At 54.6% G+C, this 115,343-nt stretch carries 101 protein-coding genes and 7 pseudogenes; 50 read left to right on the forward strand and 58 right to left on the reverse strand.

The features are described from left to right. Positions 1-171: 171 nt before the first annotated feature. Positions 172-540, forward strand: a complete 369-nt coding sequence (locus tag ACGYLY_RS20320) for a hypothetical protein (protein WP_395284712.1) — start codon at positions 172-174, stop codon at positions 538-540. A gap of 107 nt (positions 541-647) precedes the next feature. On the opposite strand, the gene ACGYLY_RS20325 is transcribed toward ACGYLY_RS20320, so the two are convergent. The 13 genes from ACGYLY_RS20325 to ACGYLY_RS20385 all read right to left on the reverse strand — a co-directional run bounded on the left by ACGYLY_RS20325 (position 648) and on the right by ACGYLY_RS20385 (position 15,670). Further along, a complete protein-coding gene (locus tag ACGYLY_RS20325; RefSeq protein ID WP_395284711.1) occupies positions 648-872 on the reverse strand; it encodes a hypothetical protein in 225 nt (74 codons plus the stop codon). Between the two features lie 605 nt (positions 873-1,477). Beyond that, the gene (locus tag ACGYLY_RS20330) at positions 1,478-1,936 is read right to left on the reverse strand and encodes a universal stress protein (RefSeq protein ID WP_231187333.1); all 459 of its coding nucleotides are present in this window, start codon (positions 1,934-1,936) and stop codon (positions 1,478-1,480) included. Between the two features lie 43 nt (positions 1,937-1,979). Further along, positions 1,980-2,165, reverse strand: a complete 186-nt coding sequence (locus ACGYLY_RS20335) for a hypothetical protein (protein WP_395284710.1) — start codon at positions 2,163-2,165, stop codon at positions 1,980-1,982. A 2-nt stretch (positions 2,166-2,167) separates the two neighbouring features. Continuing rightward, positions 2,168-4,261 carry a dipeptide ABC transporter ATP-binding protein gene (locus tag ACGYLY_RS20340; protein WP_395284709.1) on the reverse strand — a complete coding sequence of 698 codons (2,094 nt, stop codon included), beginning with the start codon at positions 4,259-4,261 and terminating at the stop codon, positions 2,168-2,170. Further along, complete coding sequence (locus ACGYLY_RS20345) at positions 4,258-5,178, reverse strand: ABC transporter permease (protein ID WP_395284708.1); 921 nt, start codon at positions 5,176-5,178, stop codon at positions 4,258-4,260. The genes ACGYLY_RS20340 and ACGYLY_RS20345 overlap by 4 nt, the downstream gene beginning before the upstream one ends. Further along, the gene (locus ACGYLY_RS20350; RefSeq protein ID WP_231187326.1) at positions 5,178-6,161 is read right to left on the reverse strand and encodes an ABC transporter permease; all 984 of its coding nucleotides are present in this window, start codon (positions 6,159-6,161) and stop codon (positions 5,178-5,180) included. Before ACGYLY_RS20350 ends, ACGYLY_RS20345 begins: the two co-directional genes overlap by 1 nt. A gap of 5 nt (positions 6,162-6,166) precedes the next feature. Next, positions 6,167-8,077, reverse strand: coding sequence for an ABC transporter substrate-binding protein (locus tag ACGYLY_RS20355; RefSeq protein WP_395284707.1), 1,911 nt, complete (start codon positions 8,075-8,077; stop codon positions 6,167-6,169). 204 nt (positions 8,078-8,281) lie between these two features. Beyond that, entirely contained in the window at positions 8,282-8,860 is a 579-nt protein-coding gene (locus ACGYLY_RS20360) for a helix-turn-helix domain-containing protein (RefSeq protein WP_395284706.1), read from the reverse strand. A 235-nt stretch (positions 8,861-9,095) separates the two neighbouring features. Further along, positions 9,096-11,273, reverse strand: coding sequence for an acetate--CoA ligase family protein (locus tag ACGYLY_RS20365; protein ID WP_395284705.1), 2,178 nt, complete (start codon positions 11,271-11,273; stop codon positions 9,096-9,098). A gap of 90 nt (positions 11,274-11,363) precedes the next feature. Beyond that, on the reverse strand, positions 11,364-13,529 hold the full coding sequence (locus tag ACGYLY_RS20370; protein ID WP_395284704.1) for a dipeptide ABC transporter ATP-binding protein: 2,166 nt from the start codon (positions 13,527-13,529) through the stop codon (positions 11,364-11,366). 233 nt (positions 13,530-13,762) lie between these two features. Continuing rightward, complete coding sequence (locus ACGYLY_RS20375) at positions 13,763-14,398, reverse strand: hypothetical protein (RefSeq protein WP_395284703.1); 636 nt, start codon at positions 14,396-14,398, stop codon at positions 13,763-13,765. A gap of 322 nt (positions 14,399-14,720) precedes the next feature. Beyond that, positions 14,721-15,293 carry a hypothetical protein gene (locus ACGYLY_RS20380; protein WP_395284702.1) on the reverse strand — a complete coding sequence of 191 codons (573 nt, stop codon included), beginning with the start codon at positions 15,291-15,293 and terminating at the stop codon, positions 14,721-14,723. Next, entirely contained in the window at positions 15,290-15,670 is a 381-nt protein-coding gene (locus tag ACGYLY_RS20385) for a hypothetical protein (protein ID WP_395284701.1), read from the reverse strand. The genes ACGYLY_RS20380 and ACGYLY_RS20385 overlap by 4 nt, the downstream gene beginning before the upstream one ends. 249 nt (positions 15,671-15,919) lie before the next feature. Here ACGYLY_RS20385 and ACGYLY_RS20390 point away from each other — a divergent pair, with 249 nt between their 5' ends. Beyond that, on the forward strand, positions 15,920-16,132 hold the full coding sequence (locus ACGYLY_RS20390) for a hypothetical protein (RefSeq protein WP_395284700.1): 213 nt from the start codon (positions 15,920-15,922) through the stop codon (positions 16,130-16,132). A gap of 135 nt (positions 16,133-16,267) precedes the next feature. Here ACGYLY_RS20390 and ACGYLY_RS20395 read toward each other — a convergent pair whose 3' ends face one another. From ACGYLY_RS20395 to ACGYLY_RS20420, 6 genes are all read right to left on the reverse strand, one after another. Continuing rightward, positions 16,268-16,498 (reverse strand): ribbon-helix-helix domain-containing protein, encoded by a 231-nt coding sequence (locus ACGYLY_RS20395; RefSeq protein WP_231187308.1) that lies wholly within the window; start codon positions 16,496-16,498, stop codon positions 16,268-16,270. A gap of 240 nt (positions 16,499-16,738) precedes the next feature. Continuing rightward, complete coding sequence (locus tag ACGYLY_RS20400; protein WP_395284699.1) at positions 16,739-17,683, reverse strand: universal stress protein; 945 nt, start codon at positions 17,681-17,683, stop codon at positions 16,739-16,741. 184 nt (positions 17,684-17,867) lie between these two features. Beyond that, positions 17,868-18,863: a 2-hydroxyacid dehydrogenase gene (locus ACGYLY_RS20405; protein WP_395284933.1), complete on the reverse strand. Its 996-nt coding sequence runs from the start codon at positions 18,861-18,863 to the stop codon at positions 17,868-17,870. An 82-nt stretch (positions 18,864-18,945) separates the two neighbouring features. Then, complete coding sequence (locus ACGYLY_RS20410) at positions 18,946-20,448, reverse strand: FGGY-family carbohydrate kinase (protein ID WP_395284698.1); 1,503 nt, start codon at positions 20,446-20,448, stop codon at positions 18,946-18,948. Then, positions 20,441-21,466, reverse strand: coding sequence for a class II fructose-bisphosphate aldolase (gene fba, locus ACGYLY_RS20415; protein ID WP_395284697.1), 1,026 nt, complete (start codon positions 21,464-21,466; stop codon positions 20,441-20,443). The genes ACGYLY_RS20410 and fba overlap by 8 nt, the downstream gene beginning before the upstream one ends. Positions 21,467-21,707: 241 nt before the next feature. After that, positions 21,708-22,100 carry a cupin domain-containing protein gene (locus ACGYLY_RS20420; RefSeq protein ID WP_395284696.1) on the reverse strand — a complete coding sequence of 131 codons (393 nt, stop codon included), beginning with the start codon at positions 22,098-22,100 and terminating at the stop codon, positions 21,708-21,710. Between the two features lie 102 nt (positions 22,101-22,202). On the opposite strand from ACGYLY_RS20420, the gene ACGYLY_RS20425 reads away from it, so the two are divergent. The 3 genes from ACGYLY_RS20425 (at position 22,203) to ACGYLY_RS20435 (ending at position 23,968) form a co-directional block, all read left to right on the forward strand. Continuing rightward, positions 22,203-22,445, forward strand: coding sequence for a hypothetical protein (locus tag ACGYLY_RS20425; protein WP_395284695.1), 243 nt, complete (start codon positions 22,203-22,205; stop codon positions 22,443-22,445). Between the two features lie 144 nt (positions 22,446-22,589). Beyond that, positions 22,590-23,672 (forward strand): lysylphosphatidylglycerol synthase transmembrane domain-containing protein, encoded by a 1,083-nt coding sequence (locus tag ACGYLY_RS20430; protein ID WP_395284694.1) that lies wholly within the window; start codon positions 22,590-22,592, stop codon positions 23,670-23,672. Positions 23,673-23,749: 77 nt separating this feature from the next. Next, on the forward strand, positions 23,750-23,968 hold the full coding sequence (locus ACGYLY_RS20435; protein ID WP_395284693.1) for a hypothetical protein: 219 nt from the start codon (positions 23,750-23,752) through the stop codon (positions 23,966-23,968). A 129-nt stretch (positions 23,969-24,097) separates the two neighbouring features. Here the strand turns inward: ACGYLY_RS20435 and ACGYLY_RS20440 are convergent, their stop codons facing one another. Beyond that, a complete protein-coding gene (locus tag ACGYLY_RS20440; protein WP_395284692.1) occupies positions 24,098-24,535 on the reverse strand; it encodes a DUF5518 domain-containing protein in 438 nt (145 codons plus the stop codon). A gap of 471 nt (positions 24,536-25,006) precedes the next feature. Beyond that, complete coding sequence (locus ACGYLY_RS20445; RefSeq protein WP_395284691.1) at positions 25,007-25,759, reverse strand: hypothetical protein; 753 nt, start codon at positions 25,757-25,759, stop codon at positions 25,007-25,009. A 395-nt stretch (positions 25,760-26,154) separates the two neighbouring features. Between ACGYLY_RS20445 and ACGYLY_RS20450 the strand changes: the two genes are divergently transcribed. Continuing rightward, entirely contained in the window at positions 26,155-26,367 is a 213-nt protein-coding gene (locus ACGYLY_RS20450; protein WP_395284690.1) for a hypothetical protein, read from the forward strand. A gap of 31 nt (positions 26,368-26,398) precedes the next feature. Here the strand turns inward: ACGYLY_RS20450 and ACGYLY_RS20455 are convergent. After that, a pseudogene (locus ACGYLY_RS20455) lies at positions 26,399-26,497 on the reverse strand (sulfurtransferase); the annotation flags it as partial. A gap of 271 nt (positions 26,498-26,768) precedes the next feature. Beyond that, the gene (locus ACGYLY_RS20460; protein WP_395284932.1) at positions 26,769-27,476 is read right to left on the reverse strand and encodes a phosphoglycerol geranylgeranyltransferase; all 708 of its coding nucleotides are present in this window, start codon (positions 27,474-27,476) and stop codon (positions 26,769-26,771) included. 312 nt (positions 27,477-27,788) lie between these two features. Between ACGYLY_RS20460 and ACGYLY_RS20465 the strand changes: the two genes are divergently transcribed. Beyond that, positions 27,789-28,892: an endonuclease/exonuclease/phosphatase family protein gene (locus ACGYLY_RS20465; protein WP_395284689.1), complete on the forward strand. Its 1,104-nt coding sequence runs from the start codon at positions 27,789-27,791 to the stop codon at positions 28,890-28,892. Positions 28,893-29,574: 682 nt separating this feature from the next. Here ACGYLY_RS20465 and ACGYLY_RS20470 read toward each other — a convergent pair. After that, on the reverse strand, positions 29,575-29,835 hold the full coding sequence (locus ACGYLY_RS20470; protein WP_395284688.1) for a hypothetical protein: 261 nt from the start codon (positions 29,833-29,835) through the stop codon (positions 29,575-29,577). A gap of 563 nt (positions 29,836-30,398) precedes the next feature. Between ACGYLY_RS20470 and ACGYLY_RS20475 the strand changes: the two genes are divergently transcribed. Continuing rightward, complete coding sequence (locus tag ACGYLY_RS20475; protein ID WP_395291279.1) at positions 30,399-31,001, forward strand: alpha/beta fold hydrolase; 603 nt, start codon at positions 30,399-30,401, stop codon at positions 30,999-31,001. Positions 31,002-31,207: 206 nt separating this feature from the next. On the opposite strand, the gene ACGYLY_RS20480 is transcribed toward ACGYLY_RS20475, so the two are convergent. Beyond that, entirely contained in the window at positions 31,208-31,441 is a 234-nt protein-coding gene (locus tag ACGYLY_RS20480) for a hypothetical protein (RefSeq protein WP_231187275.1), read from the reverse strand. 287 nt (positions 31,442-31,728) lie between these two features. Continuing rightward, a complete protein-coding gene (locus tag ACGYLY_RS20485; protein WP_395284687.1) occupies positions 31,729-32,166 on the reverse strand; it encodes an ester cyclase in 438 nt (145 codons plus the stop codon). Between the two features lie 262 nt (positions 32,167-32,428). Between ACGYLY_RS20485 and ACGYLY_RS20490 the strand changes: the two genes are divergently transcribed. After that, positions 32,429-33,817, forward strand: a complete 1,389-nt coding sequence (locus ACGYLY_RS20490) for a GntP family permease (protein WP_395284686.1) — start codon at positions 32,429-32,431, stop codon at positions 33,815-33,817. Positions 33,818-34,118: 301 nt separating this feature from the next. Then, positions 34,119-35,330, forward strand: a pseudogene (locus ACGYLY_RS20495) (ATP-binding cassette domain-containing protein). Between the two features lie 171 nt (positions 35,331-35,501). Here ACGYLY_RS20495 and ACGYLY_RS20500 read toward each other — a convergent pair. Continuing rightward, entirely contained in the window at positions 35,502-35,669 is a 168-nt protein-coding gene (locus tag ACGYLY_RS20500; RefSeq protein ID WP_395291272.1) for a hypothetical protein, read from the reverse strand. A 133-nt stretch (positions 35,670-35,802) separates the two neighbouring features. On the opposite strand from ACGYLY_RS20500, the gene ACGYLY_RS20505 reads away from it, so the two are divergent. Further along, positions 35,803-36,072, forward strand: a complete 270-nt coding sequence (locus tag ACGYLY_RS20505) for a hypothetical protein (RefSeq protein WP_395284684.1) — start codon at positions 35,803-35,805, stop codon at positions 36,070-36,072. A gap of 43 nt (positions 36,073-36,115) precedes the next feature. Here ACGYLY_RS20505 and ACGYLY_RS20510 read toward each other — a convergent pair. From ACGYLY_RS20510 to ACGYLY_RS20525, 4 genes and pseudogenes are all read right to left on the reverse strand, one after another. Continuing rightward, positions 36,116-37,089 (reverse strand): annotated as a pseudogene (locus ACGYLY_RS20510) (ABC transporter substrate-binding protein). 715 nt (positions 37,090-37,804) lie between these two features. Further along, positions 37,805-38,248, reverse strand: coding sequence for a DoxX family protein (locus ACGYLY_RS20515; protein WP_395284683.1), 444 nt, complete (start codon positions 38,246-38,248; stop codon positions 37,805-37,807). A gap of 713 nt (positions 38,249-38,961) precedes the next feature. Next, positions 38,962-39,654 carry a DUF6273 domain-containing protein gene (locus tag ACGYLY_RS20520; protein WP_395284682.1) on the reverse strand — a complete coding sequence of 231 codons (693 nt, stop codon included), beginning with the start codon at positions 39,652-39,654 and terminating at the stop codon, positions 38,962-38,964. Between the two features lie 160 nt (positions 39,655-39,814). Beyond that, positions 39,815-40,240, reverse strand: a complete 426-nt coding sequence (locus tag ACGYLY_RS20525; protein WP_395284681.1) for a lysostaphin resistance A-like protein — start codon at positions 40,238-40,240, stop codon at positions 39,815-39,817. 570 nt (positions 40,241-40,810) lie between these two features. Here ACGYLY_RS20525 and ACGYLY_RS20530 point away from each other — a divergent pair. Then, positions 40,811-41,353, forward strand: a complete 543-nt coding sequence (locus ACGYLY_RS20530; protein WP_395284680.1) for a helix-turn-helix domain-containing protein — start codon at positions 40,811-40,813, stop codon at positions 41,351-41,353. A gap of 268 nt (positions 41,354-41,621) precedes the next feature. Here ACGYLY_RS20530 and ACGYLY_RS20535 read toward each other — a convergent pair whose 3' ends face one another. Next, positions 41,622-41,714 carry a hypothetical protein gene (locus tag ACGYLY_RS20535; RefSeq protein ID WP_395284679.1) on the reverse strand — a complete coding sequence of 31 codons (93 nt, stop codon included), beginning with the start codon at positions 41,712-41,714 and terminating at the stop codon, positions 41,622-41,624. Positions 41,715-42,204: 490 nt separating this feature from the next. Between ACGYLY_RS20535 and ACGYLY_RS20540 the strand changes: the two genes are divergently transcribed. Then, complete coding sequence (locus tag ACGYLY_RS20540) at positions 42,205-42,519, forward strand: thermonuclease family protein (protein WP_395291280.1); 315 nt, start codon at positions 42,205-42,207, stop codon at positions 42,517-42,519. 58 nt (positions 42,520-42,577) lie between these two features. Here the strand turns inward: ACGYLY_RS20540 and ACGYLY_RS20545 are convergent, their stop codons facing one another. The 7 genes from ACGYLY_RS20545 to ACGYLY_RS20575 form a co-directional block, all read right to left on the reverse strand. Then, the gene (locus ACGYLY_RS20545; RefSeq protein WP_395284678.1) at positions 42,578-43,231 is read right to left on the reverse strand and encodes a helix-turn-helix domain-containing protein; all 654 of its coding nucleotides are present in this window, start codon (positions 43,229-43,231) and stop codon (positions 42,578-42,580) included. Between the two features lie 1,306 nt (positions 43,232-44,537). Further along, positions 44,538-44,954 carry a helix-turn-helix domain-containing protein gene (locus tag ACGYLY_RS20550; RefSeq protein ID WP_395284677.1) on the reverse strand — a complete coding sequence of 139 codons (417 nt, stop codon included), beginning with the start codon at positions 44,952-44,954 and terminating at the stop codon, positions 44,538-44,540. A gap of 496 nt (positions 44,955-45,450) precedes the next feature. After that, positions 45,451-46,155, reverse strand: a complete 705-nt coding sequence (locus tag ACGYLY_RS20555) for an ABC transporter ATP-binding protein (protein WP_395284676.1) — start codon at positions 46,153-46,155, stop codon at positions 45,451-45,453. After that, complete coding sequence (locus ACGYLY_RS20560) at positions 46,155-46,958, reverse strand: ABC transporter ATP-binding protein (protein WP_395284675.1); 804 nt, start codon at positions 46,956-46,958, stop codon at positions 46,155-46,157. Before ACGYLY_RS20560 ends, ACGYLY_RS20555 begins: the two co-directional genes overlap by 1 nt. Then, positions 46,955-48,070, reverse strand: coding sequence for a branched-chain amino acid ABC transporter permease (locus ACGYLY_RS20565; RefSeq protein ID WP_395284674.1), 1,116 nt, complete (start codon positions 48,068-48,070; stop codon positions 46,955-46,957). The genes ACGYLY_RS20560 and ACGYLY_RS20565 overlap by 4 nt, the downstream gene beginning before the upstream one ends. Next, complete coding sequence (locus ACGYLY_RS20570; RefSeq protein WP_395284673.1) at positions 48,067-49,095, reverse strand: branched-chain amino acid ABC transporter permease; 1,029 nt, start codon at positions 49,093-49,095, stop codon at positions 48,067-48,069. The genes ACGYLY_RS20565 and ACGYLY_RS20570 overlap by 4 nt, the downstream gene beginning before the upstream one ends. An 18-nt stretch (positions 49,096-49,113) precedes the next feature. Then, positions 49,114-50,373 carry an ABC transporter substrate-binding protein gene (locus ACGYLY_RS20575; RefSeq protein WP_395284672.1) on the reverse strand — a complete coding sequence of 420 codons (1,260 nt, stop codon included), beginning with the start codon at positions 50,371-50,373 and terminating at the stop codon, positions 49,114-49,116. A 146-nt stretch (positions 50,374-50,519) separates the two neighbouring features. Between ACGYLY_RS20575 and ACGYLY_RS20580 the strand changes: the two genes are divergently transcribed. From ACGYLY_RS20580 to ACGYLY_RS20605, 6 genes and pseudogenes are all read left to right on the forward strand, one after another. Then, entirely contained in the window at positions 50,520-52,469 is a 1,950-nt protein-coding gene (locus tag ACGYLY_RS20580) for a 3-hydroxyacyl-CoA dehydrogenase/enoyl-CoA hydratase family protein (RefSeq protein WP_395284671.1), read from the forward strand. 2 nt (positions 52,470-52,471) lie between these two features. Then, entirely contained in the window at positions 52,472-53,671 is a 1,200-nt protein-coding gene (locus tag ACGYLY_RS20585; protein ID WP_395284670.1) for a thiolase C-terminal domain-containing protein, read from the forward strand. Next, complete coding sequence (locus ACGYLY_RS20590) at positions 53,668-54,180, forward strand: Zn-ribbon domain-containing OB-fold protein (protein ID WP_395284669.1); 513 nt, start codon at positions 53,668-53,670, stop codon at positions 54,178-54,180. The genes ACGYLY_RS20585 and ACGYLY_RS20590 overlap by 4 nt, the downstream gene beginning before the upstream one ends. Then, positions 54,180-55,802: a long-chain-fatty-acid--CoA ligase gene (locus ACGYLY_RS20595; RefSeq protein WP_395284668.1), complete on the forward strand. Its 1,623-nt coding sequence runs from the start codon at positions 54,180-54,182 to the stop codon at positions 55,800-55,802. Before ACGYLY_RS20590 ends, ACGYLY_RS20595 begins: the two co-directional genes overlap by 1 nt. Positions 55,803-56,235: 433 nt before the next feature. Beyond that, positions 56,236-56,400 (forward strand): annotated as a pseudogene (locus tag ACGYLY_RS20600) (helix-turn-helix domain-containing protein); the annotation flags it as partial. A gap of 27 nt (positions 56,401-56,427) precedes the next feature. Beyond that, positions 56,428-56,985, forward strand: a complete 558-nt coding sequence (locus ACGYLY_RS20605; RefSeq protein ID WP_395291281.1) for an IclR family transcriptional regulator — start codon at positions 56,428-56,430, stop codon at positions 56,983-56,985. 227 nt (positions 56,986-57,212) lie between these two features. On the opposite strand, the gene ACGYLY_RS20610 is transcribed toward ACGYLY_RS20605, so the two are convergent. After that, positions 57,213-57,980 carry an IclR family transcriptional regulator gene (locus ACGYLY_RS20610; protein WP_395284666.1) on the reverse strand — a complete coding sequence of 256 codons (768 nt, stop codon included), beginning with the start codon at positions 57,978-57,980 and terminating at the stop codon, positions 57,213-57,215. A gap of 519 nt (positions 57,981-58,499) precedes the next feature. After that, positions 58,500-59,390 (reverse strand): UbiA family prenyltransferase, encoded by an 891-nt coding sequence (locus tag ACGYLY_RS20615; protein ID WP_395284665.1) that lies wholly within the window; start codon positions 59,388-59,390, stop codon positions 58,500-58,502. 212 nt (positions 59,391-59,602) lie between these two features. Between ACGYLY_RS20615 and ACGYLY_RS20620 the strand changes: the two genes are divergently transcribed. The 6 genes from ACGYLY_RS20620 (at position 59,603) to ACGYLY_RS20645 (ending at position 65,412) form a co-directional block, all read left to right on the forward strand. After that, complete coding sequence (locus ACGYLY_RS20620; protein ID WP_395284664.1) at positions 59,603-61,144, forward strand: class I adenylate-forming enzyme family protein; 1,542 nt, start codon at positions 59,603-59,605, stop codon at positions 61,142-61,144. A 251-nt stretch (positions 61,145-61,395) separates the two neighbouring features. Further along, positions 61,396-62,799: a CoA-binding protein gene (locus tag ACGYLY_RS20625; RefSeq protein ID WP_395284663.1), complete on the forward strand. Its 1,404-nt coding sequence runs from the start codon at positions 61,396-61,398 to the stop codon at positions 62,797-62,799. After that, positions 62,792-63,490: an acetate--CoA ligase family protein gene (locus ACGYLY_RS20630; RefSeq protein ID WP_395284662.1), complete on the forward strand. Its 699-nt coding sequence runs from the start codon at positions 62,792-62,794 to the stop codon at positions 63,488-63,490. Before ACGYLY_RS20625 ends, ACGYLY_RS20630 begins: the two co-directional genes overlap by 8 nt. Next, complete coding sequence (locus ACGYLY_RS20635; protein WP_395284661.1) at positions 63,487-63,894, forward strand: acyl-CoA thioesterase; 408 nt, start codon at positions 63,487-63,489, stop codon at positions 63,892-63,894. Before ACGYLY_RS20630 ends, ACGYLY_RS20635 begins: the two co-directional genes overlap by 4 nt. Positions 63,895-63,994: 100 nt before the next feature. Next, the gene (locus ACGYLY_RS20640) at positions 63,995-64,165 is read left to right on the forward strand and encodes a hypothetical protein (RefSeq protein ID WP_231187736.1); all 171 of its coding nucleotides are present in this window, start codon (positions 63,995-63,997) and stop codon (positions 64,163-64,165) included. Between the two features lie 164 nt (positions 64,166-64,329). After that, positions 64,330-65,412 (forward strand): cupin domain-containing protein, encoded by a 1,083-nt coding sequence (locus ACGYLY_RS20645; RefSeq protein WP_395284660.1) that lies wholly within the window; start codon positions 64,330-64,332, stop codon positions 65,410-65,412. Between the two features lie 236 nt (positions 65,413-65,648). Here the strand turns inward: ACGYLY_RS20645 and ACGYLY_RS20650 are convergent, their stop codons facing one another. Continuing rightward, entirely contained in the window at positions 65,649-66,527 is an 879-nt protein-coding gene (locus ACGYLY_RS20650; protein ID WP_395284659.1) for a fumarylacetoacetate hydrolase family protein, read from the reverse strand. A gap of 210 nt (positions 66,528-66,737) precedes the next feature. Between ACGYLY_RS20650 and ACGYLY_RS20655 the strand changes: the two genes are divergently transcribed. From ACGYLY_RS20655 to ACGYLY_RS20670, 4 genes are all read left to right on the forward strand, one after another. Continuing rightward, the gene (locus ACGYLY_RS20655; protein WP_395284658.1) at positions 66,738-67,889 is read left to right on the forward strand and encodes a thiamine pyrophosphate-dependent dehydrogenase E1 component subunit alpha; all 1,152 of its coding nucleotides are present in this window, start codon (positions 66,738-66,740) and stop codon (positions 67,887-67,889) included. Between the two features lie 7 nt (positions 67,890-67,896). Continuing rightward, positions 67,897-68,859: an alpha-ketoacid dehydrogenase subunit beta gene (locus ACGYLY_RS20660; RefSeq protein ID WP_395284657.1), complete on the forward strand. Its 963-nt coding sequence runs from the start codon at positions 67,897-67,899 to the stop codon at positions 68,857-68,859. A gap of 360 nt (positions 68,860-69,219) precedes the next feature. Beyond that, on the forward strand, positions 69,220-70,734 hold the full coding sequence (locus ACGYLY_RS20665) for a class I adenylate-forming enzyme family protein (RefSeq protein ID WP_395284656.1): 1,515 nt from the start codon (positions 69,220-69,222) through the stop codon (positions 70,732-70,734). A 110-nt stretch (positions 70,735-70,844) separates the two neighbouring features. Next, the gene (locus ACGYLY_RS20670) at positions 70,845-71,168 is read left to right on the forward strand and encodes a hypothetical protein (RefSeq protein ID WP_395284655.1); all 324 of its coding nucleotides are present in this window, start codon (positions 70,845-70,847) and stop codon (positions 71,166-71,168) included. 81 nt (positions 71,169-71,249) lie between these two features. Here the strand turns inward: ACGYLY_RS20670 and ACGYLY_RS20675 are convergent, their stop codons facing one another. Then, the gene (locus ACGYLY_RS20675; protein WP_395284654.1) at positions 71,250-72,479 is read right to left on the reverse strand and encodes an FAD-dependent monooxygenase; all 1,230 of its coding nucleotides are present in this window, start codon (positions 72,477-72,479) and stop codon (positions 71,250-71,252) included. A gap of 219 nt (positions 72,480-72,698) precedes the next feature. Here ACGYLY_RS20675 and ACGYLY_RS20680 point away from each other — a divergent pair, with 219 nt between their 5' ends. The 4 genes and pseudogenes from ACGYLY_RS20680 (at position 72,699) to ACGYLY_RS20695 (ending at position 79,162) form a co-directional block, all read left to right on the forward strand. Continuing rightward, a complete protein-coding gene (locus ACGYLY_RS20680; protein WP_395284653.1) occupies positions 72,699-74,159 on the forward strand; it encodes a YjiH family protein in 1,461 nt (486 codons plus the stop codon). A gap of 291 nt (positions 74,160-74,450) precedes the next feature. Further along, positions 74,451-77,522, forward strand: a pseudogene (locus ACGYLY_RS20685) (FAD-binding and (Fe-S)-binding domain-containing protein). A gap of 878 nt (positions 77,523-78,400) precedes the next feature. Continuing rightward, positions 78,401-78,601, forward strand: a pseudogene (locus tag ACGYLY_RS20690) (helix-turn-helix domain-containing protein); the annotation flags it as partial. Positions 78,602-78,697: 96 nt separating this feature from the next. Beyond that, a complete protein-coding gene (locus ACGYLY_RS20695) occupies positions 78,698-79,162 on the forward strand; it encodes an IclR family transcriptional regulator (RefSeq protein ID WP_395284929.1) in 465 nt (154 codons plus the stop codon). A 1,726-nt stretch (positions 79,163-80,888) separates the two neighbouring features. On the opposite strand, the gene ACGYLY_RS20700 is transcribed toward ACGYLY_RS20695, so the two are convergent. Next, a complete protein-coding gene (locus ACGYLY_RS20700; RefSeq protein ID WP_395284652.1) occupies positions 80,889-80,993 on the reverse strand; it encodes a hypothetical protein in 105 nt (34 codons plus the stop codon). Positions 80,994-81,445: 452 nt separating this feature from the next. Then, positions 81,446-82,279: a proline dehydrogenase family protein gene (locus ACGYLY_RS20705; RefSeq protein WP_231187723.1), complete on the reverse strand. Its 834-nt coding sequence runs from the start codon at positions 82,277-82,279 to the stop codon at positions 81,446-81,448. Positions 82,280-82,787: 508 nt separating this feature from the next. On the opposite strand from ACGYLY_RS20705, the gene ACGYLY_RS20710 reads away from it, so the two are divergent. From ACGYLY_RS20710 to ACGYLY_RS20720, 3 genes are all read left to right on the forward strand, one after another. Continuing rightward, positions 82,788-83,540 (forward strand): IclR family transcriptional regulator, encoded by a 753-nt coding sequence (locus ACGYLY_RS20710; RefSeq protein ID WP_395284651.1) that lies wholly within the window; start codon positions 82,788-82,790, stop codon positions 83,538-83,540. A 128-nt stretch (positions 83,541-83,668) separates the two neighbouring features. Beyond that, complete coding sequence (locus ACGYLY_RS20715) at positions 83,669-85,111, forward strand: sodium/proline symporter (RefSeq protein WP_395284650.1); 1,443 nt, start codon at positions 83,669-83,671, stop codon at positions 85,109-85,111. A gap of 240 nt (positions 85,112-85,351) precedes the next feature. Further along, positions 85,352-86,935, forward strand: a complete 1,584-nt coding sequence (locus tag ACGYLY_RS20720; RefSeq protein ID WP_395284649.1) for an aldehyde dehydrogenase family protein — start codon at positions 85,352-85,354, stop codon at positions 86,933-86,935. A gap of 562 nt (positions 86,936-87,497) precedes the next feature. Here the strand turns inward: ACGYLY_RS20720 and ACGYLY_RS20725 are convergent. Next, positions 87,498-87,941: an ester cyclase gene (locus ACGYLY_RS20725; protein ID WP_395284648.1), complete on the reverse strand. Its 444-nt coding sequence runs from the start codon at positions 87,939-87,941 to the stop codon at positions 87,498-87,500. Positions 87,942-88,087: 146 nt separating this feature from the next. Here ACGYLY_RS20725 and ACGYLY_RS20730 point away from each other — a divergent pair, with 146 nt between their 5' ends. After that, the gene (locus tag ACGYLY_RS20730; protein WP_395284647.1) at positions 88,088-88,723 is read left to right on the forward strand and encodes a helix-turn-helix domain-containing protein; all 636 of its coding nucleotides are present in this window, start codon (positions 88,088-88,090) and stop codon (positions 88,721-88,723) included. Positions 88,724-88,752: 29 nt separating this feature from the next. Here the strand turns inward: ACGYLY_RS20730 and ACGYLY_RS20735 are convergent, their stop codons facing one another. The 3 genes from ACGYLY_RS20735 to ACGYLY_RS20745 form a co-directional block, all read right to left on the reverse strand. Beyond that, complete coding sequence (locus ACGYLY_RS20735) at positions 88,753-89,547, reverse strand: alpha/beta fold hydrolase (protein WP_395284646.1); 795 nt, start codon at positions 89,545-89,547, stop codon at positions 88,753-88,755. A gap of 651 nt (positions 89,548-90,198) precedes the next feature. Beyond that, positions 90,199-90,789, reverse strand: coding sequence for a YdeI family protein (locus ACGYLY_RS20740; protein ID WP_395284645.1), 591 nt, complete (start codon positions 90,787-90,789; stop codon positions 90,199-90,201). Next, positions 90,786-91,001 (reverse strand): DUF1697 domain-containing protein, encoded by a 216-nt coding sequence (locus tag ACGYLY_RS20745; protein ID WP_395284644.1) that lies wholly within the window; start codon positions 90,999-91,001, stop codon positions 90,786-90,788. Before ACGYLY_RS20745 ends, ACGYLY_RS20740 begins: the two co-directional genes overlap by 4 nt. A 782-nt stretch (positions 91,002-91,783) precedes the next feature. Here ACGYLY_RS20745 and ACGYLY_RS20750 point away from each other — a divergent pair. Together ACGYLY_RS20750 and ACGYLY_RS20755 are read left to right on the forward strand one after the other, a co-directional pair. Beyond that, positions 91,784-92,716: a hypothetical protein gene (locus ACGYLY_RS20750; protein WP_395284643.1), complete on the forward strand. Its 933-nt coding sequence runs from the start codon at positions 91,784-91,786 to the stop codon at positions 92,714-92,716. Between the two features lie 50 nt (positions 92,717-92,766). Beyond that, positions 92,767-93,051, forward strand: a complete 285-nt coding sequence (locus ACGYLY_RS20755; RefSeq protein ID WP_395284642.1) for a hypothetical protein — start codon at positions 92,767-92,769, stop codon at positions 93,049-93,051. Positions 93,052-93,243: 192 nt separating this feature from the next. Here ACGYLY_RS20755 and ACGYLY_RS20760 read toward each other — a convergent pair. Next, a pseudogene (locus ACGYLY_RS20760) lies at positions 93,244-93,918 on the reverse strand (ATP-binding protein). A gap of 479 nt (positions 93,919-94,397) precedes the next feature. Continuing rightward, a complete protein-coding gene (locus ACGYLY_RS20765; protein ID WP_395284641.1) occupies positions 94,398-94,670 on the reverse strand; it encodes a hypothetical protein in 273 nt (90 codons plus the stop codon). A 324-nt stretch (positions 94,671-94,994) separates the two neighbouring features. Here ACGYLY_RS20765 and ACGYLY_RS20770 point away from each other — a divergent pair, with 324 nt between their 5' ends. Then, positions 94,995-95,231, forward strand: a complete 237-nt coding sequence (locus tag ACGYLY_RS20770; RefSeq protein ID WP_395284640.1) for a hypothetical protein — start codon at positions 94,995-94,997, stop codon at positions 95,229-95,231. A gap of 69 nt (positions 95,232-95,300) precedes the next feature. Here ACGYLY_RS20770 and ACGYLY_RS20775 read toward each other — a convergent pair whose 3' ends face one another. Then, positions 95,301-95,684, reverse strand: a complete 384-nt coding sequence (locus ACGYLY_RS20775) for a HalOD1 output domain-containing protein (RefSeq protein ID WP_395284639.1) — start codon at positions 95,682-95,684, stop codon at positions 95,301-95,303. 803 nt (positions 95,685-96,487) lie between these two features. On the opposite strand from ACGYLY_RS20775, the gene ACGYLY_RS20780 reads away from it, so the two are divergent. Both ACGYLY_RS20780 and ACGYLY_RS20785 read left to right on the forward strand, forming a co-directional pair. Beyond that, on the forward strand, positions 96,488-96,730 hold the full coding sequence (locus tag ACGYLY_RS20780; RefSeq protein WP_395284638.1) for a hypothetical protein: 243 nt from the start codon (positions 96,488-96,490) through the stop codon (positions 96,728-96,730). A gap of 10 nt (positions 96,731-96,740) precedes the next feature. Beyond that, entirely contained in the window at positions 96,741-98,765 is a 2,025-nt protein-coding gene (locus ACGYLY_RS20785; protein ID WP_395284637.1) for a type B DNA-directed DNA polymerase, read from the forward strand. Positions 98,766-98,969: 204 nt separating this feature from the next. Here the strand turns inward: ACGYLY_RS20785 and ACGYLY_RS20790 are convergent, their stop codons facing one another. The 3 genes from ACGYLY_RS20790 to ACGYLY_RS20800 form a co-directional block, all read right to left on the reverse strand. Next, positions 98,970-99,422, reverse strand: a complete 453-nt coding sequence (locus ACGYLY_RS20790) for a universal stress protein (RefSeq protein WP_395284636.1) — start codon at positions 99,420-99,422, stop codon at positions 98,970-98,972. 52 nt (positions 99,423-99,474) lie between these two features. Next, entirely contained in the window at positions 99,475-100,524 is a 1,050-nt protein-coding gene (locus tag ACGYLY_RS20795; RefSeq protein ID WP_395284635.1) for a TSUP family transporter, read from the reverse strand. A gap of 394 nt (positions 100,525-100,918) precedes the next feature. Beyond that, entirely contained in the window at positions 100,919-101,452 is a 534-nt protein-coding gene (locus tag ACGYLY_RS20800; protein ID WP_395284634.1) for a sodium:calcium antiporter, read from the reverse strand. A gap of 81 nt (positions 101,453-101,533) precedes the next feature. On the opposite strand from ACGYLY_RS20800, the gene ACGYLY_RS20805 reads away from it, so the two are divergent. Beyond that, entirely contained in the window at positions 101,534-102,211 is a 678-nt protein-coding gene (locus tag ACGYLY_RS20805) for an IS6 family transposase (RefSeq protein WP_395284633.1), read from the forward strand. Positions 102,212-102,359: 148 nt separating this feature from the next. Here ACGYLY_RS20805 and ACGYLY_RS20810 read toward each other — a convergent pair whose 3' ends face one another. Further along, positions 102,360-102,740: a hypothetical protein gene (locus ACGYLY_RS20810; protein ID WP_395284632.1), complete on the reverse strand. Its 381-nt coding sequence runs from the start codon at positions 102,738-102,740 to the stop codon at positions 102,360-102,362. A gap of 270 nt (positions 102,741-103,010) precedes the next feature. After that, positions 103,011-103,481 (reverse strand): hypothetical protein, encoded by a 471-nt coding sequence (locus tag ACGYLY_RS20815; RefSeq protein ID WP_395284631.1) that lies wholly within the window; start codon positions 103,479-103,481, stop codon positions 103,011-103,013. A 1,627-nt stretch (positions 103,482-105,108) separates the two neighbouring features. Between ACGYLY_RS20815 and ACGYLY_RS20820 the strand changes: the two genes are divergently transcribed. From ACGYLY_RS20820 to ACGYLY_RS20840, 5 genes are read left to right on the forward strand one after another with little or no spacing between them, the layout of a single operon-like run. After that, positions 105,109-107,079 carry an ABC transporter substrate-binding protein gene (locus tag ACGYLY_RS20820; RefSeq protein WP_395284630.1) on the forward strand — a complete coding sequence of 657 codons (1,971 nt, stop codon included), beginning with the start codon at positions 105,109-105,111 and terminating at the stop codon, positions 107,077-107,079. A 31-nt stretch (positions 107,080-107,110) separates the two neighbouring features. Continuing rightward, positions 107,111-108,091 (forward strand): ABC transporter permease, encoded by a 981-nt coding sequence (locus ACGYLY_RS20825; RefSeq protein ID WP_395284629.1) that lies wholly within the window; start codon positions 107,111-107,113, stop codon positions 108,089-108,091. A gap of 2 nt (positions 108,092-108,093) precedes the next feature. Next, positions 108,094-109,251, forward strand: a complete 1,158-nt coding sequence (locus ACGYLY_RS20830; RefSeq protein ID WP_395284628.1) for an ABC transporter permease — start codon at positions 108,094-108,096, stop codon at positions 109,249-109,251. Further along, positions 109,248-110,309 carry an ABC transporter ATP-binding protein gene (locus ACGYLY_RS20835; RefSeq protein WP_395284627.1) on the forward strand — a complete coding sequence of 354 codons (1,062 nt, stop codon included), beginning with the start codon at positions 109,248-109,250 and terminating at the stop codon, positions 110,307-110,309. The genes ACGYLY_RS20830 and ACGYLY_RS20835 overlap by 4 nt, the downstream gene beginning before the upstream one ends. Continuing rightward, a complete protein-coding gene (locus ACGYLY_RS20840; RefSeq protein ID WP_395284626.1) occupies positions 110,306-111,646 on the forward strand; it encodes an ABC transporter ATP-binding protein in 1,341 nt (446 codons plus the stop codon). Before ACGYLY_RS20835 ends, ACGYLY_RS20840 begins: the two co-directional genes overlap by 4 nt. A gap of 187 nt (positions 111,647-111,833) precedes the next feature. Here ACGYLY_RS20840 and ACGYLY_RS20845 read toward each other — a convergent pair whose 3' ends face one another. Continuing rightward, positions 111,834-112,634: an ABC transporter permease subunit gene (locus ACGYLY_RS20845; RefSeq protein WP_395284625.1), complete on the reverse strand. Its 801-nt coding sequence runs from the start codon at positions 112,632-112,634 to the stop codon at positions 111,834-111,836. 1,194 nt (positions 112,635-113,828) lie between these two features. Here ACGYLY_RS20845 and ACGYLY_RS20850 point away from each other — a divergent pair. Continuing rightward, positions 113,829-114,188 carry a hypothetical protein gene (locus tag ACGYLY_RS20850; protein ID WP_395284624.1) on the forward strand — a complete coding sequence of 120 codons (360 nt, stop codon included), beginning with the start codon at positions 113,829-113,831 and terminating at the stop codon, positions 114,186-114,188. Between the two features lie 625 nt (positions 114,189-114,813). Continuing rightward, positions 114,814-115,119 (forward strand): MazG nucleotide pyrophosphohydrolase domain-containing protein, encoded by a 306-nt coding sequence (locus ACGYLY_RS20855; RefSeq protein ID WP_395284623.1) that lies wholly within the window; start codon positions 114,814-114,816, stop codon positions 115,117-115,119. Positions 115,120-115,343 lie beyond the last annotated feature (224 nt).

The following is a 115,343-nucleotide window of genomic DNA, read 5'->3' on the forward strand; positions in this document are numbered from 1 at the left end:
TTCCTCCCCGACGCAGTATGGTGTGCGTTCGCTGGCCCTATTTGGTTTTAGAGATGTACCCGCCTACCTGTCCCCATTTTATACGGTGACATACGCAACAGCGAGATATTCATCGCCACGCGAGTTACTACAAAGTGGACGAAAGGACGCTTGAGAGCAATGAACAAACATATGAAATTTCGAACAGCGACCGAAGACCTCGAAAGCACTATCAGCGGTGCAACAGACCAGAGACTTTCGGAGACGAAAATCAGTGAATTGCTCACGAGCCAACGGCGACGGGTGATCGTCTCGTATTTACAAGTATGTGATGGTCCGGTCGAGATCGAATCGCTGATCGAACACCTCACCTACCAAGAACTGGAGGACAGTTCCGATGGCACGCCGGCTCGACTCTTCGAAGAGATTACGAAGGCCGTCTGGAACGATCATCTGCCGCTACTCGCCGAGCACGATGTCATCAAGTACGATCGAGAGAGCGAGAGACTGCGCGGATGGACCAACATCGGTCAGCTATCACACCGCCTGAGGAAACGATAGCTGAACGATCGTCTTTTCACGCGCGGACTGACCCTGATTCCTTTGAACACCCCGTTCGGATAATCGCCGAACGGACAAGAGAGCAAATCCCGACCGCCGAGACGAGATTAGTCCGCCGAGTTCGTCCGAGGAGCTGGAGTTGCGGCTGTCGATTCAGGAGCGGAAGAAACGGGTCCATTGACGAATAGCGCATGCCCGATCAGGAGGACGGAGACGGTTGCACCGACCGGTACGGCTGCTGTCATCGAAAGCCCAGCGGCGCTGACTGCACCGGTTACACCGATCAATGTGAGCGGGATCAACCCGAGAATGAGATCATAATATCCTGTCATAATCTATTCCATAAAATGGGGCGTAGGTACATAAGAGTTCTGCATAGCTACTCCAGAAGTTCTCCATTATAACTAGATAATATCTAAGAATGCAACTCATAACTTATGGGTCCGGAGAGTCACGCTCCATCTCGAAACGAGCGGCTGTCGGAACGTGCTACCGATGCCATCGGTTGCGAACGTGGGTTACTACAATCGATATTTGTGTTACCGGAACGCGTTTTGTCCCGCCATCCGATGGTACAGATGCGCTCTCACAACCGGTCGGGATGGCTTCAAGACGCCATCATGCGACGCTCCTGCGACTGGTCGGTTGTGGGAGCCTGCGATCGGCATTCCTTGCCTTTCCCGGTGAACTGTAGTGGGGATCGGTTTTCGGAAAATCAAATCGGAAACGGTTCGATAGGGCCACCGATGATCGATTCGTCTCCGACGGGATGACGACTACGAGGTCACAGCGTATGCCGTACGCTGGAGAGTCCGCGTCCGGTAAACGAATCTCGGAGAGGCACACATTCGACATGTGCGCGTCGCTGACGACGAGGATACCGAGGGAGCTAGCAGCGAGCCTCCGTCGTCCGGTATGGACGGAGAGTAGAATACCGTCAGCCCTTCCCTCCGCCACTGACCATCGAAACGACGGGGCAGGACGCGTTCATCAACACGCTCTGTGCCGTACTCCCAAAGATGGCTTTCCCGACCGGCGACCGTCGTTTCCCGCCGATCACGAGGTAACGGGGGTCGCTCTGCTCGACTTCGGCCAGTATCTTCTCGGCCGGATTTCCAACGCGTCCCCTGGTTTCGACCCGGTCCGGGTCGTAGTCGTCGAGCGATTCATGGACGGCCCGGTAGGCGATTTCAGCGCCGCTTTGCTCTTCCCGGCCGATGGCGAAGTTGTTGTACGCCGGCGTACCTTTGACCGCTGCTTTGTGTTTGTTGAAATCTTCCTTCGGGATGACGTGCAGGACGACTAACTGCTCGTCGTACGTCGTCGCGAGGTCGTACCCGACCGAGATCGTTCCGTTCGAGTGCAGTTCCTCTCCAACCGCTGTAAGTATCGTCATCTGTTGTCACCGTGAATAGTTCGTCGTGGGAACTTCGGCGGGGTCAGCGCCGTCCCTCCACCGATGGATTCCCGGATGGTTGCTCGCGCTGTTCCGTTATTCGAACTCCTCTCTCCGGTAGCTCGATGTCGAGCGTGTCGTCGACGGCTTCGAGGTTCGCGTCCCCTCGAACCGGCACGGTCACTGGTACCGCGTCGACCACTGCATCCGGCAACGGGGTCCCCAGCATCTCTATACCTCCTCGATCGGTTCACGCTCCGCTCGCTCGCGTTCGCGTGCGTACTGCGCCAGCAGTTCACTCTCGATGTCTTCGACCGGGAAGTGACATGCCGCCTCGTGGTCCCCGTTCGTGAACGCCGAGCGGGCGGGGTCGTCCCGTCGACACTCCTCGGTGGCTTTCGGACAGCGAGGTGCGAAGTTACAGCCCCCCGGCAACTCGACCGGGTTCGGCGGTTCGCCCGGGAGCAGCACTCGTTGACGGTCGATCTGTGGGTCTGCCTTCGGCGAAGCCGAGAGGAGCGACGCCGCATACGGGTGTCTGGGGTTCTCGACGACCTCGTCGGTGGCGCCGAGTTCGACTATCTGGCCGAGGTACATCACCGCCAACCGATCGGTGATCTGCGAGAGGCTCGCTAGATCGTGTGAGATGTAGACGATGCCGATGTTTCGCTCGTCGGCCATCTCTCGCAGGATATTGAGGATGTTCGCCTTCAGCGAGACGTCGAGCATCGAGGCCGGTTCATCACAGATGAGAAGTTTGGGTTCGAGTACCAGCGCTTGCGCGATGGCCACGCGCTGGCGCTCGCCGCCCGAGAGTTGATTGGGGTGCTGGTCGAGGTACTTCTCCGGTGGATTGAGTCCCACGTCCGCGAGCGTCCGGCGGACCCGGCGATCTATCTCGTCGGAGCTGTATCCCTGTATTTTCAGCGGTTCGCCGACCGCTGCCCGCACCCGTTGCCTCGGGTTCAGCGAGTCGAATGGATCCTGGAAGATGAATTGGACCTGCGAGCGGAACTCCCGGGTCCCTTCATCGAGCAGGTCTTCGACCGGGACGTCGTCGATGAGAATCTCCCCGCCCGACTGCGATTGGAGCGCCGATATCACCTCGCCAAGCGTCGACTTTCCGCACCCGGACTCGCCGGCCACGCCGACGATCTCGCTCTCTCGGACGTCGAGATCGACGCCGTTCACGGCTTTGACGTAGTCCGGTTCCTCGCCGAGGAGGTCATCGAGGATGGGTTGTGACTGTTCGAACCACTTCTCCAACCCGTCGGTCTCGACGATAACCTCCCCCAAGTCACGCGACTCGGATTCCTCCGGCACATCGATGCCCCACGTTTCGGGGTCCCTCGCTCGCTCCTGCATCTCGGTCGCCTCGTCGGCGTAGTAACAGGCCGAAACCTGGTCGCCGCTTTCGACGAGCGGCGGGTGATCGGTTTCGCACTGCTCGGTCGCGAACGGACACCGGTTACGGAAGACACACCCCGTCGGTGCGTCGGTGAGGTCCGGGAGCGAACCCGGGATGGATATCGCCTGTTCGTCGAACTCGTCGACCTCCGGGAAGGCGTTTTTCAGCCCCATCGTGTACGGATTCTGCGGGTCATCGAAGACGTCGAACGTGTCCCCCTGCTCCATCACCTTCCCGCCATACAGCACCGAAACATCGTCACAAGTCTCCGCGACGACGCCGACCTCGTGGGTGATCAACAGCAGGGAGCTATCGATCTCCTCCTGGATCTCCATCAGCTTGTGGACGATCTTGTCCTGGACGATGACGTCCAGTCCCGTCGTCGGCTCGTCCGCGATGATGAGGTCGGGGTCGAGCGCGAGTGCCATCGCGATTGCAACCCGCTGGCGCATGCCCCCGGAGAACTCGTGGGGATACTCGTCCGTTCGGGCCGGATCGAGCCCGACTATTTCGAAGACCTCGTCGACGCGCTCGTTGGCTTCGGCCTTCGAGACGTTCCTGTGCTTGCGAATCGACTGGCGGATCTGCGCACCAACGGACATCACGGGGTCGAGGGAGTCCATCGCGCTCTGCGGGATGTAGGCGATTTCCTCCCAGCGAACGTCCCGCCACTCCTGCTCGGACAGACCGACGAGTTCGCGACCCTTGAACGTGACACTCCCGGATCGGACCGCACCGTTGTCGTCGAGCAGTCCGAGAACGGCTTTCGCGAGGGTCGACTTCCCGGATCCGGACTCACCCACGAGGCCGTAGTTGGTTCCCTCCTCGATCGAGAAGGAGGCGTCGTTAACGGCGTGCACTTCGCCGTCTGCGGTTTGATACGTGATCTTCACGTCGTTGACTTCGAGTAGACTCATTCTTGCTCCGTTCTGAGTTCGGGGTTGACGATCTCCTCGAGGGCACGGCCGACGAGGAAGACCGCAGTGGTCACGGCAGCGATACCGAACGCCGGCGGAAGGACCCACCACCAGGCGACCCGGATCGCGCCCGACCGGAACACCTGCTGTAGCATCCGCCCCCACGAGGTCGTCGTCGGGTCGCCGAAGCCGAGGAATGCGAGCGACGCCCCGACCACGATCGACCACCCGACTGCGTACGCGGTGTAGAGGAAGCCGATGCCAAGCACGTTCGGTGCGACGTGCAGGAACATCGTTCGGAGGTGGCTCGCCCCTCTCGCACGGGCCGACTTCACGAACGTCCGCTCTTTAACCGTCATCACCTCCGACCGGATGACTCGTGCCGGCATTTTCCAGAGGAAGATCACGAGGATGGCGGTGATGAGCCAGACGTTCGGCGTCACGAAGGACAGTATCACCAGTGCCATCGGCAAGAGCGGAAGCGCGAACGTGAGGTCGGTCAGCCGCATCAGTGCCTCGTCGACTCGACCCCCGAAGTAGCCGCTCGTGAGTCCGACGAGGAAGCCCAACACGCCGGTTCCGACGCCACCGAAGAACCCCATGATGAGCGTTGGTTGGGCACCAGCCAGGAACTGACTGAGGACGTCCTTCCCGAAGGACGTCGTTCCGAAGAGCGCTTTCGAGTTCGGTTCCTGTAGTTTCATGATCGAATAATCCTGGCGAAGGGTGTCCTCGATCGGATGGTGCGGGGCGATGTACGGGCCGAACAGTCCCATGAAAATGAAGACCGTGAGGACGATGAGACCGACCCTCGCGGCGGTATCCTGCCAGATGATGCTCATTATCTGGGACGCGCGATCGAGCTCGGATCTGAGGCGCTCTCTCACGGTATCGACGTCGAGCGAGTATCCGGACATCAGACGTCACCCGCTTCGATCGTCGGATCGAGTTTCGCGTACGCGAGGTCCGCGGTGAGGTTCATCACGATGACCGCCAGTGCCATGATGAACACGGCGGCCTGGACCGTCGGGTAATCCTGATTGAGTATCGCCTGGACGAGCGCGCGGCCGATTCCCGGCCACGCGAAGACCACTTCCAACGTGATGACTCCCTGGAAAATCATCCCCGTCCGGAGCGCGAAGTAGGTCACCAGCGGGAGCAGGGAGTTGCGACCGGCGCGGGCGAGCTGTTCCCGCTCCGAGAGCCCCTTGGCGCGGTGGAGCTTGAGGAACTCGGATCCCTTCCGCTCGACGATCGAGTTGCGCGCCAGCATCAGAAAGTCGCCGCTGAAGAACAGTACTGATGCCGTGAAGGGGAGAATGTAGTGTTTCAGGAAGTCGACGGAAAGGAACGTCGCTACGTACCCGTGTGGGTTCTCAACCGGACTACGCATTCCGAATGCGGGTAGCCAATTCAGCCCGTACGAGAAGGTGATGAGCAGGAGGATGCCGGTCACGAAGATCGGGGTCGCACGGAAGAACGTCGTCGTCACGATCGCCCCCTGTTCGAACCACGACCCGCGGTTCCAGCCGGCGTACATGCCGGCGATCGAACTGATGACTGCCGTGACGACGAGCGCGGGCAACAGGAGGACGAGCGTGTTGACCAGCGCGGGGATGACGATTTTCCCGACCGGCCGTTGCTGCGTGAGAGAGACCCCGAAATGGAACGTGAGGAGGTTTCTGACATACTTCAGGTACTGCACGTATATCGGTTCGTCGAGGCCGTACATCGTCCGCAGCCGCGTCACCTGCTCGGCCGTCAGCGATCCGGATGCGACCAGACCGCTGAACGGATCGCTCGGCAGAAGCCGGAGCGTCGCGAAGATGATGCTGACCGACACGATGGTCAGTATCGCTGCGATCGCGGTCCGTTTGATGAGGAATTTTCGAAAGCTCATTGTGGTTAGGAGAAGTCGGGCTGGTCGAGTTCCGATCGGGTGGCGTGGCCGTGCTTGACGCGCTTGGCGAAGGGGTCCCAGGCGTCGCCCTCCGGCCAGACGAGCGTGTCCTCGCTTTCGAACGTGTACCCCGCCTTCTTCAGCATCGTCTTGGCCTTCTCCACGTTGTACTCGTACGGTTCGGTCTCGGCGGCGAAGGGGGTGAGAAGGCTCGTGATCAGACGCTGGCCCTTAATCGCGGTACCGCGGCCGCCGAGCACGTTTTCGACGAAGCCCTGTTTGTCGACGGCGTGGCTGAGCGCCACGCGGAACGTTTTGTCCCGGAACAACGGGACGATGTGGTTGAGGTGAACGTCGGTCGGAGCGAAGTTCTTGGACGTCTGCTTCTCGACGCCGTCGGCCTTGGACGCGCGGTCGGCCTGCTGGTTTGAGACGGTCGTCCCGATGGCATCGATATCGCCCGACTGCATCGCGCCGATGAGCGTCGAGACGTTCCCGACGTTGGATTCGACCAGTTCGTCGATGCCGTCACCGGGGACGAAGTACTCGCCGAGGATTTCCTTACGGATCTTGTCGTCCCAGAGCCAGTGGCTCTCGTGTTTCTTCAGTCTGAGTTCGGCTCCCTGCTCCCAATTGACGAACTTGAACGGCCCGGTCCCGATGGGATTCTTCGGATTGTGCTGTCCGGGGCTGTCGACGTCTTTCCAACGGTGTTTCGGGATGATGGCGCTGCGGACGGCCCGCTGGGTAAGGAAGGAGGCGTCGGGTTCGGTGAGGTTGAACCGGATGCGGCCGCCTCCGGTGTTCGATACGACTTCCACGCTGTCGATGGTCCGGTAGAACGGCCCCTGCTGGGGGGCCGTGTACTGTTTGTACTGCTCGACGCTGAACTTCACGTCCTCGGGGCTGAACGATTTGCCGTCGTGCCAAGTGACGCCCTTTCGGAGGTCCATCTCGACCGTGGTGTCGTCCACGACTTCGTGTCCGGTTGCGAGACCGGGGACGATTTCCAGTTGCGGTGAGGCGTCGTAGAGGCCGTCGTACAGGTTGAGCAGACGCTTCTCCTCCATTCCCCCGGTCGACCAGGGGAGGTTGGTTCCTTGCATCCCGGAGAACACGCCTTTCACCCACGTGGTCGAGTCGCCTTGGGGCTGGAGGTTCACCTGCGTCCAGACGAACGAGTCGCGGGTCGTACCGTTCCCCGGCGTCGGGACGTACCCCTTCCAATCGGCGGTGTTGGCCACCGTGATTACGTCAGGGAAGTTCGAGGCGATGACGTACGCGTCTTTGCTGAGTTTCTTCTGAATCTCCTTACAGATCTCGGCGCGCGCTTTCGTGTCGCCGATCGTCGCCGCCTGTTTGTCCAGGAGTTTCGTAATCTCGTCGTTTTTGTAATTGTAGTAGTTTCCTCCCGTCTCCGGGTGTGCGCGCATCAGGAACGGGTTCGGGTCGAGTCCCCGTTGTGGGTCGGGCCCGTGAAGGTTCATCACCACGGGCGTCGGGTGTCCGATATCCGCACGCCAGTATTTGCCGTACCTGGTGCTCGGCTGAACGTTGACGAGATTCGTCGGGACGCCGAGGGCCTTGAACGAGTCCTTGATCATCAACGCGTGCTCGCGCATCCACGGCGTCTCCGACTGCGCGAAGTGCATATCCACGGGGGACAAGGGCGCACCCTCGACCGCATCGTACTCGAACTGGACGGCCTCGTCGTTGACCGACTTCCCCTTCGTCTCGACGGGCCACTCATCCCAGAACTTGGTCTTGATGGTGCGGCCATCGCCGCTGCTACCGTCGCTGTTCCCGTTGCTCTGGCAACCTGCCAATCCGGCGAGGCCCGCCGCACCCGCGACCCGGATGAACCGGCGCCGAGAGGTGGTACCTGTCTCAATCTCGAACGATTTTTCCTGCGACATCACAACACCGCGTTTCCACCTTATCAGCCTGAAAGTATTCCCGATACCCGTCAATCATCATCAGACTTTATATGCACACCCGTATTTTTGGGATCCATCGACCCGAACCTACTGTGAAAAACACGATAAAACATCATATATAAACACAATTATAAAATAACTTGTCATTAGTTACGAGCGTACGTTCGAGCGGGAACCGACCGTTCACCCGTCGTCGGACTCGGCGTTCGGTGTACCCCCTTCGCCGGAGAAGACGAGGTCGAAAAGTCGCTTCTCGGCGAGCCGGAGGCGTTCGCTGAGCGTCGACTGAGCGATGCCGAGTTCCGCCGCGATGTCGTCGGCCGACGCCTGGCGTGGCGCGTCGAAATATCCCATCGAGTGGGCCGCCTCGAGAACGGTCATCTGTTGCTGGGAGAGTTCGTTCCGCAGCACGCGGCCGAGCTGTCCGCTTCCGAGCGGTTCCCCGGTCGTCTCGACCTGATTCACGCTCAGGAGTTCGAATCGCTCGAACCGCTCCTGGATCCGATCCGCCAGCCGCCGGAAGTCCTCCCATTCCTTCACCGTCACAACCCCGTCAAAGTGATCCCCGTGCAGTTTCAGTCGATTCGGGATGGCCTTCTGGCGCAGAATCACACCGAGGATGAACGGGTACGGTTCGTGGGCGACGATGGTCAATCGGTACGTTTGCTGATTGGAAGCGTCCGGCGACACCTGTTCGTGATGGAACAGTTCAGCACGGGGGAGGGATTCGACCGCCGCCTCGGGATCGAACTCGCCGCCCAACGTGACGAGCAGCGATTCGATCCAGTCCCCTTCGTCGGCGTAGAAGGCGTTCTCGAACTCGATCCGTTGAACGTCCGGGAACTGCGTATTGAGGTCTTCGACGACACCGGACGGGATGGTCTGGAACTCGATGCGGAGAATTTTGAATCACCTTGGCCAAACGTATGCACCCTCTTGGGGAGTACCACATTAAAGAGTGGTCACTTGGTTAAGATTCGCCACTTGACGTTTCGCCTCACTCGCAGGTTCGGACGAGTGCGTCGACGGCGACGGGGCCGTCTTCGGTGACGAAGACCGGGTTCAAATCGAGTTCGGCGACGGCGTCGACCGAGTGAGCCATATCCCCGACGTTCACGAGCAGGTCGACGACCGACTCGACCGGCACGGAGTCACCATCCCGCCGCTCGACGAGCAGGTCCCCGAGGACGGTGCGTTCGATGGCCCGCCGCGCGTCCGCTCGCGAGAACGGCGGAACTAGCGTCGCGCTCTCGTCCAGCGCTTCCACGAGGATACCACCGGCGCCGACGGTGACGACCGAGTTAAACACGTCCACGGATGTGATTCCGACCATCGTTTCGACGCCGTCGTCGACCGTTGGCTGGACCAGCACGCCTTCGATGTCGCCGTCGTCGACGTGTGCTCGCGATGCAGAGACCACGTCGTGGTACGCCTCCCGTGCTTCCGTGGGAGAGTCGACACCGATCCGGACGGCGCCGGCGTCGGTTCTGTGCGGGAGTTCCGGGGAGTCGATTTTGAGGACGGCGGGTCCGCGCATCGACTCCACGGCGACGGCCGCCCCGTCAGCGTCAGTGACCGACCGAGTCTCCACGGTCGGCACGTCGAACGTAGAGAGCAGTCCCTCGGCCTCGTTCCACGTGAGTATCCGCCCTCTCGGTAGATCGAGGTCGAGTGCGTCGATATCAGTCTTCTGACCGCTCTTCCTGCGCATCGTGGGGAGCGAGTGCCGTGGCGGCCGGTCGGCGATGCGGTCGCGGTCGGCTACGAAGTCGTACGTCGACGCGACGGCGTCGAGACACAGGCTCGGGTCCTCGTAGACCGGGACCGACTCGCGGAGACGGGCGTATGGCGGCGTCTCGGTCGGGTCGTCGGGTTCCTTTCGTCCGGTCCAGAGCACGTACACCGGGGCCTCCGCCCGTTCGATGATGCCTTGCAGGTCGTCGGCGATTTGGGCCGCGCGGTCGTCCACTCCCGAGAGGCCGATCGCGAAGACGTAGGAGTCGAACTCGTCGGCGGCAAGGAGTACGTCGGCGATTTTTGGAAGCGCCTCGGCGCCATATCCCCGGATGTCTGCAGGATTGTGTAGTTGACCGTAGTTCAAGAGTTCGTCCATCTCCAACAGCGCACGTTCGGTCTCGCCGTCGATATCGGGGAGCGTGAGATCACGCTCGGCGGCCATATCGGCGAGCAGGCTCGCGAGGCCGCCGCTGGTCGAGGCGATACAGACGCCCGTACCGTCGGGGGCGTCGTAGGCGGTGTGTGCGCTCGCCCGAGCGAGGAGATCGGGGATGTCCGGGACGCGCTGGATACCGGCCTGGTCCAGGGCCGCCGCCCAGGCGTCGTCGTCGCCGGTGAGCGACCCCGTGTGCGAGAGCGTGGCCTCCTCCGCGAGGTCGGACTGCCCGATTTTCACCGTCAGGACGGGTGTTCCGTTCCGAATCGCAGTCTCGGCGACCCGCACGAACCGTTCCGGTTCGTCGATTCCCTCGACGTACGTGCAGATGACATCGACGCTCTCCTGGCCGGCGAGGTGCGCGACGTAGTCCCTGAGCGTCAGATCCGTCTCGTTCCCCGTCGAGACGATGTGACTGAAATGGAGGTCGCGATCGGCCGCCCGCTCGAAGAACGTCGTGAACGCCAGCGCTCCGGACTGACTGACCAGACCGATTCTTCCCGGTTCGGGTTCGCGTGAACACGTAGAGGTGAGTGTCGCACCTCGGGCGGCCATGACACCGATGCAGTTCGGACCGACCACTCGGATTCCCGCTTCTGCAGCTGTCTCGGCGAGGTTTCTCTCCATCTCGATTCCTGTTTCGTCCGCTTCGGCGAACCCCGCCGTGAGGACGAGCGCGACGGGAACTCCTCGCTCACCCGCTGCACGCACGACCTCAACGACGTATTCGCGCGGAACACTCACGACGGCGAGGTCGACGGTCTCCGGCACGTCCCCGATGCTGTCGTAACACGGGCGGTTCCACGCGTTATCCCGGTTCGGATTGACGGGATAGAGGGTCCCGTCGAAGCCGTAATCGAGGAGGTTGTCGACGAGGTTGCCCGAGTAGAACGACTCCGGACTCGCCCCGACGACCGCGACCGAATCGGGGTCGAACAACGGTCCCAGTTCTAGCGTCGTTCGGGATTCCTGATCGGAACTATTTGTACCGTTTGTCGTCATATCACTGGGTCGGTTCCCGTAGTATCCACGTGAACCTGCCCCCGATGGGGGTCGATTATCTTCATCGTTTAAATCCCCGCCCGGGAGAACTCAGTCACTTTCGACCGCCGTGTCGATCCGTTTTTCGTCCGGCTCGCCGTCGAGCGTGTCGTCGGCCGGGTGGAAACACGCCGCGGAGTGACGGTCGTCTGTCCACTCGGCCAGGCCGGGATCCTCGTCCCAACAGCAGTCGGTCGCCTTCGGGCAACGCGGGGCGAACTGGCAGCTCGTGGTAGCCCGCGAGGGGAGCGCCGGTTTCCCGTCGAGGGTGATTCGCTCGCGGTTCCCCCGCGGGTCCGTCTCCGGGACCGCCGCGAGCAGGGCCTCGGTGTAGGGGTGTTGTGGGTCGGTCACGATCTGTTCAGTCCGTCCGCGCTCGACGAACTGGCCCAGATACATTATCGCCATGCGATCCGCGATTTGCGAGAGGCTGGCGAGGTCGTGTGAGATGTACAGCACACCGATGCCCTCGGTGTTGGCCAGCCCGCGGAGGAGGTTGAGAACCTCCGCCTGCAGCGAGACGTCGAGCATCGAGGCTGGCTCGTCACAGATGAGTAGGTCGGGGTCGATGACGAGCGCCCGGGCGATGGCGACGCGCTGGCGCTGACCGCCCGATAGTTCGTTCGGATACGTGTCCAGGTACCGCTCCGCCGGGGCCAGTCCCACCTGTTCGAGCGACTCCTCGACGGCGGTCTCGCGCTCGTCGAGACGATACCCGTGGATCGTCAATGGCTCTTTGACCAGCTGCTCGACCGTCATCCGCGGATTCAGTGATTCGTACGGGTTTTGGAAGATAATCTGTAGTTTCCGCCGGAACAACTGGAGGTCGTCCCGGTAGTACTCGTACGAGCGCCCGTCGAACGTGAACCGGTCCACCGTGGGGTCCTCCAAGAGCGCGAGCGTCTCTCCGAGCGTCGACTTGCCGCAGCCCGACTCGCCGACGATACCGAGGATTTCACCGCGTGAGACGCTCAACGAGACCCCGTCGACTGCGCGGACGTGCGATTCGTCTCGCCCGATCACCGTTCCGATCACCTCGCCCCGTTGATCCCACCACTCGCGGATGTTGCCGGTGAGTCCCGTGATGGAGGGCGCGATACTGTCGATCGGGAGGCTCCCCAGTAACGAGTCCTCGCGTTTATACCACTTGCTCAACTCCTCGACTTCCAGAAGCACTTCACCATCCCGCGTCCGAGACCCCTCGGCGATCCCACCCCACGTCGAGGGATCCTCGGCAACGGAACGCATCCGGTTCGATCGTTCCACGTGGTGGCACGCGACCCGTTGGTTCCGGTACGGGAGCTTCTCGAGCTTCGGGACGGTCTCAGAACACGCGTCGGTCGCGAATGGACACCTCGACTCGAAGACACACCCGGTCGGTTTCGAATCCAGGTTCGGCGGTTTTCCCGGAACCGCGACGAGATCCCTCCCGTTCCCGGCGTCCAGAGCCGGATACGCGTTTTTGAGTCCCATTGTGTACGGGTTCGATGGGTTGAGAAGGAGGTTATCGATGCGCCCTTGCTCCATGACCATCCCCCCGTACAGCACCGACATCTCGTCACAGGTCTCCGCGATGACGCTGAGGTCGTGCGTGATCAACAGTAACGAGCTATCCGTCTCCTCTTGAATCTTCAGAATGTTGTCGATTATCTCGTCCTGGACGATGACGTCCAGCCCCGTCGTCGGCTCGTCCGCGATGATGAGTTTCGGGCCGAGGGCGAGCGCCATCGCGATGACGACACGCTGGCGCATCCCGTCCGAGAACTGATGCGGATAGTCCTCGGTTCGGCCGGGATTCAGCCCGACGGTCTCGAACAGTTCGCGTGCTCGCCGCTTGGCGCTCCGCTCGGAGACCGTCCTGTGAGTCCGTATGGCCTGGCAAATCTGGCCACCGACCGTCAGCGTGGGGTCGAGTGCGTCGATGGCCGTCTGTGGAATGAAGGCGATCTCCTCCCAGAGCAGGTCCTGTCGCTCCGCTGGCGTCATCGATCGCAAATCTCGACCCTCGAACTCGATCCCCCCCGACTCTATCACCGCATGGTCCGGTAGCAGGCCGAGGATTGCCTTCGCCGTCGTGGACTTTCCGGACGCTGACTCGCCCGAGAGCGCATAGTTGACACCGTCTTCGATGGTGAACGAGACGCCGTTCACGCTGTGGAGTGATTCGTCACTCGTGTCGTAACGCACCTCCAAGTCGTCGACATCAAGGAGCGTCATTTTCTTCCCTCGAAACGTTTCGTAGGGGACACGGCCGTAGTTGCATGCCAGTAGTTCGTGTCTATCATGCAGGGAACGCCGCGGCCGAATCGGACCATCCTGTGGTATCTTTTTGGGTGACCGTTATCAATCTCCGCTTTTGGTCAATTTTCGACACATAAACGTTCACATCTCATGTGTAGTTGTGCTTTCGGTACCCGGTCGCTCCCGTGGACGGATGGGAGCGCACCCGGTCAGCACGTGCCGCCTGCACCACCGGCCGCTCCGGCTCCAGCACAGCTCGCTGCGCTCGCGCTCGCACTCGTCGCTGCAGTTGTCCCCGCGACGACGATCGCTGCGTTGTTCGTCCGGCTATAGTTCGTGGACTCGCCCCACGCGACCGGTGCGATTTCGTCGTCGATATCGTCCGCAGCGAATACGGCGTCGCGCAGATTCGCGAGCGTAAAGCCGGCGTCGGTTGCGTATCGGTCGACTAGCTCGTCCGTCAGAAGAACGCGCCGGCACTCCTCGGCCTCGAAGAGTTCGTCGCCATCGAACGTGAATTGGATATCGTAGTGACGGACGAAGACATCGTCGAAGGGGGCCTGCATCGCGAGCGCGGCTTCGCCAACGAGATCCCACACGAGGTTTTGATCGGGATTTTCGACGTCCTCCCCGAGGGAAAATCGAGCGATCGGCACGACGATCGGTTCTCCGTCAGGACCTTCGTTGACGACCGCAACACCCGTTATACCACAGTCGTCGACGGCGTAGCCACCGCGCTCGACGGCCTCGTGGAGCGCTTCATCCGCCTCGTTTTGTCGCGATTCCAGATCGACTTGTTCGTCCGGCGTGTCGCTGCCGAGGAGTCGTTCGAGTAGTGAAGGCATCGTACCGGAATCGTTCGTCTACAGTTCCTTTGTTATTCGGGTGGTAGACGGCTGACGACGAGCGAGCATATGCGCTGGAATTCACCAGTTTGACGACACGGGTTATGCAGCCACACGTTCGATGGCTCCGCTCAATGGACGCCGACGAAACAGTGACTAATCTATTATACCATCGTAATGGAGGGATCGGACGCGACTCTCCATTTCTTCGATATGGACACTCCACCGGAGCCAACCAACTCGTACCGCCATGTGTCACCGACAACGGGGTGTGACTCTCGCGTGGTGGCGTCGTGGAGGAGTGGTCTCTAAATTCCCATAATCATTCCAATTGTTTCACGAGCTGGGTAACGTAGGGACTGTTGTCCCAGCTTCGATACGACCCAATTGCGTTCACAAGGTTCCGTGCTTCAATGTGGGTCATATGGCCATCACGGGCATAATCACAGATAAGACGCGGCGTTGGGACGATTCGAGGTCCTCTCAGTGCCGCATGGACGAGTGCGAAATTCGTCCCACCGAATTCATCCGTGAGAAAGCCATCCACAGCGAGTGCATTTGCGAGCAGTATGCCGTCTGTTTCGCCATCATCGAGCCCAAACGTCGGACGTGTATCTGGTGCTTCCGCTTTCTGATATGGGTCTGTAACGGTGTAGTGCTCTTGTGCGGCCAGAACGTTGTGAGCTGCCGCGCAATGGATGTCGTGATACTGCGCGATATCGTTGAGTTCCGAGACGACTTCGGGGGGAACGACGACTTCACATGAAGTGAGCAGATATTGGAGCGGATCGGGCGCGGAATCAGTATCGTAGTCGCTAGCAGCACGCGGGACTCCAAGACTCGCTAGTGCGCTCGTATCCGCAACGACTGTCCGCAATCGTGGTTGGCCGCTCATCGCTCGTCTACGTTGTTTGGTGTGCGTTCCGAATCGACGGTCTTCGCATTGCCATCGTATATGTCGGTGGCGTCAGGGGCCGCAAGGTCGAATGGCTCGCCTTCGAGGTCTGCTTTGAGCAATCGGAGCCGCTGGGCTGTTTCAGCACCGACCAATTGTTTCATCGTTTCGAACTCTAACTGGTCGTCATAATACTTCGTTGCGACCAGTTCCTGAAACGTCTCACTTTCCGCCGTGTCTTCGATGTACTCGCGAATTGCCTCTACGAGGAGGTCGGTTCGGTCTTTGTCGAAGAGGCTGGCAATTGCATCCAGTCGCTCGACCAGATACTCCGGAGATTGAAAATGGACGCGTCGGGGATCATCACTCGCGCTCATTGTATGTGCATGTTCTGCACATAGACGGAAAACGATTTCGACTCGTGTGCAAGCTATGCACACAAATGCACTATCCCACCGTCGTCAATCGGGAAAGCGCAGAAAGGATTGGTTCGGACGGCGAGTGTGCTATCGCCGCCTGGATGGCCTAAAAAACGGTTTGGGCAGTTCCTCGCGAGTCATGTCGAAATCAGTCTCGAATCACTTTTCTAACGATACGCATTTCGAGGGCGAGTTGGGGATACTAGTATGAACGTTACGACTAGCGGGGTAGTGAAATTCCTCTTGATTTTCAGTCTCGTCGGGAGCATCGTCAACGAGCAGAGGATAGGCGCGTTGATCAGCCTCACGCTCCTCGTCCTTTGGTACGAGTGGCGAGAATACGAGCGAAAGAATGGCCCCGGTGAATCTCGAAAAGATATCGAAGAGGAGGAGGAAGAACCTACTACGGTCTCGGTTTGACCGGAATCGTTGAGACCGTTATCATTCTCGCCTGCATCGTGGATCAGGCGGATTCCGACGAGTCGACACTCTTCCCCTCGATCGGATTACGGCCGTCAGTAGTTCGCTCGCTCGGCTCCACTTTTCGAGAGGGGGTTAGAGCGGATCGTTGTACTGGTCGGCCGGATCCTGTTGCTCATCGACGGCATCCGTAAACAGATCTTCATCCAACTCCTCTTCGAACTCGTCGCCGGTTTCTTGGGCCGATAACCCCAGCGAGAGAAGCTCTTCGACCGCTTGTTCTCGATTCAGAAAATCGCCTTGTTCGACAAGACGATCGATGTCGCTCTCGATACGATCGGGCAGGGCTACCTCGAGCGTGACCATAGACACACTCTGTTCCGGAGACAGATTAACTCTCGGGCTGTTCCCTCGTTGTGTAGTGGTGCTATTCCTCGGTTTCCGTCGTTTTCAACCCTTCCCGAGGGAGAACCCCCGAAACCTATGGATACATACCCATGCCCGACTCGTGACGCTCTACCCTGGCGATATGTCGGGCGCACTCGTTCCCGAGGATCGAACCTTCATTTCGCGGAAGATGACGCAGATGCGCTCGCGAGGAGACTCTCACAAAGTAAGACAAGGAACCGGTGATCTGCGAACGAGTTTGTCGGTGACGCTTCCAAATACGGATCGATTGAAGCCAGTTCGATCACGAGTTCCGGCGATGACGAGATCGATATCGTGGTCGTCGACATACGAGAGAATCGATTGGTAGTTCGAAGGTCCGTGTTCAACCGTTCGAGAGATCGATCCAACTCCCGCCTTCTTCGCGTCGGTTGACGCGGTTTCGAGTACTTCATGCGCATCCTCCTCTTCGGATGTCGACCGACTATCATTCCAAATATCAATGCCGAGCGATGCTGTATTATCGACGGACAGAAGGTGAAGTGAGGCCTCAGCCGTCGTTGCTGCCTCGATTCCGATCGAGAGTGCCTCGGTCGCACAGTCGCTTCCGTCAGTTGGAACTAACACGTCTCGATACGGGTATGTCGTCGTACTCTCTCCGGGCCGAATCGTGAGAACGGGGGTGTCGGCTTGTCTGACGACGCGCTCGGCTGTACTCCTGATAAGGAAACGCGTAAGTCCGTCACGTCCGTGCGTCGGCATGGTAATGAGATCGATACCCTGTGAACTAGCGTAGTCGACGATCGAACTCGACGGCTCTCCCCGAACGACGTCAGTGACGGTATCAACGCCACGTCGGTGAGCGCGTTCGGCAGCGACGCGAACGATTTCTTCACCTCTCTCCTCGAAGATATCGACGAGATCGAGTGCGTCGACGATCGCTCCTTGAAAGAGGGAGTCGCTCGCATGAGTCGTATCCGCGATGTTGAGAATATGGACGGTTACGTCGTGTTCGGCCGCGATATCGAGAATGTGATCGAACATGACGTTTGCACCGTCGCTGCCGTCCGTTGGAACGAGTATTTGATCATACACGGAATCCGTGTCACCATGCAGACCTAAAAGCCGGACTGATGTACACGCCGGAAGGACGACTGAATACATCGATACTCGGCGATCGGAAAATACACTTTCGATGAAATAGTTTAGAGGACTCCGCGAGGTAGGCGAGAATTTGGCGCTCCTGCGGGCGGTGAACGGACGGGATATCCCGGCCGGAATCGAACGTTTCGGCCGGGCGTTCAACGAGCCCTACCGTGGGGGATATCGCTTGAGCGTGGGGAGGGTGTCACGCCGACTCGACGACGTTGGTCGGTTTCTCGCCGGTGAGCCACTGTTCGAGATTGGCGGCGACGATGCGAGGGCCGCCAAGAACGGCATCACGGGTGGATCCGGCGACGTGTGGGGTGAGAACGACCCCGTCGCAGGTGAGCAGCGGATCGTCGTCGGGGAGCGGTTCCTGCCGGAACACGTCGAGTGCGGCACCGGCGATGTGGTTCGATTCGATCGCATCGACCAGTGCGGCTTCGTCCACGAGGCCGCCACGGGCGGTGTTGACGAGGAAGGCCGAATTTTTCATGGTCTCGAACTCCTCACGTCCGATGAGGCCGCTCGTCTCCTCGGAGAGGCGGACGTGGAGCGTGACGGCGTCCGACCGCTCCAACAACTCCGGGAGCGTCACGGGCTCTGCGTCCACTTCGCGGATGGCGTCGTCGTCGACGTACGGGTCGTAGGCGAGAACGTGGCTGTCGAACCCGTCCAGACGGCGGGCGACACCCCGGCCGATGTTTCCGAACCCGACGACACCGACCGTCGTTCGTTCCATGTCCGGCGGGAGTTCATCGGGGTCGAAAACCTGATTCCACTCCCCGTCGGTCATCGCGCCGTGATGGAAGGGAACCCCGCGGAGGCGCGAGAGCAACATCGTCATGGCGTAGTCGGCGACGGCGTTTCGGTTGCGGCCGGGAGCGTGTAGAACGGTTACGTCGTTTTCGTGCGCGGCCGCGACGTCGATGTTCTCGGTGCCGCCGCGGGCCGCCGCGACCACCCGTAAGTCCTCGGCTGCCTCGATGAGTTCCCGCGACACCGGTGCCTTGTGGACGACCAGCACCTCGACCCCCTCGCGGACGTTTTCGAGTATGGCGTCGGCGTCGAAACCGCTCGGACCGACCGCCTCCATGTCCATCGTCACGTTGCGGAACTCGGTCGGGGAGGCGGTCCCGAGCCAGTTCATCTCCTCGAAGTGGACTCCCTCCGATTCGAGGCGACCAAGCTCCTCGTACATGTATTCGCTCGGTTGCTGTGGATCCCCACAGAGAAGACACGTCACGGAGCGAGCACCACGGTTGGTATCTTCTGACATGGTTTTATTTCCACCCATCCCTATTCAACAGTTTCCATGTCGGACGGACGTCCTCCCGAACGCGTTCGAAGGTGTCCACGAGGTGACGATAGGTAGTGACGGTTTCGGGGTCCGGGTCGTGAGTTCGGTTCACGTCGACCGCAATCGACGTCGCCGCCCGGTGATCTTCGTAAAGGTCTGCGGCGACGCCAGCACAGAGGGCCGCCCCGCGCGCCCCGAGCTCGTCGCCGTCCGGAACGGAAACGGGATTATCGTGGATGTCCGCGAACATTTCAGACCACACTTCGCTTCGCGCTCCACCGCCGGTCAGTCTGAGGTCGGACACGCCCGACGAGAGGTCCGCCAATCCCGTGCACTGAGCAATAGCGACGCCCTCGTAGACCGCGCGCAGCAGTTCCTCGGCGGAGTGGTCCAGCGTCAGTCCGTAGAACCCGCCGCGCGCCTCCGGATAGTCGGTCGACCCGGAGAGGTAGGGATGGAAAATCACGCCGCCAGCCCCGACGGGATCGTCCGCGACGGTTTCGTCGTAGACGACGTACGGATTCACGCCTCGCTCGTCGGCTTCGGCGCGCCACTTGTCGCCGAACTCGTCCACGAACCAGTCGACACAGGCGGTTCCCGAGCGAATACCGCGGTAGCGAATCCAGTTATCGAGGAACCGTCGCGGGAGTCCCGTCTCTCCGGCGTCGGGGTCGTCGAGAACGGCGACGCTTTGTCCCCAGGTTCCGAGAATGACGACGCCTTGCCCGGGACGAATCGCTCCGGCACCGAGCGCACACGCCCCCACGTCGTGGAGCCCAGCGGCAACCGGCGTGCCCGTCGGGAGACCCGTCGCCGCGGCGGCCGACTCCGTGACCTCGCCACAGGCCGACGTGCTCTCGACGACCCTCGGGAGCGCGTCGAACGCCTCGGAGATGTCGAACGTGTCGAACACCGACGGGTCGTAGTCGTCGTCGGGTCCGTAGAAAACGCTCCCTTCCATCGTATCCGTTCCAAGATGCCCCGTCAACCGGTGCGTGATGACGTCCTTGCAGAACAGCACCGTCTCCACTTTCGAGTACGCCGCCGGGCGTTCGGACTTCAACCACGCCAGCAGACTGAACGGATCGGCACCGAACGGCTCCCAGCCGAGGCGGTCGGTCGCCGCGGCGAGCGTGCCGTCCGCCCGCCACTCTTCGAGGCGACTCATCGCTCGGGAGTCGGTCGACTTGATACCCACGACGGGGCTGTCGTCGGCGTCCAGCGCGTACAACCCGTGACCGTGACCCGCAACGCCGACGCCTGCGATGGACTCCGGGTCGACCGCATCGTCTCCGGTCACCGTCGCGATCGTGTCGGCGACCGCCTCCCACAACGCGTCGTGATCCTGATCGTCGCGTCCGGGGAGTCCGTCCCTGCTCGGCGTCTCTCGCGTCTCGACGGCGACCGTCTCACCATCCCGCGTGAACGCCGCCGCCTTCGTGTTCGTGAGGCCGGCGTCCACGCCGACTAACAGGGGGTCACTCATCGTCGTGGACGTCCGTTGTTCGACTCCGTCCGGCGCATCCGGTGAGTTCCGCCAGATCGACCATCACCTCGGCCAGTCGGTCGCGGATTTCGTCGCCGACCACGTGTGGGTGAAAGTACGTCTTGTCCGGCGACCACTCGTCGTCCGCGAAAAACGTGGCGCGATCCGCGGCCGTCCCCTCCGGCGGTCTGATTGCGTCGGCATGGTCGCGGTAGAAGTCCGCGGCGGTTCGAGCGAACTCGTACTGGTAGCGCGTGTTTTTGTTGAACTTACAGACGCCGGCGTCGAGGAACTCCGCGACCTGTTCGTCGGCGACACCCGACGACCCATGAACCACTAACGGCACGTCGTGGCCCGCCTCGTGGAGCGCCGTATTCACCTCGTCCGCAACGTCCGGTCGGACGTCCAAATCGCGTCCGGACGCCACGCCGTGTTGCGTACCGACGGACACCGCGAGCAGGTCGACACCGGTTCGCTCGACGAACCGGACGGCGTCGTCCGGGTCCGTATAGAAGGCTTCGTTCGGACTGGTCTCGGCACCGTTCTCCTCACCCGCAACCCGGCCGAGTTCGCCCTCGACCAACATCTCCTCCGGACCGTCACGGACTGCCTCGACGGCCTCACGGGTGCGTTCGACGTTCTCCTCGAACGGACGGTCCGAGGCGTCGACCATCACCGAAGACGGCACGCCGGACGCGACGACGTCGTCGAGGAACGGTCGTTGATCGGGCAAGTGGACGTGGTCGACGTTGAGAAAGACGTTGACGCTCTTCGACTCGGCGAGGTTCTCGACGTAGGAACCGAACGCACGCAGGCCCGCGGAGGCATCCCCGTCGCCGTAGAACGCACACGCATCACGGCTGACTTGTAACACCAGGTCGGCGTCCGCATCGAGCGCACCTCGAAGCAGTCCGACCATGATGTCGAATTGAACGACGTTGCTCGCGAAGAACCCGTACCCGTTCTCGCGAGCGGTAGCGTACGTATCCGCGAGTTCGTCACCGTGACAATATGGCATGTGAGAGACAGGCATGTAAGCTCGTATAATTCTATTGGAAGCGACGAAAGCATTCGAAAGTCTAACCGACGCCCGCGTTCAAAATTTCGGTTCTCCGCGGTGTACCCATCGTTCTCTTTACCTGAATTCTCGCGAGGGGGAAGATGAGTGAGCGGAGTTTGCGGTCATACGAATACATTGGATAGTAGTCTGAATAAACACTACGTCACGGAGCTTCTTGCCCGTACAATGGATAAACGGCTCACCCGTCGTCAGTTGGATCGTACGGCTGTGCGTCGTCAACTGACGGTGCTCCAATGGCAAGGATACGTGTGTCCGTTTCGGCGGTTTCAGGATTGAACGCTCGCTGTGGGCTCCCAGGATCGACGAAGAGGACGTTGCCGGATTCAACGACAATCGTCTCGTCGGGGGTTTCGACGTGAAGCGTTCCCTCAAGAACGTAGAATGCCTCGACTTGCTCGTCGTGGGTGTGGTAGCTCAACCCGGACTGTTCACCGGGGGCGAGTTCGTAGACCCGAAGACCGAGCTTCGAGTTCTGATAGTCGTATCCTGCGGCAACACTGAGCGACCGGACATCGGTTGGACGGTCGTCCCACTGATCAAGGTCGTTCGGGTCGATGAGATGGTATCCCATACCTATCGCTGTCGATGATCGGTGATTAAATGCTCGGACTAGTAGCCAGATTCCGATCTGACGATAGGAAAATAGTAGGTGTCAATTGGTGCAGTTCTACTCATGCAAATCGACACAGTTGCAGCAGCCAAAGACGGACTCGGAATCGCCGTTGGTCTGCTTCTAATGGGATTTACAGTGTACAACTATGCGTGGCGGTTACTCATCGAAACGAATCCTGCCTGGGGGCCGATTAGTGGTTCGGGAGGTGTTCATCTATTCAACCTCGCCGTGTTTGTAGGTGGTGTTCTTATTGCCTATCTTTCGTTCTTGAATGGCATTGCTAGGGAGTCCACGTGTGCCTAATCAACCGTTCGTCCAAATGAGTTCAGCGAAGAATCTCTCCTCGTACTTTCTCACTTCGTGGTTTTTCAGTGGACTCTCCCCTGTCCACACATTTATGTAGATTCAATCCGTTCCGTTACTAACGGAATTCTATCTTGCTATAAAATGAACAGACGAATACTTCGATTTCTGGTTGTCGTTTTAGGATTTGGGATTCTCTGCTATTTTGTCGGCGGAAGCCAGGTTAGTCACGAACTCGCGAGCGCTAATCCAGTGTTCATCGTCCTCGGCTTCTTCATCACCTTAGTCGCGCTTTTCTGTTGGAGCGAAGCTGTTCGCTGTCTTCTCGACCGTTCGGAAACCCCTATCGAGGGGTGGCGGTTCCGAGGTGCATACCTCGCAAGCTTCTTCGCCAAACAAATCATTCCGATCGGCCGCGCAAGCAGTCCGTTTCTGCTTGCCCATATCGTCTCATCGGAAATGAGCACAGATCGGGACCAAACGCTGGGGGCGGCACTCGTAATAGAGGTCTTGAACCTCACTGCATCGCTCAGTCTGGGTCTTATTGGATTGGTTTTCATTGCTCTTCAAGGTCAGTCTGTTACGGCAATTATCCCCGTTCCTTCGCTCCACATCGCGCTCCTCCTCACTGGTGGACTTCTGGCCGCCACGACCACGTTGTATCGATACAAGTACCTGCTTTTACATTCGATAGCGATTGCAGGTATCCGATTGCTCTCACTACTACGTGTATTGAGCGAGAATCGAACACAGCGCCTCCACCTTCGCCTTCGTCCGGTACAGACCCGTGTCCGATTCATCCACGAATATCTTCACTTACGAGTGCGCTCGTATTCGACCGAAGTCAGCCTCGTGCTGGAGAACCGCCGGCAAATCGGACTCGCACTTGGATGGTCGATCATCGGTTGGATCTGTTTCTGCCTTCCTCTCTATGCGAGTTTCCTTGCCCTTGATCGGCATGTCTCGATACTACTCCCGCTCTTTCTGATCCCTGCAAGTGGGGTTGCACGAGTCATTCCACTCCCAGGTGGTCTTGGTGGTGTTGAAGTTGTGCTAATCGGGATGATTATTGCGCTGACTGGCTTGGATGCGGGAACCACTGGCGGGATTGTTCTTCTCTATCGCTTGCTTAGCTATTGGGGGATTCTCGTGCTTGGTGGACTGTATTCGATGTTTTTCCTGGATATCGGGCAACTCGTCCACATTCGACGAAAGCAAACGTCGTAACGAACGACACCGCTTCGCTGATCGACGTAGTGTGATTGATTCTCGCCATTTCATACTCTGCAATACGATGTGAGATTATGTCGCGACACGCCGCTGCAACCGATGCCGCGATCAACGGTCTCGTTGGCTTCGTTCTCCTTTCGATTGGTAGTATCGTCGCATCGGCACTTGGGACCATATTTGATCCGGTGGTCGCTGCGATTCTAACACCGATCGTCCGGATTGTTTGTGCGTTCTATGGGCTCAAACAGTTTGTCTGGGGATTGTATTCGTTCATTGAAGATGCAACGAGCTAACATGGCACCTCATATTGTATACAACTTCTCGTAGTAGCGGATCGAATTCGAGGTAAATTTGGCTTTTGCACGATTTTATTTTTGAAAAGGGAGCGGATAGGTAACGTGACGGTTGATTCACAAATCACCCTACGTGGGGGAGTGTACTGCGTTTCGATTGCCAAACTTCGTAGCTAACCAACCACCGATTGCGGCTCCGATGAAACCCAACAGGGCTCCGATAGCCAAGATAGCCAGTACAACCAACGGGACGACGATCACCGTAAAGACGGTTGCACCGGAACCAAGCCATTTGGTGGCGATGTCGGAGAGAGGACTGAACGCCATCACCAGTGCTGGAATAGCACCAAGCGCTCCAGCAACGATACCCGTACGATATATCCTCAGTGCGTTGCGTTTCGCCAGATAGCCTGCAATCACCCCACCAATAGTCGCCATTATGAGTGAGTAGATCTCTGGTTCAAAGAACCAATTGTATCCGACGGTCAGTGGGATGGATATGAGCCCGCCAACAAGTGCGTATTTCCACTCTGACGACGTCTTGTTAGTTTGATTGAATCTCCCCATACTAATTGACCCAAACTATATATGGTGGTAAGAGTACTTTATTCTTTCTCAGTTTATTTGTTTGAATAGTAAATAGTTTCTATATCTAATAGTGATGAGGAAATGCTGGATATTTCTGTTAGTTCCCCGTCAATCCATACAAACTCAAAATCAGGAACGGATGTCACTGACTTGTTTGATGTCGATCTCCGGGGTTGAACTGGGTGACAGAGACATGCCTGGATCAGTTGTCTATTCCTGCTCGTGACGCACCATGGTACGCGTGTGAGCAGGGAGGAGGGGATGGCGAAGGAGAGGACGTGTGGGTCGGGAGTGATGGCGCCAGACCCACGCGAGACCCATTCAGGGTATCAGAGGCAACCGCGCCACAATTGGTCCTGCGGCTGAGTATTCTCCTTCTCATTTTCATCTATCCGTTTCGAACGGTACAGACACAAAAACGGGGTTAGTATAATGAAGGGCCACCATGGGTTACAATCCGCTTAGAAGAAGTAATACCGTATAGACTGTGCCGCCAGTCAGGAAAGCCCGGAACCGAATCTTATGTTCCCCTGGAAGTCCTTCCCTGGTTACATTGAGGACGACACTACCAGCTAAAAAGGCGAATAGAAGTGCAATCACAACATCATTGAATTTTACCAAAAACCCAATTATCGCTCCAACCGCGGTTGCTATTGCCAGTATCCACCGGCCGACGCGATCATATAATTCGCTATGGATTTCGCGGAGGCCATAATCCGTCTCCATGAAATGAAGCCCCATCGCGATAGCGAAGAAGACCAGACTATCCAAACCTGGTTGGTGCCGGTTGAAGAGTAAATACCCAATGAGACAACTATAGAAGGCAAAGGGACCCAATTGTACCCAGAAGGTACCAGCATTCGTCTGACCGTTCTGTCTGCCGCCAAGATCTCTGGAAGAATCCTTTACATACTGTTCGAGTCCATAGAACATGGTAAACCCGGCAAGAGCGACAACGTAGACGTGCTGTTCAGCAACCACGTAAAACGGGTCGGCTTGCTGAATAGTTCGGCTCCCCTCACTGAGTTCTGGGAATACGTGGACGAATACAAAAGCTGCCGAAGCACCACCTGCAAACGAGAGCCAACGACTCCGAGAGAGCATATCTAACAGGTTGAGTCGACGTATGAATAGCGGGATCAGAACCAGTAGGATAGCGCAAATCGATGGACGAACGACTGTTTCAGGGGGCAGCTCGAACATCAAATACCGTCTATACGTCGTTCCCTTCGCTCTTCATCGCTTCCCATCTCATACGTTATTCCCGAGTAAAGACATGATGTAAATCAGGTTGAATAATGGAGGATCGCTACTACAAGATAGAATAAATGGATGGCGAGGGGTCTGTCTCCCGTTTCGATAACGACTTTGCACCCGCAAGAACGTCCACAGGAGCGTAGTCTCTACAGGTATCGAGTCGAATTAAAAACAGATATTCACGGGCGGTTGTCAATGACCTCTCGTACTCGTTTTCAGGAAACACTGAGGGTCTCTGTCGTCACACCAAGTCATGTCGACCAATCGTGAGGTAAAAGCCCTTGAGTTCGCCACCCTGCTCATTGACGATTCTTTGAATGAGTCGTGTCGGACTCTCCTCGATGCTCTGTATACTTGAACAGGCGGATGTCTGTTCACGCGTCTTCAGGATCGACTATCGCGACGGCAACGTACTCCGGTGGTCGCTGACTGATGATGGTGTGGAGAACACAGTTGGCGAGACGTACACGCCGGCACTGTCTGTTTCGGCGCACGGCGACAGCTCCCGTGCCGAGATTCGGCTTGGACTCGACGACCATCCGGCTGAAACATGAGTATTAGGTACAATAGCTGTCCTTACACGCTTCATTTCTGGCTTCCCCATTCTACCCAAGACCCATTATAATTTCTCACTGAGTCGAATCCAAGCAGCTCAGACAAGACAAACCAGAATAGCGAGGATCGATACCTAGCAGCACAGTAGAGAAAATTTCTTGATCTGCGTTTAGTTGGTTGCGCTCCACAATTCGTTTCCTCCGTCGAGAATACGGACACTGTCATGCCCGAAGTAAGAGAATCACGCTTCGCATACGATGCTGCCCATGTACATCCATGGAGAAAGGGAACATCGAGTACACTGATCTCCGCGACGAACTCACCAACCCATGGATCATCTATTTCGGCGGCAAAGTCCTCCTGATCGACACGATCACCTCTTCGATTGCAGGGTACAGAATTATGACTCGTTATTCACATCCTTTGCGCCACGAACGGTTGCCTCGACTGCCTCGATACCGGCGTCATGGAGTATATCACCGACAATAACCGTATCAGCGACATTCGCCATCTCGTAGGCCGAATCGTAGTCGTGAATGCCGCCACCGTAGAAGAGCTGTGCTGATGAGAGTGCATCATGTACGGCAGCCACGACAGCTGGATAACCAAGCGTGCCAGAATATTCGAGATAGACGATATCTTGGCCGAGGATCTGTTCGGCGAGTTCAGCATAGGCGACGACGTCATCGACATCGAGGTTACAGCCCGCTTGCGTGTACGTGGCGACTGCCGACGCCGGATTGAGGACGATATAGGCTTCAGGATGGACGTCGTCCCACTCAAGATCCGAAGAGCGGACCCATTCGTGATGTGCTCCTGTGATCCACAGTGGGTCACCGGCATTCAGAACGATTGGAACGAGATATCCAGAGAGTGCCTCGGTATGAGACGACGGGCGGTAGGTCGGCTCGACGAATATGGGAATCTCGGTAGAAGAAAGTGCGTTCAGAATCGGTTGAACACGTGCTTCTGTAACGTTCGTGGTGCCACCGATAACGAGTGCATCTGTGCCTGTTTTAGCAACGTCAGCGTAGGAATCCCCGTCGTGCAGCGTTTTGTCCGGATCGACCTTCGTGACGTGGTCCCACCGCGTCCATGGAGCCGCCATAGTTCTGTGTAGTCCGATAACACGCAAACCGCTTTCTCTCTGCCTACTCGAAACTACAGAATCGTACCACAGCCGCGAATCCTCGGTTTCGAATAAGTCAATATCAGTTTACTATCGATTACATCTATATGGGAAAACTAATGTAATTATAAATCACAGATACGATCGATGGTTCGATCTCAGGCTAGACGAGCAGTACTCAAGACGATCGGTGGTATAGCGACTACAGCTGGTTTTGTCGGTGCCGTGGGTGGACAACAACGAGACAAGCACCGAAAGCAGGATCGTGGGACACGCTACGCGACGTTTAACGTGATCGAACTGGAAACAGAGCAAGTCCAAGAGCAAGGCGATCCGCAGGCCGAAGCGGCCGCCCGAGTCGTCCAAGAGGCTCAACCAGATATCCTCGTTATCAACGAACTCACTAACAATTTACAGCAGGGCAAATACACCGACAGAGCGAACATCGACGCCTTTGTCGACAACTACCTCAGCATCTCGCAACGGGATGACCTCGAGGGTATCGATTACGAACATACGCTTCAGCCAAAGAGTAATACTGGCGTTCTTCCCGAACGGGACTACGACTTCAATAAGGACGGAACCTTCGGCGAACGCCCAGGTGACGCGTACGGATTCGGGGAATATCCGGGTCACTATGCATTCGCGATCGCGAGCAAGTATCCGATCGACAAATCAAACATTCGTTCCTTCCGGAGATTTAAGTGGGCGGATATGCCTGGGAATCTCATTCCGATGGCGGGCGAAGAGTGTGTTGTGACAGAGACTGGGGATGACGAAACCGCACTCTACCTAACGGAGGAGGAACTCGATATCTATCGACTCTCCTCAAAGAACCACATTGATATTCCATTTGAGACCGAGGGAGGGACGGTTCACGGCTTGTTTGCACACCCGACTCCACCTGGCTTCGACGGCAGGAACAATTTCAACGGGAAGTGGAACCATGACGAAGTCCGGTTCTTCGCGGATTACGTCGCCGGTGAAGACTACATCTACGACGACAGTGGCGTCCACGGTGGACTTGATGAGAACGCCTCTTACGTCCTGATGGGCGACATGAATGCGGGCCCAGGTCTGGGTCGAGACGAGCGTCCACTCCACCCCGCACAGAAGTTCCTCCTCGGGAATGACGACTTCGACACTAGTCAACTCCCAAAGAGTCCGGGCGGGGCGCAACGCGGTCTCCCCACCGCAACACGATTCGGTGGTGATGTTGAGGGCGTTGTTGAACAGATCGATTACGTTCTTCCATCCCCTGATCTCGCGCTTCACGCCTCGTCGGTTGTCTGGCCGAGCAAAAACGCAACGAAGCGAAACCTCGGCAAGGATGTCAATACGGCCTCGGACCATCGGCTCGTCTGGGCTGACATCGAAACGACTCCCTCCCACTAAAGCGAATTCGATCCGTCTACCCGTGGTTTCGTTGTCAGGGTAGACCATTGCATTCCGTCATCGATAGTAGCGTACGACGTCGCTACTTCTCTCCTTGGTTTGAGACACTACTGTTTATCAAACTATATGAGAGTACATTCGGTCTACTTATAGATGAAGAGTGGATTGTTTGGGACCCGTTTGCTTCACTACCTCATGTGGATTTAACCGGCAGGAAATCAGGTTCAGTCTTCTTGTTTGTCCCCGTCGGTTGGGACATTGTCGATCGTATCGCGCGGACTACCAGATGGCACCTCTAGCTTGGTAGCGAGTACTGCCATCAATTTCCACGCTTGTTATCGCTGATCTAAATCAATTGTCTGGTGGGGTTCATCGCTAGCTAGACTGGAAATGAATGTGCTGAAGTTAGTATAATATGCTACCTTGTTTAGCACCTCGAGCGCCGAAAAGCGAACGAATGCGAGAATGAGGGAGGATCGAAAGCGTTCGCGGGAGTCAGTGAGCGTCAGCGAGGATATCCGTCACCCACATATCAGGGCGGGGTGGGTGCAAATCGCCCGTTGCAAGCACCGCATCCGGTGCCGCGAGACGATGACTGCACGGGCTCACATGGACCCGCGACGGACCCGCCACCGTCATTGTCCCAATAAGTCGCAGACAGTGCGGACAGCGTACTTCTACGTCATTCGGTAACCACCTCAACGCGGAGCGACCCACCGCAGTCGCCACAGCTGTACTGCTCGGAGTGTTTGACGACCTTTGAGCGCTGGAAGCGTGCAAGTTGTCCACCGCACTCCTCGCAAATCACCCACCAGTTCGGGGCCTTGAAGCGCTCACAATGCTGTGTTGTGTCGAGCGCGTCCGTCCACCGCTCGAACGTTCGTCCGTGGTCCGCGTTCCCGAACTCGTGATACTGCCATGCGTGAATCAATTCATGGCGCACCGTCGAACTGAATTACTCCCAGCCGTGTTGTTCGTCGGCCGTCCAGGTCAGTGCAATCGTGATTGCCGCTGTTGCAGGTTCGTACTTTGTGACGCCCGCCTGTCGTTGGGTCCGGTGTGAGACCTCCCAGTCAATTGTTTCGTCCGGCAGGTTGGGGAAGTGCTCGCCCGCGACATCCGTTGCATGCTGTTGTGCTCGGTCGAGCAGGGCCGTCGGTGTCTCCGGTGTATCGTCAGTCGTAGCGTTTGAGCGTTCCGTCAGCGTTCGCGGTCGGTGATATCCGAGAACGTCAATGATGTACCATAAATGACCCAGCAGAGGGATTCTTTGACGGACAGTTCATATTCGCATCTATGGATTCAATTTCCGAGTTAGTGTTGTGGGGAGTAGTGCAGTGATAATCCACTGCGCAGATGAAGAACCAGACTCGACACTCTCCTTTGAAAAAGGCACTCTCAGAGGTCGACTGGGAGGTGAGTAGTAATGGGAGACCTCTGGACGGCTCTTCAAACGCTCGCAGAAGTCTATAGTGGTGAAGACGCTGCCGAGGCTCGATCGACCCAATTGACACGCGGTCACACGGCCTTCGGATACTCGCCCCGGATCGACCGGGTGTTGGCGAGTCAGATCCGATACTTGGGCGGGGTCTCCTCGATTGGCCGACCGATGTCGTGCAACTGGCGGATGAGCTGGACGTGGATGAGTTCGCCGTGATCGGTGTCTCAGGTGGTGGCCCATACGCGCTCGCGTGTGCCTACACGATCCCAGAACGACTCACCGCAGTAACGATAGTCTCTGGAGTCGCACCGCTGGATACGCCGGACGCAATCGGCGAGATCAGCCTCATCGAACAACTCCCGATCCGGACAAGTCGTCGGTCTCCAAGAATATCCCGGTGCTTCCTCGGTGACGTCGCAGAGGAGTATCGCGTGTGTGGTGAACCGTGGGGGTTCGATGTCGTAGACATCGCCCTCGATATTGATGTGTGGTACGGTACGCGAGACTGGTCACTCTCAGCGTATCACGCAACCATTATCGCCTCTCAACTGCCAAACGCAACTCTCCATACGCTCCCGAATACGAGCCACCTTGGAAGCGTCGCTAATCACAACAATGAGATTCTCGCATCTCTCACCAGATCAATGCGTTCGGAGTCGCTCACCTGATCGATCATACAGCACCCTTCCATAAAACCAAGCAGATAATGGGTTCTAGCGGTTCCCTCGTTTAATCTCCTTGTCTGTCTACTGTTCGCGCTCTGTCTTGGAGATTTAGAGAAGAGTAGAGTGACAAAAAGCTAGGGCATAGTTAGTTCGACAGTTCTTTTCGTCAAGTTCGTACGCATGGCCAACACGGGAAGTCCCCCCTCCGACTACTGTCTGTGCGTGAAGATCAATGCGCGATCGTCTTCAACGCCGACGCAGAGGTCGAGTTGCAACGAGAGGTTGAGGCTCGTCGGGTTCTGCTTGCAGACGACGAGGTCTTCGAATGGTTCGTCGCATGCCGGACACGGCACTGAAACCGTGTTCTGGTACGACTTGATCGACTGGTTCTCCTCTTGGGGCGTTAGTGACGACACCAGGGACTTGAGGTCTACCTCGTCCATGCCCGTCGAAACGAAGTTCTCCCTCATAAACGCTCTGCAGGTTCAGGCCGAACAGTCTGGGACCGAATCCCCACTCGGTCGATTCGCCGTGCATCACTCCACTACAAAGGAAGGAAAGACACGAAAGAGCATGAAAAATACGCGCCCGATATCTCGCACGCCCGCTGAAACATATCCACGGTTGAGAATTTCGTCGAGTACGAAGGGTACTGATTCACCTGAACAAGATGAAGAAACATTTGTAAATCCGCTCCCCGAGGATGAAATACAATCAATTTCGTTGCTGTTCAAACCTCGGGAATAATGCCTAATTGGCGCATCAGACTGACATTGTCCGCATAGAGATAGAGATCTACGATTCTCCTGTTTTCAATACGAAAGACACCAGCATTCTCCAGGATAATCTCGTTGCCCGTCGGTTTGACTCCCATGATTTCCCCCTCGTGCGTACCAGTCAAGGTATGCCGGTATACGACGGTATGCCCTTCAGCAACGCATCCATCTTCTGTGACGGTGAGGTCGGGGAATGCAGTGAAGAAGTCTGCATTCCCTGCTTTAAACTCCTCGCGGCTTTGGAATGATTCCCCATTTCCGGTTGCGTATTCCGTGTAGTCCTCAGCCAGATAGTTGTCAGCGGTCTCTATGTTTTTCTCGTTGAAAACCTCCTCCATGAGGTGACGCACAATCTCCTTGTTTTCTGCTTCCCTCTGACGCTGCTCGGTCATTGTTTTTGCCTAAGGAGAGGTTCGTTGTCACTACAGATAAGATGTCTCGCTCTTCTACGAATTCGTTACTGGATAAAAAGGACAAAAGCGCTGGTCCCCTGCTCTCTTCAGTAGGTCTCTGGAATCACCCAGAAGACTCTAGTTCAGAATCACCTCGGCAGACTTCCATCATCTCAATAATGACAGATTATACATCAATTACTGTAGCCATTTATTTAACAATATCCGTTATCTTATAAAGGGGGCCTGCGAACCTGGAGAAATGATGCACGTAAACGTCCCTCTGGTGCTCGGCGGACAAGGTCCGCTTGTCTCACTGCTCGCCGGAGTTATCGCCGTCGTCTTTCTCCTAGTCGTACTTGACCTTCCAGCATTCGTCGGACTCGTCATCGCGACGTTCGTCGTCGGAACAGTCTCTCCGCAAGTCCCGTTGGGCAATGTCGTGAGTAAAACGGCCGCCGGATTCGGTGACGGGATGGCCGGGATCGGAATCCCAATTCTGATGGCAGCGATCATCGGGAAAGCGATGACCGAGAGCGGTGCGGCAGACCGCATCGTTCGCGCATTCGGCACGCTGAGCAATGGCAAAACCGAAATTTCTTTGTTCGGCAGCAGTTTCGTGATGGCGATTCCCGTGTTCTTCGACAACGTCTTTTACTTGCTCGCCCCCCTTGCCCGGTCCGCTCGGTCACGGACAGGCGGGAATTACACGCTTTACATCGTGGTCCTCGCCGCCGGTGGGGTGGTAACACACGGATTCATCCCGCCGACGCCGGGACCCTTGCTCGCGGTCGATAATATCGGCTCCAATCTCGGGACCACGATGCTTGTCGGCGTCGTCGTCGGACTCCCGACCGCACTCGTGTCGGGATTGGCCTACGGTCACTGGATCAACCGACGATTGGACATCCCGCTCCGGGACGCGATGGGGACGACGGTCACGGAAATCGAAGAAGTGGCCACGACGCCGATAGACCAGCTTCCCGGTCTGTTCGAGTCACTCCTGCCGATAATTCTCGCCGTTGGACTCGTGGGCGCCGCCACGACCGTCGATACGTTGTTCTCCGATAACACGTTTGCGTCCGCTGTGACGGGATACGTGGGCGATCCAAACTTTGCCCTGACCGCGGCTGCGATGGCGGCGGCAGCCACGTACTTCCGTATCAGCGACATAGGCCGGTCGGAGTTCTCCGACGAGTTGACCGACGCCCTAAAAAGCGGCGGCAACATCGCCGCGATCACCGCCGCCGGGGGTGCTTTCGGAGTTATGTTGCAGGCAGCAGGTGCCGGCGATTACATCGCTGGTGGACTCAAAGGCGTCGGATTCGGGCTGCTCGTCACGGCATGGATCATCGCGGCCGGCGTACGCGTCGTTCAGGGATCGGCAACCGTCGCTATCGTGACTACGTCCGGAATCATGGCCCCGTTCGCCAGTCAACTCTCCGTCAACCCGGCGTACCTCGTAATGGCGATCGGTGCCGGAGCCTCGATCTTTTCGTGGTATAACGACAGCGGCTTCTGGATCGTCAAAGAAATCGGCGGTCTCACGCAAAAAGAGACACTCAAAACGTGGACGGTGGTCACCACCTTGGTCGGCGTCATCGGTCTCATCACCACATTGATCGTCTCACGAATATTACCGCTCGCTTGAGGAAACCTCCTTTTCAGTCGATCCGTTCTGTTCAACTTTAACTTTCTTCGAGGAGAGAATCCCGCCGTTTACGGCGTTGACGAGACGGGGTGCGTCTCGTTCGTACACCAGAACGTGAAGCCCTGCCGTTTACGACGGGGAGGATGCAACTCTCATCTACTGTACTTCATAGCAACTGGGGAAAGCTATCTGTCGGCAGTGGAGGTGTTGGCTTCTCCGATATATCGACCTCGTTCTAGCGATATCGATACCTGCAAAACATTGACAAAGGACTTAACAAACGATACCACTTGGTTCATCTATGGTAGAGATACTCTTTCTCATTGGACTTGCCGTTGCGATTTTTGTAGGCTTCAATGTTGGAGGTTCGAATACGGGCGTTGCGTTCGGTCCTGCAGTTGGGAGCAACACGATTTCAAAGGTCGGTGCTGCATCTCTCATGAGTATCTGTGCTCTTGTTGGCGGATGGACAGTTGGTCGGAATGTCATCAATACAATGGGTGGCGAAATCGTTCCGAGCCGATTTTTCACTCTGGAAGCGAGTATTGCGATTCTCTTTTTTATTGGATTGGCGTTGTTTCTCTCGAATATCGTCGGTGTCCCTGCCTCGACTTCGATGACCGGTGTGCCGCCGGACGCCCGCGATACCAATCTCGTCTTCTAACACCTCTCCCTCTTCCCGCACATGAGTGTCGGGGAGAACGTTGGGTACGGCTTGAAAAAAGAGGGCGTGGACGCGAATGAACGCGACGAACGCGTTACTCGCTATCTCGAACTCGTGGATCTCGGCGGGTATAAAGAGCGCAATCCCGCCGAACTTTCGGGAGGTCAACAGCAGCGTGTCGCGCTCGCACGCGCACTCGTCAACGAGCCGAGCGTCCTCCTGTTGGATGAACCACTTTCGAGCCTCGACCGAAAGTTGCGCAAACAGATGCAAGTCGAGCTCCGGAAAATACACGAAAAGACACAAGGGGCGTTCTTCTACGTCACCCACGACCAAGAGGTCGCCATGACGCTTTCCGATAGAATGGCCGTGATGAACGAAGGACGGATCGAACAGATCGGGACCCCGGAAGACATCTATCGCAACCCGGCGAGTCCGTTCGTCGCGAACTTCATCGGCGACACGAATCTGTTCGAAGGGCGAGCGCGAACCGAGAATGGGGCGACGACCATCGACGTAGGAGATGGGAGTTTTTCGTTTCGATACGACGACGAAATCTCTGATGGCTCGGTGATCGTTTCGATTCGCCCAGAGGACTTCTCCATAGCGAATACCGATGGCATGCTCGAAGGAACTATCGTCGAACGCTACTTCCAGGGCGACCAAACCAACTATACCGTCGAAGCCGATTCCGACTCACTTCCCGATGTACGCGTCGTCGTACAGGGCCGGGACACACCGGTATCGCGTGGCGAACGTGCCGCATTTGACGTTCAACCGCGTGCACCGGTCGTCTTCGAACAGGATGTTCCGGAGCCACGTTCGAGCCCATCGACTCCGACCGACTGACTGGAAAATCGGCGCGGCGGCCGATATTTCGTACTCTGCAAGTGGGTAGCCCCCTAATCGGCGCAGCGATAGAAAGTGATTCGGTCCAGATGGGAATTAATTTGCTAATTCCGTTCATTGTTTCGGTCGGTTTGAACGACGTTGAAGCATCACACTTTGTTCGCGTTAGGGCTAAGTCGATAATTTCTCCCTCCCCGCTCTCACGTACGGCCAGCACGGGAACCCACCGAAGCCGTCGCAGTCGCAGTCACAGTTTTCGGGTTCGATCTCGTCGTCGATGAAGACGGTGTCTTGGTGGGCTGCGGGGTGCTCGTGGATTTCATTGGTCACGTCGATCATTCCGGGGGGTATCGTCGGTCGCTACATCCGCGCTTTCTGTGAGTGTTCGCTGGTTGGTGATCTCTGAGACCGTCAATCGACGTGGCATGGATAAAAAAGATTGATGCGGTGCGTGAGTAGGTCATCGGGGATATTGAAACTGGTACGCATGTCTAACCCTCAACTCCTGGCCGAAAAATTGGAAGTTGCGATCCTTAACTGGTATTACGTAGGGGCTAGAACCGTGCTAACAGTATTTTTGCACCCTCTCGTCGTGTATATAGATGCAATGTGCCACTGTTTCGGCTCGATTGATGAACTGAACGAGCAAGAGCGTGAAGAACTGGTTGAAGAACACAATGTAGAAGAACTTCGCACTGAGCACACCGAGGACGAACTCGAGATGCTCGGCGTAACTGCCTGAAGCAGAAGCCGTCCCTCGGTAAGTGATTTATTTGCAAACCGTCTCAGATATTTCCTTGGACGATTTCTGCGATGTGTTCACGATCGAACAACGTTACGTTCTCGAACGAATCCGGGTAGATATCTTTCGCCGCCCGGTCGGTATGGTAGAAATTGATAATTGGTCCTTGGTCAAGGTAGCCAGCGTTGTAGATGGCACCGTCTTGAACTGCCTGTACACCGGTTGATCCATCTTCTTCCTGCAGTGGCTCGACAACTTCTGTTTGAAACTCAGATTCGGACGCTCCTCCGTAATTCCTCACTAGTAGTACCTCGGGGTTGATTTCGATCAAGGCTTCTAGATCGAGCGTCCCCCTGTCAGATAAACTGTAGTGCCCGACATCTGTCGCCGCAAGTGCATCGGTCAGACCGAGTTCGCGCCACTGCTTGGTGCTGACACCCCCGTCATCAAACCGAAACGGATAGAATTGGAACCCCCCTCCGTCGGCTGGGTATACCAGTAAGGCAGTCGGTCGCTGGCCGGCCGGTGGCAAGTGCTCACCGATCAAATTGAGCATATTCTCATGGAGTTTAACGAATGCTTGGTATCGATCCGTGCCTGAAAGACCTCAGCCATCAATCCGAAGGCCTCATAGAGGCTGTAGTAGCGGTAATCGTGCCAGTCGTCGCTATGACGACGGATAAAATTGCCAAAAAACGGGCCGAGGTTTTCCGCAATCTCATCGACGTCAGCTTGATCCCACCTGTACCAGAGTCGCAGGAGATGTGAGTCGATGAAATGAACGTCCGCATTCATTTGATAGAACAGTTCCTTACTTACGCTGTCTGTAACGAGTTCCACGATGTCGTCTGCATTAAATTCTATTCCGGGGAGTTCCTCGAAGGCCTCGTTTGCAAACCGGTCGTGGTTCTGGATGCCAAGTGTTTGTCCACCACCGAGTGCGAAGGCCATATCGGCAAAAGTTGGTAATAATGTGGTCCATCGTTCGGGTGGTCCGTCGAACTTGACTGCACCCATTGGTTCGATTTCAACGGTGTATGAACCATCTGACTCAGTCCCGGGATCTGTCTCCAAACTGTCCGTCTGTGTCGATTGAGCGGGCGACTCTGTAGGTTCATTCTCCGATTGGGGAGTGCCCGAACAGCCTGCAAGCAGACCGCTACCCATAACTGTCCCACCGTACTTCATGCAGTCACGCCGTGTCAGTACCTTAGGATGGCTGGAATCGTCCGTCATATGGTTTAGGCCCGCCTAAATACTTAAAAGCGTTCCGAATTTTAGGTTGACCAAAAGTGTCGGCGACGAGCACCGCAGCGCGGACACGCGCTGCCGTCAGCAGAACGCCAGCCGGTCAGTCTGATGTGCCGATGTAATCAGTGTACGGGTGTGCTGAAGCTGTGATCCAGTAGATGGTCACTATCAGCAGGTACTCCTAACTCGTTGGCTGAAACCGATCACCGCGTAAGGGGTTCAAGACGGACGAATAACTCGGATCAGGGTTCGATCGAACAATTACACGGGTGATTTGAGAGATCGTAGCGGAAGAAGTCTGATTTCTGGGGTGTTCGACGCGTTTCAAGATGAGTGACTGGTTCGATAACCAACGTAGAACGTGTGACGGCAGTGAGGTTGATCTCTCGAATTTGCTCGATTTAGACGATCGACTTCCTCTGGGCAGTATAAGCGATAGTAACTGTGTGGTGAGGCGTCCAGAGAAATTATTTACAAACGCTCAGTTGGTTAATGGTCGAAGTCGCCAGCGGCCATAGGCGACGAACGCTGCAAGGAGTCCCACTAGTAGCGGGAGCAGCGCGAGGAAACCACCTCCACCGATGAGGGTTATTATTGTCGCACCGATCATGATAATTACTAACCCGGCAGCGGCTAGTGGTGTGAGTCTTACCTGGATGTGAAGAAGACCGGGGAGAATGAGGCCGATTGCGCCGAGCACTTCGGTTACGCTGATAAATTGTAGGAATAAAATCGGCAATGGAACTAGCATTTGTGCTGAGAGGATCTCAACTGGCGTGATTAATTTCACAATGCCGGCAAATAGGAAGATGGCCGCAAGCAATCCCTGTACGAGCCATAGCGTATAGTGAAGAAACAAGGACCGTCGTCCTTTGGTAGTCTTATCAATGTCTTTCTCGGTTCTCGATAGTATGTTTGCTGTCATTCGTATCCCTCACTATTTCTCGATTACTAGCTTTAGTGTCAGACAGGCAATCCCCCGTCTAATGGCGGTAGACGTTGAATCTGGCGTCCAACCAGCTACTGTCAGTTGGCAATACTCCTGTGTCCTACCTGTACAAGTAGAAGAACGACCGGCAAAGGCATGGGAATGCTGCCGAAAAGGTTCGGTAGTCTATAACCCAGTCTGAACGGGGACACTCTCCCCATCGTGGAACTCAGACAGATGGCCTATTATCATCTACCTGCAAGTCCTACTCTGGGGATATTTAGGTTTGATAGACGAGCGAGACCACGTCGTTGTCGTACGATTTGGTCTGTTTGAGTCTCAGCTCGATCTCCTCATCAATAGTTCGAACAGCCGTTTCCCATCTCCGAGAATGACTGGGTGGAGCCAGATCCAATATTGATCGAAGCTCCCGGATCCAGACACTGTTGTACGATAGTAGCGCTCCCCAGAATCAGTGCTTCTATGTCCTGTTCTTTCAGCCATGCGAATTCACTTTTGTTCAAATCCTTGGTTCTATTGAATTTCTTTAACAGTGATTGCTTCGAGAGGTCGCACCGAAGACAGAGGTTATATCCGGTAAGCAGTCACCGTTCAGCTCACGTGCTCGAAAGCGGAACAGCCGTTCAGGAATGCGCGTGTGTGATTTGAATCGATCGACGAAGGAATTCCAGCACGAACGCCTCACCGCGTCACGGTTTCGAGAATACTTCCAGTTTCAAAGCGGGGCGCACGCCGTAGGAATCGAGATTGACGCGGGCGTAGTGACGGATGCTAGCGCGCGTGCCGATAAACACGGCACGTGACGGATCAGTCCCTTCGTCTTTGAGTTTACCTTGATTTCTCAGCCACCACCAGGAGCAGCCGTACTTTTCCCCATCCTCGTGTATGTAATCCTCGTCAACATTTTTGTCCATTACATACAGTTGGCAGCCATCGGACTTTTTCTTCTTCGCGAATTCCGTCCCTCTCGCACGAAGAATATCCTTGCCGTGTGTATCTGTCAGGCTGTTCACTTCAGCGACGTTGAGCAAAAAGACCTTGTCCTCTGTATCTGGACTCCCTTCTCCATGGTCCGTGCAGAGCGTCGTCTTGACGAATTCTTTTTCGGCGTCATCAAACGCGGCAGTATAAAACTCATCATTCAGCCATTGTCGCAGATCGCAGTCACGCCAGGAGATATTCATATTCTCGTTGTGATACCGCTTGCAGTCCAAAATGTACTCGCTCAAAATGAACAGTTCTTCACCGGACTTTCGGAGCACTCGCCACTGTATCGGTGTGCTATCGTTTCCGTCTGCCGTCTGCGGATAAGTGCCGAATGTGATGATTTCGCCGTGTGTTGTGCTCTGGTGCGGTTTGGTGCCAGGATTCTCGTCGTGCATCGTCAGTGTCTCTCTTGGAATTTTAGTGTTCTCGCCCCGTTCTTCTGCGTTGTTTCCATAGCAGGCTTACGCTCTCCTAACCGTTCAAAACCATATCCTCCTACCAACCATGCACTACTAACTATTGCTATTTATAAGTGAAACGGGCAGAAGATACAACTCATGACTCGAGGAGTTCTTTCAGGTTGGTGAGCACGAACGCAGTTGCGATGATGAGTCCTCCAATCGCGACACCGAGAATCCCCGCTACTGAGGCGTTCTGATTCGGCAGATGGCTAAATCCAAACTGAATGGACGAGAAAATCGCTGCAAGGACGATTGCAAGTATTGGCGTCAATCCGTTCCAGTCATTGAAACCTTCCGCAGCATTGGTCAGGATGTACCCTCGATACGCGAGTTCCTCTTCGATCCCGATCACGGCATAGAGGACGACTACTGCCAGAAACGTGATTGCAAACGGAACCGGGTCTCGGTTCCAGTCGTCCGGAACATACCGACAATCGTGATATACCCACCAACCAGTTGGATGATGAATATCGTGCTTACAAGTACCGTCCCGAGGCCGAATCCGAAGTCGATCAACCATTCACGGTCCATTTGCATCCCAAACTCGGTGAAATATCGTCGATCGAGAACGCGCCCAGCAGTCCAAATTAGGCCAACAGCGAGCACTCCGATCGTCACGAAATAGAACGCCCAATTTAGTGGTGATTGTGTTCTCTCCTCAGGAACTGAGAACAGCGTGGCCGAAGCGGTAAGGATGATGAACCAAATTCCGATTACGATGAGCAGACGCCATGGTGCCCGTAAACGCCGTTCTTCGTCGTTCCAGCATAGATGATAGAGTTTTGCCGGGAGCATTTCTGTTCGTGTCTGGTAAATCGACCAGCATGGGATACGATTGGTGCCGAACAGTTACGGCTGATTTAAGCAACTTCCCAATCTACTGTTCACTGGAGGGCATAGGGGTAACATGAAATCGAATCAGTCAAACGGAGAACCGGAACAACGATTGGATGAGACGGATCGTCACCCACCGATCTCGGAAGCGACGAGATACGCGACAGTCCTATTGATACCTGGTCCCGATAGATTTCATCCGGGTGACAAAGCACTCCATGACGAGCCAACAGTTACCCAAGAGTCGATTCCTCACATGACGCTCTTGAACGACGGGACGGTCGTTATGATGTACCAACTCCGTGGTGATCTCGAACGTGCCAAAGAGCTTCTCGATGCGAGCCCAGTCGCCATCAACTGTGGTATCGCTGGTAAGAATCGAGGGCTCGTGTATGTTCACTCGGATGCGGTCAACCCTGGCAAGTCTCTCCTTTTGGTACCTCATGAGTACAAAGTCATTCTCGATACACCACTCGAATACACGACCGAGGGCAACCTGCGCGTGACGTTGATCGGAGAATCGAGGCCCTTGAAGCGAGCGCTCGCCGTGTTATCCAACTCCTTCGACGTGCGGCTTGAAGAGACCGGCGAATACCACCCCGGGACGACGGACCTTATCTCTCTACTAACTGACCGACAACGCGAAATCCTTCGAATCGCTATCGAGCTAGGCTATTATGAAACTCCACGTCAGGCATCTCTCAGAGATATTGCAAACGAAGTAGAGCTCAGTGTTGCCACAGTGGGTGAACACCTCCAAAAAGTCGAAGCGAAAATTCTGCGTCGAGTTGGAGGATGATTTCGTCACCATCCATCGGAGTGTTCCTGTGGTCTATTCGAAACGGAGTGACGCGAATTTATTTACCGTTACTACTGGACAGTTCTTGCAGTGATTTCACCGAGTGTCATAGCATGCACGTGAGTGGGGGCTTCACAACCTCAGAGGATGAAAATGGTGCGTGCCTTTCTTCTAGGGAAGTGATGTTTGACACATCTCCTGACGACAGAGTGATTCTACAGTGACGATCGAACAGCGGCTGATTTAGGTTCAACTTCAACGCCACACACTATTCGGACGCTCTGGCGACGAACTCGCTAACGATTCTGTTTTCAGCCCGGCGAAGTAGCTTACTCATTGACGATTTGTTGATGTCGAACACTTCTGCTAACTCGGTGAGCGTGCAGCGCCGAGTCGCCTCGTAGTACCTTAGTAAGATGATCTCAAACGGATGCCGACTTCTGTTATTTCATCCAAATATTCCGATAATTGCCCTTGTGAAGCCGTTAGTTGGGCCGAATACCATCCGTTTTGAAGGCGAATGGAATACTGTGGAACAATTTCCGACGATTTGAGTGCCTCGTATGACTCTGTCATCCGGCTCGTGAACTGGAATACCACCATTTGATCATCCGCATGGAGTAGTTCGGATGACTCTACCTCGGATTTTTCTTCGATATTGCTCACAAGTCTCCCGACATCCGATGTCCGTACTTCGACGATTCCAAGCAGACCCCTATTTATAGGAATCGTCACTGACACGTTGAACGTCGCCTTCCGAAATTCTATTGAGGGAGCAGCCAACCAGTCCTTGACCTTCGCTGCGTCGATCTTCAGCCGTAGATGGGCGATCTCGTTGAACTCAGATACCTATATACTTAAACACGAAACCGGTTTCCAGCCGAGACTACGATGACCACAAACGAGCACTCCAATCAACCAAAGCGCAACTGGAATACAGTGTGGTCACGGTCGCCACCGATCCACAGATAGAAAGTGACAGCGACGGCCTCCCCCAGATGTACGTCTATACGGGAGAGTGGCTGTACAACACCCAGTTGCTCCGATCAGGCTATGCGCGAGTAGCAGACGGTGAGTTCAGTAGACGCGCGGAGTTTGAGCGAAAGCAACAGGAGGCCAAGCAGGGCGGCTACGGCCTGTGGAAGAACACGACAACAGCAGCATGAGCCCAGAAATCAAGTAAGTAACGAAACAATTAGAATGTAGTAACATATTGGTTGGTTATTATGTTGGAAAGAGAGACGAAATCAGGTTGCTTTCGATTCGTTGCAGATGCTCACTCACAGTTGCGGGAGCTACTGCAAGTTCAGCAGCGATCTCTTGATGGGTCGTCTGACGAGGTATCTCATAATAACCAGTTCTGACTGCTACATCCAGGATGTCACGCTGTCGTTCCGTTAACACCGATGTTGGTAAAAAGTCGATCTCCTGGAACTCACCTGTTCGTTTGAGAGATGTCTCGATTTCGGATGGAATCGCGTCGATTGCATTGGTAAGCGCGTGGCTCGTCCCGAGAAATGTGATTTGGGCACTCTGTTCTCCGTTCGTTCTAACGAATTGAACCGGCCATTTGAGAACGATTTCATTGTCGAATAAGACTGCAAGTAGGCTATCCATCAACTGGGATGATTTGTAGTGTACGTATATTATACCGTCTTTTGATATTTCAAAATTTACCACTTCAGGGATTCTCTGGAGGAGCTTCCGTGCCTGAGTAAGGTCTCCCCGTACTTGCGTCAGTTCTGTATAACCGGCATCATCGACGGAGTTGATGTAATGCAATGTTTCAATGTGCACATCTGGATTGTTAGCAAACCCGGTGCTCAGCGGATGAAGTTTGGCATTTCCCCATGTGAGAAGAAGCGTGGCATATCTCATGGTTCCTCTGTTAAGTGAGTATCAGATCAGGCCTTTCAGATGATCCCAGTGGAGAGAGTGCATATTCGATCCACAGGTGACACACTCGATCTATCCCTATGCATCCATAGTATATAAATCCCCCAAGCATACTCGGAGGTACACTCACTGTAGTTCGGTTCGACTAGTACTATATGCCCAATACGGCCTACCGAAGGACTGCCTTATTGTTAGTGCTGGTCACCGTCTTGCTTGCTTCGCTTGCACCGTGGGGACCAATCGAAACTCGCTCATTTTCCCATCTTGATTCTGTTATTTATTGGGGATTCAACGTGTTTCTTATACTACTTGGGATCAGTAGCTTCACGATCGCGTTATTCCTTTGGCGAGGACAGCGTAGTGCTCTGCCAATCGCGATCAGCTTGGCTACTCTCTATATTTCTGTCTATCTGCTTGACCTGGGCGGGATTTTCCCGACGTCCCCGGATTCGATGCCACCGACACTTTTGTGGATTGAGGTAGCGGATACAGTACTCTCACTAGTTGTGATTATCTCTAGTTACGGCATTTGGAGGAAGACATCGCAGAGAAAATCGACGGAGAAATCATTCAATTTATGATATTACATAATAAACCAATATTAAAATATTTGGCATATTACTGATCAGTAAGTGGATCTTCCATATATGGGGAAGTCACTGACGAATCAATCGACGAATAAACAGATTATCGTTCTCACGTCTAAACGAGGAGATTGCCTTTCCAAATAAATGGACGTAGATTGAGAAAGATAGCGAGGCCACTTCAGAACGCTAGAATAAGCACAATCGTCCAGAAGGCGTTGTAGCTCAGGTCTTCAGTCACGTCGTCGATGGAGACTGTATATTGGTGCTCTGTGGGGTTCTCGTGGCGCTCGTCGGTGACTTGGTTGATTTTGGCCCTACTGCCCCATGTTACACCAAGCGTGTGTGGACGGACTCCTAATTGGTTCAGACGGTAGTGTTGCTACGATGGGGTTGCTGTCCATCCAATCACAGTCGTCTCGATAGGTGATCTGACCACCGCCACAATAGGTGTGAGTATCTCCATGATACCACCGAGAAGTCCAGTGCGGAATCCAGCGGCGTCTGGGTCTGTCGAACGGCGTGCGGCGATCACTCCTGCGATGAACGCACCGAGAGCCATTAGTGCGGCTCTCGTCCTCTGATTTCCACGTAGCCTTCGCGCATAAACGTGATAGGGGTTCCGGGAGATTCCACTTCCGCTTATTTATTGTAAAATATCTTAGTTGGGTTTGTTCGTGAAATCTCGATTTTCTCAAAATACATTACTCGATCTTAGTGAGTAGTCTGTATGTGCTCGAGCGAGAATACGTGACATCGAACTCCTCGTCCAACAGGCGTTGCACAAGTGGGATGCTCCATTCTGCAGCATCGTAGCCAGCATTTGCAGGTGACTCATGCAGTAGTTGGGAGAGTTCACTCCGTTTCTCGCGATCGAGTTTCGGTGGGCGTCCCGGGCGGTCCTTATCCCGAGCTGCGTCACGAGCCGGCTCTTCCTCGAATCGTCGAAGCCAGTTATAAATGGTCTTCCGTGAGATCCCATACCACTCGGCTAAGTCCGTCTGCGAAACGCCCTGTTTGTAGGCGATCGCAACCATGAGACGCTTCGTCGCGTAGACGTCGTCCACATCCTCGAGTGCCCTCTGGAGTTCAGAAGTCGAGACGTTCACCAGGTGTGGCATTACAGATAAATACGAGCGAACCGTGTAAATAGTTTTGGGGCAATGAATGACCTACCAACTCTCATCTCACGTATTTATCCGAGCGAACGAGCCCCAAGAGGTGATGTGACCGTTCGTTCAACGCACTGACAAAACAGTGGTCTAGGGAGGAATTTCAGAACCACCGAGCAACAAATAGAGTTCCGAACCGACATCCGTCGATTCTTTGTATACCAAATAGCGTCGATTCACTCGGTTCGTGACCTTCGAAGATACGAAGTGATTAGCGAATCCGATGAGTTTCATCGTCGGATTGTTGTGCAAGCTTGCAACTCCTGATCCGATTGTGGAATAGATCTTGTTGTATACCTCGTCCTTCCACAAAATACCAACGTGATCACCGATCCCGTCTAGCATCTTATACCAGTGCGCTATCCGACGGTAACGACCGAATTGAACGCTCTCACTCCCTCGAAGCTAAACGAACTCGAATCGATGCACACCTCTCGAACAGCGGTTAGATGCCGAGGTACTGCTGACGGAGGGTATCATCCTCGTAGAGGCGCTCGCTCGTGACTTCTTCGACAATGCGCCCTTCGTCGAGAATATAGTGACGGTCAGCGACCGCAAGCGCAACCGCCACATTCTGCTCCACGAGTAGTACTGTGATGTTCTGTTCAGCATTGATCGTCTCGATAATGGATTCGATGCGCCGGACGATGTACGGTGCAAGACCCTCGCAGGGTTCGTCGAGGAGCATCATCCGTGGATTGGTGACGAGACTCCGGGCGATGGCGAGCATTTGCTGTTCACCGCCGCTCATGTTTTTCGCCCGGCGGTTTCGCATCTCGTTCAATTCAGGGAATTGTTCCAATACCGTCTCGATACGAAACGGGTTCGACGCGTAGTTGGCTGCGAGCTCGAGATTTTCGACGACAGTTAATTCTCGAAAGCAACGTCGGCCTTCCGGCACAAAGCTAAGTCCCAGCTTAGAGATCTCGTAATTGCGCCGTTCGAGTAAATTCTGGCCATCGAATCGGATCGTTCCGCCGCTGACATTCGGTTCATCAGCCCCTACAATGGAGCGCATCGTCGTCGTCTTTCCGGCTCCGTTACGTCCGAGCAGTGAGACGACCTCGTTCTCTTCGACGACCAGATCGATCCCGAAGAGAATCTGGCCCGTTTCGTACCCGGCCGTGAGGTTGTGAAGTTCCAATAACATCATAGTTCCTCCTTCATACCGCCTAAGTACGCATTCTGAACGTCCTCGTTCCCTCGTATCTCGTCGGGAGAGCCGGTGGCGATGATGGCTCCCTGGTTAAGAACCGAGATTCGATCGCTCATCGAGAGAACGATGCTCATATCGTGTTCGATGAGCAGTATCGTGAGGTCAAGCTCCGATTTGAGCGAGGCGATGAGATCCGCCGTGGCTTGCGTTTCGTTCGGTCCCATCCCGCTGGTCGGCTCGTCGAGCAGGAGAACGTTTGGCTCGGTTGCGAGTGCCATGGCGATACCGAGTCGTCGCTGATCTCCATGCGATAGGTTTCTTGCCTTTTCATCGCGAATATTGTGGAGATTGACGCGTTCGAGGGTTGTGTAGGCACTATCCTCGCAGATCCGTTCGCCATCTCGGAACAGATCGAGACGGAATGTACCGGTTCGAGTCGTTTGTGCGACGATGCGGATGTTCTCGAGAACCGAAAGGTCGTTGAACAGCTGATTCGATTGGAACGATCGCGCGAGTCCTAAGTGTGGGCGTCGCTCCTGTGGGAGATCGGTGATATCCCGTCCTTCGAGCCAAACCGAGCCTTCGCTCGGGGCAAGGGCGTGGGTGATCAGATTGAACAACGTCGTTTTCCCGGCCCCGTTCGGTCCGATAATAGCATGCAGTTCCCCGGGCTCAACGGCGAGATTGACCTCGTCGACGGCAGTCACACCGCTAAACCGTCGCGTGAGGTTGACCGTTCCGAGAACTGCGTCGCGCGGGTTGAGTTCAGCCGTGGTGTCGATGGGGGTGTTTGTCATTGGTAGCTCCTGAGCCAGTTGTACGCTGATTCGATACCGCTCTTTGTCAGCCCCCATAATCCCTCACGGGGGGAGACGAGAACCGCGATGACGAACAGTAACCCAAGTAAGAATTGCCAGTAAGCCAGCACGCCTGAAAGCTCAATGCCTACGATTGGGAACTCCGCTAGCGGTAAGTAAAGCGTCTCGAAGTTGGTAAGATAGTCCTCGGCAAATAGCCACATGAACACGCCTGCGAGAGGTCCAAAAAAGTAGTTTGCACCTCCGAGGACGGTCATCAGTATGGCGTCGCCACTAGTCTGAACGGAGAGTAACGACAGCGTCGCACCTTGGTCGTTGATCTCGATGAGTGCGCCCGCAAGACCGGCGAACATCCCACTGAGTGTGAACGCCCACGCCTTATACCGCCGTGTATTCATTCCCATCGCTCGCGCGAGTTCTTCGTTTTCGCGAATCGCGATCAATGATCGGCCGAAAGGCGATCGAACGACTTGCCAGAGTGCGAGCATACTGACGAAGAAGACGAGTCCAACTACGTAGTACCAGTCGACCGAAAACCCTCCGAGGTTCACGAGCATCTGGCCTCGATAGGTCTGGATGAAAGCAGGGAGCGTATCCCCCGATAACCCCTGTGCACCACCCGTGAGATCCATCGGATTGTAGTTGGCAATGAATTGAACGGCTTCCACAAACGCGAGCGTTAGCATGGCGAAGTAAATCTCGCCCTTGTGGACGATGAGTCGTGCAATGAGGTAGGCGATGACGCCAGCGACGGCGATGGCAGTCGGCGCAACGATGGCATACGGAGCGCTGAACTTGGCGATTCCAATGGCCACTCCGTAGGCACCGGCACCAAAAAAGATAGCGTGACCGAACGAGAGCATCCCCGAGTACCCTAACAGGAGATTGAACGAGGCGACGAACAGCATCCAAATGAGCATCGTGGTGGCGATCTGTCCGTAACCCAGTAACAACGGATGGCTCACCAACGGACGCAAAAGGACCACGATGAGAAAGAGTCCGATGGGAACCGAAAGCCGCCGGATGGAAGATATGTCTACTCCCTCTTCTGTTCGGTTGATCGCCTCGTTCGTTCGTGGTTCGTCGGTCATTCGAGGAATCCCTCCTGTCCGAAAAGTCCGCGCGGACGCACGAGCAGGACGACGATCATCACGAGATATGGGACGAGGCCGTCGATACCGGGAATGGCTAGCCATTGGATTCCGGTCACAGTCGCCAAGGTTCGAAGGACGACCGGAGTCAGATACTGAGCCTCTCCGATGAGGAGTCCGGCGAAAACGCTCCCGAATAGACTTCCTATGCCGCCGACGGCGACGACGACGAACGCGAGGATGATGAAGTGTTCACCCATTCCAAGATCCATGCCGACCTCCGCTCCTCGAAGAACACCTCCGAGACCGGCAATAAACGAACCGAGGAAGAACATCGCTATGAATCGAACCGGCATATTGATACCGAGGAACTCCGCCATTTCTCGGTCTAACACTCCTGCCCGAATCGAGAGTCCGAAGGACGTTCGTTCGATGAAGAGGTACACGGCGATGACGGTGAGTGCACCGACGAGAACGGTGAAGAGCCGGAAGCGTGCGACAGTCGTTACTCCGAGGTCGGCACTCGCGCTCAACACCTGTGGCAGTGGGACACCTTTCGGCCCACCGCCCCAGAAGGCACGAACCAACTCGGAGAACATCAGCGAGAGACCAAACGTGGCCAAGAGGCCGACGAGAGGATCTTCATCGTAAACGAACTGCAACACACCCCGTTCGATGATGATACCGACGAGTCCGATGATGACGGGGGCGATGACGAGGGCAACCCAGAAGGATAACCCCATTTGAGCCATGATTTCGAAGGTGACGTACGCCCCGAGCATCACTAATGCACCGTGTGCGAAGTTGACAATTCCGAGGAGACCGAGGATAATCGACAGTCCCAGCGCGATGAGTACGAGAATCATCCCGTAAACGAGACCGCCGATGGCTTGGTCGACGAACAGGCCGGGGTTGTCGACGAACGATAGTACGAGAAGTCCTCCGACGACGACGCTGGCGAGTACTCCGAAAGGGGAGACCTCGGTCCCGGACAGACGCCGGCCATTGAGCAATCTACGATTCATGGTGGATCAAATTCAAGGCTAGAATGAGCACCCGGTCGCCTCACAATCTCGTGCGAGCTTGTCCCCGGGCGTCGTTGAATTGATATCGAACCAAAGCTTGTACGGGTCATCTTGCATCTTCTCGACCGACCGTCCGGTGACAGTGTGTACTGGCTGGATGAGCTGATGGTCACAGGCGCGCCAGTAACACTTCCCCGGCTGGAGATCGGCAGCCGAGCTGGAAACCTCGTGACCCTCCAGTTCTTTGCGAATCGATTCTGCGTCTTTCGCGCCCGCGCGAATAGCGGCCCGCACATGCTGATCAAGCGATGTGTATCCCATGTAGTGACGGACAAAGGGATCCGTCTCACTTTGTTTCGAGACGCGCTCGTTGAACTCGTCGGCCCCTTCGACGCCCGCGTACCATCCCATCGGCGAGATATCAAGCGCGGCCGCCGCATCCTTATTGAGACCCCAAAGGACGAGATCTTCGAACTGGTGGGCCATTATCTTCAAATCTTGGTGCATTCCCTTGTTCATCAATTGTTTTATCGCCAGCCGTGCGTCTAGGCCGGGATTGATGAGAGCGACACCAGACGCATCGGAGTTAGCGACGTTGTTGAGATACTGCGTGAAATCGTCGGCGGGGAACGGAACGGCGTCATTTCCGACGACCGAGGCACCGTTCTCCTCCAGGGCGTTCGTCAACACCTCTTGACCCGTGTGTCCCCACGTGTAATCCGAATAGAGGACGTACCAGTCGTCGGCTTCTTTGGCCATCTCCGGTGCCGCGGCTTGAACCTGCATCGTGTTGGAGGAATACACACTGTACATGTATTTCTTACACGCGGATCCCGTAAGGGTGTCCGAAGCACCCGAGGCGATGTACGAAACGTCGTTGTCGGAGGCCCATGTGCCCATCTTCGTACAAACCGCGGAGGAGACGCCGCCTTGCACGAAGTCGGCGTTGTCCCTCGTCACGAGGCTCTTTATCCGCTTCAGTCCGGCACTTGGATCCGTTTCGGTGTCCCCTTTCACCAAGTTAATGCTGACGTCAAATTCGGATTCGAGATCCGATTTCGCCAGTTTGGCACCCGCGATTTCGGCCTGACCCCACCCAGCGAATGGGCCACTGAGCGGCCCCATAACGCCGACGGTAAACGACGATGGGCCGTCGGATCCCCCACCGTTGGAACCGCTATTCGGGGAGTTCCCGGAACAACCCGCGAGTCCAGCGATACCTATCGAACCTGCTGCTCCGACACGCTTGAGGACGTGCCGCCTGCTAGTATGTGGCATCCTACCAGATATCGGGATAAGATGGAATATATATCTTACGGATCTGTTATAGGGTGTCTGACATCCCCTGCAAGGGGAGTAATCTTCGCGGTAACGAACCGCTCTAACCACAATATTCAAAAGTACTGTGAACAATCTCTTGAATGATGTTATCGGAGACCATAGACCGCGTCACCGTCCTCGGTGCCGGAAGCATGGGGCACGGAATCGCAGAAGTATCGGCCATGGCCGGGTACGAAGTAGTATTGCGCGACATCGAGGAGGAGCTAGTCCAAGACGGATACGGGAAAATCGAGTGGTCGCTCGGGAAACTCGAAGAGAAGGGACGACTCGACGAAGACGCCGAGACGATCCTCGACCGGGTGTCGACGTCGGTCGATCTCGAAGAGTCCGTTTCCGACGCCGACCTCGTCATCGAGGCAGTTCCCGAACGACTAGAGATCAAAGAAGAAACGTTCTCGACGGTCGACGAGCATGCACCCGACCACGCAATTCTCGCGTCAAACACCTCGAGCCTCTCGATCTCGGACATCGCCTCGGCGACTGATCGGTCGGAGCAGGTCGTCGGGCTACACTTCTTCAACCCGCCGGTGAAGATGGATCTCGTCGAGGTCACGTACGGCGAAGCGACGACCGACGAGACGGCCGAACTCGCCTACGAGTGGGTCGAGTCGGTCGGCAAGACGCCGATCTACGTCCGCAAGGACGTCCACGGCTTCGTGGTCAACACCGTCCTCGTCCCCTTCATGGAGGAGGCGGCGTGGATGCTTTCGAACGGCGAGACGACGGTTCGCGAAGCCGACGCGACGATGGTCTATGAACGTGGCTACCCGATGGGTCCGTTCGAACTCAACGACTTCGGCGGTATCGATATCGCCTACCACTTCCGCGATGAATCCGACCAGCCCGTCCCACCAGTCATCGAGGAAAAAGTCGAAAACGGAAACCTCGGTACGAAGAGCGAGAAGGGATTTTACGACTACGAAGACGGTAACGGCGTCGATTACGAGCCGGAGGACGCCGGGGACTACTACGCGCTCCGCACGGAGGCGGTGATGATCAACAAGGCCGCCTGGCTCGTCGGCAACGACGTCGCGACGCCCGAGGAGATCGACATCGGCCTCCGACTGGGTGGCAGTTTCCCCGAGGGGATGTGCAGACGCGGCGACCGTATCGGTCTCGACAGCGTCCTCGAAAAACTCGAGTCGTTGCACGAGGAATACGGCGAAAAGCGCTACGAGCCCGCCGACTACCTCGTCGAACTCGTAGAGGAGGGCTTTACCGGTGAAGACGCTGGAAAGGGCTTCTTCGACTACCGCGTCGATCCACCGTACCACTATCTCGAGTGGGAACTCGACGACGACGGCGTCCTCGGTATCACCCTCGACCGCCAGGAGCGGATGAACTCGATGTCCGAGGACATGTTCATGGAAATCGATCGCCTTCTGACCGACGTCACGGTCGACGAGGTTTCGTGCGTCATTTTCACCGGTGCCGGGGAACGCGCGTTCAGTTCGGGAGCCGACATCACCGGCTTCACAGCCGGCGAACCCGCCGAGATCATGGACGTCGACGAGATGTTCCAGACCGTCTACGAGTTCCCTCGACCGACGGTCGCGAAGATAGACGGATTCTGCCTGGGAGCCGGACTCGAACTCGCTCTCGCGTGTGATATCCGCGTCGCGACCGAAGACTCGACGATCGGAACGCCGGAGACGACTCTCGGCGTGATTCCCGGCGGTGGCGCCACACAGCGTCTCGTCCGCCTCATCGGAGAGGCCAAGACGAAAGAGATGGTGTACAGAGGGATGCAGTTCGACGCCGAACGGGCCGAGGAGTGGGGCGTCGTCAACCATGCCGTCCCCGACGAAGAGTTCGAGAATCTCGTCGACGAGATCGTCGACGATTTCGTTTCGGGACCGCCGGTCGCACTCAAGGCCGCCAAGCGGGTCATTCAGGACGGCCAAGAGGCCAGCCTCGAGGCCGCCCTCGCGATGGAGAAACAGTCGTTCGCCGTGCTGGCGACGACCGACGACATGCTCGAAGGCGTGAAGGCGTTCAGACAGAACCGCGAGCCGCAGTTCGAGGGTGAGTGATCGTGCCCGTGACGACACGCAACGTCGCAATCGTCGGCGGCGGCACCACGGAGTGGGGCGATCGCGACGCAACGTGGAAGGATCTCGCCCAAGAGGGTGGAAAGGCGACGTTCGACGGCGTTCCCGGCGTCGGTCCCGAGGATATCGAGGGACTGTTCGTCGGAACCGTCCAACCCGAGCGGTTCTCCTATCAGTCGCACGTCGCACCGATGGTAGCCGAACTACTCGGAATCGAAGTTACCGAGATGACCGCACGGACCGAACTGGCATGTGCCAGCGGCCAAGCCGCGTTGCGCTACGCATGGCTCGCAATCGCGGCCGGGCAGCTCGATACTGCGCTCGTGCTCGGGGTCGAGAAGATGAACCTCGGCCGCGACTACGTGCCGGAGATGCAGTCGTCGATGGCCAACGTCCTCGATCGGGAGTTCGACGGCGTCAACGGGCTCTCCGCACCCCCGTTCTTCGCGTGGTATGCCCAGCGACACATGCACGAACACGGGACGACTCGCGATCAGCTGTCTCTGGTCGCTGCGAAGAACAAGAGCTACGCCGCCAAGACCGACTTCGCACAGTTCCGTTCCGAGATCGAACCCGAGGAGATCACCGAGTCGGCCGAGATCGCGCCGCCGCTACACCTCTTCGACTGCAGCGGTATCACCGACGGCGCGACGGGCGTGATCCTGATGAGCGAGGAGAAAGCCCGGGAAGTCACCGATACCGCGGCCTGGATCACCGGGAGCGGCCAGTCGTCGATGGCGGGCAACTCGATCAACAACCTGCCGTCGTTCAGCGGCTGGCCCCAAGCCCGTAAGGCATCACAGAACGCCTATGCGCAGGCTGGAATCGAAGATCCACTCGAGGACATAGACGTCGCCGAAATCCACGACTGCTTTTCGATCAGTGAGATCATCGAGTACGAGGAACTCGGCTTCGCCGAGCGCGGTGAAGGTGGTCAGTTCATCGAGGACGGTCGCAGTTACATCGACGGCGACGTCGCGGTCAATCCCCGCGGCGGCTTGCTCGGCTGTGGCCACCCATTGGGCGCGACCGGCGTCTCGCAAGCCCTCGAAGTCACCCGACAGTTCCAGGGCGAGGTCGAACGTGATCGACAGGTAGACGACCCGACGACCGGACTCATTCACAACCTGAGCGGCAGCGGCTCGGTTCACAGCGTGATGGTCCTAGACAGTGATCCACGATGACTGATACAGACACCAGCGATTCCAACGACGAAGAACGAGAGCGCGTTTCGGTTCCCGAGCGGATAGAGTTCCCGCGGCTGCTCGACTTCTACGAGCTCCAGACCGAAGAACAGACGAAGATTCACGAGTTCTACGACAACCTCGGTGACGGACAGTTGACAACAACGCAGTGTCGCGACTGCGACGAGATCCACTTCCCACCCCGGATCGTCTGTCCCGAGTGTACGAGCGACGACCTCGAGTACGTCGACCTCCCCCACGAGGGCGAACTGTTCGCCTTCTCCGAGGTCCGGGGCGGTCTCCCGCTTGGGCTACGCGAACACGACGTTCCCTACGTGGTGGCCGTCATCGACCTCGGCCCCGTCAAACTCTCGGGACGTGTCGACGACGCCTCATATAGCGACCTCGAGATCGGTGACTCGGTCGCGCTGAAGATCGTCGAGATCGACGGTCCGACGGATGAGGAACGCGTCTTCTACCGTTTCGAACCCGCGGACGGTGATTCGTGATGAAGGACTACGAACTCACGCTACAGGTCATGCTCGAGCGGGCCACCGATCTGTTCGGTCACAAGGAAATCGTTTCGGAACTGCCCGATGGAACGACCCACAGGTACACGTACGAAGATGCGTACGACCGAATCGGGCAGCTGGCGAACGCACTCGACGATCTCGGCGTCGGACGGGGCTCGCGCGTGTCGGTAATGGCGATCAACCACTACCGTCACTACGAACTGTACTTCGGCCCTGCGTGTAGCGGCCGGAGTATCCACATGACGAATCACATGCTTCCGGACGAGCACTTAGTAGAGATCGTCACCGAGGCCGAAGATGAGGTCCTCTTCGTCGATCCTCAGTTGGTCGAAACCGTCGAGGGCGTCGCCGACGAGTTCGAGACGGTCGAGCAGTACGTGATCCTGGACGACGAAGTGCCCGAGACGAACCTTGAGCCCGTGATCGCCTACGAGGACCTGCTCGCGGGCCAAGATACCGAGTACGACTGGCCCGATCTCGACGAGGACGACGAGGCGGGGATCTGTTACACCTCGGGAACGACGGGACTGCCAAAGGGCGCCGCGTACAGTCACCGCGACCTCTACCTGCACTCGCTGACCCACGGCCACGTCGACGTCTTCGAGATCAGCGAGAACGACGCCGTGATGCCGGTCGTCCCGATGTACCACGTCAACGGCTGGGGGCTACCCTACTCTGCGACGCTCTCCGGTTCAAAACTCGTCCTCCCTGGCGAAAACACCGACGCCGAGGGAATCGCCCGTCTCATCGACCGTGAGGAAGTGACCGTCACCGCCGCCGTGACGACGGTTTGGCTCGACATGGCACAGTACTACGACGAGAACGAGGATGTCGAACTCGAAAGCCTCGATCGAGTTCTCATCGGCGGCACCTCACCGCCGGAGTGGCTCATGGAGAAGTTCGACAAGGAGATCGATGCGCCGATCCACCAAGGGTACGGCATGACGGAGGCGGCACCCCACCTCGTCAACACGATGACGACGACTGAAGTCCGGGAATTGTCGGAGAGCGAACGCTACCAGCAGCAGATGAAACCCGGGATTTCCGCGCCCGGCGTGCGAATCCGCCTGCGGACGCCTGACGGTGAATCCGTCCCCCACGACGGCGAGTCGACCGGCGAGATCCAGGCACGGGCACCGTGGCTCATTGACGAGTACTATGCCCGTCCCGAGGAGACGAAGACATCGTTCACCGATGACGGCTGGTTCAAGACCGGCGACGTCGGCGTCGTGGACAAGTACGGCTACCTCGAGGTCGTGGATCGCCTCGACGATGTGATTAAGAGTGGTGGCGAGTGGATCTCCTCGCTCGAACTCGAGAACGAGTTGATGGCTCACGACGACGTCGAGGAAGCGACGGTGATCAACATGGAACACGAGAAGTGGGATGAGCGCCCGGTCGCCTACGTCGTCCAACGCAGCGAAATCACTGAGAACAAACTTAGAGAGCACCTCCTTGATCGGTTCCCAAAGTGGTGGCTCCCCGACCAGATCGTCTTCATTGAGTCGATCCCGAAGACGACGACAGGGAAGTTCGACAAGAAGGTGCTACGCAGCGAGTTCGAGTCGGAGTACGGGACGCTGCCGGTCGACGAGTAATCGGGTCGGAACCCTGTATTTTTGAGTCATTCTCCCACATCGCTGTCGCCGTCCGCTGACAACAGGTTCGCAAGTACACATCCCACCTTCTCCACGCCGACTGGCACAACTCACTGTTGGTTGCTTTGATGTCTTACCGCACTTGATCTCACCGTCGATGTAACTGTGAGGATAGTGACTATAATCGATCGAGCGATGTACGATGGAAATCCGAGGAACGGAATCCGTCCGAAATATTCGAACGATGCCGACGGGACTGCAAACGATAGACCGTAAAATCGGTATCTTTGGGGCTATCCGATCATCGTCACGTTTTCCTAGTTCGCTTTGGCGACCCTTCGATTACACTCCTACGTTTGTAAAGCCGAATGGTCGTAGCAGAATCCGTCCGAAATAACCGAACAATTATAAGAGCGAAGACAGTAGCGATCGTATGGACCGAACATCGGCTCCGCTTCAAACGGTCATTCGAGCCTTCGAAATCATTGAACTACTGTGGGAAGGAAACATAACGGGGCCGTCGGACCTGGCCAGACAGATGGATATGCCTCGAAGTACCGCACACGACTACCTGCGAACGCTAGAGTCGACAGGGTATGTAGTTAGAAGGGATGGACAGTATCACGTGGGATACCGGTTCCTCGCCATGGGGAGTCGATTGAAACACAGAAACCGCCTGTTCCACATCGCGAAACCGGTACTAGAACAGATCGCTTCCGAAACGGGTGAACTCGCTACCGTCAGTGTCGAGGAACGTGGCCGATGGGTCGTTCTCCACGACGAAAGTGGGCCACGGTCGTTGAACTTAGGCACCTATCCGGGCCGACGAACGCCACTCCACTCACACGCTGCCGGAAAGGTCATACTGGCTCACCTTCCCGACGAAGACGTCGAGGAGATACTCGATACACACGGATTAGATCCGGTGACCGAAAACACGGTCACCAATGTCGAAACCCTGCGAGAAGAACTACGAACGATTCGGGACGACGGCTACGCTTTGGACTGCAACCAACAGATTCCAGGAATGTGCGTCGTCGCGGTACCTCTTCTCAACGACGCTACCGTACTCGGTGCTCTTTCCATAGCGACTACGACGGACAGACTGAAAGATTCGGCCTTTCGCTCTGAGCTGATAGAACACGTTCGCCGAGGTGCAAAAACGATTACCAACGAATACTAGCGGCTCACTGTAAGAGAACGTACCGGGTTCCGCAACCGAGATTTCGGCGGGACGTTTCACGATGGCCCTCTTCCTGATGACTCGTCTTCTGGTTGCTACTGATTCGTTACGCATGGTTCCTTCCGGGAAATGTTTTAAATGCGACGGTTCGATAATGGCGAACGGTGGGAGATGCATCGAATTACACCATCCGTTAACGCGGGTCAGCCAAGGAAAGTGGACAGTAGTTACTGATATGCGAGATTGACCTCGACGTCATCCGCAGCTGCGATGAGATACTCAGCGAGTTTCTGCTCACGTTGGTCCTGTTTGAAACGGTGTGCAGCGCCCGCAATCGACAACGCTCCCCGGATCTCTCCATCGGAAAGTAGTGGAACTCCGACCGCGTGGATCCCTGCGATGTCTTCGCCTTGGTTTACCGCATAGCCTCGCTCGCGGATATTTTCAAGCTCCGTGTGTAGCGTATCAGGTTCGGTGATAGTGTTCTCCGTTTTCGTGGGGAGTCCGTGCTGATCGATGATGTCGTCAATCTGCCCTGAAGGAAGGTTTGCCAGAATAGCCTTTCCACCGGAGTTATTGTGAAGATAGGTCCACGACCCAAGGATGGATTCTTTGCTAATTCCGGTGTCCCCCTTCTCCCCGTATAGAAACCAGCCGAGACCGTTCTCGGGGATGATGAGCCAGACCATCTCGCCCGTTCTCTCCGCGAGTTCATGGATTTTCGACTTTGAAGCATGATAAATATCGTAGCTATCTCTGACGTACTCGCCGAAATGTAGAAACTGGAGTCCGAGGTTGTACGTACCGTTCCGTTTTACTACGTACCCGTGCTTGACCATCGTGTGGAGATGCTTGTGAATGGAACTTTTCGCCATACCAAGTTGGTTGGCGAGTTCGGTGACACCCGCACCGTCTGATTCCCGAAGCTGTTCAATTATAGCGAACAGCGTTTCATCCGACTTGACCAGATTCGTTCCATCGGCGTTAGTATCCATCGCCCGATGAGTGGAGCGTTTTGCACTTAAACGTTGGTGGCAGCCACCGATTTTCGTAGCGAGGTGTGACGAACCGCCGTCCCTCTCGTTTTCAGTTCGGAATTCCACTGCGTGCTACCCATGAGAGGATGATACGACGACCCACCTCCTCAAGCGTTCGCTGGCAGCGAACAAATGATGCGCGTAATCGATGCACGCTCTGGAAATCCACTGGGGATGGAGTACAAATATAGCTCCGTAACACCGTGTGTAGGGCTCTCAAGCACCGAAGACCGAAAATCGCGGCTTGATTTGAGCGCCCCGAGAAGGGTGAGATTCAATGAACGGAAACACGAACGTTCGCTGTGAGAGAACACATCGATTCGTGAATTGGCTTCCGAAATCGCCGGGGTCAGACGATATTCTAGGAGAAAGGAATCGAGTCGAGAGTTGAACTATGACAAGAGGAGCGTCAGTTAGATCCCGTCAAACGGTTGTCGCGGTGGGACGTAGCAGGGGAACAGTTCTCACAGGACACGCCTACAGGAGAGGAAGATCGACGGAGAGTCGCAGAGGATTGAGTACCTGAATCGCGCTGCAACGTATCGACCAGCAGTAGGTCGAAAAGAGGATCGCCGCGAATGGATACGTGAGAAACATCTGGACTTTGACCGCTCCGCGCCTCGATCCGACGAACCCTACACCGGCGGCGAACAATGGGAGTACGGCCGCGACGGCCGTGATCGGCGGAAACAAGCCCGCGTAGACCAGCCCAATCACGAGCGATGAAGTCGAGAAGAAAAACGTGGCTGCAACCACATTCGCCCCATCGTTTCCGAGAAGAACTGGAACGGTGCGCTTTCCGATCGACTGATCGAACGTGTAATCGAGTCGGTCCGTGGACACCTTCACCCCCGAGAGAAGAACGACGAACATGACCGATACGCCAAGGATTTTAGCGGACAACTGCCCCGTTTGGACGAAATACCCCCCGAGGACGGACAGGCCGATACCGATCGGGTAATCGGCGGTGACCGTAACTGGGTTCATATCGAGGTACGGCGCGTGCAATAGGGCCAGTATCCACAACGGAACCGTCATCAGCACAGCGGCGAGACTCACAGACCACCATAGGGCGACCATCGTTAGCAGGAAACCAGCGCTCGCTATCCGTATCGCGACCTGGTTCTCCCGAGGGGACAGGGTCGGTTGCTCTTCACCGCGAACGTGGCCGTCGACGTACCCGTCTTTCAGGTGTGCCGTATACAGGGCGAGTCCGACGGCCCACCCGTGAAGTATCCCTGGAATGAGAGCGAACACTGGGGAGAGTAATCCCCCGAACAGGGATGTCGCGATGGCGGGAACGAAGAACATCGGCTTGATGTGCGACAGGAGCCCCCGACCGCTCGTACGGATGCGTTTAGTGTACATAGGTATCGTTGCGCGGAGCTACACAAAAACCTGATCGTGATCACTCGGGAATCCAGGTAGCGAATGAAGGGAAGACAGAATCACGATTTGAGGATCGTCCGAATCATAAGATACCACGCACGGCATCATTCGGTGAAATAGCCCACCTTTGCTGAGATCACCATAACCTTTAATAGTAGGGGTGGGAACGTTATGCTATAACGTCTCGCACCATGAAGTACTTAGAGGCGTTCGAACGAACCGTCCGGACGCACGCTAACGATAGAGCCATCGTTACTGACCAGGGAGTCGAGTTTACCTATGACCAATTCGACCGGCGAAGTACCCAGTTGGCAAACGCTCTGGACGAGCGAATTCCCTCGGATCGATGTGCGGTTCTTGCAAACAACGGATTGCCCGCCGTCGAATCGATGATCGCCGGACAGAAGCGCGGCGAAGCCACCGTACAACTGCCCTTCAGAGGGAGCACTCGCGAACTGATTTCGATGACGGAGACGGCAGACGCCGCAGGCTTGGTCTTCGACGATGCCAACGCAGAGATCGCCCTCGAGATGCTTGAAGAGGGCGAATTCGAGGTGGCAATTCACGCCGGGAAACGGACCATCTCTCGCGTCGATGTCGAATCCTACGATGCGGTGCTCTCGGGGACGGCCGAGGAGTCACGGGACGAGTTACCCGACGGTGACGATTGTGCCGTCTTCTACACGAGTGGGACGACGAGTCAGCCGAAAGCGGTTTGCTTCGACCAAGAGCAGATGTGGCTCGGAGCAACCCAAGTCGTCATGGAACACGGCATCGACATGACTGACGTCGCACTCGTGACGACGCCGTGGTATCACATGGTCACGTCCGACGCGTGGCTCTACCCTCACCTCCTCGCGGGGGCGACGGTCGTTCTTCATTCGAGCTTCGACCCGACGAAGGCGCTCGAACTGATCGAGAAACACGAGATCACGGGACTGCTCGCCGTCCCAACACAACTAAACGGACTCAACGATGTCCAGGCCGAATCCGGCTACGACGTCGATTCGCTTTCGTATATTCGGACCGGCGGGTCGATAGTCACCGAGGAACTGATCGAGCGCACTGCTTCGCTGCTTACCGAAAACGTCTACAATACGTACGGGATGACCGAAGGAGGGCCGAACTTGACGTTCGCTCACCCGTCGGTTCAGAACGACCACCCCGGATCGATCGGCAAGGAGTCGTTCGTCTGGGAACTACGGGTGGTGGAAACGGCACCGCTGGATGAGCATCCGGATCCGACGGCAACTGTCGATTCGGGTGAGTTGGGGGAGATCATCGCACGAGGCCCCGGACGGTCGGAGGGATACATCGATAACGAACGGGCCGAACGGAGGTCGTATTTCGGCGACTGGCTCAGGACGTGCGACATCGCACGAATCGACGAAGACGGGTTCCTCTACATCGTCGACCGCGTCGACAACATGATCATCAGCGGCGGGGAAAACGTCTACCCGTCCGAAGTCGAGCAGGCATTAGCCTCTCACCGGAACGTCCAGGAGATTTGCGTTGCCGGTCTGGACGACGACCACTGGGGGCAGATCGTTACCGCCGTCGTCGTCACCGACGGTTCCATCGACGAAGACGAACTCGACGCGTTCTGCAAAGATCACGAGTCGCTGGCCAATTTCAAGCGTCCGCGTCAGTACGCCATCACCACTGAGACGCTGCCGCGATCCGATACCGGAACGATACAGCGAGAGCGCGTCGTCGAGTTACACTTTGGTTGACCGCACGCTAATCAGCTCCCATAGACGGGCACGAACGCGACAGCTTGAATCAGGGAGTCAGCTTGAATCGGGGAGGGTGTCGAACGTGCGAAGCGATCCCAACGCCGGCATCCGGACACCCTTCACGTTACGCTATTCTGTGGGCGATTAGCGAACCAGTCGAACAAATCGACTCCCGAATCGGTGCAGACACGTTAGATCCGTTCACCTCGTAGATGGAACCGTTACGTCCGCGAGTCGGGGAAAACCATATGGTGCTCTTCCGAATAGAGGTAGTTGTGAATCTACAGAGACTGTTCAATCCCGACAGTATTGCGGTCATCGGGGCCTCACAGAACGAAGGAAAGATCGGCTACGAGGCGATGGCGAACGCGACTGCGTTCAACGGCTCGGTATACCCCGTCAACCCGTCTTCGTCGGGAATGGTATTCGGCGAATCGTTCGTCGCCTCCGTGACGGAAATCGATGATACCGTCGACCTCGCCTTGCTGTGCGTTCCCGGACCCGTTGTACCGGACGTACTCGAAGAGTGCGGCGAAGCAGACGTCGGAGGTGCCGTCATCTACGCTGGCGGCTTCGCGGAGGCTGGCGAGGAGGGTGAACGCCTCCAGGAACGCACCGTCGAGGTTGCAACTGAACACGATATCGCACTCCTCGGGCCGAATACGAGCGGCTTCGTCGTCCCAAGCGAGGAGCTGTTCGCCTCGTTCGCTAGCGGCGTCGAGCGGATACGAGCAGGAAACGTCGCGGTCATCGCCCAAAGTGGCGGCGTCGCCCACGTTCTCGCCTTCCAGGCCCGTCGCGAGCACTACGGGTTGTCGGGAATGGTCGGACTCGGAAATCGCGCCAACGTCGGTTTTCAGGAGGTCGTCTCGTACTTCGATGCGGACGAGCGAACCGACGCGATACTTCTTCACGTCGAGGGCACTGACGACGGGCGTGGAGTCTTGGAAACGTGTCGTGACGCCGAGACTCCGGTCGTCGCCTACAAGGTAGGAAAGACTGACGTTGGCGACTTCGCCGAGTCACACACCGGAGCGCTGACCGGGAAACACGATCTGTACATGGCGGGGTTCGAGCAGTATGGCGTCCTGACGGTTGAATCGACGAGCGAACTGATCGATGCGGGCGTCGCACTTGGACGTTCGCCCGACCCCTCCGGACTGAACATCGGCGTCGTGACGGCACAAGCAGGTCCCGGAATCATCATCGCCGACCGCATTCAGCGGGCCGGCGGTAAGCTTCCAGAACTGACGGCGGCAACCCAAGAGCGTCTTGAAGAGCTCCTCCCCGGAATAACGTATGCTGGAAACCCCGTCGACACCGGGCGACCCATGCCGGAGTTTGGAGAGGTCGTGTCCACCGTCGCAGCGGACGAACAGGTCGATATCGTCCTCGTATTTGAGCTGTTCGAGGAGGCGTTGGGCTTCCCGCTCGACACACTCGACGGCTTGGCCAAAGACGTCGACAAACCGGTTCTGTTCGTCACGGACGGCATCGAGGAGGGGATGGCAGACGACCTCGCATCGCTCCGTGCGGCAAACGTGCCCGTGTTTACCTCACCCGAGCGCGGCGCGGAGGCTGCTGCCCTGCTCGCTGAGTACGCCGTACTGTCCGATGCTACCGATCGAACGGAGGTGAACGCGAATGTCTGATCCCATCGCAACGGCGCGGGCGGACGGGCGGACGGTCCTGACCGAGGCGGAAAGCAAGTCGCTGCTCGCGAACACCGACGTAACGACTCCCGCGTTCCGCATCGCGGAAGACGCGGCGGCGGCCGTCGAGTCCGCTGAAGCCATCGGCTATCCTGTCGTCGTCAAAGTCTCCGCTCCGTCGATAGTCCACAAGAGTGACTGGGCTGACGGGGTCGGCGTCGCACTCGGATTAGAGACCGGTGACGCGGTCCACGAAGCCGCACAAGCGATTCTCGACGCTGCGACTGCGGCGGAAATAGAGGCGAACATTCTCGTCGAAGCAGCCCACGACACGGATTCGGGTACTGAGATCATCGTCGGCGGCCTGCGAGACCCGTCGTTCGGTCCCGTCGTGCTGGCAGGCCTCGGTGGCGTCTTTACGGAGGTGTTCGCGGATACCAGTCACCGTCTCGCGCCGATCGATCGATCGGAAGCTCGGTCGGCGATCGAGGAATTACAGGCGATACGCATCCTCGACGGCTATCGTGGAAGTCCGCCAGCCGATGTATCGGCACTCGCGGATGTCGTCAAGCGCATCGGGGATCTCGTCGTTGATCACAAAGCGATTGCAGAGGTGGACGTCAATCCCGTGCTGGCGACCGATACTGGCGCGGTCGCATTGGACGCCGCCGTCGTTCTTCAGGAGGAATGACCATGTACGAGCGAACGTGGACCGTACGATTTTCGGACACCGACCCCTTCGGTATCGCCCACTACCCTCGCATCGTCGACGCCATCCACGAGACGTCCGATATGTTCATGGAAGCGATAGGCTGGCCCTTCTGGGAGATGTCTCGGGAGCGCGGGTTCGGCCTCCCACTCGTGGAGATGAACTTCGAGTTCGAGAACCCCGTCGAGGCCGGCGATGACGTCACCATCGAACTGACGCCGACGCTCGGAAACCGGAGCGTGAAATTCGAGTACGTCGCCCGCTGCGGCGGTGAGGTGGCGTTCTCCGGGTATGAACAGCGCGTCTGCGCTCGCACCGGCGGAGCGGGGGCGATCGAATTCCCCGAGGACCTCCGGAAAGCGATGGAAGCGTACGCCGACGACTAATCGGCACTCCGTCCTTCCAGGCTGTACGACCCCAGGCCAACCGAGGCTGCGTCCGGACGCGGGCGATACGCTTTTTGGACTGCTATCGTAATGTATTCGCATGGCCGAGTTCGACAACATTTACGCCGAGGAAAATCCCTTCGTTCAAGCACACTTCGACTGCCTGAGTTGCGGCGGGAAGCTCTGGGAGTACGCCATCCAGGGACAGATGGTCTGTGAAGACTGTCGGGCAGTCTTCCCCTCTGAGGAGATATTCGACGCACAGACGTAGCACTGTGGGATGGGCCGCACGTAACCCCGCCGAGTTGCTCTCAGCTCTCTGGATCGACCGACCATGAGGGGGAAAATCGTCGGGTCAATGGTGACCCGTATCGAATTCGGAGAGAGGGTGATGCGTCCACTACTTTTATGATGAATCTGTGCGATAGTCTGACCATGGCCCAACAAGATCCCGAGGAACTCTTGGAGCTGAGTTCCGACACGCGAAACATCCTCGAAGACCACGGTCTCCGTCCGCTCTGGGAGGTCGAAGACGACTTCGGAAACGTCATTGACGACCTCGAAGCGGATATCTGGAAGTGGGAGGACATCCAAACCGCCATCGATGGCATCGAAGCGGACGTGCCGATCGCCGACCTTCCGCCGGGGTTCCAGCGGCGGGTCGCCGTCCCCATTAACACCGCAATCGGAAACGCGATATCGAACACCATCTACGTCGGCGTCCAGACGGTTTCTCCCGGCGAAACCGCCCCCTCCCACCGCCACTCGGCGAACGCCTTGCGATTTACCATCGACGGCAACGAGGAGATGAAGACGGTCGTTGCGGGCGAGGAATTCCCGATGGAGGACAACGATCTCATCACAACGCCACAGTGGGAGTGGCACGACCACGTCAACGACTCCGACGAGACGGCCGCGTGGCTCGACGTCCTCGATCTACCCCTCTTCTTGGACTCGCTGAACAAGCGACAGGCCTTCGAGAATCACGAACTCGAACGCCAACCCGTCACGAAGACCCAAGGGTACTGGGACTCCCAGTACGGTCGCGGCCGTCCCGCGAACGAGAAGGCGGACGGGTCAATTCCGGGGCCGTTCGAGGGCATCCGAGAGGCGACGCCGCCGTACCGTTTCGGCTGGGACGAGATGCTTGAGACACTGCACCAGCGAGCGGACAATGACGACCCCGACCCGCACGACGGATACAATCTTGCCTACGTCAATCCGGCGACGGGGAAGGAGCCGTTGTTCCCAACGATGTCGTTCCGCGCACAATTGCTCAACGAGGGGTCGACCGACCCGCACTTCCACAACTCGACGGAGGTGTACTTCGTCATCGAAGGGGAAGGAGTGACCCATGTCGGCGACGAGGCGTTGGAGTGGGGTAAGTGGGATATCTTCGTCGTGCCGCCGGACGAGATTCATCACCACGAACCGGATGACGAGGCGATCCTCCTCGGCATGAGTGACCGTCCGGTATTCGAGGCGTTCAACTTCTATGCCGAAGCGCAACCGACCTAAATTTCTGTCGTCTCAAACCGGAACTTCATCGATTCTACAGGGAAATCAGGTCGAGCGCCTCTTCGGCGTTAAACAAATAACCGCCGTTCGTGATTCGAGGCGGTCTCCGGTCGTCGAATCACGCGCCCATAGAATCCAGATGAACCGTGTCCTCTGTCATACACGCTTCCCCCTATAGATACTGAGTGGAAGCCGCGGAGAGAGACGGACTTCCGATAGTATTTGGGACGGCGGACTTAGCGCTGACCGCCCTTCTGGACGTTCACGTCCTCGAAGCGAACGTCGCGCGCCGTTACGTCGACGGTCATGGAACCAACGTTCTCGATCTCGGCATCGATGGTGTCGCCGTCCGACAGGGCGCTCACGCCCTCGGGCGTCCCTGTCGTGATGACGTCTCCGGCCTCGATGGTGGTCCCGAGTGAGGCGTACTGCACGACGTCGGCACAAGTGTACACCATGTCGTTGGTGCTATCCCGCTGTTTTGTTTCGCCGTTGAGTCGGAGTTCCATGTCGAGGTTCTGCGGGTCGCCGACCTCGTCCGGTGTCACGACACACGGTCCGACAACCGTGAACGTGTCGTAGGACTTCCGGTTGGAGCGGTCTTGATCACCGCGAACCGAGATGTCGAGCAGGATGGTGTATCCGAAGATCTCGTCCCAAACTTCGTTGGCGTTCACATCCTTGACGTCCGACCCCATTACGAACGCCAGTTCGATCTCGTGATCCACACGTCGATCCGAGAACGGGAGCTCGACGCCGTGGTCGGGACCAACGACGCTGGAGGGTGCTTTCAAGAAATATCCCTTATCCTCGATGGAGAACCACTCCTCCGTCGTGATGTCCTTGTCGGCGATAGCCTCCTCGATATGGTTTTCGTAGTTGAGCGGGGCGGCAATGACCTTCCCCGGCCGCTTTACTGGAGCTTCGATGGATACATCGTCCAGATCGTAGTCGGGATCTGCGTCGGTATACTCGCTCGCATCATAGCCGTCGTGGATGTACTCCAAGAGCGGATCGTCGGCATCGAGTTCCAGCCTGTCGGTAAGGTCGACAACTCCGGTGCCGTCCTCGGTCAATAATCCTAGTCGGGTCTCGTCGAATCGAACGAATCGCATAGTTACCCGTGTGTATAGCACCGTTATAAATCTTGGCGGTACGCGCCGTCCGTCACGCGCTCGTCTCTGCTTCGGAAGGCGAACCGGTATCTCGGCGAAGCACGGTGATCGGTTCAGCACCATCACCAAGCGCGAGCGTGTCGGATTAGAAGATCCCGATGGATTTATCTCTCGACCACTGGATTCTCAAACAAGGGTGATCGACAAGCCATGGAAAACGATAGTAGATTCGAGGTGTCGGCCGGAGTGAACCAAGGGAGAGTCTCACAGGACGATCTCGATTTCGGATCGTTTCAGATTCTGGATCCCGACGGCTCGTACGACACCACGGCGGTTCCGAACCTCGACGATGACGCGTTTCAAGAGCTCTACCGCTGGATGGTCCTAGAGCGAACGTTCAACGATCGAATGGTGAAACTTCAGCGACGCGGCCGGATCGGAACCTTCGGATCCGGCCGCGGACAGGAGGCGAGCATTATCGGATCCGGGTACGCGCTCGCGGAGGGAGACTGGCTCCTCGGGATGGGACGCGAAGCCGGCGCGATGTTCCTCCAGGGGCTGCCGATCCGGGATTTGATACTGTTCTGGCGCGGTGTTGCGGATGCGAACCGGGAGATGGCCAAACACGACCAGATGATAGCCATCTCCATCGGATCGCACCTACCGCTCGTCACCGGCGCCGCGTGGGGAATGAAGCTCGCTGACGCGGATTCCGTGGTTGCGGCGTACTTCGGCGATGGAGCTAGCAGTACCGGCGCGGTGCACGAGGCAGTGAACTTCGCTGGCGTCCTCGACGCGCCGGCGGTGTTTTTCTGTCAGAACAACCAGTATGCGATCTCGACCCCATTCGAGAAGCAAACGAACGCCTGCTCGATAGCGCAACGGGCCGTCGGATACGGAATCGATGGCATCCGTGTCGATGGAAACGACGTGCTGGCCGTGTACGAGGCGGTCTCCGAAGCGCGCGAAGCTGCTTGCTCCGGAAATCCGACGCTCGTGGAGTCAGTGACGTACCGTCGCGACGCCCACACGACCAGCGACGACCCAGGCCGGTATCGCGACGAGTTGGAGGTAGAGCGGTGGCAAGAGCGAGATCCGCTCGTGCGGTACGAGTCGTTCCTCCGCTCGGAAGGGCTGTGGACCGACATCGACCGGGAGGCCCTCGTTGAGGAAATAAACGAGGAGTTCGACAACGCGCTGGCGGCCGCGGACGAGTACGAAGAGCGGTCCGTCGACGAGCTGTTCGAGTATCTGTACGATGAACTACCGCCGTACCTCCGGCGTCAACTGGTCGAATTCAAGGCGTTCCTTGAAGAGCGCTCTGACGCGTACGACCACATCCAACAGCGGGTGAAGGGGTGACCTAGCTGTGCAAGAAACCGTCCTCGGCGCGATCAACGACGCGCTGCACGCCGAAATGGCAACGGACGAGAGGGTAGTTGTCTTCGGCGAGGATGTCGCTGAAAGCGGCGGCGTCTTCCGGGCAACCGACGGGCTGAAGGATCGATTCGGCGAGGAGCGAGTCACCGATACGCCTCTCTCGGAAATCGCTATCGTCGGCGGCGCGGTCGGACTCGCAATGTACGGCTATCGACCCGTGGCCGAGATCCAGTTCTCGGGGTTCCTCACCCCGGCGTTCGACCAACTCGTCACGCAGGCGAGCCGAATTCGCTGGCGAACGCGCGGCGAATGGACCGCACCGCTCGTCATCCGGACACCCTACGGTGCAGGGGTCAAGGCGCTCGAACACCACTCAGAAAGTTTAGAGGGGGCATACGGCCACATCCCCGGACTGAAGGTAGTCGTCCCGAGCACGCCGCACGACGCGAAGGGCCTCCTGATCGCAGCCATCCGCGATCCCGATCCGGTGCTCTTCCTAGAACCGAAGCACATCTACCGGTCGTTCAGCGCGGAACTCCGGGAGGAGTCCTACGAAGAACAGATTGGAAAGGCCGCTGTCCGGCGCGAAGGAAGAGAACTGACAGTCGTATCGTGGGGCGCCATGATGAAACCGACGATGGCGGCCGTGGAGAATCACGGCGTCGACGCCGAGATAATCGACCTCCGTACCGTTTCACCGCTCGACCACGAAACGGTCATCGAATCGGTGAAACGGACTGGCCGGGTATTGGTGGTACACGAAGCAGCGCGGACGGGGGGACTCGGCTCGGAACTTGTCGCTCGAATCAACGACGATGCACTATACTATCTTGAATCGCCCGTCGAACGTGTCACTGGCTTCGACATCCCCGTCCCCCTACTCTCGATGGAGGACTACTACCTCCCCAATCCGCCTCGTATCGAAGAAGGGATTCGCAGAGTTCTCGAGTGAGGGGCCTCGGCAGAGAGTTCGATTCCAACGTAACTCGAAGGAAAGAGACCGAAATAGTTCGCAGCGTACCCGAGCACCGCACCAATGGGAATCAAGATCGTTTTGCGGGATCAAACCATCCCGAGGGACACGCTATGGGACGCCCGCAGAGACGAAGCCGCTTACCGAAGACCAGTCCGAGCAAATATCGCAGACTCATGAACACTACGCGAATCTCGGTCAGGGGTCGAATCGTGACCATCGGTCGGTCCCGACTGCTTCGAAAAGTCATTCTGCATCGAGAGGTGAAACACCACGGTTATAGCCGAGGGAAGTCAGCGACCCAGAGTTTTATCTAGTCTAAGTTCTCTATTATCGCCTATGCTCTTTCCACAACTGTTCAGACAGTCAGTTGCCCGAACACCCGATACAGATGCCATCGTAGACCTCGAATCCGGACGAGAATTTACGTACCGGGAGCTGTCGAATCGGGTGTATTCGATTTCCAACGGACTGCGTGATCACGGTATCGACCACGGAGATAGGGTGGCCATCTGTATGGGAAATCGCCCCGAGAATGCGATGACGTTCATCGCGACTCAGTTCATCGGAGCCGTTCCGGTTCCGTTTAACTTCCGAGTGGCGGCCGATGGAGTTGCGTACCACGTCGACGATTCGAACGCCGACGTGCTGGTGTACGATGCCTTGTCGGCGGAGTCAGTGCAAGCGGTGGCTGACTCGATTGGCTGCGAACTGTTCTTCATCGGTGACGGGTCTCCGTCGGAAGCGGAGTCATTCGACTCGCTTCTCGACGCACCGGCGGATGAACCGGATCTCAACGTGACCAGTGATGACCTGAGTGTCATCCTGTATAGTTCCGGGACGACCGGCGACCCGAAGGGAATTCCGCTGGACCATCGTGCAACGACCACTCGAACGCTGGTCAACGCTATGGGCCAGCGATATTATCTCGATGAAACGTTGATCGGCATAATGCCACTGTATCATACCGTCGGACTTCACGGCATCCTCTGTAACGTCCTGAGCGTGTCCGGAACGTATCTCTGTATGCCGGAGTTCGATCCGGAACGATGTGTCGAAGCGATCCCTGAATGGGAGGTTACCGGCCTTCACGAGGCACCGACCATCTTCAGTCAGTATCTCGCCACCGACGCGATAGACCACGTCGACGTCAGTAGCGTTCGAGCGATTGGATACTCCGGGGCACCGATGAATTCAGCGCTCTTCAAAAACGTCATCGATGTATTCGACCCGGATCACATCGCGAACCTATACGGGACGACCGAAGCGTTCGGGACGACTGCACACGTAGGGTTGGACGAGAACGACGATCCGAGGATAACGGGACCGGCAAACGTGTTCTACGAGACGCGGATCGTCAACCTCGATAACGATCCCAACGACGAGGTTGAGCACGGTGAAGAGGGGGAACTCATCGTCAATACGGAGTCGCCGCTCGCTTTCGACGGATACCTGAACAAGCCGAAACGCACCGAGGAAGCCATTCACGACGGTTGGTTCTTCACCGGCGATGCGGCCTATGAGACGGACGAAGGTACTATCGTAATCACCGGTCGAACTGACGATATGATTATTAGTGGTGGCGAGAACATTCATCCGGAGAACGTGGAAGACATCCTCATCACCCATCGGAAAGTTCGGGATGTCGCCGTTGTTGGCGTTCCGGACGATGAGTGGGGAGAAATCGTTAAGGCATACGTCGTCGCTGATGACGATCTGACCTCGGACGATCTTGAAGAATGGTGTACCAACAACGATGCCCTAGCGAATTTCAAACGACCGCGAGAATACCGATTTCTCGACGAACTCCCCCGGAATCCGAGTGGGAAAATACTCCGTTATAAACTTTCCTGAGACGATCACGCTCCTCGTTGGGTTGATCCCTGCGATCTGCATGTCAACGGAATATCTGAGAGCGGTCAGGAATGATATAGATTTACAAGGTTTCAATGACGATTGAGACTATGGCTCAAGAGGTAGACCTCGAAGCAGCCGTAGAACAGCGTGGGGATATCCCGGATGTGGATACTGTGTATGATCGCGATGAGGAGATTTCAATCACCGATTTATTTGACACCACGTTCGTCCGAAACCACAGCGAATTCGACTCGTTCGATGAGCTGGTCGCAGCAAGCCCCAGTAACGCCGATTCCGCCGGCGAACTTGATCGAGTGTCTCACGGGGAGTGGGACGAGTTCGTGGCCAAAACGACCGACTTCGAAGACGAGAAATCGTTGGTGATGGCTGCCCGGGATCACTGGGTCGCCAAAACGTTGCAGTTGGGCTGAGAAACCCCATGTTTTTGCCGTCTATCGGTAGATTTGGGAGCCGCCACTACCTGTGTGTGAACGGTAACTGGTGAACATAATTCAGTAATTGCCCGTCGAGACGATCGGCGGATTTCCGTGGGGGCCGTACGGTGCATCGTCGAGCCACTCACCGGCGGTTTCGAAGTGATCTGCCAAGGCGGAAGCTGCTTCTTTCCGAAGGACCGTCGCCGGATTATCGCCTTGGAGGTATTTCAGTGCCTGACCGGCCGCGTTGAGGTTGAATTCAGCAGCTGTTTCACGGCGAGCAGCATACAGCTCGACCTCATCGCGGATGACCGCATCGGTCTTGGCGTTGATTGCAGCCGCAACGGCGGAGGCCGCCTCATCCGCATCGGCAATCCCGGAGTTCATTCCGCGAGCACCGAATGGTGCCAACAGATGGGCCGCTTCTCCTGCAAGTAACACTCGGCGATGTTCGTCTACGAACGTATCCGCCATCACTTGGAGGAAATAGTAACTCGAAACCCACTGTAGATTGTCTGCATACTGTTCACCCATTATATCTCGAACGAACTCACGCATTCGTTCGTCGCTGCAGAGTTTTTCGGGGTCGTCGCCTTCGATACATTGAATGTCGAGCCGCCAGCCGCCAGAAAAGGGGACGAGCAGTACGTTTCGCCCGTCAGCCGCTGGTGCATCGTAGTGGAACACTCGTTCAAGCGAGCGTGGATCATTCTCGACTTCCGCGACGTCCGCAATGATGAAGGCGTTCTCGGACTGGTCACCGTCGAAATTCGCACCGATTTCCTTCCGGACGGTCGACCCACCGCCGTCAGCACCGATCAAAAATTCCCCCCTCCACTCACGACCGTCGGCTGTTTCGATTTCGACTCCGTCGAGCGACGTTTCCACGGTCTCCACTTCAGCGTCCCAGTGGATATCGATACCGGCTTCGTCTAATGCGCGATGCATGTATTCTTCAGTCACGACTTGTGGGATGCTGGTGAAATGGGGAATATCACCGGAGCCACCAGGCGAGTCGTACGTTCGACTGAACACTTCTTTTCCACGGAAAAGGGTACGCCTCGTCGGCCAGACGATCCCCTCGGCGACGAGATCAGTCCCGAGTCCAGGTTGAATTCGTTCGAGCGTTCTGAGTGTCGACCCGTGGACGTAGATAGCACGACTCCCGGATCGGTCGCGATCTTCGGATTCTGCTTCCAATATCGTCGTCTCCACACCACGTGCGTGTAGTGCTAATGCCGCGGACATACCAACTGGACCTGCGCCAGCTATCAGCACTGGCGCTGCTGTCGTAGTATCGCTCATGATCGTATCGTTGGAGTAAATCATGATAACAGTTGTGGTCACGTATCGTGTCGAACTGCGGGACAAGGATTCTCACGGATGAAAAATTTGATGCGGATCGTTCGGGCGGAAGTATATTAAATATAAATCTTATATAAAAATTGATTCAAAGCGCCGAAACGTAGATAATTCACATATACAACCGATATATTTATTATCGATGGAAAATACGGTCGAACCATGCTTGGTAGTACCACGTGGGAGAATGACGAGCACGTGTCTGGCGATAGCGTCGATCTGGATACAAAAACGATCAAGGATGTGAGGTTGATAAAGAAGCGGCCAAAACCCGTGCTGAAGTTCGTCCTTGCGTTCGGGATCGGTTCGTTCTTCTTTCTATTCCCGATACAGTGGAACGGTCAAACTACGATTCCACTCGACGTCGTTGTGAGTCTCACACAGGAAGCGTTCCCGACCTTCGTGGAGTTCTTAACGCTCGGTCTGATACTCGCCGGTGGAATCCTGACGACGATTTCGATGGCCAACCACCATGGAATCGTGACGATCAGTGACCGGACAGCCGATCGGTTCGAGCTGGATTATTGGCAAACATCAAATATTTTCTGGATATTCCGCATCGTCGGGATTTTTCTCGCGATTCCGATCTTCATCGGTCAGGGACCAGAGTGGCTGCTTAGCGAGAATACATCAGGTATTGTCTGGGGCGGTCTCCTCCTGACGATCACGCTCGTGATTCCGATTGGTGCTGTTTTCGTCAACTTACTCGCTGAACTCGGGGGACTGCAATTCGTTGGTACGCTCTCCCAACCGGTGATGAAGCCAGTGTTCAATTTACCCGGTCGTGCGGCGCTTGATAGTGCAGCGTCATGGCTTGGCTCGTTCAGTATCGGCTATTACCTCACACGAAACGTCTTCGACCGTGGCGGCTATGACAAACGTGAGGTCTTCGTCATCTGTACCTGCTTCGCCACGGCGAACTTGGGAACGATTGGAGCGATCGCTGCTGTCCTCAAGATCTTGCATGTATTTCCGATCGTCGTTCTCTTGTACCTGCTTAGTGTGATTATTACGGGAATCATTCTCGTTCGAATACCGCCGCTTTCGACCGTCCCGAACGAATTCATTGCTGAACCCGATCCGGAGCCAGAATTCAACGGGTCAGTGGGAGACTATTCCAGATTTGCATTCAACGAGGCCATCAAAACCGCTGAAGAGGGAGCCTCAATCCCGAGCTCCGCGGTCTACGGGCTCATCGACGGGCTGAAACTGACTGGAATGATGCTTGGGACGATTCTCACGATTGGGATGGCCGCTGTAACTCTCAACGAATATACGTCGGTTTTCGAGGTACTGTCGACTCCGCTCGTTCCGATATTGTCTGCGTTCGGTATCCCGGATCCACAGATGGCCGCCACATCGGTGATTCTTGGTGGTGCTGAAATGTTCATTGCTGCGACGTTCGCCGTCGGAGGTGACCTGATTACGAAGGTTTTCGTCATAATCGTAGTGAGCGGGCAAGCGATTTTCTTTGCCGCCTCAGCGCCGATGATGGTCGATATGTTCGACGATATTCCGATTCGATTCCAGGACTTATTCGTACTGTTCGTGATGCGAACTGCCCTTCTCATCCCGATAACCGCTGCGTTGGTCCATGCTGCAGTGTTCATGGGACTCATCTGATCGGATATAAGTCTCCAACAAATAGAGGTTTTCATCCTACTCAACTCGTAAAAACCGGTCATTTTATTCCCGTTCGAAGAGAAGAATAATATCGACAATTCCGAACGAAGTGTACCCTGCCGAGCAACGCTCCCGAAAAGAGCCTTCCCGGTGGGTGATCGCATTTCGAAGACGTGCGCTTGCGACCACGGATTTCCAACGATACAGTGATATTATTTCGAATAACTAACTGTGTGTCGAACGATTTATTGGTGGGAAAGGTGTGGTAACTATTTGAGCGTTGAACCGAAGATGACGACGAACTCCACTACAGCATTCGAGGAAGGAGATGATACCGCAGATCACAAATCATATGATTTCGTCCCAGATGAGATCGATCGACCGGCGCTCGTAGAGGATATCCGCGACCGAGTTGCCGGTGACGTTCGGTTCGATACCTACACGCGACAACTGTATGCTACCGATGCAAGCGCATACGAGATCACGCCGATTGGCGTCGTTTTCCCAAAATCAACCGATGACGTCGCGACAACCGTCACCTATTGTGCTGACCGAGGAATCCCGCTCCTACCACGTGGCGGTGGGACGAGCCTGGCAGGGCAAGCAATCAACGAGGCCGTCGTACTCGATCTCACCCGATACATGGATGATATCGTGGCAATCAACCCGGAAGAGCAACGGGCTCGGGTTGAAGCGGGTACGGTCCTTGGTGACCTCAACGAGGCACTTTCTCCGCACGATCTGAAATTTGCGCCCGACCCGGCCGCTGGTGACCGTAGCGTAATCGGTGGGGCAATCGGAAACAACTCAACCGGAGCACACTCGCTCGTCTACGGCAAGACCGACGTCTACGTTGAGGAATGTGAAGTCGTATTGGCCGATGGAACAGTCGTCACACTCGGCGAGATAAGTGTCGAAAAGCTCCGTCTGTCTGCCGATTGTGACGGATCGCTGTTTGAACAGGTGTGTGCGGAAATAGTCAGGATTATCGACGAAAAGGGCGATGAAGTTCGGGACCGGTTTCCCGAGATGAAACGTAACGTCTCGGGCTACAACCTCGACGTACTCGTCGAGGAGGCTGAGACGGGGACGGTCAATCTCGCTCGCTTGCTCGCAGGGAGCGAAGGTACCCTTGCTATCGTTACCAAAGCCGAAGTGTCACTCGAGCCAGTCCCAACGACGAAAGCAGTGTCACTGCTGTTCTACGAGAGCGTCCTCGACGCCGTGACCGATGTCCAGTACGTGCTCGAACACGACCCTGCTGCGGTCGAACTCATCGATGACGTGCTTCTCGGCCTCGCGAGAGAGACGACCGAGTTTGAAGAAGCGGCTTCGATCGTCCCGAGTGAGGCAGAAGCGGGGCTCCTCGTCGAATTTTACGCCGATGATACCAACCACGGCCGGGAACAGACTGCGACCCTCCTCGCCGATAGGACTCCAAAAACTGCCACTGAAATACCCCCTTCCGAAAATCGACCAACTAATAGCGAAACATTCGCGTTCACCGGATTGGAGGCCCATGTTGCGGATGAACGGGCGATGTTTTGAACACTCCGGAAGGCTGGCCTCCCGATCCTGCTCTCTCGAACCTCCGACGAAAAGCACATTAGTTTCATCGAAGACTGTGCAGTTCCGCCGGAACACCTCCCGGAATTCGTCGAGCGGTTTCAGTCGCTACTTACCGAAAAGAATCGTGATGCCGATGCGGCATTCTATGCCCACGCCGGCCCGGGTGTTCTCCATGTACGCCCGCTGATCAACACGAAGGCTACCGCTGATCGCGAAGACATGGTCGCCATCGCGGACGCGGTTACCGATATGGTCGTCGAATTCGATGGCAGCGTTTCCGGCGAGCACGGCGACGGGCGCGCGCGCACCCAGTGGAATCGTAAACTGTACGGTAACGACCTTTGGGAGGTATTTCGCGACCTGAAATCCGCGTTCGATCCGAAGTGGTTACTCAATCCGGGGAATGTTTGCGGCGACCATGCTATGACTGAACACCTTCGGTACGACGAGGAGTATGAGTTCGACGCTGGATTTGAGCCATCGTTGAACTGGAAGAATAAGAACGGGATGCAGGGAATGGTCGAGCTTTGTCATGGGTGTGGAGGGTGTCGCGGATCCCAGGAAACCACGGGTGGAGTGATGTGTCCGACCTATAGAGCCGCTGAAGAGGAGATTACGACGACCCGTGGCAGGGCGAACCTCCTTAGACAGGCAATGAGCGGTGATCTTCCCGATGATCCTACGGACGATGAATTCGCCGAGGACGTTCTTGATCTCTGTATCGGATGTAAAGGGTGTAAGCGGGACTGTCCAAGCGGCGTTGACATGGCGAAACTCAAAACTGAAGTCATGCACGAACGGCATGAAAAATACGGTGCAAGTCTTCGCGACAAGATTTTCGCCAATTTCGATACGCTCGCAATGATCGGAAGTGCACTAGCACCGGTATCGAATCTTGTACAATCACTTCCAGCAATGGGGACGGTTACCCAAAAAACGGTCGGGATTGCGAGCGAGCGGTCGCTACCGAAGTTCCACCGAGAGACGCTACAAGACTGGTTCGACGAATGCAAACCCCTCATCCCAAAATCAGAAGCCGAACGGAAAGTCGTCCTCTTTGCAGACACCTACACCAACTATAGTCATCCGGAAGTCGGGAAAGCAGCAGTACGCGTTCTTGAGGCTGCGGGTGTTCACGTCGATATAGCAACCGAAACCGATAGCGGTCGGCCAGCGTTATCGAAAGGATTCGTCGATAGTGCTCGAGAGACCGTGAAAAGGGATGTAAAAGAACTCGAGCCGCGTGTTCGCGATGGGTGGGATATCGTCGTCGCGGAACCGTCCGACGCGGTGATGTTCCAATCTGACGCTCTTGATGTATGCTCCGGTGACGAAGTCGAAGCAGTTGCTGCGAACGCCTACGGACTCTGTGAGTATTTAGACACGTTCCGACTGGACGAAAATGTCGACTGGAACACACCTGCCGAATCGCTCGTATACCATGGTCACTGCCACCAGAAGGCCGAGAAAAAAGATCATCACGCGGTCGGTGTCCTCCGACGAGCCGGGTACACCGTTGATCCTCTCGACTCGGGCTGCTGTGGTATGGCCGGTACGTTCGGATACGAGGCAGAACATTACTCCCTGAGCAAAGCTATCGGCAAGATCCTCTTCGATCAGATCGACGAAAGCGAGGCTGAGGTCGTTACTGCACCGGGAACGTCGTGTCGAACCCAACTCGCCGATAGTCGAATCCAACCGGTTTCGTCGAACAGTTCACTCGCTGGCACATCGCTTGATAGAGACGAACCCCCAACACCAATAGAATTACTCGCGTACGCACTTCCGCGGTGATCGCTCTGTGACTCATCACGACAACTGTCGACTGGGTATCGAGCAGATAGTCCACTATCAATCAACGTAACAAGTCTCAGGAGGTCACTTCTTGGTGAATACGGTGGCGTGGAGAGCAGAACGATAAAACCCGAAAACTCAAGGTACAACGTTCGGAGGCTGTCTTCGGATACGAGTTCGTCGACTCGGTCCAAGAAACAGAGGCGGACTTGGCCTTCCGTTGTGTCCCCTGATCGTTTGATTAGTGCAACCGCAACGTTAGCAGATCGTGGAATAGAAATGGAATGTGTCAATACGATCAGAACGACGCCCAGATTACCCAGAGGGATCTTATATTATTCCCGACTAGTATCGGATATTTGCTCGGCAAAGTATCGGTAGATCATTTATCTATGTGATTCCCGACAATCTTCCGTTATGCAGGCATTGCGAGATACTCGCAATAAGGATGGACATGAGTACAGGTGTACGTCTTCTACTGACTGGCTGTTCTACCGGGTCATTCGCGTCTAAACCATGCCTTTACAAAATTAGTGGTGTAACAGATCGCCGGGTAGAACCGAGAACCGGTGGAGTCAGCAAGAACCGGCGATGACGGTATAAGCGGCGCCATATCCTCTCGTATATAAGTACCATTCGGCAGATGGCTGGCTCTTTTTTGCGAGATAATCGAAATTCGTCCCGCAACGATCACCATTAATCATAAGATATTTCTAGAATTTATACTGAAATTCCATTTATGTAGTGGTTGGATCGTCAATTCTACTTCTCCACGATCTAGCAATGCAGACGACTGCAGTTATTGAACGTAAGAAGATGTGAGAAGTGATTGCGAAATAATCGCAAATTACAAATAGACTTCCCGATTATTGCTGTATATGTCTGGTGACCCCATACCGCTCAAAACAGTTCATAGGGCGTTCGAGATTATTGAGATACTCTGGGAGCAAACCAGTGCTACTACATCCGAACTCGCGGAACAGTTGGACGTCCCGGAAAGCACGATCTATGATTATCTTCAAACTCTACAGTCAATAGGATACATTACACGGACACGAGGAAAACATCACCTTAGTTACAAGCCACTTACTATTGGAGGGCGGGTCAAGTATCGGAGTCGCTTGTTTAGAGTTGCACGAAGCGAACTCCAGCAGGTGGTTGCAGAGACCGGAGAAGTGGCAGATATCAACGCCGAAGATAATGGACAGGCAGTTATTCTCCACTATGAACGCGGAGACCAGGCGTTGGATCTTGGGATGTATCCCGGCATGCGGACACCGCTTCATACGCATGCTTCTGGAAAAGCTATCTTGGCCCATCTTTCCGAAAATCGTGTTGACGAAATTATTGACAGGCATGGATTGGAGTCAATGACTGACCGGACAATTACTAATATCAACTCCCTAACGGATGAGCTAGAAGAAATTCGCGAAGAAGGATATGCAGTCGACTGGGATGAGCAGGTCAGCGGCATGGGTATTGTTGCTGCTCCAATTCTTGTCAATGATGCTGTTTTAGGTGCTGTGGGCATAATTGCGCCGAGCGATCGGGTGCGAGATGAATCGTATCAGAGTCAACTGCAACAAAGAATTCGTGAAGCATCAAGTTCGATCTCAATAAATTACCAATATAGTCAATAACCAAAATCAGCGTTCAATTTAGTTCTTTTCGACCGATGCCAGCGTTGAACAACGAATACAGACTGTAGATCACACTATTGTACAATAATCAGATTTCGGTTCGTGTAATCGAGTCGTCCGCACGATTCAATTCGAAAGAGGGCAGTCCGATATTCGTATCCATCGACGAGAAGCACGGATTTCGAGAGATTGCATTTCTCAGCCAATCCGGACAGAAACACAGCCACCGAATCATTGCCATGTTGACTAAAAATTGCACTGGCTGACAACTTCGTACCAAGTTATATTGCGGTATATACCCACAACCAGTTTCCTTACTTTGACAGCGATCCTGTCGATATTGACTTGCATTATCGTCGCCGACGGCGGCTCGGACACGCTGCCAGCGAGCCTATGTAGCCATTGAAGGGCCGCTAAATGTGAGCGGTCTACACTGAAGAGCGCAAGAAGAATGGCGCATAGATTGATTCGAAGGTACCGGGGGTGGCCTACTTCCGCTTATTAGCGGGTGATCACAGTCGGAGGTCGTAGATATATGAAAAGCAAATGAATGTTATCCGAGGGATAGTAAATAATTTTGACCGTCCTATTTTCAATATCCTGTTGAGAAGCACCGGAAGAGTCGCAGTTCAATACGGCTGGATGAATGTATTTATTCCTTATAAATAGTGATCATCTAAAGGCATGTCATGGACTAACGAACCAATCGACAGAGGGGTACTCGACCAGCTAAAAAATGCTCTACGTCTGCAATAACAGATACAAAACACGAGGGTGTGAGACCGTTGTCCTCCGCGATTAAAACCAGTTCATACCGAGTGTACATTCGTTGGGGTTAGAAACGGCGAATATCGAATGGTGGGCGTGTGAGTGAACGGGGATGCTAACGACATGCGTCGAGTTCCGTTGTATACCGGAACGCGAAACGTTCTGTGGGCGCCCATCAGGCTATTGCTGTCCGCTTTCACGCGACCGGATACCAATCAGAGGTCCGAGAACGATTCTCCGTCGCTTCGACGTACGAAAATCATATCACGGAGCAATCATTGTACTGAACAGTTATTTGGTACAAATTTGGCCCGCAGTCGACAAAACCGACGGAGCCCTCGTAGGCGTACTTGTCGCAAACCAATGGCGAGTGGCCTTGAATAAATAATACAATATCCCAGAACAATCATTGCTTAGTATCCAATCGTTTGACCGGCTTCCCACCGATTTGCCGGTTGCGTCTTTACACAAGCTAGCGAGGAGTATAATTATAAGAATGAGGTTTGTTACAGCGAAGAATACAGGTTTCGGATCGTTTTCTTTCTGATTTGGTCGAGAGTTCGGTTCGACTCTACCGAGCGGAACTTGATCGAAATGGTTTGATACACACGGACTACGTTTCGATTGCTTCCAGAAGTCGTGAGTAGACAGTCGTCCTTGCGGTGATCGGTGTCTTGAATGTTTTTCACATTACTATGGCCACTAGAGACGTCCCGACCGTTCGACAGTTGAATTCCTACCGAAGAGAAGAGAATCTAGCCCGTGCCACCCCCAGATCTCCAACGGTTTGTTATGTATGGTGATTAGAATGGAGGGAGATCTCCATCGATCCCGTCTCGTTCGATGAGTTGGGTTCCTGTTCGTCTGGGTCTTCGACGAATGCATAGCGTGAACGTCCGATTCGCGTATGGATCTGAATCGAATCCGAGAGTCCACGAGTCTCCGTTCCTACTTCGAGCTAATCTGCTCCATGTGGTGGCACGTAACCACAACTTTCGCACGACCAGGTTCCGTAGTCCCGAACGATGCTGTTTGAACCACAACGATTACATTTGTAACGCATCGATTCGTACTATAGTATCGTCAATCATAAAATTATCTATCGACAATTGTCGAAACTCGGTCGATTGAGCACTCAATATGACCGAAACGGATGGCTATCGATACAGCCACCCGGCGATTCAGTTATGGAACGACCGTGCTCGTTGAACAATACGGATAGAAAAATGGACGGTAAAAAGGACAGATATAAACACTGTCTTGGAAAGGTAGTGAATGTCCTTGGATGACAGGGACACAATGAACAGTCTGGCAGGAAACAGATGCGACTCGTAGCTCAGTGTCTGTCCCCAATTGCCCCCGCTCGACTGTCATCGCGGCCCTTTCACATTTTTTCAGCTCACAGTAGACGATGATATTCGATCGTCTTTCTCGTTCTTCCTGAGTTCTACGTCTCACACGCTGCCGTAGGGTTGTTAATCGATGTCTCGGTTGATGTCGAAATGCGTCGCATCGTCACGAGAGAATCGCGCGGGCCGCGAACAGTAGGTTCTCCTTGCGCTCCATGACTCGGCGATAGAAGTACTGAGCCCACTTTCCCCCGTAGGGGACGTATTGAACCACACGCACCCCGTCATCCGCCAGGTCGACCTGCGCGTCGTCACGGACACCCATGAGCATTTGGACTTCAAAGGGAGTACCATACTCGTCGTGAAGGTTTCGGGCAAGCGAGATCATCCGTGGGTCGTGGCTGCCGACAGAAACGCGCTCGGATTCGCGGAAGAGGAAGTCGAGGTGCTTCTCATAGGCTTCGTTCACCCGTGATTTGTCCACATGTGCAATCGAGGCAGGTTCATCGTACGCTCCCTTGACGAGGCGAACTGTCGCATCGCTCTCGGCGAGTCGCTCGAGGTCCTCGTCGGTCCGCTTGAGGTTCGCCTGGATAGCGACACCCATATCAGCCCCGTCGCGTTCGGCGTTCTCGACGACGGCATCGAGTGTCGCGTCGGTCGTCGTGTGGTCCTCCATGTCGACCCAAACAAAAACATCGTGGTCAATGGCGCGGTCGACTATGTTTTCGAGGTTTTCGACAAAGGCGTCTGTGCTGACGTTGAGACCGACTTGACTGGGCTTGACGCTGATGGACGCATCGAGATTGCGGTCATCGATCTCCGCGGTCAGATGGCGATACTCTGCTGCGTCCTCGAACGCGGGGGAGCGCTCGTGATAGTGTTCGCCGAGGAGGTTGAGAATGGCGCCGATACCTCGGTCGTTGAGCTCGGCGGCGTACTCCAATGCTCCTTCGGTCGACTCGTCGGCGACGAAGTTGTTTGCGATCGGTGGAATCACGAATATCACTCGACGTTCGGATGGCAAAAATGATTCTATTTTCCCGAATAACGGTGGACAACTGCTATGAAACCCGCATGCGGGTATTATTCACAATAGTAGAACCGGTAGGTGATTGTACACATGGAAGATGGTACCGCTCACCATGACGTGGTACGTTCCGACGGTAGCAAGGGTGGCAGGTCAATCAATGTGCAAATCCTTTCGAATAGTGTGAAGTAGCATAGCGGATGATGGGGACCGACCAGTACTTGTCCCCTCTCACAGCCCACTCCAGGAAGACAGCGGGACGAGTATTACAGAAGTAGTTCTGTAACGGAGGTGGGCGGGTGTCACCGCTGGCCTTCGACCATGGCGGTGTAATCTCGGAGGTTGGCGATCGGTTCGAATAGTGTGAACTACGTGCTAATTTACCGATGTGATTGCGGTTTCCCGGGCGAGAGTGGCTACCAGCACGCGGTTCCCATAATGAGAACCCTTTTGCGTCGGGGCTGTGTGATGTGATACTATGACAGACGGAAGCCGGACGTTCACTACGACGGAAACGTCGTTCGCAGTAGTTCACGCCATCGAGAACGCGGATGGAGCGACGTTTTCGGAGCTCAAGTCGCAGCTTGAGCTCTCCAAGAGTACGCTGTACTATCATCTGACCACTCTCGAGAAGCTCGGGTACGTGGTGAAAGAACACGGGGTGTACCAGCTGGGTCTGCGGTTCATCTCGCACGCCCAGCATGCTAAGAACAAGGAGCCCGCGTTTGACGTCGTACGTTCGAAAGCGCGAGATCTCGCCGACCGGATACCCGAAGAAATCTCCTTCGCCACCGAGGAGAACGGTCGTCTCGTCGTGGTCTACCACAACATCGGTGGCTCCGCGATGACCGACTTCAAGATTGGTCAGTACCTTCACATGCACGTGACTGCAAGCGGAAAGATGTTGCTCGCGGAGATGTCCGAAGAACGTGTCGACGAGATCATCGACCGCTGGGGGCTCCCAAAATTCACGGAGAACACGATCACGGATCGGGATGCACTGAAGGCGGAACTAGAGTTAGTCCGTGAACGAGGGTATGCGATCAACGACGAGGAACAGCGTGAGGGGCTCCGAAGCGTTGGTGCGAAGATAACGAAGCCCAACGGGTACGTCCTCGGCGGCCTCGCCGTAGACGGTGCGACCTACCGAATGACCGACGAGCAGATCGAGGAACAAACAGTAGAGCAACTGTTCGACACGATCGCCGAGATCGAGACCGAACTCGACTGAGTAGGGTCGTAACTCGCAGGAGATGAGTCCATACCAATACATTCATATATTATGCCAAAAATTCTCATATGACTATGGTACAAGCGGGCATGGAAACCATTATCGGGCTAGTTGGCTATCTGATCGTAGTGGTAGCGATCGGTCACTGGGGGTCGAAGTTGGTCTCCTCCGAGGAGGACTTCTTTCTCGGGGGCGAACAGATTCCTGGCTGGGCACTCGCACTCTCCGAACGAAGTTCCGGAATGTCTGGATGGCTTCTCCTGGGCGTGCCTGGATTAGCGTGGTCGGTTGGCCTCTCCGCTATCTGGGTGCTCGTTGGCACGACCGGTGGGGCCATTTTCCAGTGGATCGTCTACGCGCGGCCGTTTATGGAGGGTCGCAAGGAGACGGGTGCAGTTACGCCAATCGGACTCCTCGCTGAGAAACTCCCCGGTAACTCGCCAGTTACTCGTGCGCTCCCGGCGCTCATCACCTTCGTGTTCTACATGGGCTATGTGGGGTCACAGTTCCTCGCCGGCGGTAACATCTTCAAGAAGGCCTTCGGAATCGATCCTGTCATCGGAGTCCTCCTCATCGGTGGCGTCGTTACGGCGTACTCGCTCGCTGGCGGATTTCCGTCCGTCGTCTGGACCGATGTGATGCAAGCATTGTTAATGGTGTTCACGCTTGTCGTGCTTCCAGGGTATCTTCTCGTGGGCGTATTCCTCGATCCTTCCACCTCTCTATTGGGCGGACTTGCGGCTTCCGGGGGAAACCGGGCGGCGTTGTTCGGGGGACGGACCGGTGCCGCCGCGCTTGTTTTCCTCGGCGCCAACCTGAGTTGGTTCTTCCTGTATCTCGGCGGCTACCCGCACCTTGACGCTCGGTTCATGGCGGTTCGTAACAGCGACGACCGCCGCTCGGCCATCATCGTAGCGACCATTTGGGGCATCCTGACCTCGTCTGGCGCAGTGCTCCTCGGCCTCCTTGCACGCGTCATTGACGGTGCTCCGCAAGCACTGCAGGCAGATCGCGAGATGGTCCTCCCATTCATGGTCCTGAAACATCTCCCCGGACTGCTCGGGGGAATCCTCCTCGCGGGCGCGTTGGCGGCGATGATGTCGACGGCCTCCTCGCAAATCGTCGTCGCTAGTTCCGCGGTCGCACAGGACGTCTACACCGATATTCTGAAGAAAGGACAGGACTTCAGCGAGAAAGCCCAACTACGCGTTTCCCGGGTCGCCACGCTTGCGGTCGGCGTGATCGGGCTCGTGATCGCACTCCTGACGTCGAACCTCGTGTACACCCTCGTGAGTTACTCCGGCACCGGGCTCTTCTCCGCCTTCGGGCCGGCATTCACTCTTCTCTTCTTCTGGCGACGGAACCTCTCCGTGGCAGGCCTCGTGGCGGCATTCGTCGCCGGTCCCGGCACGACCATTCTTTGGATCGCTTTCGGAATGAACTCGGTCATCACGGTTCGTCTTATCGCGCCGCCAATTGGGTTCGCCGCCGCAATCGGTGCCTCGTTGCTGTGGCCGAGCGAGGAGCTAACTAGCCCTTCCCCGTCCACGAGCGCTGCGAATCAGGATTGACGGCACGGACGACGGGGGGTCGACAGGGAACACACCTCTGAACGTCAGCACGCACCACGACGTCATGCGGAGAGTGCGACCGTCCGTGGAACGTCGTTTTCATTGCCGCGCTTTGTCCGTTCACTGGCGTCTTTTCAGTCGGAAGAGCGGACCTACAATCGCGTGGCATCGGTGGCTTTTCCGAATAGACTATGGTAGTAAATCACAAGCTATAATACCAATCAACTACCTGCTACGGTTGTGCAAGCAAGAGACTTTGATAACGAGTTGACGTTTCACGGGTACAACCAAAACGGTAACGTCGAGGAGTTTCACGAAGCGTACGAGGAAGCCGTCGAGACCGTCAAAGCGGAACTCGGAGGGAACCACCACCTTTGGATCGACGGTGAGCGGGTCGATACGGATGACCATTTCGACGTCGTATCTCCCGGGAATCTGAACGTGACAATTGGTGAGTTCACTGCCGGAAGTTCGGAAGACGTGGACGCTGCCGTCAGCGCAGCTAATACCGTCACCTCCGAATGGGAGGCTTCCGATGTCGATACCCGTGTGGATATCTTCCGTACCGCTGCGGATATCATGCGAGACCGGAAATTCGAACTCGCGGCGATAATTTCCCTAGAGAACGGGAAGAACCGGAAGGAAGCGATGGCTGACGTTGACGAATCTATCGACTTCCTCGAATTCTACAGCCGTGAATTAGAGCGGTCTAATGGATATGATTTCGACACTGGAGAGCCGACTCCTGGCCAGCATACCAAGAATTTGCTGCGACCGTACGGTGTGTTTGCAGTTGTCGCACCGTTCAACTTCCCAATGGCTATATTCGTCGGTATGACCGGCGGTGCGTTGATCACCGGTAATACGGTCGTCGCAAAACCCGCGAAAACGACATCACTGATTGCACACAAGTGTGTCGAAATCTTCATCGAGGCAGGAATTCCGGAGGGTGTTCTAAATCTCGTTATGGGCGGTGGACGCGATGTCGGCCAGCCTCTGATCGAACACGAAGACGTTTCGGGTGTAGTTTTCACCGGATCGCGAAGAGTCGGACTGTCTATTCAAGAGACATTCTCCGAGCAAGGAAAACATGGGCCTGTCATCGCTGAACTCGGTGGAAAGAACCCAGTTATCGTCAGTGATACTGCAGAACTTGACGACGCGGTAGAGGGCGTGATGAAAGGAGCGTTCTCTTTCAGCGGACAGAAATGTTCCGCGACTTCACGTGTGTACGTTCAAGAGGACAGAATCGATGAATTCACGGATCGACTAGTCGCCGAAACGAAAAATTTGAAGATCGGTCGGGGGACTGAACGAAATACCTTCATATCACCGATCATTAATGATAGTGCGCTCGAATCGTACACGGACATCTGCGAACGCGCTGAAGAGGAGGGGACAGTTCGAACCGGTGGAAATGTCGTTACAGTCGATAACCTCGCAGACGGTCGGTTTGTCGAACCGACGGTAGTCACTGATATCCCTCACGGTCACGAACTTGCGCGTGAAGAGCACTTCCTTCCGTTCGTCACGATTCACCCGATATCTGATCTCGACGAAGGAATTGAGAAGTCGAATGACTCCGAGTACGGGCTCTGTGCTGGACTCTTCTCTCAAGACGACGGTGAGATCGACCGCTGGTTTGATGAAATCGAGTCTGGAATGTGTTATGTGAACCGCTCTCAGAGTGCGACAACTGGTGCACTGGTTCAAGCACAGCCGTTCGGTGGATGGAAGTACTCAGGGACGACAGGTAAATTTGCTGGCGGTTATTGGTACCTCCAGCAGTTCATGCGGGAACAGAGTCGAACGCAAGTTAACTAAACGATTGGCTGAGGAGCATCACGGATAGTTGATCGATTTCACTGAGCCATAGAATATTTGATATCGTGAGCGATACATCCCATGCAACTTCGCGGCGCTCATGCTCTGTGGCCCTCATACACTCGACATCGCCGAAGTGCCTATTTGGCGAAAAGGACGTCTCACACACCCAGGGAGCTGTTGTTCCGGACTTCAATTATTCGCCAGTCGTCTTCGACTAGAGCCATCACACCTCCATAGATTTCAGTAGGGGTATCGGGGGGGTATCCACTTCCGATTAGTATATTAAGCAGAAGTAGACAGGACACCACCACTCCCAGTGTAAAACCCCGATAGAACCGTTCTATCAACCGTTATCAGGACCACCCGAGTAAATAAACTCTATATTGCGATATCAAACTTATTCACCCGGAAGATGAGACTACAACCAGTAAAGAGAGCCCAGAATGAGCGATTTTAGCCAATATACCCTTCTGCAACACTTCGAACTGAATCTTAGAATTGGTTTCTGATCGAATTATAGATTTTATGATTTTTGGTTGCCTCACTGCTGTGGACAGCGTTACGAGGGTGGAAAATCGATGACACCGAGTTGTTGCAAGAGACTGAGGTTATCGGGCAAGAACCATCGTTCGATGATCATCCCGTTCTCGATACGGGCAAAAAACATCTGTTGCACTTCGATCTCTTTTCCAGTTGGCTCAAGTCCTCCAAGCACACCTGTGTGCGTTCCACGACTTGTGATACGCATTGCAACGAGATCTCCTTCCGCAACGATGTTCTCGACAGTCTGCGAGACATCGGGGAATGCGGTGAGAAAACTGTTATAGGATTCCCGGATTGCCGATCGACCTTGATGAATTCCCATCGCATTGCGTTCGACAGCATCTTCGGTATATAGTTCGTCGAGCAACTCGAGGTTACCTCCGGCAAAGACTTCTTCCGGAATTCGGCGGGCAAGCTGCTTATTCGCCTCTAATTGAGAAGTTGGTGTTGGATCTGTCATCAATACCAGTCCTCGTCGGTGTCAATACTGATATTCGTCTGTGAATTCATTGCAATTGCACCTGGTAGTAGGTAGAGTGCAAGCGTGAGTTTGTGTAGGAACAAGTTTCTGCTTTTAAGTACATCGGTGGCCGATTCTCTGCTGAGATGCCTCAAATCCAGGTGAAGCTCGATGGAACAGCGGTAGACGGTTGGTTGGCGATGATTTCGAGTGAGTTCCCCGATGCCGAGTTCAAGCTGAAGGCCACCCAACTACGAGACGAAGGTGCGTTCGTCATTCTTGAAGTACTGACGTCCAAGGGAGATGCACTCGTTCACCGATTCGAGAACACACCCGAAGTAGACGCAATTGACGTCTATCATGCCAATGAGCGAATGGTGTTGCTCCAGTTCCAGACAACAGCAACGAAGTCGTATGATCCACTCCGCCGGTCGAAAAATATCTCAATATATCCGACGATCCTTCGGGACGGATGGTTCTCCGTCAAGCTAGAGGCCTCACACGAACAGCTATCGGAATATACCGACGAATTAGCGGCGGCAGGTATCCCGTATGAGATCGTCTCACTAGTCCAATCCCACACTGCAAGCGAGATGCTCACAGATCGTCAATGGGAATTCATTCTCGAAGCAGTTGAACGCGGGTTCTACGATACTCCTCGCGGCTGTACGCTCGCTGAGTTGGGAGAAATCCTCGACATTCACAAATCTGCGGTAAGTCGATTGCGCCATCGAGCTGAAGGTCGGATCATCAAGAATTTCGCCGCAGAAGCGGCACAATAGTAAACAGATAGCGGCTGGGAACCCGGCCTTCAGTTACTGAAGTCACGGACTGCCTCGTTGAATTTCTCTGGATGTTCCCAGAACAGCATATGGCCAGCGTCCTCGAAGAACACAGTATCAGCAGTTGGTATTTGGTCGCCGACGTACGCACTCTCTTCTGGCGGCGTTGCTCGGCTATCTCTGCCGACGAACACCAGCGTCGGGATTTCAATCTCGGGAAGGAATGTCCGCCAATCGAGATTGAGGAGATCACGCATGAGTTCGATTTTTGCCGTCGTCGAGCAGTTCACCATCTCGTTCACAAACCCTGATTCACCGAGCGTTACTGAATCGTACCGACCAGTCATGCGAGTGAAGACCTCCTCTTCTGCATACTCGATGTCCTTTGCGAGTTTGGTGAACGCCTCGACGTTGAAGCAGCTTTGCCGATCCCAGTCGTGTGGGACAAGATCTTCTTTGGGGGATTGGTCGACACAGACCAGTTTCGAAATGCGATCACTCTCGAAAAGCTCCAGATACGACCACAACACATCTGCTCCCATTGACCATCCGACTGCGGTGACATTAGTGAGGTTCAAATGGTCCAATAGCTCTTTAAGATCCATCGCAAGTCGAGCGATGCGATACCCGTGGCCGGGGGTTTCCGATTCACCGTGGCCTCGGTGATCATATGCAATTACTTGGTGGTCTTCGGCGAGGTCGGGAATGTTTTTCTCGAAGAATTGTAACGTGCTGGACCACGCACTGACGAGTACGATCGGTTTCCCTGTTCCGTGTGTTTCATAGTATAGTTCGACGCCATCGTTTGTTGTGAGAGACGACATCAGAATAGACTTGGATCGGAGATAGCATGATTTCGCACAGAAACAAAGTTCTATCTTTAAATGCATGAACAGTCAAAATCACACGGGTATATTCCACAGACATCTGAACCCATTTCACGATAGTCTTCGATTTCTTGGGCACCCTTCATCCAAGTTTCCACCATCTCCGAGTACTCAATAGGCCGTATTACTCACTTTGAAATCCTATCGAGGATAGAATGAATTTATGGGCTGTCAGTTTAGTGTAGTTAATAATCTTCGATATACATTGAGAACAGCAGCCTCAACTTCTCTTTGCGGTGAGCCGGTCAAACACGTCAGTCGGCGTCTCGGGGTCTTCGTCATCGTGTTTTCACTCTGGTTTGTGCGTTCTCGAACATCGCGGCGCTCATGATGTGGGACTTCTAATCCGGGTTCGCTGGACACAGTGGAATCACACTCGAAGACTGCGGCCGTGATCTCGTTCGTACTGTTGCTGGCCGCGCTTGCATCACTCAGTGCGTAGATGCACGGGAGACTGGCAGGTAATGGTACAGGATGGGAGATGATGTAGGCCGATTTTCGGAGAGATCTCCGTAACCGTATCCGATCGCGCTGGTTGGCTCATTGTTGCGGTGAAATATCTTGATGAAACACCAACCAGCGGGTCGTTCACAAGCGCCGTTTATTCTGCTCGTCGTATGCTCGGAGGTTTTGTTCCGCGAGCTCGACGGTATTCTCGATGCGCTTCGCTTTCGTTTCGGCGGTCTTCGCCTCCTCGACGAGCGCGATGAACGCGTGCTGGTCGGTGTTCGAGAAGGTCTGGAAGTTTCGCCACGCCGTCCCGTTCTCTTGTAGCGCTGCCTTGAGCCCAGCTGGTATCTCGTGGTCGTCGGCTAGTCGGTAGGCATCCTCCCACTTACCCGACTCCTTCGCCGCCTCGATGAGTTCCATCCCGGCCGGTGTTATCTTTCCCGTTTCGATCATTGCCCGCGCATGCTCCGTATTTTTCTTTGACCACTTACTCCCGGGTTTTCGAGGCGTGAACCGGCGTTTGTATCGATTGTCGTCGATACTGTTAATGAGACCGTCAATCCACCCGAAACAGAGCGCTTCCTCTACCGACTCGTTGTACTCGATTCCCGTTTCTTCTGCGTCAACCTTGTAGTACCCGACCCAGAGTTCCTCGGTCGTGTCGTGATGTTGGTTCAGCCACTCGCGGAACGCCTCGCGTGACTCGAAGAAAATCGGGTCTTCGCTCATGCCGAAACACGCTCCTCAATCGCGTTGTGAATCGTCTCGCGAAGCGCCGCTTCCTCGTCATCCGCGGATTCGAACATCACGTTCCCGCTCTGGATGTACGTTTCGACGCCATCGCACCCCAAAGATTCGACGAGTCCCCGCAGGTCGTCCATCTTCATCCGGTTGTGTGCACCGATGTTGATCCCACGTAGGAACGCGATGTAGGTTGCCATGGATTCTCGTTGGCTAGAGGTACTCATATACGTTCGTTTGAAACGACCACCCGACCTTCGGCAAGTGGGAGGACGAGACGTACGAGGACAAGGGCGAGATTCAGCGCATCGACCCCCACGCGTACTCGAATACACCCACTGGTCGCCACTCGCCGACAAGCCTGACGTCCCGGAGAATTACCACCCCTTCTCTTGGGACTAACCGACGTGGATGACGGACACAGGTGACGTTCACGTTAATCTCAATTCCTATGGCGTGCGCCCTGCATTGAAATTAGAAGTATCCTCGAAAGACACTTCGCATGTACCCCGCCGGTACACACGATTCCTCGCCAAACAACGCGGGATGTGAGCGTCAATAGATATCAGATCGTCTTGGAAACAGGAAGCCCCGTCCTCAACACGCGTAGCGCGTAGGACGGGGTAATTCACTATCTCGAACCGTTGTCGCGACCATTTCGGCCTCGTCTTCTTCGTCGACCCTCTACGAATTATTCAACATTCAAGCTTCATTTGCTGTTTTACGACTGTTTAAGATTAATCTTAATCTTAATTTCTATATCGGACTCATCACTACCTAACCAGAACAGGGCCCGATTCTTAAGGTTAGAATTAAGATTAAGCATTGTGATGGTAGTGGGTTGTCGGTTGTCCATAGTTGCAGTAAAGACGCCTACCTATTGGGTCAGTAGTTGAGGGAAACGGTTCAGTGTCACTCCCCAACTCGAACAGCAGATTAATCTTAAGATTAGATTTAAGGTTATTCACTCTAGTGTCGGTGTATGGGAACGGACCAGTTCACACAAGCACTCGACGACACTGAAAGCGTGCAAAAACGCTATGCGAAACAACTAGGAATCAAACCAGACCGGATTCCGTTCACCGCGGAAACGCTACCGAATCCAGAGGTTGCCGTCCGTGTGAACGATGACTTACTCAACGAAGTCGCTTCACACATTCTGAACCGAGCGGGCCACGTCTCGATCATCGACCGGCGCGGGGCAGGGAAGACTCACTTTCGCGATCTCGTCTATGACGCACTCGCAAACGGCCCCCGAAGCGAAGAGTTCCACATTGCACGGATTCGTGAAGTCGAGTCCATCACAACACGACGATTCTACACACGATTACTAGACGAACTATCACAGTATGAAGACCTGGAGATACCGGATGCCTATCCACATCCGACCGATGAGGTCCGACAGATCGTCGAAGACGTAGCCGCTCAGCTCGAAGAACAGGACATCGCCTGCATCATCCAAGTGGATCAGCTCGAGGATGCAGCACGCAACACGCGTACGTACGAACAGCTACTCGCCGCGTTGCAGAGTGTCGGTGACCTCGGTGATGAAGAGCCAGTATTCCTGTTGTTCCTGTTCGGTACACCGATAGCAAGTGAGCGAATCGACGAACTTCGCGAGACACTTACCTCTCGTCTCGTTGCGAAAGATCGATCACTGGAACGGTTTGGTTTTGCCGAGACTGATGAACTGATCGGACGGTGGCTCGCATTCGCACGCGAAGAAGAGTACAGTGATGGCTACTCATCTGATCCCTACAGTGCAGGCGCAATCGACGAGGTTGTCGATCGAAGTGACGGGACTCCCCGATCGATTCGGCAACAGTGTTACCACGCGTTCCGTGCTGGTGCACGGCAGTTCGATGACATCGAAGTTGTAGAAATCGATGACACGACACTCGAGCAGTACACTTAAGATTAAAGCTAAGGTTAAGATCAACAATGAGTAATCCACTGAACGATGCGATGGATGCAGCAGAATCGGGTGGGGAGACAAACGAAGAGACGTCGAGAAACGAATTCGACGCGGACGAGTATTTGAACAAACTCGGAGAAGGACCAAAAGAACAAACTGTTGGCTTCTCAGTCGACGAGCCGATGCACCGGTTTTACAAAGAACTGCGGAGCGACGACAACCTCGAATTCAACGTGGCCGAGTCATTTCGCGAGCACCTAAAGAAGCTAGCTCGTCGCCATCCTGAAACGTTCGAACGCGCGATGCGGAAATGGGAAATCGATAGAGAATATTAATCTTAAGATCAATTCTACCCGTATTTCTCACTGTTTATTGATGGGGGAGATTTTGACCGCTGGTGGGTAGCGAGGGAGGAACAATCTCGGGAAATCTTGATCTTTATACCAAAGTCCGTGATGCGCCTGTCAAGCTGATCTTAAGATTAATATTAAGATTTAGGAGCAGGTAGTACAACGGAAGTGAGTAGTTTACTCCCCGATTTTAGTGATAATATCGTCGGGTGTGAACAGTGAGACATCAGTCCGTTCATCAGCCGTAGCTTGGAGCTCATTTGAAAATCCAGAGCGGCAGAAACAACAGTAGCGGTACGTTGGTTCACCACCGTCATCCGGCGTCCACTGTATCTGTGCTGCACTTCGCTCAAGGTCAATCAAATCACCCCCATTCATTTCTCGAGACGTGTATTTGCATTCGTCCACGACGAGTGTTCCATCACTCGCGAGATCAACAACGTCTAATTCGAACTGACGGTGCCATCAATACCCGATTCCGTGGTAGGTTTTTGGTAGTGACGGAAGCGCATCATCCGACTGAATGAGATACGGGAATTCGTTGAGGACAACGATTGCATCTTCCCGGCCAAGCGCGCGGAACAGTGCCTCCCAGTCACGTTGGATATCAGCCACGATCGGGAAGACCTTACTCGCCGTCTCGACGAAGTTAGTGAGTTGGGCTTCCGGTGTTTCCTCGGTCGCCTACCAGTAGACAGCATTGTCGAAATCGTCGATTGCTTCACGGACAAGTGCGCTCTTGCCAAGTCGACGATGTCCATAAATAACGCTCAAGTCGGCAGTATCACGTTGAAATTGCGATCGTAATGTGTCGAGTTCTTTCTCTCGGTTGACGAACCGCGGTGGGGCAATACGGGTACTTAGAGCCAGTAGATGATAATCGTAGCGGTTATCTAAATCGTGATTTTACTAATCATCTGGTTCAGTGTCGACTTTTGGTTCCAGATCGACAATGAGCTCGCCTGGTCTCGAATTTATGCGGACTCGGTGGGAGGCTCACCGAAAAAACAAGGAGTGAACCTGCTATAGGTAAAATTGATAGAAATACTAACCTTAAGATTGGGTTTAAGTTTAATACAATTGTCTTGTCAATGGCCCAGCGTTGGAAATCTGTAGCAATGCAAATATCCAGTAGAGTTACGAAATAGCGATATCGGAGCAAGAAATCGGGGAGCGGCCACGCTATTAACATTAATCTTAAGCTTAAAAGCACTCGTCAGTGCTATCTGCTCTAAATTAGCGACGCAATTCACGAGCAGATTCGGCGCTGGTGTACAGGGCGCTCGATCACCAACGTGAAATCCTGCATCTGCAGCACCGGGGAGTTGGACCTAATAGCCATTCCCTGCGATTTGCAGTGAAGCGTTTGCAACTCGGTGGATCGAGACGGTGTCGAGCGCGGCTGACGTTGCGGGTTCGACCATATTCTCGTCATTGATGCGGCCGAGGTCGACGACGAGCAGGAGACCATCGAATGCAAACACGCGGATGTCTGCAAGGCGGGGAGGGTCGTCGTCAGTCTCTTCGACGAGTCCAGCGGCTCGGGCGGGCTTTGTGACCTGGAGAGCGAGGCCATCGCCGGAGCGTTTGATTGTGTTGGGCATTGGCGGTAGTACGCTATGCTAACCATGAGTGTTTGCCTTGTCGTCCCGTTCTCGGCGCAGTAGTGATGCTGAGAATGGTAGAATCGAATTTGGAGGAGGTACGTTGAGTTTCACTTCCGTTGTGGTTGGCTGAAGACTTTATCCGTCGGATACCAAGCGTCGAGTGCAGTTAGCAACCCAGCAGCCGATGTGGGTTCTCGCACTCATCCCAACCCATACTCCCATATCGGCTGCTTATTCCTCTTACTACATCGCATTAACTAGTGGCACGAACAGACTCTGACCGAGGGTTTACCTGTGCGGTAGCTCAATTGGAGGGTACGAATGGTTCCAAATGGGAAATCTCCGCTCTCCCCACTTGCGCAAGACGCGCTTGATGCGCTCGCGAGACGTCTCCCTGAAGAGCGCGAGCTCACCTACGAGCAGGCCTATTCGATTTTGGACGATGAAGAGGATCTTGGACGACCATCTGCCGAGGATATCGTCGAACGGCTGCACGATAAGGGCCATATTTACGAAGTGGAGGGAAAGATTCGACTCACTGATTACAGCTCTGCATAGCGACGGCAGTCTCGATAGCGCTTCTTGGTCGATTCGATACGAAGAGCATCTGGACTTTGTTTGGGATGGTTAGTTCAATATGGCACTGTCGTTCTCGGTACGTTGTGATCCAAGTGGTTCGTAGATACGGACAGTGTTGTCGCTCCGAACGCTAACGAGATGGTTCTCGATCACAAACCGTACTTCGACACCACTTTGTTTTGCTTTACTTGCTTCGATAAGCTCTTCGAGGGCATCCGGATTGACGTGCTGGTATAAATTGAGCGACGTCTGGCCACCTGGTGGTCTCAGTGTCTCGACGACCGTTTCGATCACACTCACTGGTAGTGAGTGATCTGGATCAATCGATTGGGTCGCGATTAGGGCGTATTGTGGTGGGGAATTTGAGCCAGTAGATGTGTTCTCGTTTTCGAACCAGTTTGTTGTCTCGACGGTTCGTATGTTACTGGGCATATTTTCCCTTTGTCCTGTAACTATTTGAGTAATAGCTGCCTACCTCCAAAACTCCCTGAACGTCACTAGAAAAGTTGACTTACAAGGGTATATTGTGGTTTTAGTGCGCTAAATAGATACTAAAATCAAATTTTGTGCTTACGGTATCTCTTTTATACTCCCGACCAGTGGTTTACATGCACTCACACAGCCCACAGCAGAGACACACTGTCTGGTGCCATCACCCAGAGACATCCATCATAATTGGCTCCCTGTGAGTTGCCTCCCGAACTGCCGCCATCCTCCCTTTCTGACTGGATCTTCCATAGCTTATTGCATACTGATTGTGATGAGTCGTTGGCTTTCGGAAGCACGAATCGGAAACAGACAAATCGAGGAGGATTTGCTCGATATGGCCGGGTTGCTTTGGAGTGAAATTGATGTACGTTTCGGTCCGATAGTCCAGTGCACACCGCTTCGGAGCATCCATGGACCTCCGAGGAACTAATCAGATCACTTATAGTGTTATCTTCGATCGATTCATCGAGCCGATTTCTCCACAAGTAGCTCCATGTCGCCCAAATCTCGTGTATGGAGTGAACTCCTATCTAGCCCATCATGCTTGGGCTGAGTCGAATGCGTTGCACCGTTCTCACGGTGGTGTCGTCCGGTCAGAACCTCCGTCAATAGCGGTCTTGCTCCTCACAGTATGGTAGTCAGCAGGTGGCGCTACCGATACGTGTTGACAGCGGTATCTCCTGTATCGGAACCTTTGGAAATGACTCGGGCTTGCCTAAGGGACTCTCGGTAGTCGTGGTTCTGTAATGATGCAAACCAGCCAAATCACGACGGGATGGGACGAGTATCGCCGAGCACTTCGACCGACTGATCAGTTGGTTTTCGATCGACTCTTCGAGTATGCCCAGCTGCATACCGATCCCAGCACGGTTCACAAGCCCCTGTTCGTTGAAACACCGATTCCGATCTCGATATTGCTCGAACAGCAAAAGCAGATTGAGGATTTGGAAGAACGGCTTGATCACTTAGAGGAAGATTTGAACGATTGAGGATGAGGACATGGTGTACAAAATCGACTACGTCGACGGCGACGTCCTCACCTGGTCAGTGACCGAGACGGGGGTAGAGTGTGAAGTCGATGAATCGTATACGCCGACAATCTACGTGTCGGTGCACGGTGATGGCGATTTTTCGACGGCACGTGCTGCACTCCGTGATCATCCTGCCGTTGTGCGGGTTGCCGTGGTTGATGAACGCGTGAGTTTTCGGCATGATCCCGAGCAAGTACTTCGAGTGGATGTTGTCGACCTCAAGGCAGTGAATTCAGTGGCGCAAATGGTGAGCAAGTGGGGTTCGCCTGGTGAGTATCGCTGTTACAATGTCGACTTCTCGCGGGAGTTTCGGTACTGTCTTGAAGAGGGGATTGACCCACTGCCGACCCACGAACTCTCACAGATGCAGATTGCTGTACCGGAGACGGAATTAGTGAGTGAGCGAGTTACCGAACTCACGATTGACGATGAGACGGTGACTGGGAGTGGTGCGGACGTATTAGCCACGCTGTCGGCTCATGTCGAACGTGCTGATCCGGATGTACTCTTCCTGAATACCAGCGACCTCATTCCCGTCCTCTTTCAGCAGGCCGATCGACTCGACGTAGAGTTCCAGCTTGGACGAAGAGCAGGGTGGCAGCAGTTGGCGGGCGAATCGACCTACGAAAGCTATGGGCAAGTCGGCCACTCACCAGCACGCTACAATCTCCCGGGCCGGGTGATTATCGACGGCTCGAACACGTTCATGTGGAACCAGACGAACCTCGATGGCTGTTTGTATCTCGTCGCACAGTCGGGCAAACCACTACAGGAGTTGGCGTGGTCATCAATCGGGACCATTCTGACCGGGATTCAGATCCAAGAAGCTCGCGAGCGGGATGTGCTTGTCCCGTGGCACTCCTGGCGGCACGAGAAGTTCAAAACGATGCGTCAGTTGCACGACGCCGACCGGGGTGGGTTCACCTTTGCGCCGGACGTCGGGTTACACGAAGACGTTCACGAACTCGACTTCTCCTCGTTGTATCCGAATATCATCGTCACGCGGAACGTGAGTCCGGAGAAGATTCGCTGTAAGTGTCACGCTGGTCGGGAGGATGTACCGGGAATCGGCTACTCGATTTGTGACGAGCGAGGGTACCTTCCGGATGTGCTTGAGCCGTTGATTGAAGACCGGGATGCGATCAAAGCCGAGATTCGTGAGACTGAGGACGAAGAGCGTCGCGAGGAGTTGGAAGGTCAATCGAGTGCAATCAAGTGGATTTTGGTCTCCTGTTTCGGCTATCAGGGCTTTTCGAATGCCAAGTTCGGACGGATCGAGTGCCACGAAGCGATCAACGCGTATGCTCGGGAGATTTTGTTGGAGACGAAAGCAGTACTCGAGGAGCATGGGTGGCGAATCGTGCATGGGATCGTCGATAGCGTATGGGTGACGCCGATTGGGGGAGCGGAACAGACGTCGCTTTCAGAGCTTGTCTCGAAGATTTCTGAAGAGGTGGCGATTCGGCTTGAGCATGAAGCTCACTACGACTGGATATCGTTTGTGCCGTTACGTGATTCAGATGCTGGTGCATTGATCAAGTACTTCGGGAAGGTTGCTGGTGAAGATGAGTACAAGTATCGTGGCATCGAGTGCCGACAGCGGAGTACGCCGTCGTATATCGACGATGCGCAGAAAGCGTTGATTCGACCGGTCGATCCGAATGAGTTGGTGATCACGAATCGCGTTTCGAAACAACGGGAGGACTACACGCAGTCCACACGGAGTGTGGCGGCGCTAAAGCGGGCGGCTGATCTGGGCTTGGCGCGTGCCCCTAGTCAGAGTGTGTCGTCTGTGGTGGTTGACGACGGGAAGCGCTCGCGAGAGCGGGTGCTGTTGGCGAGTGAGGAGTTGAACGAGTATGATATCGGGTTCTATCGGGAGTTGTTGATTCGGGCAGCAGCGAGTGTGTTGTCACCGCTTGGATGGCGAGAGAAGCGTATTGAGCAATTCCTTTCGAGTCATGACGAAATCAGTCTCAAATCATTTCTTTAACGATCCCTGGTATCGAGAATAGATCTGTTGCATACTGCGCCTCTATACGACGAGAATCATCTCCTGTCGAAGCTCTCCATTGGTGACCGGTTTCAACAAGTGTGCTAATCGTAGCGTACGTATCTTGTAACGCCAGTTAGTGTGAATTTGATGATGGAACGATTTACAATGGTGAATGAGATCACAAGGGAAACCCGTGAGTCACTAATCATCCACGAGCTGTTGATCGGAGCGCACTGCGAGGACTGGTGCTGAGGACGTCCGTAATACCTGCTCAGCCACACTCCCAAGGAGCGTTTGACGTAATCTCGTCCGTCCATGGGTTCCAATCACCACGAGATCGATGCCGTGTTCGTCGACATACTCTGTGATTGTTCGATGAGGCACGCCAATTTGGATGTCTGTGACGGTTGATACGTCGGCTACTGTTGCTCGTCGCACTGCCTCATCGATCGCCTCCTCGCTCTGTTTTCTATATGCCGATCGAAGTTGCTCGATATCGAGTTCGGTTGGGGTCGTGATTCCGAGGTGTCGCGTATCGATGACCGAGAGGACGTGCAGTGTCGCATCAAACTGGGCAGCTAACGCTACTGCATGTTCGACCGCGATGTTCGCATGTTCGCTTCCGTCAGTTGGTATGAGGATTGTCTTGTACATGATTTCGGTTAGTCTGAGATTTCATGGATACGCCGGGGTAGTAGTCAACCGCTTAGACGTCAAGTCCAATAGTCAACCCTAGCACCCCGATGGTGAAGGCGTACAGTGGAATGATATAGCGCCAGACCCGGTTCGGAACAACCCGCACTAGGTAGGGCGCACCGATCGATGCGAGAAACCCACCCGCGAAAATGGATGGAAGGAGCACGAGGTTGACGCCAACGCCCTGTGTTGAGAGCGCAAAGAACGTGATAACGCCGACGAGCGAGACGATACTTTCTGCGAGCGACGCGATAGCGGTTGCACTCTTCTCGTACACACCGGAGAGGATCTGTCCGAGCGTGACGACTGGTCCGTAGCCACCACCGCCGATTCCCTTGTTGATTCCAGCAAGTGCTGCGAAGCCAATGAGGCGACGTGGCTTGTACTCAATCGTCGTCACGACTCGTGCCCGGAGTAACCCAATGAGCCCCATTGCTAAGACAAGGAGTGAGACGTAGGCTTCGATGTATGATTCGGGGAACGAAAGCGCGAAGTATGTGAGTACAATCGAGACGATACTTGCAATTGCTCCCACACCACCCATGATGAGCATCAATTTCGTCTCATCATTTAACGGTCGGAACGAGAAGGATGCGTTCTTCAATTCGTGATGGACACCACCTGACACGATACCTGTGATCGACTCGGAAATGAGGAGAACAGGTGTCACCTCGAGTGGACTGTAACCGAGGAGAAACAGGACTGGCGCTAATGCAGTGCCAAACCCCATCCCTGCAGATGAGTCCATAAGTTCGAACGTAAAGGCAAGAGCGATAATCGTTGGAACGAGTGGCAGCACCAACGCTTCTGTTGATGTTCCGAAAAACGGCACCATGATGGCTAACCCGAGAATATAGATAATCCCGAGATACCCAAGTCGACGTATCGTCGACTGAGGGAGGCGCATTCGCTCGGTAAATGTCTTGCTGACGTCGAGGTGCTGTGCCTCTGTGCCAATCTCGACGGGTTCGATATCGACTAACTCTGCTTCTAGTTCAGCAACATCGTGTTCGATGTAAGCTACTTCATTCTCGACAGTGCGCTTTTTGCTAGAATCCATTGCAACCCCCTCCCCAAATAGGAGATACATCCTTTATACGTCACTCAGCCATATGATTGTTGTGTTTGTAGATTTCGACACAAATTTTGGACATTTGAACTGAAATATGGGTTGTATATTGATATCAATCTCTTATAGCGGTTCGTCTCCAGACAATCTCCTGTTTCTCATGAAGATAACAGTGTCATATGTTACACAGTGGTAATTGAACAGATTCTGGTCGACCGGAGAGGTCATCTCTTAGTTACCTAAATTTATGACTATAATTTATAAATAGTAGAGAATAGAAATAACCATGGATAGATACGGGAGTGATTCAATAATTAGGTACTGGGTATCGAGTTTCCCACTCTTGTTTCTCCTAACATCAGTTGAAGACCCAGGCAACTACAGATTACGCACCACTGATATGGAGAATCAACACATGGTAGATGACGACTCCAATGAATACTATGTAGAGAATGCCACCAATCAGGAATGGATATGGATTCATATTTCCATCAGTGATGGTCCGAGCACGGAGGTAGAGAATCCCTGCACTTAAAAGCGCGAGAAGAGCCGAGAACCCATAGAGGAAGCTCTTGGTTCCCCACTGCAATGAAATATCCCATGATGTATAGATAATTCCGAGTGTTACTGGCACGGTGCCTTGAAAGGCCATTGCTCCAGTTATATTTCCAAGTGCAAGTATGTCCTTATCCCGGGAGATCCAGATGATGCTATTGAATTTCTCGGGGAGTTCTGTCGCAAGTGGAGCAATAAGCAGCGCAACGATGGTGACAGGAATCTTCAGTATCTCTTTTGAGACCCATTCGGTGTGTACGACGAACATATCCGCACCTCCAATGATGAGGCCCAATGCGAATAGTGTTTGAAACACGACCAGAAGAGTATGTGGGTTAGTTGCGTGTGCATCTTTTTGATGCATACCTGGGACATACTTCTCAGCGGCACTGTCTAGTTAAGCCAGCTTGAGGAATGAGCAGGTTGTTGAGTAACTTGCCTAGAGATGCTCGCAAACCTGCTCGAAGAAGGCTTAGACGCGGATTTAGAAGAAACTTGGGAGAACGAACGGACGGCGACGCCCGTCAGGGCGTTCGCCGTCCGTCTCCATGCGACTGGTTGTTCACTCAGGGAGACAAAAGCAATTTTAGCACTGTTCGACGTTAAACGGTCACATCAAGCGATTTTTCAGTGGGTACATCGGCTGGCTGACAGCGTCTCCGACCCGCCGTCGGCGACGCCGACGCGGGTCGCGGTGGACGAAACCGCTGTCAAAATTAACGGTGAATGGTCTTGGGTGTACGCTGCAATAGACACCGAAACAAAGCTGCTGCTTGGTATCGAAGTGTTTGATCGGCATGGCACTGATTCGGCGGCTGCGTTTCTGTCTGGATTGGCCGAGAAACACGATCTCTCGGGCACCGTGTTTCTCGTTGATGGCTACGGGTATCGGACTGCCCTCTTTCGAATTGGGTTGAGCGGTCGGCTCGACTACACGGAGCGAAACCTGATCGAAAAGTGGTTTCACACGCTCAAACAGCGCGTCGACCGCTTCCATACGTCGTGGGTGGGCAGTCGGCCAAGCGTCCAGCAGTGGCTTGAACAGTTTGTGCATTACTATAACCATCAGCGACCGCATCAATCGCTCAACAACCGAACGCCTGTCGAGGAGGAGCTAAACTAGACAGTGCCGCGCGTTTTAAGATGCGTGATTGGTTCTATAACCGAAGTAGAACGAACGACGAAAGCGAGGTCGATCTCTCGAATTTGCCTGATTTAGGCGATTGACTTCCTGTGGGCAGTATAAGCAGCAGTGGAGATGCTCCGGATGGTCAGGGAGCAACCGTGGCCTCACCATAGAGAGGGATCATAATGAGCAATAGTACAATCGCACCAAGGGAGACAGCAACAGTGACTCTCCACCGACCATTTTCGCAGGTCGAAGCGACGACGTATCCTGTGAGCACGAGGAGAGTCACTTGGAGAAGGAATTCAAGATAGGACGCATTGAGTCCGAGACCGCCGCGAAGCACGACAACCATTAGAACCGCTGAAAGGACGGTCAAAACCGCCATTACGACTGTTGAACCCGATGTAGCACTAGTTGCTTTTGCCACAATCGTCGTCAGAATCAGATTGATGAAAATTCGCGTTCCAACGATCGCAGCGAGGAAAGTGGGATTTGACCACTGCGGAAAGAGCCATTCAAACATGGTCTCTAATTTCTGGGAGGTCTCATCAATCCTTTTACTATTTGATTTACGATCTCTATTCAGCTTGAAGTCGATTTTCTACTCTCTAACCTGATAAACGGAAGTACATCACTCGAGACGCTTGCTAGACTCTCTTGGTTCTGCTTAGTGCAAGAGATATGGTGACACCAGGCTATCTCGCCAAATGGGTTGGTTATCTTCCACCACTATCAAAGAAGCCATCATCGACCTCGAACTAACCGCTCATCTATTTTCTTGAGCTCAGCTGGCTTATCCACGTGAAAGAATCGGTCCGGGCTCGTATGAGGAGAGATCGAAATAGTGGCCGCCACGAACCCAGTCGATCCCAATAAACATGAGTGACGCACCGCCGCCGATAGCCGCCACCGCAAGAAACGGTTGGATGCTACTCTCATACGGCGATGTACTGTTCCAGATTGGGAATACAACGCCCAGAACAAACATCAGACCGAGCAGGAGATCAGCTGCCCCGATGAATTGGTTCCAGGTGGCGGGGCCAACCTGTTTTCCGGTACCGCCGATCACGAATAGGATGCCTGCACTGCCAGTGATCACGAATGTTGCTATCGCACTCGATTCGGACGGGGCTGGAAGGCCGAATGCTGCGCGGACCGTGAGTTGACTGATGATGAGGAAGATTCCGAGGACCAGAAACCAGCGACGTTTCATGTAGTCACTATCTCCGGAGATCGTAAAGTAACTTCGTTTCTTTTCAACCATTCTCCCTATCTCGATAAAACACACAGTCCACGGAACACGTCTCAAACATAGACGCTCTGTAGTCGATACTGGCGTTTTAGCTGTCAGTCTTCACTTGAAACCTGGTGTGTGTCCATAACAGCTTAATCGCCACTGGACCCCCTCAGATACTCTCTCCTTCGAGTAAACTCTTATCTCAAGTAGTCTGCTTTGACATTCCGAGTGCGACGTCGCGTCTGAGACAATCAATACATTTTTCACGCGAAACGAGACAACAAACAATAATGAGGCGCACTGTCTATCTCGGATGTCTACTCGTCATCCTCACTGCTGGCTGTACCAGCTTCCTTTCACCCGGCCCGTCTCCATCCCAATCCGAAACCACCACTACTCTCTCCGGTACACTTGCCCCAGGAGTTACAGCAGACGGAGTGACGAGCGCCGAAAAACTCACTGCAGCACACGCTCGGATCCTTACCGAGGAATCATTCACGTATCACCAAACCCTCAACCTACGCTATGCAAATGGGACGCTCTTGCGTCACAAATCTACTACAATTCAAGCGACACACAACAACACTCACTTTCGCTCCAACACAGCGTATGCAGGCCAAATTCCGGCGTTACTAGGTGCATCACAGGGGAAAATCAAGTACTGGTCAAATGGTACTGAGACGCTTCGTAAAATAACCATCAACGATGAGAGTCATTATTGGTTACTGCCAGACCGACCGACGATGCTTGGCTCACTGACGACCCGCGATCGACTGTATCTCTTTGTTACTGCATCCTCAATCCAATCAATTACGAAGGCAAACGATTCCAGTTCAACGCTCAACCTGTACCGCTTGCACTCGAGCAATGTGAGCAGTCCCTCATCTTTGGTACGTTCATTTCAGCCCGTGACAGTCACAAATGGCTCGTTTACTGCCATCGTTGATTCATGGGGTGTCATTCATCGCTATTCGTTCACTGGGACAGGAACGTATAATGGGTCAACTATTCGGATCCAAGAGACAGCGAATTACTCGGCGATTGGTGAGACACAGGTCTCAAAGCCGTCGTGGTATGCTGCTGCAGCTAAAAATGCGACCCATCAAACTGTCATTAGCTGATCCGACAGTGATTTTGTAAACTCTATTTTTTCGAAGTGTTTTGAAGCGATGAAGGGACACTTTACACGCTAGCAGTTCTCACTTGATGTACTTCACTTGAGATCTGGTCCACCTATTGGTCAGGTATCTATCCGACGCTACATCGATATGAATAGTTGTGCAAGAACGATCGCTGTGATTGCAAGCGAAAGACCCGCCATCGCATAGGTCAATGCGCCCTACTCGGTTGGTTTTCGCTCTTCTTTCTCTGGGAACCATAGCCGAACAAGCCCAATTCGCGTGGTCTCTAACCATACCTTGCGAAATCAACCTCCTACATCTACGTTTAAAATCCAATATAACCAATAATCAAATATACTTAATAGTAATTGAAATAATATAAAACTTAGAATTCAGCATTTTATTGGGAAAAATTCGGATTTCTATAACTCATGAACCACTCAGTCAGAGTACAATAATGGCAAAATTCAAATATTTATTTCAGATTATAGATGTTAATAACCCTTATATTTTAGTTAAATGAGTCAATCATAGTGACTGTGGACATTGGTAATAATTCGCGGTCGGTAACTGATGACGAAGGCCATGAGATCGATGCAATCAATCGACGACGATTGATGAAATACATGGGTGCAACCGGAATAGTTGCAAGCCTTGCTGGGTGTAGTGGTGGCGGTTCAACTGATAACAAGAGCAATTCTACTCAACAGGACACTACGATTGCTGACCCACAGAATATTCCGAAGGGTGGGGTATACAAAGCTGCAACGACCAACCCAACGAATGGACTGAACGTTTTCCGTATTGGCGATGGTGAGACGAGTGCCCGTGTCAATCTAGTGATGGAGGGTGGATTTGTTCGCGAAGGTCCGAAATACGATAACTTCCTTCCCCTTTGGTTCGAGGACATGAAGGTGAATGATTCGAACACGGAGGTGGAAATCAAGCTGCGCAAAAACCTGAAGTTTGGTGAAGGGTATGGACAGCTGACCGCAGAGGACTACCTGTGGAATATTGAGAATATTTGGAAGGCGGACTGGGCCGCGTTTACATATGCAAATGAGTTCTTGGTTGGGCAAGAGAACAAGCCAATCGAATTCAAAAAGGTAGATAAATATACAATTCGTGAAACGATTCCAAGCCCACGCCCGTTCTTCCCATATAATGAACCGCTCAGTTATATGATGCCGATTCCGAAAGAAATTGCGCAGTCATATGTGAAAAAGAAGGACGCCAAAGGTCTTGAGAAAGATGATAAAATCATGAGGGCTACATTCAATGGGAATCTTGGCCCATGGGATCTCAAGGAGTGGAGACAACAATCTGTCATGTCTTTCACGCGGGCAGATGATTATTATCTTCGCAAGTGGGCAAAAAAGGATGACCGCGTCCCCGAAATTTTCGCAGAAGCACCATTCTTCGATGAGGTCCACTACCAGTACTTCGACAAGCGCCAGTCTGCCCTACAGGCCCTACAGGCAGGCGAAATCGATCGTTCATTCGTCCCAGTCAACAAGGTCAATTCCTACAAAAATAAGAACAAAATAGAGCTATACAAAAATCCTTACCGCGCCTGGTCAGGATACCTTGGCGTCAATCAGCGTGCAAACGGATGGACACAACTCCGGAACAGAAAAGTTCGCCATGCACTGGCGCATGTATACAACAATAATTTCATTGTAAAGAATCTTCTCAGCGGAATGGCAGGTGTGCAGAACACCCTCTACCCCTCGTGGGGACAGTATTCTCCTAAGGATCCCGTGACGTTTGAGGGCTCACTAAAAAAGGCGAAAAAACTCCTCAAGGAAGGGACATCGAGTGAGTACAAATACAAAGGTGACAAGCTTGTCGGTCCAAATGGTAATCAGGTCTCCCTCACCGTTGTGTACGAGTCCAGCCAGATGGACGACCTCCGCGCCTCGTATTTAAAGAAACGTCTTGGAAAGGTTGGCATCAAGCTTAATCAAAAGACAACATCATGGACGAGCTTGTTGAGTAATTACGGAGAGTGTAAAAACCCCGCCAAGGGAATCTCTAAGTCAGAAAACATCGGTTACGGGAAGGACGGGAAAGAACATCCATCGGGATACAACTACGGACCACGGGACAAAGCAGTGTCCAACAAGCCCTGGGACTTCATGTTGACGCTCGGGTTCTCGTACGGTCCACTGACACCGGCTGGAACGATCGCGAATCTATTCGGGAAGAAAGGAAACTTCAACATGTATGGTAATGATCCTGATAAGAACCTCGAAATGATGCGCGATAAGGCACAGACCGCCAAGAGCCGAAAAGCAGCAAAACAGAAGATCCAGGATATGCTTATGTACCTTTCTAAGGATCGTACGTGTATTTGGGAGTATAATCCCCATAATTATTACGCATACCGCAAACCGGTGCAAGGATATGGCAACAGCCCGCCGGAAGACTACTGGGCGCGCAATTTAGATGCCACAATGGGCGATGCGAGAATGTACTTCGCTAAAGGGAAGAGCAGCCGGTAAGCGACTTCTGGTATTTTTAGCATTCAAACATATGAAATGGTACATTGCTAAGCGGCTTATGTTTACAGTAGTCGCGGTCTGGATTGCGTTGACGTTGACCTTCGGCTTGCTCATAGCGTCGCCGAACCAAGCACAGATGCAATCTGTAATGAGTTGTGCCGCGACAGGTGAAGACCCACAGGAGTGTAGGGAGCAATTCAAACAGCAGAGGGGGCTTGACAAACCCGTGACAGAGCGGTACAAAAATTACATGCTCAATATGGCCACGCTCAACTGGGGGTGGTCTGAATCACGCTCCCAATACGTGATTCCGGCGGTACTCGATGCGTGGAAGTATACAGCGCAATATGCAATTCCGGTTCTGATACTCTCAACGTTGATCGGGTACGGGCTTGGGATTTACTCGGCATACAAGCCCTATTCGCTATCGGATTACGCCGGAGGCTTCATCGGGTTCTTCGGAATTAGCATCCCGAACTTCTGGTTCGCGATTGTCTTGATAATGCTACTCGGGGTGAGATTCGAAGCTCTTCCCACGTACTATCAGAGTGGCATCCCTCAACAACAGGGCTGGTTCTCAATTGCGAACATTAAGCAGTTGATTCTGCCGGCTATAGTGTTGCTCACCGCGTCACTTGCCTATCAACTGCGATACTCACGGGCGTTAGCACTTGAACAAATGAACCAGGAATTTGTGAAAGTGGCAAAAGCCAAGGGAGCAAGCCAGTATCGGCTGATGATCTGGCATGTCCTCCGAATGGCTGCGGTACCACTGTCAACGAGCTTTGTCGGTCAGTTGCTCGCGGTCTTCTGGTCGGGCTCAGTGATTGTCGAACAAATATTCGCGATACCTGGACTCGGCTATATGTCTTACACGGCTATCATTGAACAAGACACATCATTGATACTTGCCACCACGTTGATTACGGTGTTCATCGCAATTCTGGGGAACCTTCTCGAGGACCTCGCGTATGTTTACCTAGATCCCCGAATCGACTACAGTAGTAGGTAACCATGACTGACAAATATACCAATACGACGTTCGAGGACATCAACTGGGAGACCCAAACCGTCTCAACAGTCAATCTCTCGAAGACACTACTCATAGAGCTTGCATGTTATCTCCTCATCATCGCACTGTATACCTACGACTCGGTTATCAACAAAGGGCCCCTCATCTTAAAATGGGATGTCCTTAGCGTTGAGTGGATGTTAGCGGCAACACTCGTCGCGATGTTCTTCCATGGTGTCCTCCCTCTCCTGAGAAACGAGCGACAGCGTCAGTTTTACTGGCAGCGGTTCAAGAAGAACAAAATTGCCGTCGTCGCGCTCTGCTATCTCATTGTGATATTCACGATTGGGATGCTAGGGCCGCTCTTAATCGATCCGCCACATACCCGATTCACGAACCGAATTCTCCCGCCGGTCGGAATCACCGCAACGATCAATGGCGTCGTGAAGACGGGAACGTGGCAGTATCCCTTAGGAACATCCGCGAAAGGAATGGGGATTCTCACGCTTGTCATCTACGGGATGCGTATCAGTATGGAAGTCGGGCTCATCGCGACAATCATCGCTGTGTTCATCGGTTCGCTGGTTGGCGCTGTTGCCGCACTGGCGACGGCAACGGACGTCGGCTGGCTTGATGAAGTCTTGATGCGATACACTGATATTCAGTCCATTTTCCCAGTATTCATGTTATTGTTATTATTAGTTTACATATTTGGCGCCAAGCTATGGATGATTATTGCCCTCTATGGAATCTTCGGCTGGGAAGGCATCGCCAGAACAGTCCGCGGTGAAGCGCTCCAGCGTTCCAATGAAGCATATATCTCAGCTGCACGTGCTTCAGGGGCAGGTATGCTCTATATCGTTCGTCGACACCTGGTTCCGAACTCATCAAATAGCATTATCATTAATGCTACGATTGGTATCCCGATCTTCATACTTGGTGAGGCAACACTCGCGTTTCTTGGATTCAGTGATCCTACGACGTTCTCGTGGGGCCGCACCATCTCCGCTGGACAAGCAAACATTGAACAGGCATGGTGGATCTCTACAATTCCCGGCATTTTCCTCTTTTTCACTGTGCTTTCGTTCCTCTACATCGGTGAGGCACTGAGAGACGCGATGGATCCGCGCCAAAACCTTGGAGGAGGTGGTGGACTATGACAGATAATCCATTGCTCTCCGTCGAAGACTTGAAAACTCACTTCCACACCGATGCTGGAACCGCTTATGCCGTCGACGGCGTCAGCTTCGATGTCGAGCGTGGTGAGACGGTCGCTATCGTCGGTGAAAGCGGCAGCGGGAAGACCGTTACGAGCGAATCGATTACGAAGATTCTGGACATGCCGCCCGGAAAAATCGTTAACGGCACCATCACCTTCGATGGTATTGATCTCGGTTCAATGTCAGGGAGGGAACTGCAAGAAATCCGTGGCAACCGTATCAGTCACATTTTCCAGAACCCCCAGAACGGTCTCAACCCAGTGTATAAGATTGGTCGGCAAATCGGTGAGACGCTCAAAATCCATCGAGACGACATGCCGGAGGGAGAAATAAAAAGGCGCGTCGTCAACTTACTGGACCGAACTGGCATTCCCGAGGCGAGCACCCGCGTCAACGACTATCCCCACGAATTCTCTGGTGGGATGAAACAACGAGCGCTCATCGCGATGGCACTGGCGTGTGACCCCGAACTCCTCATTGCAGACGAACCAACAACGGCACTCGACGTAACAATCCAAGCACAGATTCTCAAACTCCTCAAAGAGATCCAAACAAAGGACAACATGAGTATTATCTTCGTTACACACGACCTCGGAGTCGTCTCGGAGATCGCCGATCGTGTCGTTGTCATGTATGCTGGGAAGGTGATGGAACGAGGACAAGTTAAAGACGTCCTACAGAATCCTTCTCACCCGTACACGAAAGCACTCATCGACTGTTTACCTGGTCGCGATCAGGCAATGAAGCGAATTGAGGGGACACTCCCTCCGGTGACGAATCCTCCATCTGGATGTCGGTTTTACCCCCGGTGTGAGCATGCTGTGGAAGAATGCACCACCGGCGACCAACCATCGATGCACACAGTTCCAAGTGTCCATACACACGAAGCGTCCTGTGTCTACTATGGACCAGGATACGATGTGTCGGAACTCGACGAAACGGAGAGTCACACTGACACACAACAGGATACCCGGGCTGACGGAGGCCACAACGTATGAGTTTCCCATCGACAGATAGCGTCGATCAGTCGAATAGAGACGATGCAATACTCACAGTTGAGGGTCTCAAGAAACACTTCCCGATCAAGAAAGGAGTTCTGAAACGCGAGGTCGGTCGGGTACAAGCGGTCGACGGCATCTCGTTCGACGTCAAGCCCGGCGAAACGGTCGGACTCGTCGGTGAGTCGGGCTGTGGAAAGTCGACCGCCGCGAAATCAATTCTGCGCCTCGAGGACCCGACAGACGGAATCGTCGAGTTCGACGGCGAGGACATCACCGAGTACAACGACACGGAACTGAAACGGTTCCGACGGGAGGCGCAAATGATCTTCCAGAATCCCGATTCAAGCTTCGACCCTCGGATGTCGATTGGGGAGTCGATCTCGGAGCCACTCCAGATCCACGGCGTCGGACCGCGCGAGCGTCGAATCGCGATTGCCCGTAACCTCCTCGAGCGAGTCGGATTGAACGCGAACGACACTGATCGATATCCCCACGAACTGTCTGGAGGACAGAAACAGCGCGTCGCACTCGCGCGTGCACTCGTGGTGAATCCCAGGCTAATCGTGGCCGACGAACCTGTTTCTGCGCTCGACGTGAGCGTGCAGGCCGAAGTGCTGACGCTGCTGAAAGAGATTCAAGACGAGTTCAATCTCTCGATCCTCTTCATCAGTCACGACATGAGCGTCGTGCGTGAGGTCTGTGACAGAGTCGCAGTCATGTACCTCGGACAGATCGTCGAGATTGCGGACACGGAAACGCTGTTCACGAACCCCCAGCACCCATATACGCGAGCACTACTGCAAGCGATTCCGACGCTTGATGTTGGGACGAAAGGTATCGAAGGAGGGCTTTCCGGTGACGTTCCGAATCCGTCCGATCCACCGTCCGGCTGTAACTTCTACACCCGATGTCCTGAGATCATTCAGCCGGAAGAATACGACTTCGAGCAGGAGAACTGGCGAGCAGTCATGGACCTTCGCGTCTCACTTGAGCGACATGGCATTGATGTTGATGCAGTCCGCGAGTTCGTCGGTCTCGACTCCGAAGAGGCCGTATCAGACGAGGACGCAGCAGAGATGAAAGCCGAACTCCGCCGTGAGCATGACCTTCCAGAGACGCTCTCGGACAGGGCCGCGGAATCCGTGCTCGAAGAGGCACTTGAGAAGATTGTTCATCACAACGTCGATGAAGCGAAAACCCAGTTGGCCCGGGAGTTCGAGACTGTCTGTGAACAGACTGAACCACCGTTGAATACATCGGAAGCTGGCCATCCAGCAGCGTGCCTTCTTCACACTCAGGAAGGTGAGCGCGTGGCAACGTCGGTCGACGACTGACGGCAGACATGCCGTTCGTTCGATTTGGTTGAGTTCTTTCTTGCTTCATTCTCTTGCTTGGATTGTTTCGTAAGGGTGAGGCAAGACATGGACCTCCGTTTTGGTAAAACGTGTACGCGGTGCGTGAGTGGAATCGGTGTGCAAGTCACTGTTGACTTTTTCCCCCACCTGAAGACGGAGGTGTGCGCTATCGGTCAGTATCAAGACGTGGGTCTATCAGAATATGTATAAAATCCTGCATGAGTGTGCCTGTAATGCCGATGAGTAGTATTCCAAAGACTGCAGTGAACGTCACTATTGGATCGCCTGATGCGAATCTGTAAAAGATCGCTATAGCGATTCCCTCGATCTTCAGGACTTTCTCGATGACGATCGTCAACAACAAGAGCAGACTAAGCGATTCACCGAGGACAAGCGATCCCAGTGACGGCCACATGTTTCGAAATATATGGGTTGCGATTCGAAATCGTCCGGCTCCTTTTGCCTCGGCGGTTTTCACGTACGGCATTTGGAGGCATTCAGCCGTCTCTGTCTGTGCGTGGCGAACCTGAATAGCGAGGAAGTTGAGCGCAATAATCCCTGTAGGGAGCGTCAATCGGAGCAGATTCATTGGATGCCAGATGCCAAGGGAAGGATTGTAGATGCGAATCCAGGGAACGATGGTAGGCATCAAAACGACGATGACCGCGGCTAGGAGAAACGCTGGCACGCTCAGACCGATGTAGGATATCGCCGAGAGAATGATATCGAGTGGGCTATTCTGGTCTACTGCAGCGCATGTCGAAAGGCCTGAACCAATAAGAGTCGCGGCTACAACGCCGGGAACAACGTATATTACTGTCACTGGAAGGCGTTGGAGATACAGATCGATGACTAGTTGCTGGTAATACACTGACTGCCCCCATTGTAGGGTGACAAATCTGTGCATCCAATCAACGTAGAGTGTGAACGGGTCCGGTGAATGCGGGTATACTGCTGCGAACCCCATTTCTACCACTGAAATATACGCAGGTAAAACGACCTCGAAACTGATGAGTTGACTGTATGCAGTATGTGATGTAAGGTTCGACCCACTCACGTTTACTACTGATTGAGTCTTTACTACTGCTGGTAGAAAGAATGCTACTTTCTCTACAGAGGTGATGTTTCTGTTATTAGAAGTCGCTTATCCCTCGATTGTGCACACTCTCTGCTCAGAATCTGATGACATCAGATTCGTTCGAGCAAGAAGATGTGGCGGGGAAGGGGTTACAGTGAATCAGGAATGATGGCGCCAGATTAACATTGAGCCCATTGGTGAGTCATTGGCGACCGCGCCACACCGGGTCATGTGGGGGGTTTGGTATATGCTTTGTGCTGTTATTAGAAAATAAGATATTCGGTTTTCATAACTATCAGCAGAGTTTTCACGAGTTGATGGGCGATTTCACTAATACGTACTGTTCATCCCAGTCTACGATGTACTCAATTTCCCTTCGACGTCAATGTCCCCGGACTTCTTGAAGTCACCCATGAAAGCAACGAGAATCCCGCAACCCACCAATACGTCATCTCTATCAATGACGTGACTGAAGAACTAATAGCCTATCCGTGTCTGTCAAAAGCGGGTAGCGTGGATGATGCTAGCCGCTACTACGTATGGGGAAGCATCCATGGCGCTGTCTACTCCCCGAACATGAGTTGTCATGTAAAAAGAAAAAGCTATGTATTGACGCAAAATGCGTATTCTGTCCAAGAGTCTGACTTTCGTCACTGAAACGACCAAAGCACTAGAACCGGTCACATCCTCAGCAAGCAATCAATACGCGAACAACCGCTCAATTTTAAGCAAATCCACTACCTATTAAGCGGACACTGACGAGAAATAGGATTCTGCCGAAGGGCGTGGCAATATTAGTACCTTATACTAATAACAACTGATTTTGGGAAAGTCCGTTCTCTCCCCCCATCCAAAGATGGCTTTACTTGGAGAGTGGAAATATTCGATAAGTAAGGGACTAAGTAGGGGTTCTTCCGCGGCTAGGTTCTGACTGGTTGCTCATCGTGTTTTGTCCACTCCCGGATGACAACTACGCGATGCTGGAACAAGTGCCATACCACTTGCGCCGACGGCGGTACTATGGCTTCATTGTAATCAATCCGTGACAACACTCTTATTTTGGTCGTTTTCTAACAGGTACCTATGCTTCCATCGGTCGACGTACTTGGTGTGCGAATTGATCTTCGTCGATTCACTCTCGCTGTCGTTGTATCGCTTTGTTTTGTCGGAGTGGTGTTCGCTTTCGAGACTCGTGTATCGGTTATATTGATCAGCCTCATGGCGCTAGCGAGTCTCTGGTTTTTTGCTGGTGCGATCAAAGGGATTCACGACACACACGGCTATAGGATCGCACTTGGTCTCTTATTCACTGGCTTTGGTGGCGTTGGATATCTGCGCGGGGAGCAAACTCTGATCACCTATACGTTCTTATTTGGGGGCTCAATTCTGGTGATCGCAGAGGCGCTTGGAATTGATCTACGGCTTTCTAATTTCTATCAGTGACGGGTAGCGTCTGTATGGATGTCCACAAGACATCCAGACTATTTGAGATCGATAGTTACTCTGTAAGTCGTGACGGCTTTCTACTGTCATCCTTCACTTGAAATCAGGTGTGTCCACGTCTGCTTAGTGCAACATGAGGCAGTGGCAAATTAATATAAATACTCATACATTCTTATTTACTCCTAATAGCCATGGCAAGTATAACACTAAGTTTGATTTTCGGTCTTGGAATAACTGTTGGAGCAATCTTTGCTATCCCATTTATACTCCAGAAACACGGCATACGCCGATATAGTGTCGGTCTCATCTTCCTAACTTGCTTCTGGTTATTTTGGGGGGTGAGAACACTAGGTGATACTCTCGTTCACTACCCCGCGATTGTATTTCTCATCTTGACGTATGGTGCTGGACTATCCCTCGCGCTAGGGTTGAGTATAATGCTATTTGAGCTAGTCTCACAACGACGACAAACAACGAACATATGAATTATATTCTCGGCGTTGGCTATTTGAGAGAAAATAGGGGTAACTCACCCAGTGGACTGTCTCAATATTCTTCTTGACCTGCGCGAGCTCTGGAGCCTTACTTCACCACTCTTATCGTCCATTCACTATGACGGGTTGCTATGAAAGAACAACAAAGAGTTTCCGAATTTCTGGAAGACCATCAGTTGGAAGCACCACCTGAATTTCGGCTCCTTGATTTGGTTTCTGAACTTGGAGAAGTAGCGAAAAATGCAACAGAGTCGACAGACTATGGCGACGATCCGAAGCAGCTTGCCATTGAAGCGGACGAGATCGGTGATGTTCTCTTTTCGCTCCTCGCTGTCGCTGATTCGCTTGATATTGATGCAAGCAAAGCACTTGATACTTCACTTGCAAAGTATACAGAGCGAATTGAAGAGAAAGACAATCCAGGATCGGGAAAGTGACTCTCGTGTCTCCGTTTACTCGTCTCTGCTTGTTTGTGGCTGAATGAATTTCGAGAGTTCATTCGGTGCCTCTCGGACTCGCGTCCCAGACGGAAGGTGCCATGCCTGGATTGCTGTTTCAATATCGAAGCCAGCAGCATCTCCCACTGCACCGAGTGTATATACAGCAAAGGCAACGACTGCAAGCAGCCCTGGGAGAGTGAAAAGTCCCCTACTCACGAGAC

The organism is Haladaptatus sp. CMAA 1909, assembly GCF_043952005.1.
GTDB lineage: Archaea > Halobacteriota > Halobacteria > Halobacteriales > Haladaptataceae > Haladaptatus.

What these genes read in the sequence shown, in the direction of transcription:
- ACGYLY_RS20320 (WP_395284712.1), top strand. Translation starts at nt 172, where the DNA reads ATGAAATTTCGAACAGCGACCGAAGACCTCGAAAGCACTATCAGCGGT.
- ACGYLY_RS20325 (WP_395284711.1), bottom strand. Translation starts at nt 872, where the DNA reads ATGACAGGATATTATGATCTCATTCTCGGGTTGATCCCGCTCACATTG.
- ACGYLY_RS20330 (WP_231187333.1), bottom strand. Translation starts at nt 1,936, where the DNA reads ATGACGATACTTACAGCGGTTGGAGAGGAACTGCACTCGAACGGAACG.
- ACGYLY_RS20335 (WP_395284710.1), bottom strand. Translation starts at nt 2,165, where the DNA reads ATGCTGGGGACCCCGTTGCCGGATGCAGTGGTCGACGCGGTACCAGTG.
- ACGYLY_RS20340 (WP_395284709.1), bottom strand. Translation starts at nt 4,261, where the DNA reads ATGAGTCTACTCGAAGTCAACGACGTGAAGATCACGTATCAAACCGCA.
- ACGYLY_RS20345 (WP_395284708.1), bottom strand. Translation starts at nt 5,178, where the DNA reads ATGTCCGGATACTCGCTCGACGTCGATACCGTGAGAGAGCGCCTCAGA.
- ACGYLY_RS20350 (WP_231187326.1), bottom strand. Translation starts at nt 6,161, where the DNA reads ATGAGCTTTCGAAAATTCCTCATCAAACGGACCGCGATCGCAGCGATA.
- ACGYLY_RS20355 (WP_395284707.1), bottom strand. Translation starts at nt 8,077, where the DNA reads ATGTCGCAGGAAAAATCGTTCGAGATTGAGACAGGTACCACCTCTCGG.
- ACGYLY_RS20365 (WP_395284705.1), bottom strand. Translation starts at nt 11,273, where the DNA reads ATGACGACAAACGGTACAAATAGTTCCGATCAGGAATCCCGAACGACG.
- ACGYLY_RS20370 (WP_395284704.1), bottom strand. Translation starts at nt 13,529, where the DNA reads ATGACGCTCCTTGATGTCGACGACTTGGAGGTGCGTTACGACACGAGT.
- ACGYLY_RS20375 (WP_395284703.1), bottom strand. Translation starts at nt 14,398, where the DNA reads ATGCCTTCACTACTCGAACGACTCCTCGGCAGCGACACGCCGGACGAA.
- ACGYLY_RS20380 (WP_395284702.1), bottom strand. Translation starts at nt 15,293, where the DNA reads ATGAGCGGCCAACCACGATTGCGGACAGTCGTTGCGGATACGAGCGCA.
- ACGYLY_RS20385 (WP_395284701.1), bottom strand. Translation starts at nt 15,670, where the DNA reads ATGAGCGCGAGTGATGATCCCCGACGCGTCCATTTTCAATCTCCGGAG.
- ACGYLY_RS20390 (WP_395284700.1), top strand. Translation starts at nt 15,920, where the DNA reads ATGAACGTTACGACTAGCGGGGTAGTGAAATTCCTCTTGATTTTCAGT.
- ACGYLY_RS20395 (WP_231187308.1), bottom strand. Translation starts at nt 16,498, where the DNA reads ATGGTCACGCTCGAGGTAGCCCTGCCCGATCGTATCGAGAGCGACATC.
- ACGYLY_RS20400 (WP_395284699.1), bottom strand. Translation starts at nt 17,683, where the DNA reads ATGTATTCAGTCGTCCTTCCGGCGTGTACATCAGTCCGGCTTTTAGGT.
- ACGYLY_RS20405 (WP_395284933.1), bottom strand. Translation starts at nt 18,863, where the DNA reads ATGTACGAGGAGCTTGGTCGCCTCGAATCGGAGGGAGTCCACTTCGAG.
- ACGYLY_RS20410 (WP_395284698.1), bottom strand. Translation starts at nt 20,448, where the DNA reads ATGAGTGACCCCCTGTTAGTCGGCGTGGACGCCGGCCTCACGAACACG.
- fba (WP_395284697.1), bottom strand. Translation starts at nt 21,466, where the DNA reads ATGCCATATTGTCACGGTGACGAACTCGCGGATACGTACGCTACCGCT.
- ACGYLY_RS20420 (WP_395284696.1), bottom strand. Translation starts at nt 22,100, where the DNA reads ATGGGATACCATCTCATCGACCCGAACGACCTTGATCAGTGGGACGAC.
- ACGYLY_RS20425 (WP_395284695.1), top strand. Translation starts at nt 22,203, where the DNA reads ATGCAAATCGACACAGTTGCAGCAGCCAAAGACGGACTCGGAATCGCC.
- ACGYLY_RS20430 (WP_395284694.1), top strand. Translation starts at nt 22,590, where the DNA reads ATGAACAGACGAATACTTCGATTTCTGGTTGTCGTTTTAGGATTTGGG.
- ACGYLY_RS20435 (WP_395284693.1), top strand. Translation starts at nt 23,750, where the DNA reads ATGTCGCGACACGCCGCTGCAACCGATGCCGCGATCAACGGTCTCGTT.
- ACGYLY_RS20440 (WP_395284692.1), bottom strand. Translation starts at nt 24,535, where the DNA reads ATGGGGAGATTCAATCAAACTAACAAGACGTCGTCAGAGTGGAAATAC.
- ACGYLY_RS20445 (WP_395284691.1), bottom strand. Translation starts at nt 25,759, where the DNA reads ATGTTCGAGCTGCCCCCTGAAACAGTCGTTCGTCCATCGATTTGCGCT.
- ACGYLY_RS20450 (WP_395284690.1), top strand. Translation starts at nt 26,155, where the DNA reads ATGCTCTGTATACTTGAACAGGCGGATGTCTGTTCACGCGTCTTCAGG.
- ACGYLY_RS20460 (WP_395284932.1), bottom strand. Translation starts at nt 27,476, where the DNA reads ATGGCGGCTCCATGGACGCGGTGGGACCACGTCACGAAGGTCGATCCG.
- ACGYLY_RS20480 (WP_231187275.1), bottom strand. Translation starts at nt 31,441, where the DNA reads ATGGACGAGGTAGACCTCAAGTCCCTGGTGTCGTCACTAACGCCCCAA.
- ACGYLY_RS20485 (WP_395284687.1), bottom strand. Translation starts at nt 32,166, where the DNA reads ATGACCGAGCAGCGTCAGAGGGAAGCAGAAAACAAGGAGATTGTGCGT.
- ACGYLY_RS20490 (WP_395284686.1), top strand. Translation starts at nt 32,429, where the DNA reads ATGATGCACGTAAACGTCCCTCTGGTGCTCGGCGGACAAGGTCCGCTT.
- ACGYLY_RS20500 (WP_395291272.1), bottom strand. Translation starts at nt 35,669, where the DNA reads ATGATCGACGTGACCAATGAAATCCACGAGCACCCCGCAGCCCACCAA.
- ACGYLY_RS20515 (WP_395284683.1), bottom strand. Translation starts at nt 38,248, where the DNA reads ATGACAGCAAACATACTATCGAGAACCGAGAAAGACATTGATAAGACT.
- ACGYLY_RS20520 (WP_395284682.1), bottom strand. Translation starts at nt 39,654, where the DNA reads ATGCACGACGAGAATCCTGGCACCAAACCGCACCAGAGCACAACACAC.
- ACGYLY_RS20525 (WP_395284681.1), bottom strand. Translation starts at nt 40,240, where the DNA reads ATGGTTGATCGACTTCGGATTCGGCCTCGGGACGGTACTTGTAAGCAC.
- ACGYLY_RS20530 (WP_395284680.1), top strand. Translation starts at nt 40,811, where the DNA reads ATGACGCTCTTGAACGACGGGACGGTCGTTATGATGTACCAACTCCGT.
- ACGYLY_RS20545 (WP_395284678.1), bottom strand. Translation starts at nt 43,231, where the DNA reads ATGAGATATGCCACGCTTCTTCTCACATGGGGAAATGCCAAACTTCAT.
- ACGYLY_RS20550 (WP_395284677.1), bottom strand. Translation starts at nt 44,954, where the DNA reads ATGCCACACCTGGTGAACGTCTCGACTTCTGAACTCCAGAGGGCACTC.
- ACGYLY_RS20555 (WP_395284676.1), bottom strand. Translation starts at nt 46,155, where the DNA reads ATGTTATTGGAACTTCACAACCTCACGGCCGGGTACGAAACGGGCCAG.
- ACGYLY_RS20560 (WP_395284675.1), bottom strand. Translation starts at nt 46,958, where the DNA reads ATGACAAACACCCCCATCGACACCACGGCTGAACTCAACCCGCGCGAC.
- ACGYLY_RS20565 (WP_395284674.1), bottom strand. Translation starts at nt 48,070, where the DNA reads ATGACCGACGAACCACGAACGAACGAGGCGATCAACCGAACAGAAGAG.
- ACGYLY_RS20570 (WP_395284673.1), bottom strand. Translation starts at nt 49,095, where the DNA reads ATGAATCGTAGATTGCTCAATGGCCGGCGTCTGTCCGGGACCGAGGTC.
- ACGYLY_RS20575 (WP_395284672.1), bottom strand. Translation starts at nt 50,373, where the DNA reads ATGCCACATACTAGCAGGCGGCACGTCCTCAAGCGTGTCGGAGCAGCA.
- ACGYLY_RS20580 (WP_395284671.1), top strand. Translation starts at nt 50,520, where the DNA reads ATGTTATCGGAGACCATAGACCGCGTCACCGTCCTCGGTGCCGGAAGC.
- ACGYLY_RS20590 (WP_395284669.1), top strand. Translation starts at nt 53,668, where the DNA reads ATGACTGATACAGACACCAGCGATTCCAACGACGAAGAACGAGAGCGC.
- ACGYLY_RS20595 (WP_395284668.1), top strand. Translation starts at nt 54,180, where the DNA reads ATGAAGGACTACGAACTCACGCTACAGGTCATGCTCGAGCGGGCCACC.
- ACGYLY_RS20610 (WP_395284666.1), bottom strand. Translation starts at nt 57,980, where the DNA reads ATGGATACTAACGCCGATGGAACGAATCTGGTCAAGTCGGATGAAACG.
- ACGYLY_RS20615 (WP_395284665.1), bottom strand. Translation starts at nt 59,390, where the DNA reads ATGTACACTAAACGCATCCGTACGAGCGGTCGGGGGCTCCTGTCGCAC.
- ACGYLY_RS20620 (WP_395284664.1), top strand. Translation starts at nt 59,603, where the DNA reads ATGAAGTACTTAGAGGCGTTCGAACGAACCGTCCGGACGCACGCTAAC.
- ACGYLY_RS20625 (WP_395284663.1), top strand. Translation starts at nt 61,396, where the DNA reads ATGGTGCTCTTCCGAATAGAGGTAGTTGTGAATCTACAGAGACTGTTC.
- ACGYLY_RS20630 (WP_395284662.1), top strand. Translation starts at nt 62,792, where the DNA reads ATGTCTGATCCCATCGCAACGGCGCGGGCGGACGGGCGGACGGTCCTG.
- ACGYLY_RS20635 (WP_395284661.1), top strand. Translation starts at nt 63,487, where the DNA reads ATGACCATGTACGAGCGAACGTGGACCGTACGATTTTCGGACACCGAC.
- ACGYLY_RS20640 (WP_231187736.1), top strand. Translation starts at nt 63,995, where the DNA reads ATGGCCGAGTTCGACAACATTTACGCCGAGGAAAATCCCTTCGTTCAA.
- ACGYLY_RS20645 (WP_395284660.1), top strand. Translation starts at nt 64,330, where the DNA reads ATGGCCCAACAAGATCCCGAGGAACTCTTGGAGCTGAGTTCCGACACG.
- ACGYLY_RS20650 (WP_395284659.1), bottom strand. Translation starts at nt 66,527, where the DNA reads ATGCGATTCGTTCGATTCGACGAGACCCGACTAGGATTATTGACCGAG.
- ACGYLY_RS20655 (WP_395284658.1), top strand. Translation starts at nt 66,738, where the DNA reads ATGGAAAACGATAGTAGATTCGAGGTGTCGGCCGGAGTGAACCAAGGG.
- ACGYLY_RS20665 (WP_395284656.1), top strand. Translation starts at nt 69,220, where the DNA reads ATGCTCTTTCCACAACTGTTCAGACAGTCAGTTGCCCGAACACCCGAT.
- ACGYLY_RS20670 (WP_395284655.1), top strand. Translation starts at nt 70,845, where the DNA reads ATGGCTCAAGAGGTAGACCTCGAAGCAGCCGTAGAACAGCGTGGGGAT.
- ACGYLY_RS20675 (WP_395284654.1), bottom strand. Translation starts at nt 72,479, where the DNA reads ATGAGCGATACTACGACAGCAGCGCCAGTGCTGATAGCTGGCGCAGGT.
- ACGYLY_RS20680 (WP_395284653.1), top strand. Translation starts at nt 72,699, where the DNA reads ATGCTTGGTAGTACCACGTGGGAGAATGACGAGCACGTGTCTGGCGAT.
- ACGYLY_RS20700 (WP_395284652.1), bottom strand. Translation starts at nt 80,993, where the DNA reads ATGCGTTACAAATGTAATCGTTGTGGTTCAAACAGCATCGTTCGGGAC.
- ACGYLY_RS20710 (WP_395284651.1), top strand. Translation starts at nt 82,788, where the DNA reads ATGACAGACGGAAGCCGGACGTTCACTACGACGGAAACGTCGTTCGCA.
- ACGYLY_RS20725 (WP_395284648.1), bottom strand. Translation starts at nt 87,941, where the DNA reads ATGACAGATCCAACACCAACTTCTCAATTAGAGGCGAATAAGCAGCTT.
- ACGYLY_RS20730 (WP_395284647.1), top strand. Translation starts at nt 88,088, where the DNA reads ATGCCTCAAATCCAGGTGAAGCTCGATGGAACAGCGGTAGACGGTTGG.
- ACGYLY_RS20735 (WP_395284646.1), bottom strand. Translation starts at nt 89,547, where the DNA reads ATGTCGTCTCTCACAACAAACGATGGCGTCGAACTATACTATGAAACA.
- ACGYLY_RS20740 (WP_395284645.1), bottom strand. Translation starts at nt 90,789, where the DNA reads ATGAGCGAAGACCCGATTTTCTTCGAGTCACGCGAGGCGTTCCGCGAG.
- ACGYLY_RS20745 (WP_395284644.1), bottom strand. Translation starts at nt 91,001, where the DNA reads ATGGCAACCTACATCGCGTTCCTACGTGGGATCAACATCGGTGCACAC.
- ACGYLY_RS20750 (WP_395284643.1), top strand. Translation starts at nt 91,784, where the DNA reads ATGGGAACGGACCAGTTCACACAAGCACTCGACGACACTGAAAGCGTG.
- ACGYLY_RS20755 (WP_395284642.1), top strand. Translation starts at nt 92,767, where the DNA reads ATGGATGCAGCAGAATCGGGTGGGGAGACAAACGAAGAGACGTCGAGA.
- ACGYLY_RS20765 (WP_395284641.1), bottom strand. Translation starts at nt 94,670, where the DNA reads ATGCCCAACACAATCAAACGCTCCGGCGATGGCCTCGCTCTCCAGGTC.
- ACGYLY_RS20770 (WP_395284640.1), top strand. Translation starts at nt 94,995, where the DNA reads ATGGTTCCAAATGGGAAATCTCCGCTCTCCCCACTTGCGCAAGACGCG.
- ACGYLY_RS20775 (WP_395284639.1), bottom strand. Translation starts at nt 95,684, where the DNA reads ATGCCCAGTAACATACGAACCGTCGAGACAACAAACTGGTTCGAAAAC.
- ACGYLY_RS20780 (WP_395284638.1), top strand. Translation starts at nt 96,488, where the DNA reads ATGATGCAAACCAGCCAAATCACGACGGGATGGGACGAGTATCGCCGA.
- ACGYLY_RS20785 (WP_395284637.1), top strand. Translation starts at nt 96,741, where the DNA reads ATGGTGTACAAAATCGACTACGTCGACGGCGACGTCCTCACCTGGTCA.
- ACGYLY_RS20790 (WP_395284636.1), bottom strand. Translation starts at nt 99,422, where the DNA reads ATGTACAAGACAATCCTCATACCAACTGACGGAAGCGAACATGCGAAC.
- ACGYLY_RS20795 (WP_395284635.1), bottom strand. Translation starts at nt 100,524, where the DNA reads ATGGATTCTAGCAAAAAGCGCACTGTCGAGAATGAAGTAGCTTACATC.
- ACGYLY_RS20800 (WP_395284634.1), bottom strand. Translation starts at nt 101,452, where the DNA reads ATGCATCAAAAAGATGCACACGCAACTAACCCACATACTCTTCTGGTC.
- ACGYLY_RS20805 (WP_395284633.1), top strand. Translation starts at nt 101,534, where the DNA reads ATGCTCGCAAACCTGCTCGAAGAAGGCTTAGACGCGGATTTAGAAGAA.
- ACGYLY_RS20810 (WP_395284632.1), bottom strand. Translation starts at nt 102,740, where the DNA reads ATGTTTGAATGGCTCTTTCCGCAGTGGTCAAATCCCACTTTCCTCGCT.
- ACGYLY_RS20815 (WP_395284631.1), bottom strand. Translation starts at nt 103,481, where the DNA reads ATGGTTGAAAAGAAACGAAGTTACTTTACGATCTCCGGAGATAGTGAC.
- ACGYLY_RS20825 (WP_395284629.1), top strand. Translation starts at nt 107,111, where the DNA reads ATGAAATGGTACATTGCTAAGCGGCTTATGTTTACAGTAGTCGCGGTC.
- ACGYLY_RS20830 (WP_395284628.1), top strand. Translation starts at nt 108,094, where the DNA reads ATGACTGACAAATATACCAATACGACGTTCGAGGACATCAACTGGGAG.
- ACGYLY_RS20835 (WP_395284627.1), top strand. Translation starts at nt 109,248, where the DNA reads ATGACAGATAATCCATTGCTCTCCGTCGAAGACTTGAAAACTCACTTC.
- ACGYLY_RS20840 (WP_395284626.1), top strand. Translation starts at nt 110,306, where the DNA reads ATGAGTTTCCCATCGACAGATAGCGTCGATCAGTCGAATAGAGACGAT.
- ACGYLY_RS20845 (WP_395284625.1), bottom strand. Translation starts at nt 112,634, where the DNA reads ATGGGGTTCGCAGCAGTATACCCGCATTCACCGGACCCGTTCACACTC.
- ACGYLY_RS20850 (WP_395284624.1), top strand. Translation starts at nt 113,829, where the DNA reads ATGCTTCCATCGGTCGACGTACTTGGTGTGCGAATTGATCTTCGTCGA.
- ACGYLY_RS20855 (WP_395284623.1), top strand. Translation starts at nt 114,814, where the DNA reads ATGAAAGAACAACAAAGAGTTTCCGAATTTCTGGAAGACCATCAGTTG.